94 protein-coding genes, 2 tRNA genes, 1 pseudogene and 1 riboswitch are annotated in these 101,715 nt (G+C 53.2%); of the genes and pseudogenes, 45 read left to right on the top strand and 52 right to left on the bottom strand.

The window, feature by feature from the left end:
• Window positions 1–398 precede the first annotated feature (398 nt).
• Together EKM97_RS01940 and EKM97_RS01935 are read right to left on the bottom strand one after the other, a co-directional pair.
• Window positions 399–1,790 carry an aspartate ammonia-lyase gene (locus EKM97_RS01940; protein ID WP_125570583.1) on the bottom strand — a complete coding sequence of 464 codons (1,392 nt, stop codon included), beginning with the start codon at window positions 1,788–1,790 and terminating at the stop codon, window positions 399–401.
• Window positions 1,791–1,920: 130 nt separating this feature from the next.
• The gene (locus EKM97_RS01935; RefSeq protein ID WP_164507399.1) at window positions 1,921–2,778 is read right to left on the bottom strand and encodes an AraC family transcriptional regulator; all 858 of its coding nucleotides are present in this window, start codon (window positions 2,776–2,778) and stop codon (window positions 1,921–1,923) included.
• A 106-nt stretch (window positions 2,779–2,884) separates the two neighbouring features.
• Here EKM97_RS01935 and EKM97_RS01930 point away from each other — a divergent pair, with 106 nt between their 5' ends.
• Complete coding sequence (locus EKM97_RS01930; RefSeq protein ID WP_125570581.1) at window positions 2,885–3,718, top strand: HAD-IIB family hydrolase; 834 nt, start codon at window positions 2,885–2,887, stop codon at window positions 3,716–3,718.
• A 707-nt stretch (window positions 3,719–4,425) separates the two neighbouring features.
• Here the strand turns inward: EKM97_RS01930 and rpsR are convergent.
• The 13 genes from rpsR to dnaA all read right to left on the bottom strand — a co-directional run bounded on the left by rpsR (window position 4,426) and on the right by dnaA (window position 19,759).
• Complete coding sequence (gene rpsR, locus EKM97_RS01925; protein ID WP_125570580.1) at window positions 4,426–4,662, bottom strand: 30S ribosomal protein S18; 237 nt, start codon at window positions 4,660–4,662, stop codon at window positions 4,426–4,428.
• A gap of 25 nt (window positions 4,663–4,687) precedes the next feature.
• Window positions 4,688–5,278, bottom strand: coding sequence for a single-stranded DNA-binding protein (gene ssb / locus EKM97_RS01920; RefSeq protein WP_125570579.1), 591 nt, complete (start codon window positions 5,276–5,278; stop codon window positions 4,688–4,690).
• 44 nt (window positions 5,279–5,322) lie between these two features.
• A complete protein-coding gene (gene rpsF, locus EKM97_RS01915; RefSeq protein ID WP_125570578.1) occupies window positions 5,323–5,619 on the bottom strand; it encodes a 30S ribosomal protein S6 in 297 nt (98 codons plus the stop codon).
• Between the two features lie 224 nt (window positions 5,620–5,843).
• On the bottom strand, window positions 5,844–6,755 hold the full coding sequence (locus EKM97_RS01910) for a Gfo/Idh/MocA family protein (RefSeq protein WP_125570577.1): 912 nt from the start codon (window positions 6,753–6,755) through the stop codon (window positions 5,844–5,846).
• A 29-nt stretch (window positions 6,756–6,784) separates the two neighbouring features.
• On the bottom strand, window positions 6,785–7,366 hold the full coding sequence (locus EKM97_RS01905; RefSeq protein ID WP_225419193.1) for a sugar O-acetyltransferase: 582 nt from the start codon (window positions 7,364–7,366) through the stop codon (window positions 6,785–6,787).
• Window positions 7,359–7,907, bottom strand: a complete 549-nt coding sequence (locus tag EKM97_RS01900) for a GNAT family N-acetyltransferase (protein WP_125570576.1) — start codon at window positions 7,905–7,907, stop codon at window positions 7,359–7,361. The genes EKM97_RS01905 and EKM97_RS01900 overlap by 8 nt, the downstream gene beginning before the upstream one ends.
• Window positions 7,908–8,041: 134 nt before the next feature.
• Complete coding sequence (locus EKM97_RS01895) at window positions 8,042–10,015, bottom strand: hypothetical protein (protein ID WP_125570575.1); 1,974 nt, start codon at window positions 10,013–10,015, stop codon at window positions 8,042–8,044.
• A gap of 99 nt (window positions 10,016–10,114) precedes the next feature.
• A complete protein-coding gene (gyrA, locus tag EKM97_RS01890; RefSeq protein WP_125570574.1) occupies window positions 10,115–12,730 on the bottom strand; it encodes a DNA gyrase subunit A in 2,616 nt (871 codons plus the stop codon).
• A gap of 288 nt (window positions 12,731–13,018) precedes the next feature.
• The gene (gene gyrB, locus EKM97_RS01885; protein ID WP_125570573.1) at window positions 13,019–14,977 is read right to left on the bottom strand and encodes a DNA topoisomerase (ATP-hydrolyzing) subunit B; all 1,959 of its coding nucleotides are present in this window, start codon (window positions 14,975–14,977) and stop codon (window positions 13,019–13,021) included.
• An 18-nt stretch (window positions 14,978–14,995) separates the two neighbouring features.
• Window positions 14,996–16,117, bottom strand: coding sequence for a DNA replication/repair protein RecF (recF, locus tag EKM97_RS01880; protein ID WP_125570572.1), 1,122 nt, complete (start codon window positions 16,115–16,117; stop codon window positions 14,996–14,998).
• The gene (gene yaaA, locus EKM97_RS01875; protein ID WP_125570571.1) at window positions 16,118–16,333 is read right to left on the bottom strand and encodes a S4 domain-containing protein YaaA; all 216 of its coding nucleotides are present in this window, start codon (window positions 16,331–16,333) and stop codon (window positions 16,118–16,120) included. It lies immediately after the preceding gene.
• 631 nt (window positions 16,334–16,964) lie between these two features.
• The gene (dnaN, locus tag EKM97_RS01870; protein WP_125570570.1) at window positions 16,965–18,101 is read right to left on the bottom strand and encodes a DNA polymerase III subunit beta; all 1,137 of its coding nucleotides are present in this window, start codon (window positions 18,099–18,101) and stop codon (window positions 16,965–16,967) included.
• A 314-nt stretch (window positions 18,102–18,415) separates the two neighbouring features.
• The gene (gene dnaA / locus EKM97_RS01865) at window positions 18,416–19,759 is read right to left on the bottom strand and encodes a chromosomal replication initiator protein DnaA (protein ID WP_125570569.1); all 1,344 of its coding nucleotides are present in this window, start codon (window positions 19,757–19,759) and stop codon (window positions 18,416–18,418) included.
• 818 nt (window positions 19,760–20,577) lie between these two features.
• On the opposite strand from dnaA, the gene rpmH reads away from it, so the two are divergent.
• From rpmH to mnmG, 9 genes are all read left to right on the top strand, one after another.
• A complete protein-coding gene (gene rpmH / locus EKM97_RS01860) occupies window positions 20,578–20,718 on the top strand; it encodes a 50S ribosomal protein L34 (RefSeq protein ID WP_054679051.1) in 141 nt (46 codons plus the stop codon).
• A gap of 193 nt (window positions 20,719–20,911) precedes the next feature.
• Window positions 20,912–21,295 (top strand): ribonuclease P protein component, encoded by a 384-nt coding sequence (gene rnpA / locus EKM97_RS01855; RefSeq protein ID WP_125570591.1) that lies wholly within the window; start codon window positions 20,912–20,914, stop codon window positions 21,293–21,295.
• Between the two features lie 77 nt (window positions 21,296–21,372).
• Entirely contained in the window at window positions 21,373–22,161 is a 789-nt protein-coding gene (yidC, locus tag EKM97_RS01850; protein WP_225419194.1) for a membrane protein insertase YidC, read from the top strand.
• A gap of 212 nt (window positions 22,162–22,373) precedes the next feature.
• Window positions 22,374–23,138, top strand: coding sequence for an RNA-binding cell elongation regulator Jag/EloR (gene jag, locus EKM97_RS01845; RefSeq protein WP_125570567.1), 765 nt, complete (start codon window positions 22,374–22,376; stop codon window positions 23,136–23,138).
• Between the two features lie 147 nt (window positions 23,139–23,285).
• The gene (locus EKM97_RS01840) at window positions 23,286–23,828 is read left to right on the top strand and encodes a sigma-70 family RNA polymerase sigma factor (RefSeq protein ID WP_164507398.1); all 543 of its coding nucleotides are present in this window, start codon (window positions 23,286–23,288) and stop codon (window positions 23,826–23,828) included.
• Window positions 23,818–25,200 carry a DUF4179 domain-containing protein gene (locus EKM97_RS01835; RefSeq protein ID WP_125570565.1) on the top strand — a complete coding sequence of 461 codons (1,383 nt, stop codon included), beginning with the start codon at window positions 23,818–23,820 and terminating at the stop codon, window positions 25,198–25,200. Before EKM97_RS01840 ends, EKM97_RS01835 begins: the two co-directional genes overlap by 11 nt.
• A 149-nt stretch (window positions 25,201–25,349) precedes the next feature.
• Window positions 25,350–26,732, top strand: coding sequence for a tRNA uridine-5-carboxymethylaminomethyl(34) synthesis GTPase MnmE (gene mnmE / locus EKM97_RS01830; RefSeq protein WP_125570564.1), 1,383 nt, complete (start codon window positions 25,350–25,352; stop codon window positions 26,730–26,732).
• Between the two features lie 427 nt (window positions 26,733–27,159).
• A complete protein-coding gene (locus EKM97_RS01825) occupies window positions 27,160–27,717 on the top strand; it encodes a hypothetical protein (protein WP_125570563.1) in 558 nt (185 codons plus the stop codon).
• A 56-nt stretch (window positions 27,718–27,773) separates the two neighbouring features.
• Entirely contained in the window at window positions 27,774–29,672 is a 1,899-nt protein-coding gene (mnmG, locus tag EKM97_RS01820) for a tRNA uridine-5-carboxymethylaminomethyl(34) synthesis enzyme MnmG (RefSeq protein WP_125570562.1), read from the top strand.
• A 58-nt stretch (window positions 29,673–29,730) separates the two neighbouring features.
• Here the strand turns inward: mnmG and EKM97_RS01815 are convergent, their stop codons facing one another.
• Complete coding sequence (locus EKM97_RS01815; RefSeq protein WP_125570561.1) at window positions 29,731–30,633, bottom strand: helix-turn-helix domain-containing protein; 903 nt, start codon at window positions 30,631–30,633, stop codon at window positions 29,731–29,733.
• A 179-nt stretch (window positions 30,634–30,812) separates the two neighbouring features.
• Here EKM97_RS01815 and EKM97_RS01810 point away from each other — a divergent pair, with 179 nt between their 5' ends.
• Together EKM97_RS01810 and EKM97_RS01805 are read left to right on the top strand one after the other, a co-directional pair.
• Entirely contained in the window at window positions 30,813–34,118 is a 3,306-nt protein-coding gene (locus EKM97_RS01810; RefSeq protein ID WP_125570560.1) for a tetratricopeptide repeat protein, read from the top strand.
• A gap of 88 nt (window positions 34,119–34,206) precedes the next feature.
• Complete coding sequence (locus EKM97_RS01805) at window positions 34,207–35,229, top strand: aldose epimerase family protein (RefSeq protein ID WP_125570559.1); 1,023 nt, start codon at window positions 34,207–34,209, stop codon at window positions 35,227–35,229.
• 124 nt (window positions 35,230–35,353) lie between these two features.
• Here EKM97_RS01805 and EKM97_RS11880 read toward each other — a convergent pair whose 3' ends face one another.
• The 9 genes and pseudogenes from EKM97_RS11880 to EKM97_RS01775 all read right to left on the bottom strand — a co-directional run bounded on the left by EKM97_RS11880 (window position 35,354) and on the right by EKM97_RS01775 (window position 42,222).
• Entirely contained in the window at window positions 35,354–35,530 is a 177-nt protein-coding gene (locus EKM97_RS11880; protein WP_164507397.1) for a hypothetical protein, read from the bottom strand.
• A gap of 46 nt (window positions 35,531–35,576) precedes the next feature.
• Complete coding sequence (locus EKM97_RS01800) at window positions 35,577–35,915, bottom strand: PTS lactose/cellobiose transporter subunit IIA (RefSeq protein WP_125570558.1); 339 nt, start codon at window positions 35,913–35,915, stop codon at window positions 35,577–35,579.
• A gap of 114 nt (window positions 35,916–36,029) precedes the next feature.
• Window positions 36,030–37,454, bottom strand: a complete 1,425-nt coding sequence (gene lacG, locus EKM97_RS01795; RefSeq protein WP_125570557.1) for a 6-phospho-beta-galactosidase — start codon at window positions 37,452–37,454, stop codon at window positions 36,030–36,032.
• A gap of 27 nt (window positions 37,455–37,481) precedes the next feature.
• On the bottom strand, window positions 37,482–37,898 hold the full coding sequence (locus EKM97_RS12255) for a lactose/cellobiose PTS transporter subunit IIB (RefSeq protein ID WP_449814791.1): 417 nt from the start codon (window positions 37,896–37,898) through the stop codon (window positions 37,482–37,484).
• 57 nt (window positions 37,899–37,955) lie between these two features.
• Window positions 37,956–39,215, bottom strand: a pseudogene (locus EKM97_RS01790) (lactose-specific PTS transporter subunit EIIC); the annotation flags it as partial.
• 32 nt (window positions 39,216–39,247) lie between these two features.
• A complete protein-coding gene (gene lacT, locus EKM97_RS01785; RefSeq protein WP_125570555.1) occupies window positions 39,248–40,108 on the bottom strand; it encodes a transcription antiterminator LacT in 861 nt (286 codons plus the stop codon).
• 686 nt (window positions 40,109–40,794) lie between these two features.
• Window positions 40,795–40,962: a hypothetical protein gene (locus tag EKM97_RS11875; protein ID WP_164507396.1), complete on the bottom strand. Its 168-nt coding sequence runs from the start codon at window positions 40,960–40,962 to the stop codon at window positions 40,795–40,797.
• An 11-nt stretch (window positions 40,963–40,973) separates the two neighbouring features.
• A complete protein-coding gene (locus EKM97_RS01780) occupies window positions 40,974–41,204 on the bottom strand; it encodes a hypothetical protein (protein WP_404820196.1) in 231 nt (76 codons plus the stop codon).
• Window positions 41,205–41,490: 286 nt separating this feature from the next.
• Window positions 41,491–42,222, bottom strand: a complete 732-nt coding sequence (locus tag EKM97_RS01775) for a CPBP family intramembrane glutamic endopeptidase (protein WP_164507395.1) — start codon at window positions 42,220–42,222, stop codon at window positions 41,491–41,493.
• Between the two features lie 199 nt (window positions 42,223–42,421).
• On the opposite strand from EKM97_RS01775, the gene EKM97_RS01770 reads away from it, so the two are divergent.
• Together EKM97_RS01770 and EKM97_RS01765 are read left to right on the top strand one after the other, a co-directional pair.
• Complete coding sequence (locus tag EKM97_RS01770; protein WP_125570552.1) at window positions 42,422–43,363, top strand: ribose-phosphate diphosphokinase; 942 nt, start codon at window positions 42,422–42,424, stop codon at window positions 43,361–43,363.
• A 181-nt stretch (window positions 43,364–43,544) separates the two neighbouring features.
• The gene (locus tag EKM97_RS01765; protein ID WP_225419191.1) at window positions 43,545–44,513 is read left to right on the top strand and encodes an alpha/beta hydrolase; all 969 of its coding nucleotides are present in this window, start codon (window positions 43,545–43,547) and stop codon (window positions 44,511–44,513) included.
• A gap of 108 nt (window positions 44,514–44,621) precedes the next feature.
• Here EKM97_RS01765 and EKM97_RS01760 read toward each other — a convergent pair whose 3' ends face one another.
• Window positions 44,622–45,809: an SLAP domain-containing protein gene (locus EKM97_RS01760; RefSeq protein WP_125570551.1), complete on the bottom strand. Its 1,188-nt coding sequence runs from the start codon at window positions 45,807–45,809 to the stop codon at window positions 44,622–44,624.
• Between the two features lie 248 nt (window positions 45,810–46,057).
• Between EKM97_RS01760 and EKM97_RS01755 the strand changes: the two genes are divergently transcribed.
• The gene (locus EKM97_RS01755; RefSeq protein ID WP_125570550.1) at window positions 46,058–47,095 is read left to right on the top strand and encodes a branched-chain amino acid aminotransferase; all 1,038 of its coding nucleotides are present in this window, start codon (window positions 46,058–46,060) and stop codon (window positions 47,093–47,095) included.
• Window positions 47,096–47,882: 787 nt separating this feature from the next.
• On the opposite strand, the gene EKM97_RS01750 is transcribed toward EKM97_RS01755, so the two are convergent.
• Complete coding sequence (locus EKM97_RS01750) at window positions 47,883–48,992, bottom strand: lactate oxidase (protein ID WP_125570549.1); 1,110 nt, start codon at window positions 48,990–48,992, stop codon at window positions 47,883–47,885.
• A 152-nt stretch (window positions 48,993–49,144) separates the two neighbouring features.
• Between EKM97_RS01750 and EKM97_RS01745 the strand changes: the two genes are divergently transcribed.
• The 3 genes from EKM97_RS01745 (at window position 49,145) to EKM97_RS01735 (ending at window position 49,820) form a co-directional block, all read left to right on the top strand.
• Window positions 49,145–49,217: transfer RNA gene (locus tag EKM97_RS01745), tRNA-Lys, on the top strand.
• A gap of 213 nt (window positions 49,218–49,430) precedes the next feature.
• Window positions 49,431–49,649 (top strand): hypothetical protein, encoded by a 219-nt coding sequence (locus tag EKM97_RS01740; protein WP_225419190.1) that lies wholly within the window; start codon window positions 49,431–49,433, stop codon window positions 49,647–49,649.
• A gap of 98 nt (window positions 49,650–49,747) precedes the next feature.
• Window positions 49,748–49,820: transfer RNA gene (locus EKM97_RS01735), tRNA-Lys, on the top strand.
• 112 nt (window positions 49,821–49,932) lie between these two features.
• Here EKM97_RS01735 and EKM97_RS01730 read toward each other — a convergent pair.
• From EKM97_RS01730 to EKM97_RS01695, 8 genes are all read right to left on the bottom strand, one after another.
• Entirely contained in the window at window positions 49,933–50,316 is a 384-nt protein-coding gene (locus EKM97_RS01730) for a VOC family protein (protein WP_125570548.1), read from the bottom strand.
• 122 nt (window positions 50,317–50,438) lie between these two features.
• Window positions 50,439–51,692: an RNA polymerase factor sigma-54 gene (gene rpoN / locus EKM97_RS01725; protein ID WP_125570547.1), complete on the bottom strand. Its 1,254-nt coding sequence runs from the start codon at window positions 51,690–51,692 to the stop codon at window positions 50,439–50,441.
• Between the two features lie 16 nt (window positions 51,693–51,708).
• On the bottom strand, window positions 51,709–52,410 hold the full coding sequence (locus EKM97_RS01720) for an MgtC/SapB family protein (RefSeq protein WP_164507394.1): 702 nt from the start codon (window positions 52,408–52,410) through the stop codon (window positions 51,709–51,711).
• Window positions 52,411–53,238 carry a PTS system mannose/fructose/sorbose family transporter subunit IID gene (locus EKM97_RS01715; RefSeq protein WP_125570546.1) on the bottom strand — a complete coding sequence of 276 codons (828 nt, stop codon included), beginning with the start codon at window positions 53,236–53,238 and terminating at the stop codon, window positions 52,411–52,413.
• Complete coding sequence (locus tag EKM97_RS01710; protein ID WP_125570545.1) at window positions 53,235–54,065, bottom strand: PTS mannose/fructose/sorbose/N-acetylgalactosamine transporter subunit IIC; 831 nt, start codon at window positions 54,063–54,065, stop codon at window positions 53,235–53,237. Before EKM97_RS01710 ends, EKM97_RS01715 begins: the two co-directional genes overlap by 4 nt.
• A 15-nt stretch (window positions 54,066–54,080) precedes the next feature.
• Window positions 54,081–54,575, bottom strand: a complete 495-nt coding sequence (locus EKM97_RS01705; protein ID WP_125570544.1) for a PTS system mannose/fructose/N-acetylgalactosamine-transporter subunit IIB — start codon at window positions 54,573–54,575, stop codon at window positions 54,081–54,083.
• Between the two features lie 16 nt (window positions 54,576–54,591).
• Window positions 54,592–54,999 (bottom strand): PTS sugar transporter subunit IIA, encoded by a 408-nt coding sequence (locus EKM97_RS01700; RefSeq protein ID WP_125570543.1) that lies wholly within the window; start codon window positions 54,997–54,999, stop codon window positions 54,592–54,594.
• Window positions 55,000–55,123: 124 nt separating this feature from the next.
• Complete coding sequence (locus tag EKM97_RS01695; protein WP_225419189.1) at window positions 55,124–57,691, bottom strand: sigma 54-interacting transcriptional regulator; 2,568 nt, start codon at window positions 57,689–57,691, stop codon at window positions 55,124–55,126.
• A gap of 278 nt (window positions 57,692–57,969) precedes the next feature.
• Between EKM97_RS01695 and EKM97_RS01690 the strand changes: the two genes are divergently transcribed.
• Complete coding sequence (locus tag EKM97_RS01690) at window positions 57,970–58,614, top strand: HAD family hydrolase (RefSeq protein ID WP_125570541.1); 645 nt, start codon at window positions 57,970–57,972, stop codon at window positions 58,612–58,614.
• Between the two features lie 62 nt (window positions 58,615–58,676).
• On the opposite strand, the gene EKM97_RS01685 is transcribed toward EKM97_RS01690, so the two are convergent.
• On the bottom strand, window positions 58,677–59,117 hold the full coding sequence (locus EKM97_RS01685) for a MerR family transcriptional regulator (RefSeq protein WP_225419188.1): 441 nt from the start codon (window positions 59,115–59,117) through the stop codon (window positions 58,677–58,679).
• Window positions 59,118–59,259: 142 nt separating this feature from the next.
• On the opposite strand from EKM97_RS01685, the gene EKM97_RS01680 reads away from it, so the two are divergent.
• Both EKM97_RS01680 and EKM97_RS01675 read left to right on the top strand, forming a co-directional pair.
• Window positions 59,260–60,735, top strand: coding sequence for an MDR family MFS transporter (locus EKM97_RS01680; protein ID WP_125570540.1), 1,476 nt, complete (start codon window positions 59,260–59,262; stop codon window positions 60,733–60,735).
• Window positions 60,735–61,466, top strand: a complete 732-nt coding sequence (locus EKM97_RS01675; protein WP_125570539.1) for a DUF4811 domain-containing protein — start codon at window positions 60,735–60,737, stop codon at window positions 61,464–61,466. The genes EKM97_RS01680 and EKM97_RS01675 overlap by 1 nt, the downstream gene beginning before the upstream one ends.
• Before the next feature lie 773 nt (window positions 61,467–62,239).
• Here EKM97_RS01675 and EKM97_RS01670 read toward each other — a convergent pair.
• Window positions 62,240–62,941 carry a TIGR00266 family protein gene (locus tag EKM97_RS01670; RefSeq protein ID WP_125570538.1) on the bottom strand — a complete coding sequence of 234 codons (702 nt, stop codon included), beginning with the start codon at window positions 62,939–62,941 and terminating at the stop codon, window positions 62,240–62,242.
• 134 nt (window positions 62,942–63,075) lie between these two features.
• Here EKM97_RS01670 and EKM97_RS01665 point away from each other — a divergent pair, with 134 nt between their 5' ends.
• The 4 genes from EKM97_RS01665 (at window position 63,076) to EKM97_RS01650 (ending at window position 66,278) form a co-directional block, all read left to right on the top strand.
• The gene (locus tag EKM97_RS01665) at window positions 63,076–63,714 is read left to right on the top strand and encodes a sugar O-acetyltransferase (protein WP_164507393.1); all 639 of its coding nucleotides are present in this window, start codon (window positions 63,076–63,078) and stop codon (window positions 63,712–63,714) included.
• A gap of 179 nt (window positions 63,715–63,893) precedes the next feature.
• Window positions 63,894–65,225, top strand: a complete 1,332-nt coding sequence (locus EKM97_RS01660) for an MFS transporter (RefSeq protein WP_125570537.1) — start codon at window positions 63,894–63,896, stop codon at window positions 65,223–65,225.
• Between the two features lie 33 nt (window positions 65,226–65,258).
• Window positions 65,259–65,858 carry an NAD(P)H-binding protein gene (locus EKM97_RS01655; RefSeq protein WP_125570536.1) on the top strand — a complete coding sequence of 200 codons (600 nt, stop codon included), beginning with the start codon at window positions 65,259–65,261 and terminating at the stop codon, window positions 65,856–65,858.
• A gap of 12 nt (window positions 65,859–65,870) precedes the next feature.
• On the top strand, window positions 65,871–66,278 hold the full coding sequence (locus EKM97_RS01650) for a MerR family transcriptional regulator (RefSeq protein WP_125570535.1): 408 nt from the start codon (window positions 65,871–65,873) through the stop codon (window positions 66,276–66,278).
• 53 nt (window positions 66,279–66,331) lie between these two features.
• Here the strand turns inward: EKM97_RS01650 and EKM97_RS01645 are convergent, their stop codons facing one another.
• The 3 genes from EKM97_RS01645 to EKM97_RS01635 form a co-directional block, all read right to left on the bottom strand.
• Window positions 66,332–67,048 (bottom strand): LiaF domain-containing protein, encoded by a 717-nt coding sequence (locus EKM97_RS01645; protein ID WP_164507392.1) that lies wholly within the window; start codon window positions 67,046–67,048, stop codon window positions 66,332–66,334.
• 2 nt (window positions 67,049–67,050) lie between these two features.
• Window positions 67,051–67,497, bottom strand: coding sequence for a LytTR family DNA-binding domain-containing protein (locus tag EKM97_RS01640; protein WP_125570533.1), 447 nt, complete (start codon window positions 67,495–67,497; stop codon window positions 67,051–67,053).
• 153 nt (window positions 67,498–67,650) lie between these two features.
• Window positions 67,651–69,018, bottom strand: coding sequence for an amino acid permease (locus EKM97_RS01635; protein ID WP_125570532.1), 1,368 nt, complete (start codon window positions 69,016–69,018; stop codon window positions 67,651–67,653).
• Window positions 69,019–69,267: 249 nt separating this feature from the next.
• Between EKM97_RS01635 and EKM97_RS01630 the strand changes: the two genes are divergently transcribed.
• Entirely contained in the window at window positions 69,268–69,621 is a 354-nt protein-coding gene (locus tag EKM97_RS01630) for a hypothetical protein (protein ID WP_125570531.1), read from the top strand.
• A gap of 208 nt (window positions 69,622–69,829) precedes the next feature.
• Here the strand turns inward: EKM97_RS01630 and sstT are convergent, their stop codons facing one another.
• The 4 genes from sstT to EKM97_RS01610 form a co-directional block, all read right to left on the bottom strand.
• Window positions 69,830–71,131, bottom strand: a complete 1,302-nt coding sequence (sstT, locus tag EKM97_RS01625) for a serine/threonine transporter SstT (RefSeq protein ID WP_125570530.1) — start codon at window positions 71,129–71,131, stop codon at window positions 69,830–69,832.
• A gap of 1,021 nt (window positions 71,132–72,152) precedes the next feature.
• Complete coding sequence (locus tag EKM97_RS01620; RefSeq protein WP_164507401.1) at window positions 72,153–73,592, bottom strand: PTS transporter subunit IIC; 1,440 nt, start codon at window positions 73,590–73,592, stop codon at window positions 72,153–72,155.
• 169 nt (window positions 73,593–73,761) lie between these two features.
• Window positions 73,762–74,067, bottom strand: a complete 306-nt coding sequence (locus EKM97_RS01615; RefSeq protein WP_125570528.1) for a PTS sugar transporter subunit IIB — start codon at window positions 74,065–74,067, stop codon at window positions 73,762–73,764.
• Window positions 74,068–74,090: 23 nt separating this feature from the next.
• A complete protein-coding gene (locus EKM97_RS01610) occupies window positions 74,091–74,588 on the bottom strand; it encodes a PTS sugar transporter subunit IIA (RefSeq protein WP_125570527.1) in 498 nt (165 codons plus the stop codon).
• Between the two features lie 331 nt (window positions 74,589–74,919).
• Between EKM97_RS01610 and EKM97_RS01605 the strand changes: the two genes are divergently transcribed.
• The 5 genes from EKM97_RS01605 (at window position 74,920) to EKM97_RS01585 (ending at window position 78,696) form a co-directional block, all read left to right on the top strand.
• On the top strand, window positions 74,920–75,690 hold the full coding sequence (locus tag EKM97_RS01605) for a DeoR/GlpR family DNA-binding transcription regulator (protein ID WP_125570526.1): 771 nt from the start codon (window positions 74,920–74,922) through the stop codon (window positions 75,688–75,690).
• 23 nt (window positions 75,691–75,713) lie between these two features.
• Entirely contained in the window at window positions 75,714–76,142 is a 429-nt protein-coding gene (gene lacA / locus EKM97_RS01600; protein ID WP_125570525.1) for a galactose-6-phosphate isomerase subunit LacA, read from the top strand.
• A 67-nt stretch (window positions 76,143–76,209) separates the two neighbouring features.
• Window positions 76,210–76,785 carry a galactose-6-phosphate isomerase subunit LacB gene (lacB, locus tag EKM97_RS01595; RefSeq protein WP_125570524.1) on the top strand — a complete coding sequence of 192 codons (576 nt, stop codon included), beginning with the start codon at window positions 76,210–76,212 and terminating at the stop codon, window positions 76,783–76,785.
• A gap of 414 nt (window positions 76,786–77,199) precedes the next feature.
• The gene (locus EKM97_RS01590) at window positions 77,200–78,144 is read left to right on the top strand and encodes a hexose kinase (protein ID WP_125570523.1); all 945 of its coding nucleotides are present in this window, start codon (window positions 77,200–77,202) and stop codon (window positions 78,142–78,144) included.
• Window positions 78,145–78,372: 228 nt separating this feature from the next.
• Window positions 78,373–78,696, top strand: a complete 324-nt coding sequence (locus EKM97_RS01585) for a hypothetical protein (RefSeq protein ID WP_125570522.1) — start codon at window positions 78,373–78,375, stop codon at window positions 78,694–78,696.
• A 156-nt stretch (window positions 78,697–78,852) separates the two neighbouring features.
• Here the strand turns inward: EKM97_RS01585 and EKM97_RS01580 are convergent, their stop codons facing one another.
• Together EKM97_RS01580 and EKM97_RS01575 are read right to left on the bottom strand one after the other, a co-directional pair.
• Window positions 78,853–79,794: a LacI family DNA-binding transcriptional regulator gene (locus EKM97_RS01580; RefSeq protein WP_125570521.1), complete on the bottom strand. Its 942-nt coding sequence runs from the start codon at window positions 79,792–79,794 to the stop codon at window positions 78,853–78,855.
• 129 nt (window positions 79,795–79,923) lie between these two features.
• Complete coding sequence (locus tag EKM97_RS01575) at window positions 79,924–80,376, bottom strand: PTS sugar transporter subunit IIA (protein WP_125570520.1); 453 nt, start codon at window positions 80,374–80,376, stop codon at window positions 79,924–79,926.
• 233 nt (window positions 80,377–80,609) lie between these two features.
• Here EKM97_RS01575 and EKM97_RS01570 point away from each other — a divergent pair, with 233 nt between their 5' ends.
• Window positions 80,610–81,164 carry a Crp/Fnr family transcriptional regulator gene (locus EKM97_RS01570; protein WP_125570519.1) on the top strand — a complete coding sequence of 185 codons (555 nt, stop codon included), beginning with the start codon at window positions 80,610–80,612 and terminating at the stop codon, window positions 81,162–81,164.
• 75 nt (window positions 81,165–81,239) lie between these two features.
• Window positions 81,240–81,830 (top strand): NAD(P)H-dependent oxidoreductase, encoded by a 591-nt coding sequence (locus tag EKM97_RS01565; protein ID WP_125570518.1) that lies wholly within the window; start codon window positions 81,240–81,242, stop codon window positions 81,828–81,830.
• 63 nt (window positions 81,831–81,893) lie between these two features.
• On the opposite strand, the gene EKM97_RS01560 is transcribed toward EKM97_RS01565, so the two are convergent.
• From EKM97_RS01560 to EKM97_RS01550, 3 genes are all read right to left on the bottom strand, one after another.
• Window positions 81,894–83,228, bottom strand: coding sequence for a DHA2 family efflux MFS transporter permease subunit (locus EKM97_RS01560; RefSeq protein ID WP_125570517.1), 1,335 nt, complete (start codon window positions 83,226–83,228; stop codon window positions 81,894–81,896).
• A gap of 52 nt (window positions 83,229–83,280) precedes the next feature.
• Window positions 83,281–83,703, bottom strand: coding sequence for a MarR family winged helix-turn-helix transcriptional regulator (locus EKM97_RS01555; protein WP_125570516.1), 423 nt, complete (start codon window positions 83,701–83,703; stop codon window positions 83,281–83,283).
• 111 nt (window positions 83,704–83,814) lie between these two features.
• Window positions 83,815–85,242, bottom strand: a complete 1,428-nt coding sequence (locus EKM97_RS01550) for a DHA2 family efflux MFS transporter permease subunit (RefSeq protein ID WP_125570515.1) — start codon at window positions 85,240–85,242, stop codon at window positions 83,815–83,817.
• Between the two features lie 379 nt (window positions 85,243–85,621).
• Here EKM97_RS01550 and EKM97_RS01545 point away from each other — a divergent pair, with 379 nt between their 5' ends.
• From EKM97_RS01545 to EKM97_RS01535, 3 genes are all read left to right on the top strand, one after another.
• The gene (locus EKM97_RS01545; RefSeq protein WP_125570514.1) at window positions 85,622–85,930 is read left to right on the top strand and encodes a PTS sugar transporter subunit IIB; all 309 of its coding nucleotides are present in this window, start codon (window positions 85,622–85,624) and stop codon (window positions 85,928–85,930) included.
• A gap of 12 nt (window positions 85,931–85,942) precedes the next feature.
• The gene (locus EKM97_RS01540; protein WP_125570513.1) at window positions 85,943–86,257 is read left to right on the top strand and encodes a PTS lactose/cellobiose transporter subunit IIA; all 315 of its coding nucleotides are present in this window, start codon (window positions 85,943–85,945) and stop codon (window positions 86,255–86,257) included.
• Window positions 86,258–86,424: 167 nt separating this feature from the next.
• Window positions 86,425–87,138: a class A sortase gene (locus EKM97_RS01535; RefSeq protein ID WP_125570512.1), complete on the top strand. Its 714-nt coding sequence runs from the start codon at window positions 86,425–86,427 to the stop codon at window positions 87,136–87,138.
• Between the two features lie 74 nt (window positions 87,139–87,212).
• On the opposite strand, the gene EKM97_RS01530 is transcribed toward EKM97_RS01535, so the two are convergent.
• From EKM97_RS01530 to EKM97_RS01520, 3 genes are all read right to left on the bottom strand, one after another.
• Entirely contained in the window at window positions 87,213–87,536 is a 324-nt protein-coding gene (locus EKM97_RS01530; protein WP_125570511.1) for a hypothetical protein, read from the bottom strand.
• Window positions 87,537–87,658: 122 nt separating this feature from the next.
• Window positions 87,659–88,402, bottom strand: a complete 744-nt coding sequence (locus tag EKM97_RS01525; RefSeq protein WP_404820195.1) for an amino acid ABC transporter ATP-binding protein — start codon at window positions 88,400–88,402, stop codon at window positions 87,659–87,661.
• 12 nt (window positions 88,403–88,414) lie between these two features.
• Window positions 88,415–89,995 carry an ABC transporter permease subunit gene (locus EKM97_RS01520; RefSeq protein WP_125570510.1) on the bottom strand — a complete coding sequence of 527 codons (1,581 nt, stop codon included), beginning with the start codon at window positions 89,993–89,995 and terminating at the stop codon, window positions 88,415–88,417.
• A gap of 100 nt (window positions 89,996–90,095) precedes the next feature.
• Window positions 90,096–90,271: riboswitch (Lysine riboswitch) on the bottom strand.
• Window positions 90,272–90,982: 711 nt separating this feature from the next.
• Here EKM97_RS01520 and EKM97_RS01515 point away from each other — a divergent pair.
• From EKM97_RS01515 to EKM97_RS01475, 9 genes are all read left to right on the top strand, one after another.
• Window positions 90,983–91,957 (top strand): mannose/fructose/sorbose PTS transporter subunit IIA, encoded by a 975-nt coding sequence (locus tag EKM97_RS01515; protein ID WP_125570509.1) that lies wholly within the window; start codon window positions 90,983–90,985, stop codon window positions 91,955–91,957.
• Between the two features lie 30 nt (window positions 91,958–91,987).
• On the top strand, window positions 91,988–92,797 hold the full coding sequence (locus EKM97_RS01510) for a PTS mannose/fructose/sorbose transporter subunit IIC (protein ID WP_125570508.1): 810 nt from the start codon (window positions 91,988–91,990) through the stop codon (window positions 92,795–92,797).
• Window positions 92,798–92,814: 17 nt separating this feature from the next.
• Complete coding sequence (locus EKM97_RS01505; RefSeq protein WP_125570507.1) at window positions 92,815–93,726, top strand: PTS system mannose/fructose/sorbose family transporter subunit IID; 912 nt, start codon at window positions 92,815–92,817, stop codon at window positions 93,724–93,726.
• 150 nt (window positions 93,727–93,876) lie between these two features.
• On the top strand, window positions 93,877–94,266 hold the full coding sequence (locus EKM97_RS01500; protein ID WP_125570506.1) for a DUF956 family protein: 390 nt from the start codon (window positions 93,877–93,879) through the stop codon (window positions 94,264–94,266).
• Window positions 94,267–95,204: 938 nt separating this feature from the next.
• Window positions 95,205–95,921, top strand: coding sequence for a response regulator YycF (gene yycF, locus EKM97_RS01495; RefSeq protein WP_125570505.1), 717 nt, complete (start codon window positions 95,205–95,207; stop codon window positions 95,919–95,921).
• A 34-nt stretch (window positions 95,922–95,955) separates the two neighbouring features.
• Window positions 95,956–97,851: a cell wall metabolism sensor histidine kinase WalK gene (gene walK, locus EKM97_RS01490; RefSeq protein WP_125570504.1), complete on the top strand. Its 1,896-nt coding sequence runs from the start codon at window positions 95,956–95,958 to the stop codon at window positions 97,849–97,851.
• Window positions 97,841–99,247 carry a YycH family regulatory protein gene (locus tag EKM97_RS01485; RefSeq protein WP_164507391.1) on the top strand — a complete coding sequence of 469 codons (1,407 nt, stop codon included), beginning with the start codon at window positions 97,841–97,843 and terminating at the stop codon, window positions 99,245–99,247. The genes walK and EKM97_RS01485 overlap by 11 nt, the downstream gene beginning before the upstream one ends.
• A gap of 11 nt (window positions 99,248–99,258) precedes the next feature.
• Window positions 99,259–100,062 (top strand): two-component system regulatory protein YycI, encoded by an 804-nt coding sequence (locus tag EKM97_RS01480; protein WP_125570502.1) that lies wholly within the window; start codon window positions 99,259–99,261, stop codon window positions 100,060–100,062.
• Window positions 100,063–100,785: 723 nt separating this feature from the next.
• Entirely contained in the window at window positions 100,786–101,577 is a 792-nt protein-coding gene (locus tag EKM97_RS01475; RefSeq protein WP_164507400.1) for an MBL fold metallo-hydrolase, read from the top strand.
• Window positions 101,578–101,715: the final 138 nt, after the last annotated feature.

The raw sequence follows: 101,715 nt of genomic DNA, 5'->3' as shown, positions 1-101,715 counted from the left end.
AGAGAGCTCAAAGAGCTCATTATTGTTTTTAAAAAAGCGAATTGACATCGCAAATGTTTTAATTCCTTCAGCACTAAGCTGAAGAACCTACACATATACGAAACTTTGTTCAGTTTTCAAGGAACTACTTTGTTGCCTCGCGACAACTTTTATATCATACAATGTTGTGACAAGCTTGTCAACAACATATTTGATTTAATTATCAAGGAGCTTGACCTGATAGGCTTTGCGCCGTCCCTTGCGGAACGACTTGCTCAATTGACAACTCAAATATAGTACCAAGTTTCAGAACCCACGTCAACACTTTCTGAAAAGTTTTTTGTCTCGGGACAAAATTCATTTTTATAGCAAGCAAAAAGGCGTCGCGAGTGAAACCACTCGCGACGCCTTTTCTTCTATTATCTGCCGGTTGCTCGCAGCTTATTTGTCTCAACATCTTGGCCGAGTAATGCCGCATTACTAAAGAGCTGACTGACTGTCGATTCCGGTAGCAGGTTCTTTTCTACTATTAAGTCTCTAACCGAGCGTTTAGTCGCCAACGCTTCCTTGATCAACTTGGTTGTCGTTCGGTACCCAATGTACGGTGCCAGTACCGTAGCAGCGACTGCGGAATGCTCCACCGCGTGCCGGCACGCTGCCACATTGACCTTAATCCCCTTGATGCAAAATGCTGTCAGCATCTGCATCGCCGCAGTGAGTTCCTCTTCGTCTTCATAAAGCTTAGCGAAAGTCAGTGGTTCAAAAGCATTCAGCTCTAACTGGCCATTTTGGGTCGCCATGGTGATGGCCACATCGTTGCCGATAACGGCGAAGGCCACTTGGTTCACTGCCTCCGGGATTACCGGATTGATTTTGTTTGGCATAATGGATGAGCCTGCCTGCCGTGCTGGGAGCACTAATTCGCCCAACCCAGCTTGCGGGCCACTTGCCAAAAGACGCAGGTCGTTGCTTAGCTTGTTCAGGTTGATGGCTAGAGACTTGAACGCCCCGGAGAACTCGGCGAGCTCATCCGTATTCTGGATGGCGTCACTCATGTCCGCCGCCTGGCGCAAATGCAAGCCGCTTTGCTTGCTGACTTCAGCCACGATGTGCTGCTGGTAGTAAGTGCTGGCGTTAATACCCGTACCAATCGCGGTCCCGCCCAATGACATCTCCCGCAGTGCGTCCGCGGCAAAACGCAGGCGCCGCAAATCACGGTCAAACATGTGCGCATAAGCGGAGAACACCTTGCCGTAAGTTGTCGGCACGGCGTCTTGCAACTGGGTGCGGCCCACCTTGATCACATCGCAGTACTCATCCGCCTTAGCGAGCAGGGCATTTTGCAAGTCCATAATTGCGTCGAGTACGTCTGGCAGTAAGCGTAGCGCGGCGACTTTGCCGGCACTAGGGTAAGTGTCATTGGTCGACTGGCCCTGGTTCACGTCGTCATTGGGGTGAATGGCCAGCCCCGTGTTACGCGTCGCCAGGTGGGCGACCACTTCATTGACGTTCATGTTGGTCGACGTTCCGGCACCGCCCTGAATCGCGGGCACGATGAACGCCTCCGCGTGCGCTCCCGTCAGTAGTTCATCACACGCCGCCACAATTGCCTGGCCCTTGTCCGGCGCTAAGGTGCCGCCGTGCATATTCGTGAGCGCCGCCGCCTTCTTGATCAGCAGCATTGCCGCAATCAGTTGTGGGTGCGTCTTTTGCTTAAAGGGAAAGTTCACCGCGGCGCGTGCGGAGTGAACCCCGTACAACACGTCATCAGGTAACGCCATGCGACCAACACAGTCTTCTTCGTAATGCATTCCGTAATCCTCCAGTCACAGCTGAAAATTAATTACACCACTACCCCCGCACAAGCGCGGGGGCAGCACTACAAATTATTCAAATTGTCAAAAGTATGCCACAAATCACCGGCACTGTCCAATCGCAGCGCTACACCGTCTGTCGCTGCCGATAGTGCAGCGGCGTCATGCCCATTTCCTGTTTGAAGACGCGAGCAAAATAGCTGGGGCTGGCAAAGCCGCAGCGCTGACTGATCTCTGCACTCGTCATGTCGCTACTCCGCAACATTTTGCAGGCTGCCTGCACGCGCCGCTGCGTTAAGTAGCTTGCCGGCGGCGGGTAACCGCCAGCGGCAAACACGGCAAAACAGCGACTGCGGCCCAACTGGGCACTGCGCGCGATGTCCGCCGTGGTAATCGCTTGGGCATAGTTGCGTTCCACGAAGTCCAACATCACCGCCAGCAGCTGACTAACCGCTGGTGTTTCCCCCGCAAAATGCGGCAATGTGCGCGCACACATGGTCAGCGCTTCGGCGTAAGCAGTTAAATCATCCGCGCCCCCAAAACGAAAGTAGTTCGCCAGGATACTAATGCGCTTGCGCACCCCGTCTTGCCAAGTACTGTGTCCGTCTAGGCGCAAGTAATCACGACTACTCGGGGCCAGACGCTGGGCCATGAGCGCCTGCTGCTTAGCCGACGCGTGCAACAGCAGCGCTGGATCCACCACCACGACGGCAATCCGACAATCACTGCCGACGGGTGCAAGCAGACGGTGCAAGCGACCACTGTTAATGGCAATCGCCTCGCCCTGCCGCAGGGTCACGGACTGTGCGGCTACCACCGCAGTCAACTCACCGCTAATCACGAGCACAAACTCCAGTTCCACGTGCCAATGGCTGGGAATCTGGTAGTTCAGTTTGTACATGTCCAGTACTTTGATGCACAGAGGTAATTCACCAAAATTATAATCAACCTGTGCAGACAGATCTGAATTCAACTTCAGGGCCACTTTCCACGCCTCCATACAATAATGCTATCTTTACGGACGATTATAGCATTTTACTTTATAAGTACCACTTATACTGGGGTCATGGCTTAAGGAAAGGACGAAGGACATGGCTGAGATTCGCTTGGTAGCGACAGATTTGGACGCAACATTGTTAACGAGCAAGGGTACCTTACCGGCGCAGTTCGCCGTTTACGCACAGGAACTCGCCACGATGGGCGTGCACACGGTCATCGCGAGCGGCCGCTCCCTGCACACTCTGCAGAAGATGTTTCCGCGCAACAAGGAAATGAGTTTCATTTGCGACAACGGCGCCGTGCTTTACGCGAACGGGCAGGTGCAATACGCTAGCCTGATTGCCCCAGCAACTTACCAACGCATGTGCCACTTCATGCGGCGCGCAGGGGCCGTGCCAGTGGTTTGCGGACCAACGAGTGCGTACATCGACCGCCGCGACATCAAGCACCGCAACGCCTTGGCCGCGTCCTTCGCTAAGATTGAGGTCGTCAGTGACATTGAGCAACTCACGGCGAGCGCCGACAAAATTAGCGCGTTCTTCCCCGACGGCCACAGTAGCGCCGCCCTCCCGGCTTTTGAACAAACCTACGCGGATAACTTCGCAGTGGTTGTAGCCGGTGAGCAGTGGGTCGACATTATGAACCTCGGTGTCAGCAAGGGTACCGCCCTCGCGCGGCTCGGCAGTGATATGGGTATCACCGCTAAGCAGATGATGGCGTTTGGGAATACCGACAATGATATCGAGATGTTGCGGCTGGTCAGCTACAGCTACATCGTTGAGAATGCGACCTACGGCATGGAAAAGGTGGCGCGTTTCCGCACCGCATCCTGCGATGACGGTGGCGTGCTGCTCGTCATGCAGCAGCTGGTCAGCAGCAAGCGGCGCACGTACACGCGGCCGCTTAGTTGGGCGACTGGGCGTTAGGTTCACCTCTTAATTTCACACAAACCAGCAAAGGGCCGGCCCGTCAGGGTGCGGCTCTTTTGCTATCCATTAATGATTTAAAAGAATAGACCAGGGGGTCGAAACTGGGCCGAATTAGCTGCGCGACCGGGAAGCGGGTGCGCGGGACCGCCCCAGTTCCGACGTGCACTCACATTACCAAGACGGTGATACATCAAAATCTGCGGTAAATTCTATCATCCACTTGATATAGACAATCGGGCTGAAATTAACTACTTCAATAACCACACGAATTACCGATAACCACCACACTCTATCCAATCAGATACAAACTCACTCAATTATGCTAAGTCATATTTGCCGAACACGTCTTACCCATCCCAGCCATGTCGCAAAACCACTTAGGGACTGGGATGGATGGACGTAGCAATCGAGGGCAGGTGACGCAAAAAGGGGACGATAGGTCAGCACAACTGGCAAAGCCGTTTTGTGCTGACCTATCGTCCCCGGGGTAAAGCTTTCTGCCGTGGGCTTCGGCAGAAAGTTTAGCGGTAGCCTGGCTTGTCAGGCGTGAGCGACCCCGCGTCACTCGCCCTTGATTGCGGAGTCCATTCACCCCAGTCCCGGCATTCAGTCTAACCAGCGCTTTTTCGTCCTCACAGATGCCGGAATACAAAAAAACACCGCCCAGCCTAAGCTGAACGGTGTCCTGGTTTACGTATTGAAGACTAGTCTTCGGCTACGAATGGCAGAAGGCCCATGATACGGCTGCGCTTAATAGCAACCGTGAGCTTCCGCTGGTTCTTAGCAGAGGTACCAGTAACACGACGAGGCAAGATCTTACCGCGTTCTGAAATGAAACGTTCCAGAAGATTGGTGTCCTTGTAGTCGATGTATTCAATGTGGTTTGCGGCGATGAAGTCTACCTTACGGCGACGACGGCCACCACGACGTTGTTGTGCCATCGAAATCACTCCTTCATTCTATTTTTTAGAATGGCAGATCGTCATCCGAAATATCAATCTGTTTGCCGTTGTTTGCGAACGGGTCAGGACTGGTACTGTTGAACGGGTCGTTGCTCTGTGGGGCATTGTTGCCACCTGCAGGGTGCGACTGGTTCTGGTTTCCGGAGCCAGCTGGGGCAGCTGGACGTGATCCACCTTGGGGCTGCTGGTTTTGGTTCTGGTAAGAACCACCATTGCCCTGGTTGTTGAAGGAATTGCCGGTGCCGTCGTTCCCACGTGGGCGTGCCTCAGTTGTTGCCCGAGATTCGAGCAAGCTGAAGTCGTCCGCGACAACTTCGGTAACCCACACGCGCTGGCCCTGCTGGTTTTCATAGTTCCGGGTTTGAAGCCGGCCATCAATCCCAACAAGTGAGCCTTTACGAGTAAAGTTGCTGAAGTTCTCGGCGCTCTTCCGCCACATCACGCAGTTAATGAAGTCGGATTCCCGCTCCCCCGCCTGGTTCGTAAACCGGCGGTCAACTGCTAGTGTGAAGTTTGCGACCGCGGCGCCACTCGGTGTGTACCGAAGATCGACGTCACGAGTCAAGCGACCTGTTAATACGACACGATTAATCATTCCTTCGTCCCCCTTAGTTTGAAGCTAATCGGGATTAGTCTCGACTAGTCTTCACGCTTGATAATCATCTGACGCAGAATGTCGGCGCTGATCTTTGCAAGACGATCAAATTCATTGATAGCCTTGTCATCAGATGCGGTTGCATTAACGATGTGGTAAGTACCTTCAGTGTACTTGCCGATCTGGTATGCAAACTTGCGCTTCTGCCAGTCCTTAGAATCAACGATGTTAGCACCGTTATCCTTCAGAATGTTGTCAAACCGTTCAACAAGAGCAGCCTTGCCTGCTTCATCCATATCAGGACGGATGATGTAGGTGATTTCATACTTTGTTTCAGCCATTTGACGTTTCACCTCCTTATGGTCTTCAGGTCCCCGCTCGTAGCGGAGACAAGGGGTAAGCACGGAGCCTCGATGGGCTAAATACTCACAGACTAGAAGGATAGCATAGTTTTGGCTCATCAGCAAGCTGCATTTTTGGAAAAGGCAGCCGCAACGTGCCGACCGACACTATATATTCCGCAAAAGTTGGGCGCTTTGCCTCGCCAGTAAAATCATTCTGGACACTATTTTGTCAGTTCGGCAACTAGCGCTGCGCACGCCCGGTGGCTAGCCAGCACTGATTCCGGACTCACGGGATTGGTGCCGCTATTTTGCACTGCCTGCAAGAAGGCGCGAATCAGTGGTGCAAAACCGCGCGTTTCCAGCACCGGTTCCCAGTCCGGGCGGTGCACCAGCGTGCTGCTGGCCGTATCGTCGCGGTGCAGCTGCAAGAGGTCCTCGCTACTCAAGCGCTCATCTACGCCCTGCACCGTCACCTGCTCGAGGTTGGCGTGAGCGTCCATGTTAACGGTGACCGCAACGTGAACGTGCTCGCCGTCCGCCACATAATACGCCTGCTGGAGCATCCCCGCCGTATCCGTGCGAACCTGCAGCGCAATTGGCGTTACCGACTCACTAGCCAGCCACAGGGCCGTATCTAAAGGGTGAATCATCAGGTCCCACAGTGCGAACTCAGCGTCCTGCTGGGTGTGCTGGCGCGACTTTTCAGCCGTTACCATCTGTTTGCCGGCTACTTGCTTGAGTAGCACGTTGTTCGGCGCAAAACGGCGGTTAAAACCGCAAGTGAGCAGCAAATGCTTTTCCTCCGCAAGGGCGTACAGCCGCGCCACCACATCCGGATCCGTGGCGACCGGCTTATCGACGTACACGTTAACCCCCGCCCGCAGTAGTTGCTCAATAATCGCGGCGTGTGTTGCCGTTGGCGTGTGCACGAATACTGCGTCCACACCGCTAGCAATAAGTTCGTCCAGTGTCTGGCAGACGTGTGTAAAGCCGTACTTGGCGGCCAGGTGCTGCCCTTTTGCGGCGTTGCGTGTGCACAGGTGCCATTCGTAGTCATCCTGCATCGCCGCCATAACGGGCAGGTACGCCTTTTGCGCGATGTTCCCGAGGCCCATTACCCCAATCTTCAACATGCCATTACCTCCTGTTGTCTCTGCAAAATTCAATCGCGAGTGAGCGTGACCCGGTCCGCCGCGGTCACCTTGCGTAGCACCCGACAAGGGCTGCCCACGGCCACCACGCCAGCCGGAATGTCGCGCGTCACCACACTACCAGCACCGATGACGCTCCCCGCGCCAATCGTGACGCCGGCAGTCACCGTAACGTTCGCGCCCAGCCACACGTCATCTTCAAGCGTGATGGGCGCACTGGTGCCGATGCCCGCGCGGCGCTGCTCCGCCAGCACGGCATGACCCGAGCAGGCCAGCACAACGCCCGGTGCAATGAACACCCCGTTGCCGAGGGTAATCGGCGATGTGTCCAGAAAGCTGCAGTTGTAGTTGATGAGCGCAAAGCCCTTGCTGTGAATGTTGAAGCCATAGTCGCAGTGGAAATTCGACTCGACAAAAGTCAGTGGGGTGCTCTCGCCGAAAAGCTGTTTAATAATCGCCTGGCGCTCATCTTCTGCGTCTGGCGGCAGCTGGTTGAGTTGCCAACATAATTTCTTGGCGGCCAGCTGCTCAGCATGCGGCATGTCGCGGTTATCTGACGCGTAAGGCGCTTGCTTTTGCATTCGCTCAATCACGGTTTGCTTCCTCCTTTTGCCCAGCGACGGGAACGTGGTACACGCACAGCGGCTCATCCCCACTAGTCAATCCGGGCTCCGCTTGCAAGACGCCACCGACGCGTTCAATCATGTGCCGGCTGGCGGCGTTGCCTGCATATGCACTCACGATGATGAAGGGCTCCCGGCCGCGGAAAAAGGCCAGACCGTAATCTAACAGGCGTTCGCCATAGCCTTGGCCGCGCTCAGCAGGTGGCACCGAGTAACCCAAGTGTCCGCCGGTACGCGCGAGTTGCGGGTTCATCGTCACCCGCAGTGCCAGGCGACCACCAATGTTGCCGGCGTCCGTGAACAAGTAGTAATCCATCTGCGGCACCTGCCATTCCCCGTCCGGCATCAGGTTCGCGCGGGCCCGGTCGAGCGCATCTGCCAAGGTGGTATCCGCGGCCAAACGTGCGCGAATATCCGCGCTGTAAGGATTATCGGCATCATTTTGCAAAAAATCCGTCCGGTAGCGCGCGTACGCGGCCTCATCGCCGCTGCGTAGTCCCCGTATCTCCATCGTTAGCATCTCCTTTAGTTGGTTTCAGTATAAAGCGCTTGCCGATTAACCGCTAGAACAAAATACGCGGGCCTGCACGTCATGCCCACACAAAAAAGGCCGCGTCAAAAGTCTTTTGGCACAACCCCTTTACCTTAATCATCTTCTGCCTGATTTTCGTCATCTGCATCAGCGAAACGCAAAACATGTTTCGTCTTTGCGGCTGGATATGGCTCCTCACCCGGCATGTAATAATCGACGCTCGTCACCGTCACAACTGACTGGCGGTTCTCACTCCCCACCGGTACAAGCACTCGGCTACCGACTTGGTATACGTCCTCATCCGCTTGGTAATTGTATTCTTGACCGTCCTTCGTAAACACCACGGTTAAGTAAATCAGTTCACCTGGTCGCTTACCAAGCAAGAAGCGGTTCGGGTTGAGCAGTGCTCCCTGCCCGGTCTCAGCAGTAAACCGCGCAATGCGATACATGACCTGGTCCCAGGCAATCGGCAAGCCATCACGACGGTAAGGAGCTGTCGTCGTGATTTCCAGGCCATTTGCATACAGCACGTCTAAACTGTACGTTCCAGCATTCGTCATAAACTCCCGCGGCGTCATGTCTGGTGACGCAATGCCATCAGCAACTACCAAATTATAGCGGGCGATCTGCTGGAGCAGCACCATTACTTCTGCGCCGTCACTCACCTTTGTTGCCACGGTGCGCGAGCCTTGTTTTTGCTGGTACTCATAGGTGCCCGCCTTAGCGTCCAGTTGCAGTCGCTCCTTAATGGTTTGAGTGGCATCTTGCAGGGTTAATTCAAAGGTCGTGATGGCTTCAGGCTGCTTCCCCGCCGCCTTTTGCAAATCCGGCCAGTTCCGTGCGCCACCAGTCAGATCCATGAATTCAGGAGTAGCCACTGCTCTGGCCAAAAGTTGACTAAATTGTAGGTATGCCTGTGGTAAAACATCCGATAAATGCCCAGTTTGACGCGTCGTCCCGTCTCCACTGGCAACTGTCAGCGTCCAATCACCCGAGTCTTGTACACTAACTGGCCGCTCTGCCAAATTCGGCAAGTGCTTGAACGCGGTGAACAGCTGCTGCGGTTTAGCGATGCATAACTGCTTTGCCAGCAGCAAGCGGTGCTGTTTTTGCGCCCGGTCATTAAAGTCACCATAGTAATAACGCGCAAAAGTTGCCAGCCCCGCCTCATCAACGGTCAACTGCTGGTCAGCATAGTTAGGTGGTGCCAAAAACAGCTGCGAATCACGGGCGTCATAACTTAAAGTCGCAAACTCGCGGTGTTCTCGCCCCGGTGAACCTGCCGGTGCCGCCAGCTCCCGCAAACGGGCCAGCGCGATCATAAACCAGCTGCGCACTTCAGGCGCCAATAATGCACTGTGGTCTCCCTGCAGCCACGCAGCGTGCCGGGCAACGATAGCGCCGCCCAATTCCGTCGCTTCAGTAATCGCACTAATTTGCTTTTTAAGTGCAATGGGATCACTCAACCAAGCGGTACCGTAAAGTGATTCAAACTCGTCTGTTGCCACAGTGTGCAGTCCGGCCAGTTTCGCTTTCTCGGCAAAATTCGCCTGTAAAAAGGGCACGTCACTGGCCGAATCCATAAATGCCGTCAAGTAGTACTGCGCAAACGTCGCGCCATCCGGCAAATTCGGTTCCGCAATTAACTGTGGAGTGTTACCCGCGTCATCTCCCAACGGCCACAGATTCGGTAAGTCCAGCAAATGTTGCAAACTAACACTCAGCGCTCGTGCCGCCAAGTTATTGGCGGCCGTGCAACCCTGCCAAAAGCTCGTCTGGTCATCTTCCCGAAGCATAAGATGCCAATCAGGCACTGTGCCAACCGCCAGCGCCGGAACGTCAACGGCCAATGCCCGCACACTCGCAAGCAAATTGGGCAGCTCAGCCAAAGGTACCTGCCGCACCGCGAGCCATTCCAAATATTCAGGCATATCAGCGGCTACTCGCCCATATTCACGGAGCGTCACCCAGCCCAGGTCATCAATAGCTAGATACTGGCGGCATGCACGTTCACCAAGAAAATCACTGTCATACGCATTTGTTAAATCAATGTTCAGGCTTAAAACCTCTGTATTCACGTATTTCATGTCGCCAGTCCCCTCCCTTTTTAGTCATTATAACCGCTTTACGGCCAAACAAAAGGCGGCAGACTCCGGAGAGTCTGCCGCCTACTTTGGTGCTATTACTTATTCATCATCAGAGTCGGTCGTGTCGTCTGCTGCTTCGTTCTGGTCGTCCTCAGCGCGGTGCAGGAGTTCTTGCACCTGAGCGTCAGTCTGACCATCTATGGGCGTTGCCGCGGCATCAGTGGACTGCTGCGCGCCGACTGCCGGCGTTGCATCCGCAACCTCAGCGACGTCAGCATCCTCTTCGTGATCAACCTTCGCCATGGTAGCAACCTTCGTCCCGTCATCGACACGAATCAGGCGGACCCCGATGGCGCTACGGCCAGTTTCGGAGACGTCACCAACGTGGAAGCGAATCATGACCCCGGCGTCCGTAACCACGAGGATGTCCTCGCTACCATCAACCGTCGTAATGCCGGCCAAGTTCCCGTTCTTTTCCGTGATGTTGGCGGTCTTAATCCCCTTACCACCACGACCCTTAACAGGGTATTCAGCAACGGGTGTCCGCTTACCGTAACCCTTCTCGGAAATGACGAACACGTCGCGGTCTGCACGCATGATGTCGCTACCAACCACGTAGTCTTCAGCACGCAGGTTCATCCCGCGCACACCGGCCGCGCTCCGACCCATGCTGCGGACGGCGGTTTCACTGAAGGTGACCGCGTAACCGCTGTGACTCCCAATCATGATGGTGTCATCGCCGTCGGTCAGCAGCACGTTGTTCAGCTCGTCGCCTTCACGCAGGCTCAGGGCAATCAGCCCGTTGCTACGGATGTTGGCGAATTCGCTCACTGGCGTCCGCTTGACGGTCCCCTTCTGGGTGACGAAGAACAGGAAGTGGTCATCCTGTCGGTCGCGCGGCACGTTGATGACCGCCTGAATTTTGTCGCCGGAACCAATGCCAAGCAAGTTGACAATTGGAATCCCCTTGGCAGAACGGCCGTATTCAGGAATCTCGTAACCCTTACTGCGGAAGACCTTCCCCTGGTTCGTGAAGAACAGGAGCGTGTCGTGGGTCGAGGTGGTAATCAGGTGTTCCATGAAGTCGTCGTCGTGGACGCCCATGCCCTGAATCCCGCGGCCCCCGCGGTTTTGCGTCTTGAATTCGTCCTGCGGCAGGCGCTTGACGTAACCGTTGTGCGTGAGCGCAACAACCACTTGCTCCTCTTCAATCAGGTCTTCGTCCTCAATGGAAAGCACTTCGCCAACGCGCAGCTCGGTCCGGCGCTTGTCACCGAACTTACTCTGAATGTCGAGCAGTTCCTGGTAGATAATCTGGTGGATTCGTTCTGGCTTGGCCAAAATGTCCTGGTAATCGGCAATGGCGAGACGGACGTCTTTCAGTTCGTTCTCAACCTTGTCGCGTTCCAAACCGGTCAGACGAACGAGGCGCATGTCCAGAATGGCCTGACTCTGCTTGTCGGACAGGTTGAACTTGTCCATCAGGATGGTCTTGGCCTGGTCCCCAGTCTGACTACCGCGGATGATATTGATGATTTCATCAATGTGATCCAGGGCAATGTGCAAACCTTCGAGGATGTGTTCCCGAGCCTGGGCCTTCTTCAAGTCGAAGGCGGTCCGCCGGCGGATAACACTTTCCTGATGCTTCAGGTAGTATTCCAGAATCTGCTTCAAGGAGAGCGTCTTCGGGGCACCATCCACGATGGCCACCATGTTGAAGCTGAACCCAGTCTGCAGTGGCGTGAGTTTGTACAGGTTGTTCAAAATGACGTTGGCCGACATATCGCGGCGCACATCAACCACGATGCGCATCCCCTCACGGTCAGATTCATCGTTGACATCCGTGATGCCTTCAATCTTCTTGTCGCGAGCGAGTTCAGCAATGCGTTCAACCAGCTTGGCCTTGTTGACCATGTACGGAATTTCGGTCACGATAATGCGTTCGCGGCCGGACTTTTCCTGCTCAATCTCAACCTTAGCGCGCACGGTAATCGTGCCCTGACCAGTTTCGTAAGCCTTGCGGATACCGGACTTACCCAGCACCACGCCCCCAGTTGGGAAGTCTGGCCCAGGCATTACGGACATGAGGTCCGTGACGCTCGCATCCGGATTGTCCATCAGAATGTGCAAGGCGGAGATGACTTCAGCCAGGTTGTGTGGCGGGATGTTGGTGGTCATCCCGACGGCAATCCCGGTTGCCCCGTTAACCAGCAAGTTCGGGAAGCGGGCTGGCAGCACGACGGGTTCACGTTCGGTGCCATCATAGTTGTCTTGCCAATCGATGGTGTTCTTGTTGATGTCGCGCAGCATTTCCAGCGTGATTTTGCTCATCCGCGCTTCGGTATAACGCATTGCGGCGGCGCCATCACCATCGACAGACCCGAAGTTACCGTGGCCGTCGACAAGCATGTAGCGGTAGGAGAAGTCCTGCGCCATGCGCACCATACCTTCGTAAATGGAGGAGTCACCATGGGGGTGATACTTACCCATAACGTCCCCGACGATACGTGCGGACTTCTTGTAAGGTTTCTCAGGCGTGACGCCGAGTTCGTTCATCCCATACAAAATACGGCGCTGAACGGGCTTAAGGCCATCCCGGACATCCGGCAAGGCGCGGGCCACGATAACAGACATCGCGTATTCCAGGAATGACTTCTTCATCGTGGGACCGAGTTCGACGGTCTCAATGCGATGATCTTGGTTTTCCAAATCCATTCGATGTACTCCTTTTTAGTGTGCGGAGCGGGGCGCTTAGACTTTGAGCATTTGCGGGATTAAGAGTTAAGGCCGTTTTTTGGCCTTGACGCTTAATCAGGCAAAGCGCAGAAGTCTGCCCCGCGGAGCCGTTCTATGTGGCGTTAGTGTGCTTAGCCGTTTCTAAGAACGGCTCCGCTCGACAGCTCTTTCCGCTTAGCAAAGCATCACAACTGGCGCAAAAACCGTGCCAATTGCGATGCTCCGCTAATGCTCAAGAGCTACCCGTCGAGCTGCACACACTACCTTTTACGCATCAATATTCTTCGCGTCCACAAACACGGCGTTGTCCTCGATGAACTTCCGGCGTGGTTCCACCTTGTCGCCCATCAGGGTTTCGAAAATTTCGTTGGCCGCATCCGCGTCCTCTGGTGATACCCGTAGCAGGCGCCGGTTCTCTGGGTTCATGGTTGTTTCCCACAGTTGGGAGGCATCCATTTCCCCAAGACCCTTGTACCGCTGGATTTCTGGCTTGGGACTTGGTGGCAATTGGCCGACCAATTCTTCAAGCTCAGCATCGGTATCGAGGTAACGCATCATTTTGCCCTGACGCACACGGTACAATGGTGGCTGCGCGATGTACACGTAACCGGCATCCAGAACTGGACGCAAGTAACGGTAAATCAGCGTCAGCAGCAGTGTCCGAATGTGTGCGCCGTCGACATCGGCATCGGTCATGATAATCAGCTTGTGGTAGCGGGCCTTGCTAATGTCAAAGTCCTCACCGAAGCCGGTGCCCATGGCCGTGAACAGCGTCCGGATTTCTTCGTTGGCCAAAATGCGTTCCATGCTGGCCTTTTCAACGTTCAGAATCTTCCCCCGAATTGGCAGGATGGCCTGCGTCAAACGACTCCGACCACTCTTGGCGGAACCGCCGGCGGAGTCCCCTTCGACGATGAACAATTCGGAGATTTCTGGGTCCTTGCTGGAGTTATCCGCCAGCTTCCCAGGCAGGCTAGAAATTTCCAGTCCGCTCTTGCGCCGCGTCACTTCACGCGCCCGCTTAGCAGCCAGACGCGCCTTGCTTGCGAGCATTGCCTTGTCGATGATGAGCTTGGCGTTAGCCGGGTGCTCCATCAGGTACTTGTTGAAGTGCTCGCTGAACATGCGGTCCGTGACCGTTCGCGCATCAGAGTTACCAAGCTTAGTCTTGGTTTGTCCTTCAAACTGCGGGTCCGGGTGCTTGACGGAGACAACCGCGGTCATCCCCTCACGCACGTCATCCCCAGACAGCGCGTCGTCGTTCGCCTTCAGCGCCCCACTCTTGCGGGCGTAAGCGTTGATGACACGGGTGAGCGCCGTCTTGAACCCGGCCTCATGTGTCCCACCTTCGTAGGTGTGGATGTTGTTGGCAAAAGTCAGCAGCTGACTTGCAAAGCCATCCGTGTACTGCAAGGAGACTTCAACGGTGATGCCGTCCTGCTGGCCTTCAACGTAAACGGGTTCTGGCAGCAGCGTTTCCTTCCCCTTGTCGAGGAATTCAACGTAGTGGCGCAGACCGCCTTCGTAGTGGAACTCCAGCTTTTCAGCTGTGTCCTTCCGCTTGTCGGTAAAGGTCAAACGCAGACCCTTGTTCAGGAATGCCAGTTCGCGAATCCGGGTCACCAGAATTTTGTCGTCATAAACCGTCGTCTCGGTGAAGATGTCGGGATCCGGCACAAAATGCACTTTGGTGCCGTGTTCGGATTCGGGCGCATCACCAATGACGTACATTGGCTTGTCGACCTTGCCACGCTTGAAGGTAATGCCATAGCGTTTGCCGCCACGTGCAACTTCAACTTCAACGTTCGTAGACAGGGCGTTCACAACGGACGCACCAACCCCGTGCAGACCACCGGACACCTTGTAACCGCCGCCGCCAAACTTACCACCGGCGTGCAGAACGGTGTACACAGTTTCCAGCGCTGGCCGGCCCGTCTTCTTTTGGATGTCAACTGGAATCCCGCGGCCATCATCGGTGACGGTGACGGAGTTGTCTTCCTCAACTTCAACGTTAATGGTCGTGGCAAAACCAGCTAAGGCTTCATCAATCCCGTTATCAATAATTTCCCAAACTAGGTGGTGCAGACCCTGGGGACCGGTTGACCCGATGTACATCCCAGGACGCTTCCGAACGGCTTCGAGGCCTTCCAGAACTTGAATCTGGCTAGCATCGTATTCCGCTGCCCGCTCTGCCTTTGTTTTCTGCTCGATATCCTTATCGCTCAAGGTTAATCCTCCTTGCGGTTAACTTTCTTCGCGCTGAATGGTTCCTGCCGTAACCGTGAACACGGCGGGTTCCTGAATTATTTCCCGGGCAATGCCATCCAAGCTGGTGGTGGTGAGAAAGGTTTGCACCTTATCTTCAATCGCCTTCAGCAGGTGTGTCTGCCGCTGGTCGTCCAGTTCGGACAACACATCGTCCAGTAGCAGCACTGGATATTCCCCGGTTTCTTGTTTCATCAAATCAATTTCGGCCAGTTTGACCGCCAGCGCGGTGGTGCGCTGCTGGCCCTGACTACCGTAAACCGCCACGTCGCGGTCATTCACGAGAAACTGCACGTCATCGCGGTGCGGACCGACCAAGGTTGTGCCCTGATCAAGTTCGCGCTGTCGGTGCTTAGCAAAAAGTTCGCCGAGCGCAGCGGTCGCGAGTTCAACCGTCTCTTGACTGTCCTCATGCACCTGACTCAAATAGCGCAGGCGTAACTGCTCCTTGCCGCGGCTGATACCGCCATGCACAACGGCCGCAAATTTGCCCATATCCTGAATAAGATGCGCCCGTGCCGCAATGACACGCCCGCCGTAACCAGCGAGTTGCTCGGTCAACACGTCCAGATAAACTAAATCGCGTGCCTGGTGCAGCCGCAATTGCTTAAGGTACGCGTTGCGCTGCTTCAGCACGCTCTTGTACTGGGCTAAATTGGCGAGGTAACTGGCGCTCATTTGGCCAAACTCCATGTCGATGAAGCGCCGGCGCAGTGCCGGGCTCCCCTTAACGAGGTTCAGATCTTCGGGCGCAAACAAAATGACGTTGAGTTTGCCCAGGTACTGCGACAGCCGCGCCGACTCGAGATTGTTCACCCGTGCCTTCTTGCCTTGACCGCTAATAACTAGCCGCAAATCGGCCGCCCCTTGTTTGCGCACGACTCGCCCGTCAATACGGGCAAAATCGCTGCCGAAACGAATCAGCTCTTTATCGCTGTTGGAGCGGTGACTGCGCGTTAGTGCCAAGACGTAGATGCTTTCGAGCAAGTTGGTCTTGCCCTGCGCATTGCTGCCAATGAGCACATTGACTTGGGGTGAGAAGCGCACGTCCGCCTGCTCATAGTTGCGATAATTGCGCAGCTGCAACTCCTGCAAGTACATCTAGCCCTCGGTGATTTTGAAACTATCGCCGTTAGGGAGCGCCACCACGTCTCCGGCAACTAGCTTCCGACCACGCCGGTTATCATCTTCGCCGTTAATAACAACGGTATTTTCCCGCAGGTACCACTTCGCGGCACCACCGGAATCAATGATTCCAGCCTCCTTGAGCATCTGCCCAAGCGTGATGTAAGGCGTTTGAATGGCTATTTCTTGCATTCATTTTCACTCCCTCAACTGCAATGTTTTCAGAACGTCCGCTCGGTCGCAACTGGCGACTGAGGCGGTTTTCTTACCTCTACTATTATAGCCATTTTCAGACCATTTAACAACGTTTCAGCCACCTAAACGGCGAAAGACGCCTCTTTACAGTGATTAAGTATGATGTACCGCCAAAGGTCAAAAACGGCTTAAATCGGCCGAGAGGCGGAAATAAGGGCAAAATGCGTAAATTTTGAGATTTACGGCGACTTAAGCACGAACTAACTGCACAGAGAAAAGAAAACAGCCACCCAGTACGCCGGTGATTGCCAATCGACTGTTTTCAGGTGGGGCAATTGGGATAACAACGGTCGTTATTTTAAGATGCTGGTGGCACCTGCACCATTAAGGTCAAGGCACTGGTCGCTTTGACCTTCAGCAAAATGAACAAGGGCGTCAGCACCGGGATTGACTGCACCGCCGAACAAAAAGGACCCAATCCCCAAAGTTCAGGGGGATTAGGTCCTTTTTACGTTAGTGTTCAGGCGCTAACCGCCCCACTGTGCACACTACTTAGAACGGCTCCGTGGGGCAACTCCCTAACATCCAAGCAGACAGCGGGAGCTAACCGCCCCACTACGCACACTACTTAGAATGTCCGCACTGGTGTAATTAGCTGAATGTAGTGTTCATGATCTTCACTAGGCACCATGGTGAACGGACGCAGCGGTGCGGTGAAGTCGACTTCGATTGTGCTCTGACCAAGGCCCTGGAGCGCCACCTTCATGTAGTCAGGGTTGAAGGAGATTTCCAGATCTTCGCCGGCAAGCTTACTGAAGCTCAGCTGTTCTTCGACGTTCCCGACTTCAGGTGAGTTCCCGAAGAGCGTTACCGTCTGGCTGGCCACTTCAATCTTCAGCCGGACCACGTTGTTCCGGCCTTCGTGACTCATCAGGCTGGCACGGTTGATCGCGGCAAGCAGTGCTGGCGCTGCGAATTCAATTTGCGTGCTGGAGCTGGTTGGAATCAGGCGACTGGTGTCTGGGTAGTTCCCATCCAGCAGGCGGGAGAAGAAGGACGTCTGCCCAAGGGTAAACAGGACTTGGTTTTCCGCAATCCGCAGTTCGATTTCCTTAACGTCATCCGTCAGCATCCGGCCCAGTTCGGTTAAACTACGGCCTGGAATGATGAAGTCAGCGTTTGTGTCGACCCCTTCCAGCTGAATGCTGCGCTGTGCCAAACGGTGCGAGTCCGTTGCAACGGCAACCAATGTGCCGTCTTGAATGGAGATGTGCACCCCAGTAAGCAAAGGCCGCGTTTCCTGAGTGGACACTGCAATTACGGTCTGGTTAATGATCTCGTGCAAAAGGTCAGCAGGCAACTTCAGTGATTTTTCAACACTGATTTCTGGTAACTGCGGGTAGTTCGCTGCATCCAAACCGTTAATGGTGAATTCACTCGCACCACTTGTAATAACAGCTTGCAGGTTGTCGCCAATCTCAACGGTCATGGAATCTTCAGGCAAGCGCTTGACGATTTCACTAAAGAAACGGGCTGGCAAAACAATGGACCCAGGTTCACTAATGGTCAGCGTGTTGTCTTCGTCGGCTTCCTGAATTGTGGACTCAATTGAGATGTCCGCATCGGAACCGGTCATGGTCAAACCGCTGGCGTGTGCCACCAATTTGAGACCTGTCAAAATCGGGATTGTGTTCTTAGTACTGATGGCTCGGCTGACATCGCCAAGTGTCCGGAGAAAGCTGGAGCGGTTGATGGAGAACTTCATGTTCGTGGACCTCCTATAGATAGATATATATTAATAGATCTTTAGTAGCAGTAGTAGGGCCTGTGCGTCCTGTGGAAAAGTTACGTTAAGCGGTGTGGCTCTAAGTTATCCACCTGTGGACGGATTGTGAATAAAATTTTGGCTTGTTCACAGTTGTCCACAATAAGGCAGTGGGCGGGTGCGGGTAGCGAGTTGCTGAGAACGGCTGCGCGGGGCAGACTCTTCCGCTTTGCCCGATTAAGAGCCAAGGCCAAAAAACGGCCTTAACTCTTAATCACGCAAATGCTCAAAGTCTAAACGCCCCGCTCCGCACACTAACCTCTGTTGCGTAACTTATTCTTCAAATCGACAATCTCGGCCTTGAGGTCGGCGTTGGCACTGACCTCTTTGGCGATTTTGTCGCAGGCGTGGATGACTGTGGTGTGGTCCTTGCCGCCGAACTCTTGCCCAATGCGCGGCAGCGAGTTTTCGGTGAGCTCGCGGGCTAGGTACATGGCGATTTGGCGCGGCATCACAATCTGCTTCACCCGCTTGCGCCCCTTGAGATCAGCTACCGTCACGTTGTAGTACTTGGCAACGACTTCCTGAATCTCGTCGATGGTCAGCTGCGCGTTTTTACCTGAAAGGTTCAGGCTCTTGAGCGCGTCGGCTACCAGGCTCGTCGTAATCGGCGCCTGCTTCATGTTGGCAAAAGCCTTCACCCGCAGCAGTGCCCCTTCGAGCTCCCGCACGTTACTGTCAATCTGGCCGGCAATGTAGTTCAGCGCATCGAGCGGTACCGAGAGGTTCTCGTCACTGGCCTTGTTCCGCAAAATGGCGATACGTGTTTCCAAGTCAGGTGGCGTGATGTCGACGGACAATCCCCACTTAAAGCGGGAAACCAAGCGATCTTGCAACTTGGGAATCTCGTTGGGCAGGCGGTCCGAGGTCATCACAATCTGTTTTTCTTCATCAAAGAGCGTGTTGAAGGTGTTGAAGAACTCGTTTTGTGTTTCGGTCTTGTTCGCTAAGAATTGAATATCGTCAATTAATAGGAGATCAACGTGCCGGTAGCTCTGGCGGAACTTCTCTTGATTGTTGGTCCGGATGGCGTTCACGAGGTCATTGGTGAAGTTTTCGGTCGTCACGTAGCGGACGTTGGCAGCGGGATTGGTTTCCAGAATCCGGTGGCCAATCGCCTGCATCAAGTGCGTCTTGCCCAGCCCCACGCCCCCATAGATGAAGAGCGGGTTGTACAGTGTGCCCGGTTCGTCGGAAACGGCCAGTGCGGCCGCGTGCGCCATCTGGTTCCCCGTCCCGATAACGAACTCCTCAAAAGTGTAGCGACTATTTAAGGAAGAATGCACTTGGTAAGTCGGCACCTGTTCGGGTTCCTTACTGTCGGGCTCCGGTTCGGTTTTCTTGGGTTCCGCGCTGGCGATGGTGATTTGCGGTGTCACCTCGCTATCGTTAAAGGCGTAAGCGCCAAGTGCAACTTGAGTCGCCAGGTTCTTTTGCCAATATTCCTGATGCAGTTTGTCGGGCACCTCAATTTCCAAAATGCCGTCGTGCAAACTGATGGGCTTGGCAGACTCAATCCAGGTGTTGTAGCCAACGGGCGATAGTTTTTCTTGGTACTGTGTCGTTAGGTAAGACCATAATTCATCAAGTTCTGCCACGCGTACCCCTCCTTACGGCTGCTACCTTGAAGTCGAATCCGTCGCCAAACTAAAAAAGCCACGCACCAAATGAACGCCGCGGATTAGCCGCAGTTGGCGCGAAAATCAGTCGTTTTAGATTGGTGAATACGGGCTCTGAAGCAGCCAAAATTCCAAGATTGAGTTTATCATTATGCGTGAAAGTTTTCCACAGGCAAGTAGCTATCCACAAGCACACAAAGTGAACTATGCAGAGTATGCACGGCCTGTGGAAAGTTTTGCACACCGGGGTCAACAAGGTGGTGGAAACTGACAAATCAGAAAAGTTATGCACAAATAATAGTGAGTAAGCGATGCTGATAGGTCAAGGATTAGCTTAATTATCCACATGCAAAAAGCAGCTTGTGGAAAACTTATTTACACACTGTGATTTGTGAACAAAATTCCGGAAAAAGCTGTTCACTGTGGCGTGAAAATTTTGCGGAACTTTTTTTATCCACAAGACTTGCTGACGGCAATTCGTGGACAAGTGCGGCAGATACGGCTTGTGGATAAGTCATGATGCATCCGACGCGATTACGGGGAAATTTTGACTACTTTGGGCGGTACTGGTACAGTTGTTTAGGCACTGTATCAGTGCCCCACTCTTAGCGAGTTAGCGGCTTTTGCCGTGATTTTCGGACCGGATCGACAGACGTCAGGACGTACGGGGATGAATTTATTCATTAAGCGCGCGCAAAAACTTGACGCCTCCCCCGATAACCCGTATAATCAACGTTTGTTTAAGTGTTGAATTATGTAACGAACATAAGAAGTTCAATTAAAAGGAGGTGCCCCACATGACCACGAAGCGTACTTTCCAGCCTAAGAAGCGTCACCGCGAACGCGTTCACGGCTTCATGAAGCGTATGAGCACTAAGAACGGCCGCCGCGTATTGGCTCGTCGTCGTGCTAAGGGTCGCAAGGTTCTGGCTGCCTAATTGGCGCTAGACTTTGGTCTTAGCAATTAAAAGAGCCAAGACGTAACCAATTGTTATGTCTTGGCTCTTTTTTTAATCATTACGGAACATTTTGCGGCGGATCACGCGGCGAAATTAACCGGCGTGTGCGTCCGTTTACCTATGTAATGGTGCGTGCCTGTTGTATACTGATAACTGATTGTGAGGGATGATGGTGCGCAAATCTTACCGCATTAAACGAGAAAATGAGTTCCAGGATGTGTTTGAGAACGGCCAGTCGGTCGCTAACCGCAATTACGTGGTTTACTACCTGGCTCGGCCGGAAGCCAAACACTTCCGCGTTGGGATTTCCGTCGGCAAGAAGATTGGCCACCGGGCGAACGTCCGTAACCGGATTAAGCGTTACATCCGCCAGAGCTTGCTCGAGCTCAAGCCGGAGATTGATCCGCAGATGGACTTTCTCATCATCGCACGCAAGGGGGCTAAGAACTTGGACATGGCCGCCAGCAAGAAGAACATGGTGCACGCACTGAGCTTGGCAGGTATTTTGCCTGCTGCCGAAGCACGCGCACAGCAAGATGGCGGCGCGGCTAAGTAGCGCGGCTAATTATTATGAGGTTTGTGAGGGATTTCTTCGTGAATAAGCAAGCAAAACGCATACTGGCAGTGGGGGCAATGCTCCTAGTGGCAGTCACCCTGGCCGGATGTTCAAACGCACCGGTTGACGCCAATAGTACTGGCTTCTGGGATCGCTATATTATTTATAACGCCGCGCAGTTTATTGTGTGGCTGTCCAATCTGCTCGGCGGGAACTATGGTGTGGGGATTATCGCCTTCACCGTCCTGGTCCGTGTGCTCATCTTCCCGCTGTCTGCAATCAGCATGAAGAACATGACCAAGCAGAGCGAAATCGCACCACAGCTTAAGGCCCTGCAGCAAAAGTACAGCGCTAAGGATCCGGAAACGCAGGAAAAGCTGCGTGAGGAAACCCAGAAGCTGAACGCTGAAGCCGGCGTGAACCCCGTCATGGGGTGTCTGCCCGTCCTGATTCAGATGCCGTTCCTGCTGGCCCTCTATCAGGCCATCTTCCGCACCAACGTGCTGAAGTCCGGGACCTTCCTGTGGATGCAACTTGGTAAGCCTGACCCACTGCTGATTACCGTGATTTTGGCGGCAATTCTGACTGGGTTGACCAGTTACATGTCCATGCTCGCCCAGCCGCAGGCCAACAGCATGACCTGGATTATGACGCTGGCAATGCCAGTCTTCATTTTCGTCATCGCTTTGAAGCTGCCTAGCGCTGTGACGATTTACTGGGTTGTGACCAACGCATTCTCCCTTGTGCAGCAGCTGCTCTTGCAAAACCCATTCAAGCTCCGTCGTGAGCGTGAAGAACGGGCGCAGGCCGCTAAGGACAAGGAACGTGCTAAACGCCGTGCCTACAAGAAGGCACTGCGGAAGTAAGACCTTAAATTAAACTTGTGAATGGGGTGTTGTCATCATGACAACACCCCATTTTTGCGTTCTTGGGGTATCATTATGTGTGACAATAAAACGAACATGCTATAGTTGATATAGCGATTTTGCGTAGAGGGTGGTCCTCGCCGGCGTGCGCGTAGTAAGCAGATGGCGAGGAAGCGGCACATGCAGCCGCGACACCACGAAAGGACTTAGACATGACGATTTTTGAAGGCAAAACAATTGAAAAGGCGATTGCCTCCGGGTTGCTCCAACTCGGTGTCGACCAGGATTCCGTGCGTGTGGACGTGATTAGTGAGGGCAAGCGTGGTTTTCTGGGCTTCGGTGCGCAACCAGCACGCGTTGAACTGACGTTAAAAGAAGCCGTGACCGCGGCGGCCAAGGCCAGCGGCGGCGATACTGAAGCCTTCATCGACAACGTGGTGGCAGTTGGCAGTGGCGACACGACTGCTGCGCCAAGTGAACCGGAACCAGCCGCCAAGAAAGCTGACCGCCCAGTGCGGGACAACGAGGCGGGCATTGCGGCCGTGCAGAATTACCTGGAAACCACAATTGCGGCGCTTGGGATTAACGTCACGGTTCAGTCACACAAGGAGCGCGGCAGCGTAGTCTTCAACATGGAAGCCGACAAGGACGCCTTGCTGATTGGCAAGCATGGCAAGACCATTAACGCGCTGCAGTTCTTGGCCCAGACGCTGTTCAACCACCGCGGCCGCTCCAAGTGGACCATCACGCTCAACGTGGGTGATTACCGGGAACGCCGGCAGCGGGCACTGCTCAACCTGGCGCAGCGCTCCGTGCGCGAAGTGGTGGCCAGCGGTAAGCCAGTGTACCTGGATCCGATGCCATCGTTCGAACGCAAAATTCTGCACAAGGAACTGGCCGACAATGAGTTCGTGACGACCCGTTCTGAAGGGACGGATCCACGGCGCTTTGTGGTGGTCGTGCCGAAGCGGCGGTAATTAAGATAATGAAGGCAGGCGACTGCCGCGTAAATTCTCATCGAGAGTTTGCGCGGTGGCCGCTTTTTTTGAGAAAAATTGGGAATGGGTGCAACCTTTTGCACCCAAATGGGTACTAATAGGCGTGAGGCAAGGGAGGTGTTAGCCGTGAATGCAGGTGATGATTTGGATAATGAGTTGGTGCTGCGCCGGGCGCTGCGGGGTAATCGACGCGCGTTTGCACAGCTCATGCAGGCGCAGGGCGATTATTTGAGCCGCACGGCACACTTGTACCTCGCGTCGGAGACTGACGTTCAGGATGCTATTAGTGCGACAGTGCTGGCCGCCATGCGCGGCATTAAGAACGTCCGCGAGCCGGCTCAGTTCCGCAGCTGGCTCACCCGTATTTTGATTCGGCAGTGTTACCAGCGTTACGCGCAAAAGGCCGCAGAGACCGACGACGCGGCGCTAGTGGCCATGCCGGTGGCATCGCGCGGAGCGACAAGTGAGGAAAAGCTCGATTTGCTGGCGGGCTTGCGGCAGCTCAACGACGCGAATCGGCAAGTGCTGCTGATGTATTACTACAATGACTTGTCGGTGCGCGCCATTGCGGAATTAACGGGTCAGGGTGAGTCGACGGTTAAGTCGCAGCTGCGGCGCGGCCGCAGGCAGCTCAAGGAGTGGTTAGGAGGCGACTACTTTGAAGACTAAATTTGTGCAGTGGGTTAATCAGTTGCAGCCGGAGCGGCCGGCAGATAGTGCGCAGACGCAGGCGACCATTGCTGCCGCGTTGCACCAAGGGGGTCAGCACCGGCGGCGGACAATCGGAATTATCGTTGCCGCGGCGGCCGCAGCGCTCATTGTGGGTAGCGGCATCGTGGTGCCGAGCGTGAACCAGGCGTTCACGCAGGTGCCAGTCGTGGGGCGGTTCTTCGCCCTCTTTAACGATGATATGGGCAGCATCGTTGAGAGCAGCGGCCGCGACCAGAAGCTGAACGTCAGTCGGAGCAGTAACGGCATGAAAATGACGCTGAACAGCGCGTTGATGCAGGGGATGAGCGTTGCCATCACTGGGACCATTAGCGGTGTTGACGGGCAAAAAGACGATTGGTTCAACTACTGGGTGGCCAAAGGTGGCGTGCATTTTGAGCAGGATTCAATGGATCTGCGCCGGATTGGACATGGCAAGTACCGCTTCTACCTGAACGGGACGGTGCCCTACGCCGCAAGTCAGCACGCGGTCAAATTGCCGCTGGTGTTTGATGATTTTATCGGGCATTCGGGGAGGTGGGCATTTAACTTGGTCCTTAAGCCGAATGCGGCCACAAAGCGCAAGCTGAGTGGTAGCACGCAACTAGCTGGTGGCCGCGGGCGGGTGCAACTGGTGGGCGTTGAGTCGTATGCTGGTGGTACGAGCCTGCTGAAGGTGCGACAGACTGTCCAGCAAGCTGGGGATGGGTTGGCCGTGACGACCATTAGTGCTAACGGCAACGACTACATGCTGGATGCGAATGCCATCGCCCTGGATAATGGCAAGGGCAAAACGCAGCTGGTGGGCTACAAAATTAAGACGCTACCCGCGGCGGTGCGGTCGCTCAAGTTGCGCGGATATTACACCGCGCCAGAGCTTTCTGCGCGTTTGCGCTTGGACAAACTGAATGGTGTCACGGTGCAGGCAAAACGGAGCGCCACGAGTTTCACCATTCATAAGGTGACTAAAACTGGCGCCGTTGTGAAGGTGCTGTTCAGCTGGCAAGGGTCACGCAACCATTACCAGTTCAGCGAAATGGCCAAGAACGAGCAGTTCCCGCTGGCACTGATGGCCACGACTTACCGGGATAATGGCAATGATAGTGTGTTTGGCGATGACTACATGGACATTCCCGACACATCAGAAGGCAGTCAGGACCACAGCATTCACTACCGATTGATGCCGGGCAAGAAGCTTATTGAGGCCCGTTTTGACACGAGTAAGAAGACAGGTTTGCGCGATTTGCCGCTCAGCAAGCTGCAACTACAGGTGAACTTCTTGTACAACGAAGGTATTTCCTTCAAGAACGTCACGGTGTCACTGACTAAATAAGGTCAAGATGTTTTGACAGTCCATGCTTTCTTTTGTATAGTAGACCACAGTTAAATACGATGAAGTAGTCAAAGTGCTTTGTCCTCTTGGTATAGCCCAGGGGGATGGTGCACTTTTTTGTTGCTTTAAATAAGATTGGAGAGTCGATTATGCCAGCATATGCAGAAGAAACCATCGCGGCCATCAGTACCCCACCTGGTGAGGGGGCCATTGCCATCGTGCGCCTGTCCGGGGATGAGGCTGTCAGCATCGCCAACAGCGTGTTCAAGGGCAAAGACCTGCGCAAGGTGCCAACGCACACGATTAATTACGGCCACATCGTGGATTTCGATGCTGACCGCACGATTGACGAAGTGATGGTGAGCGTGATGCGCGCACCCAAGACCTTCACGCGCGAGGATGTTGTCGAAATCAACACCCACGGCGGGATTGTGGCCACTCAGCGTGTGTTGCAGCTGGTGATTGGTGCCGGCGCCCGCATGGCCGAACCTGGTGAGTTCACTAAGCGTGCCTTTCTGAATGGCCGAATTGACCTGACCGAGGCTGAGTCCGTGATGGACGTTATCCGGGCCAAGACGGATCGCGCCGCCCAGGTGGCGGTTGATCAGCTCGGTGGGAACCTGCGGGAGCTCATCGGTGGCTTGCGCCAAGATATTTTGGATACGCTGGCCCAGGTGGAGGTCAACATTGACTACCCTGAGTACGACACGGAGCAGATGACGGCCAACGCCATGGCTGCGTGTGCGCACCGCGCGGCGGACAAGTTGGAAGAACTTCTCGCCACAGCGCAGGGGGGCAAAATTCTGCGTGAAGGCCTCGCCACCGCGATTGTTGGCCGCCCGAACGTCGGGAAGTCCAGCCTGCTGAACTACTTGCTGCACGAGGACAAGGCGATTGTCACCGATGTTGCCGGGACCACGCGCGACGTGCTGGAAGAGTACGTTAACGTGCGCGGGGTACCGCTGCGCTTGGTGGACACGGCTGGGATTCATGACACGGAAGACAAGGTCGAAAAAATTGGGGTTGAACGCTCCAAGAAGGCGCTTGTCGCCGCCGACCTGGTGCTGTTGGTACTGGATAACAGTCAGCCGCTGACCGCTGAGGATCGCGAATTACTGGACGCCACTAAGGGCAAGAAGCGCATCGTCGTGCTGAACAAGCAGGACTTGCCAGCGCGGATTGACCAGCGGGAATTGGCGCAGTGCGTTGAACCTAGCGAACTGATTAGTACCTCCATCACCAGCGCCACCGGCGTTGATGAACTGGAGGCGCGCATTGCCCAGCTCTTCTTTGGCGGCATTGAGAACAGCCAGAACACGGTTGTTGTCAGCAACGCCCGTCAGGCCGGCCTCATGCGCCAAGCTAAGAAGAGTTTGCAGTCGGTCAGCGATGCACTGGAAGCGGGGATGCCGCTGGATCTGGTGCAAATTGACCTGACTGAAGCCTGGAATAAACTGGGTGAAATTACTGGGGAAGCGGCGCCAGATGAACTGATTACGACGCTGTTCTCACAGTTCTGCTTAGGCAAGTAACAGAGCGGAAAACAGAGCGGAGCCCGGCGTTTAGGGATTGAGCATTTGCGGGTTTAAGCCAAAGAGACGGGCTTTGTCCCTTTGGCTTAAACTTGCAAAGCGGAAATCCCTGCCGGGCGTAGCTCGACTAGAAACAGAGCGGAGCCGAGCGTTTAGGAATTGAGGATTAACGGGCTTTAGGTATGAGGGCGCATTTTCCCTCGTACCTAAAGCGTGTTAACCGCAGATTCCTGCCGGGCGTAGCTCGACTAGAAACAGAGCGGAATCGGGCGGTTAAGGATTGAGGATTAACGGGCCTTAGGCAGGCGGGCGTATTTTGCCCGCGTACCTAAGGCATGTTAACCGCAAGCTTCTGGGTCGCGCAGCTCGACTATCCAGCTTATTTCCCGGAAAATAATCCACCAAAACGAAATGAGGACAATTGCCCGTGCACATCCTAATGTATGGTTGCTTAATTGCAGCTCTAATCTTAGTCATCGGCTTTAATCTGCAAACGCGCCGTGTGGTACGCCGCTACCCATCGCAGGTTGTTGATGCAAACCTTGCGCCGAGTGAAAAGTGGCGCGTTAATTTGCTGCTCCAAACACGATTAGCTAAATTCTCGCCGCAGGTTTACTTGCAAAATCGTAACCTAGGTTTCTGGATGTTTGCATTTTGCGGTACAACGTTCGCGTCACTGGCGTTGTTGGCGGGCACTGTTCAAGCGACGGTTATCGCGCCCGTGTGGCCACTACTGATGGGGATTTCGGCGATTGGCTTTGGTGTTACGCGCATTAAGTTGTATGGTGCGCAGCTAGTTGGCTGGCAGCAGTTGCTGCAGAATGCCCCTGAACAGGCGCAGCAGTGGCAACTAGATCAGGTTGAGCTTACGCAAGTGCAAGCACGTGTGCAGGCGTTAACACGCCTCCAGTACTTGCTGATTGCCGTGTTACTGCTACTAGCAGTTAGTTTTGAATTAGCAATTTTGACTTTATTAACATGGTGATTTCTGAACAAGTTAGCTGCTAACCATTACGAATTCAAAAGATAGAGGGAATAAAAGTGCCAGAAGTAAAGGAATACGATGCCCAAACTTATGACGTCATTGTTGTCGGGGCCGGTCACGCGGGCTGTGAAGCCGCACTCGCCAGCGCCCGCATGGGGCAGGAAACGCTGCTGCTCACACTGAACGTGGACATGCTGGCGTTCATGCCTTGCAACCCGAGTGTCGGCGGTCCCGCCAAGGGTATTGTCGTGCGCGAAATTGACGCGCTGGGCGGCCAGATGGGCCGCAACATTGACGCCACCTACATCCAGATGCGGATGTTGAACACCGGTAAGGGTCCCGCCGTGCGCGCCTTGCGTGCGCAGGCGGATAAGGCCGCTTACCACCGCACCATGAAGAAGACTATTGAGGACACCCCGCACTTGACCTTGCGCCAAGGGCTGGTTAACGAAGTCATCACCGAAGATGGTGTGGCGCGCGGCGTTGTCACCTCAACAGGTGCGCGCTACCACGCCGGTGCGGTTGTCCTGACTGCCGGCACTAGCAGTCGCGGCAAAATTATCATCGGTGAGCTCATGTACAGTAGCGGCCCGAACAACTCGCTGCCGAGCATCAAGTTGTCCGAAAACCTGGAGCACCTTGGCTTCAAGCTGCGCCGCTTCAAGACCGGGACACCACCACGTGTTGATGGCAACACGATTGATTTTGCGAAGACTGAAGAGCAGCCTGGCGACAAGACGCCGAACCACTTCAGCTTCACGACGCCGGACAGCGCCTACCTCAAGGATCAGCTGTCTTGCTGGATGACCTACACTAACGAGAACACACACAGCATCATTCGCGAGAACCTCAGTCGCGCGCCGATGTTCTCCGGTGTCATCGAAGGGGTTGGTCCCCGCTATTGCCCATCCATCGAGGATAAGGTGGTGCGTTTTGCCGACAAGCCGCGCCACCAGATTTTCCTGGAACCAGAAGGTCGCGATACCGCCGAATACTACGTTGGCGACTTCTCCACCTCCATGCCTGAAGAAATCCAGCTCAAGATGCTGCACAGTGTCGCCGGCTTGGAAAAGGCGGCCCTCATGCGCCCTGGTTACGCCATTGAATATGACGTCATCGAGCCATGGCAGCTGCGCCACAGCCTGGAAACCAAGGTTGTGCAGCACCTGTACACCGCCGGCCAGATGAACGGGACCAGCGGCTACGAAGAAGCAGCTGGGCAGGGTATCATCGCTGGCATCAATGCCGCCCTCAGTACCCAGGGCAAAGCGCCCCTGGTACTGGGCCGCGATGAGGCCTACATTGGTGTCATGATTGACGACCTGGTGACCAAGGGCACGAACGAGCCTTACCGCCTGCTGACGAGTCGCGCTGAATACCGCCTGCTTTTGCGGCATGACAACGCGGACCTGCGCCTGACCGACAAGGGCCACGAACTGGGCATCATTGACGACGCCCGTTACGCAGCATTTTGCGCGAAGCGGGACGCCATCACGGCCGAGCAGAAGCGTCTGGAGAGCATTCGCCTTAAGCCTAGCCAAGTCAACGACTGGTTGGCTGCAAAGGGTTGTGCACCGCTTAAGGACGGCGTGACGGCATCTGAGTTCTTGCGCCGACCGGAAGTGAGCTACACGGACCTCCTGCAGTTTATCGATGACCAGCAGTTGGACCACCGCATCACCGAGCAGGTCGAGATTCAGGTGAAGTACGCGGGTTACATTGCCAAGGAAGAGCAGCAAGTTGCCCGTCTGCGCCGCCAAGAAGCCAAAAAGATTCCGGACCGCATTGATTACGCGGCCATCACGGGTCTGGCCACCGAAGCACGCCAGAAGTTGACCAAAATTCAGCCGGAGACGCTGGCCCAGGCTGGCCGGATTAGTGGCGTGAACCCGGCGGACCTGGCGATTCTGTCTGTTTACATTGAACAGGGCCGGATTGCGAAGGTTGCGGGGTAAATCAGAAGAAGTAAACGAAAACAGGTCGCATTTTGCGACCTGTTTTTTTGCGTTGAATTTAGTTTTGCTGCTGGCGGCGACCATGCTGATTACGGTAGGCACGCGGCGAAATGGAGAGGTTCCGTTTAAACACTCGTGAAAAATAATAGGGATCGGTGAAGCCTAGACGTTGCGCAATCTGTTGGACCGATAAAGTAGAATCAATCAGGTAGTGCTCAGCCTGTTGCAACTTAATTTTGGTCACGAATTGGGTCACACTTGAGCCGACGTTGGCTTGAAACACTCGATTTAAATAACTGGGTGAAACATTAATCTGAGTTGCGAGCACGTGCAACGATAATTTGCTGTCGAGATGATCGTACACATATTGGATAGCTTGGGTCACATGTTCGTTCCCAATCGGTGTCGTTTGGGCCTGTGGGCTGTGAAAAGTCAGATAGGCGAGCGTGGCACTTAATATTTGAGCGGCGTAGAAGACGGCAGTGTACGAAAAACCACCGGAAAGTGTACGAATCATCTCCCAGAATTGCGACATGAGCATGGCCATATCCTCACGATTGGTTCGGGTCTGTACCACGATACTGTCGCTATTCGCCTCTTGAGGCAGATATTCGCCGACCCTGTTACCGGAAAAATGCACCCAGAAAATGTCCCACGGTTGGTCGTCGTCGGCATAGTAGGTGTGTGCCTTACCAGGTGGTAATAACACCATCGTACCCCGGGTAACTGGCCAAATTCTGTCGTCAAAAATAACCTTTCCACGACCTTGCGTGCAGAAAATCAGAATCCATTCCGCCGCGCCAGTTTTTCGGTGTACGTAATGACCTGCCGCTGCGGGATAAAAGCCGATATCTGTGAGGTAGAGCTGCTGCAGAATTGGAGACGCACTGAAATTGTTGAGGACGTTCGCGGGTAAAACGTAAAGATACTCGTTCGGAAATCCCTGCTGTTTTTTGACCACGTGATGCGCTCCTCTCAAGATAGTTTGCCGGCTTTTTTACTTGGCGAGGCTAACTATAGCACGCTCGGGGATTGATACCGAAATTAAGTTCACAATTATCCATCTTTTAGGCGGTTTCGTTCATTCAAATTAAAACGTTTTCACGTTAAATTGAATGCAGAACGAAAGAGGAGGCTGTCATGATGACGGATGCCGTAACGATTAAGCAGCAGGTAATTACAATTCCAACTTACGATGTTGGTGAGCCAGAGAAGAACCCCATGTTTCTTGAAAATCGGGTTTATCAAGGAAGCAGTGGGAAAGTTTATCCGTTTCCCGTCACCGAGCGGGTTTTTGATCAAAAACATGACCAGGATTACCAAGCAATTGTGCTCGAAAACGAGTATTTGCAGGTGACCTTCCTGCCTGAATTAGGTGGGCGGATTCAGCGCATGCTGGACAAGACTAACAACTATGATTTTGTCTACTACAATCACGTCATCAAGCCTGCCCTCGTTGGCGTTACGGGACCATGGATCTCCGGCGGGATTGAGTTTAACTGGCCACAGCATCACCGCCCAGATACCTTTCTGCCAGTCAATCACGATATTGAGTATCACCCAGACGGCGCCGTTACCCTGTGGATGAGCGACGTTGACCGCATGTATGGAACCAAGGTGCGCGTTGGGTTTACGCTGTTTCCTGGCAAGTCTTACCTGCAACTGAACGAAACCTTCTCGAACCCAACGGATTTGCCGCAAACCTTCTTGTGGTGGGCGAACCCAGCGGTACCTGTGAACGAGCACACCCAGTCGATTTTCCCACCAGACGTGCATGCCGTGTTTGATCATGGGAAGCGGGCAGTTTCGACTTTTCCAATCGCAACGGGTGAGTACTACAAAGTCGATTATTCCGCCGGCGTTGATATTTCCCGCTACAAGAACGTACCGGTGCCAACCAGTTATATGGCGGCGCACTCCAATTACGATTTCTTAGGGAACTATGACGATGAAAAGCAGGCTGGCCTGCTGCACGTGGCTGACCACCACACCTCTCCTGGCAAGAAACAGTGGACTTGGGGAAATGGTGATTTTGGCCAGTCCTGGGATCACCAGCTAACAGATAATGACGGTCCATACATTGAACTCATGGTGGGGACGTTTACGGATAACCAGCCTGACTTCACGTGGCTGAATCCGCACGAGGAGAAGCATTCTACCGAATACTTTATGCCCTATAAGGCAGTGGGCCAGGTGAAGAACGCCACTATTGATGCCGCCATCAATCTTGAAATGACAGCGGGTAAGGTGACGGTTACGGCATACACAACCGCGGAGTTTAAGAATGCGCAAGTTACCCTTAGCCAAAATGACATCCCAATCTTTACCGCCACGGCAACTTTGAGTCCAACCCAGACATTCAGCAAGACTGTGGCCGGAGTGGTTGGTAATCCGCAATCATTGACTGCAACGGTGTGTGACGCAACTGGCCGCATTTTGGTTAGCTACACCCCAGAAACGGACAAAATTGCGCCTATCCCTGATGCAGCAACAGCCATCCCTGAACCCAGTGTTGTGCGCACCAATGATGAATTATTCTTTGCCGGTCAGCACTTGGAGCAATATCGGCACGCTAGCTTCCGGCCTGAAGATTACTACCTTGAAGGCTTAAAGCGCGATGCGGGTGATGAGCGCCTGAACGATGCCTACGGATTATTGCTTTATCGGCGGGGCTTATTTGCCGAAAGTGAGCAGTATTTCTGGAAGGCCTTGCAACGCCAAAACGCGCACAATACCAATCCAGTCTCGGGTGCGGCTAGCTACCATTTGGCCTTAAGCCTGCTCCGTCAAGGGAATGATGATGCCGCATATGATGCCTTTTATAAGGCAACTTGGTCGGCAGATACGGCTGCTGTCAGCTTTGTGAACTTGGCGAAGTTGGCACTTAAGAAGACAAAAACAGCGCAGGCACTGCAGTTTATTAATGAGGCGCTGAAACGGAATAGTGAAGACATTGAAGCGTTAGCGATTAAGACGCATATTTTGCGCTTGCAGAACAACGATGCGGCAGCGCTGAAATTACTAACTGTTAGTTTGAAGCTCGACGCTAGTGCACCACTATTGCTGTTTGAACGCTCCCGGTTACCTGAAGGCGCTCATTTTGCGGATCAACTAACGGATGTGATTGCGCCACGATTGAATGATGTGCTGGGCCTAGCGCAGCTGTACCTCGAGATTGGTGCGTACCAAGAAGCACTGACAATTCTTGCTATGTATCATGGCGTTAGTCCGCTGCGGGACTATTATGGAGCATATACCAATGAGCTATTAGGAAACCGCACGGCAGCAGTCGCTGCTGCTAAACGTGGTGCAGCGGCATCGCCAGATTACTGTTTTCCGAACCGTTTGCTAGATGTGACGGTACTGGAACATGTTCAGCAGTTAAATCCAGAGGACGGGCATGTGCCTTATTTCCTGGGTAATTTTTACTACGACCGGCGCGTGTATGACCGCGCGGCACGCTTGTGGGAAAAAGCAATCAAGTTGGCGCCAGCTTACGCAATGTCTTACCGGAACTTGGCCATTGCCTACTACAATAAAGAGCAGCGGCCGCAAGCGGCACTAGATTTGCTGGAAAAGGCGTTTAAGCTTGATCCACAAAACGCCCGCATGGTCTTCGAACTGGATTCCCTGTATGAAAAATTGAACCGGCCATTGCCAGAGCGACTAGCCTTCTTGCAGGCACACCAGCAGCTAGTTGAGGCGCGCGATGATAGCTATATCCAAATGGTAAAGCTGCTCAATGAAACGGGGCAGTTTGCCGCGGCCTACTCGGCAATCATGGCGCGGACCTTCCATCCTTGGGAAGGCGGCGAAGGTAAAGTGAGTGCGCAGTACGAGTACGCACTTGTCGAATTGGCTAAGCAGGATTTGGCGGCAAAGAACCCCGCCGCGGCCGTAGACAAACTGCAAAAGGCACTGGTGTACCCCCGCTCTCTAGGCGAAGGGAAGTTGCCGATTGCGGACAACAACATTATTGATTACTACCTGGGATTGGCACATCAACAGCTGGGCGACCACGCTGCGGCAAAAGCATGTTGGCAGCGCGCTAGCAAAGGCTTGGCAGAACCGACGACCGCACTTTATTACAATGATCAGCCCGCGGACACAATTTTCTATCAAGGCCTAGCATACGCGGCACTTGGCGACGAGGCCAAAGTCAAGGGGCGGTACTTTAAACTTGTCACGTATGGGGAAAAGCATCTCTTTGACGTCATGCATAAGGACTATTTTGCAGTCTCACTTCCAGACGCACTGCTCTTTGATGAGGATTATCAGAAGCAGAACACCATCCACTGTCAGTATTTGGCAGCTCTGGGGTACCTGGGACTGGGTGAGCAAGTGCAGGCACAAACGCTAATTAAGAAGGTGTTGGCGCTGACGAATCACCATCAAGGTGTCATTCGGCACGCCAAGTTCATACTGCAGGACAAGCACAAACACTAAAACACACAATAACGTTAGCGGCATCGGCGGGAATCTCAACGGATTTCCACCGGTGTCGCTTGTGTCTACGAAAAAGGAGTGTATGGTCATGGGAACAGTTACGGTGACGCGATACCAACGTATAGGCAATCGGGACTACGACAGCATCACCTTGCGCAACAAGAACGGAATGCAGGCAACCATTTTAAATTACGGCGCGACACTCGCTCAGCTTACGGTGCCGAATCAGGATGGCCGCGAGCTGAACTTGATTCTGAGCTTACGGCAGTTTAGCGATTATGATAAAGAGCGCAATTATCTCGGTGGCACTGTTGGCCGGATCATCGGCCGCATGGCCGGCGGGCAGTGGCAGGATGGTGACGTTACCCATCAGTTTGAACTAAATGACGGGCCCAACCACGCCCATGGTGGCCGTGAGGGCTTTGATACCCAGTTGTTCACTTACCAAACACGAGAAGCGGGTCAATCGGCTACGGTGATGCTCGACTTGTTGGATGTGGCGGGGCATAACGGTTACCCTGGAAACCTGCACCTAACCGTGACGTACACACTGGATGATCAAAACACCCTGCATTACGGTGTGCACGCAACCACGGATGTGCGCACACTCTGTAACCCGGCCAACCATGTTTACTTTAATTTGAACGGGGCGGACACAATCTGCCAGCAAAATTTGCAGGTGAACGCAGATGACTATTTGCCGCTGGATGAGCAGGACATCCCCAGTCTTGGGATAAGGACAGTGACAGGCTCGCCCTTCGATTTACGGAAAGGCCGGCTGTTGGGGGATGTGTTAGCTGCAAGCGATACGCAAATTACCCAGCAGGGCGGTTTAAATCACCCGTTTTTACTCAGCAAACAGAATCCGGCAGCCATATTAACGAGCACTGACGGTCAGCGCCGCATGACGATGGCGACTACAGCGCCCGCCGTGGTCGTGTACACGGCTAACCATTTCAAGCATAAGGGTTACGCGGCCAATATTGGCCGCTATGATGGTGTTGCACTAGAGGCGCAGTTCCCGCCGAGTGCTGATCGTCACTTGCGTCCGATTACCCTGATGCCAGGTAATGAGTTCAATGCGCACACGAGTTGGCACATGGACTTTTGAAGCTAGCAAGTTTTAGGTTAGGTAGAGTGCCATTATTCTCAATCAGCATCAAAAAACACGCATCAGCAGAGGTCTGCTGGTGCGTGTTTTTCACTATTTGTTGGGTATTGTTTTGCTACAGAACTTAGCGGAACTTGACGAACAAGATTACCGAGGCAATCACAGCAGCCATGCCTAGGCTGATTAAATCAGCTCGGGAGTACTTGCTTTGCCGGTTCTTGTGGAACCCGTGCGGGCGGATAGTAACCAGAAACAGTAGGATGAGCGCCAAGGCGCCGCCAATAATAAGGATTGTTTGCATTATCTTGACCTCTCAATCTGTCATGGCCGTTGTCCGGCCGCGTAAGTTAATCGACTTTGTCTTCCAGTACCTTGACGCGCTTGAGCAGACGAATCAGGTAACGGGTCTCGTCAATCAGGAGCATGGTCGTCATGAGTGTGTCCTGGCCGTGGACCATGATGAAGGTCACGTCCATGTTTGCCCCGCCAGCCTCTTCGCTGAGAATCTTGGTTTGCTGGTTGTGGGCGTCGTTGATATCATTTTGCGCTTCGTCAACGAGTTTTTCTGCTTTTTCAAAATCACCGGCCTCTGCTGCATCAAGGGCGTGCAGGGCGGCAGTGCGAGCGTCACCCGCATATGCGACCAGTGCAAAGCCTACCATTGAGATTTCTTCTTTAGTTGCCATAAAAGTTTACCTCCGATTTTTTGGTTCGATGCCGCATGCGGTTCGAACAATGTGCACTCACAAGTTCGATACCGTTGCCGATGCGAAACGTGCTGTGTGCTAGTGTTGCATGAATTATTCAGGAATGATGTGGGTGTCGCTTAACTGCTTAAACCAGCTGGCACTCTTTTTAACGTAACGTTTCTGCGTTGGGAAATCGATGAAGAACAGACCGTAGCGTTTACTGTAACCGTTGGTCCAGGAGAATTGATCCTGCAGAGACCAGATGAAGTAGCCCTTGACGTTGGCCCCGTCGTTGATGGCGTCCGCGATGGCACCCAGGTACTTGCCCAAGTAGTCAGTGCGCTTCGGGTCGTCGATGACAGTTGAAGCGGTCGCGCCTTCTGGCAAGGATTCCTTCAAACCAATCCCGTTTTCGGTTACGTAGATTTCGGGAACCAGTGGGTAGTTGTCGTGAATCCGCATCAGAATATCGTGCATCCCGCGTGGGTAGATTGGCCAATCCCAGTCGGTTGTCTCAATGCCTTCGGGCAGCTTCTCTTCGCCGATACCGTGCAGACGGGAAACGGATGTCCCCTTTGCCCCAGTGCCGTTGTGGTGAGTCTCAGAAGCCCCGCTGTAGGCCCGCAGCCACTTACTGAAGTAGTTGTTAACACCGACGAAGTCTAGCTGGTGGGCCGCTTTATCAAGTTCTGCCATTTCTTCTGGTGTGGACTTGAACATTGGCTGGTTGTTGGCATCGAGAATTTCCTTAACGAGGGCTAAAGTTTCAGGATCGTAAGCTCCGGCAAGTGTGCCGTCCAAGTAGAGGCGATTCTCGAAGGCGTCTTGCAACGCTGCTGCGTGCTTGTCGGCTGGTGAATCGCTGTAAGGGTAAACCGTTTGGAGGGCGTGAACCACCCCGATTTTACCCCCTAAGTGCATGTCCTTGTAAGCATTCACGATGCGGGCATGGATTACGTTCTGGTTGTGCTCCGCCTGGAAGGTCTTATCGAAATGGCCGGTTTCAGCTGGTGGGAATGTCCCACTGGTGTATTGCTGAACAGCCATTGAAGTTGGTTCGTTAATGGTAATCCAGTATTTCACTTCGGGGAATTCCTTAAAGCAGAACTTCGCGTAAACGAGGAATGCGTCGAGCATCCGCTGGCTAAGCCAATCGCCGTCTTCGTGCAGAGATTCCGGCGTGTCGAAGTGGTGCAAGGTGACGAATGGTTCGATGTGATGTTCCTGGCAGGCCTTGAAGACGCGATGGTAGTATGCAACGCCGCGTGGTTCAACCTCACCATCACCATTAGGGAAGATGCGTGACCAGGCGATGGAGAGACGCACGGCCTGGACGCCGTACTTTTCCGAAAGGCTCAAGTCCTCTTCGTAATGATGGTAAAAGTCGGCGGCAGGATCAGGACTAAAACGACCTTGCTTTTCGAGGTAGTCGTCCCAAAGAACACGTCCTTTCCCGTCTTCCTTAGTTGCGCCTTCTACCTGATACGCGGCGCTGGCGCCACCGAAAATGAAGTCTTGTGGAAAAGTCTTTGTCATGTGATTTCCTCCTACTGAATAATCGTGTTACAGGTTTGATTCAACAAAATCCAGCGCCATGTCGCCGTCGTTGGTGAGGGCGATGTACTGACGACCAGTCGTGGTGACCAGTTTGACACCATACTTATCAGTCAACTTTTGCATGTTGCCCTTCATACTTTCCATTTGCGGTGCCAGGATGACCATGTCCATGTCTTGGATGAGATCCATGTCTTGACCGTAGGCGCGGGCGGCAGCGGAAAGCTTCAAGCCACGTTCCTTAGAAAGCTTGTTCAGAGCGTTGGCCAAAATCCCGCTGGTCCCACCACCGGCACAGACGACAAGGACGTTAACTTCATTTTCCTTGAAGTAGTCTTCGCCATGCGCTGCAGGTGCAGCTGCAGCTTCAGTCGTAGTGGCTGGTTCAGAAACAGCTGCAGCAGGTGCTGCGGTAGCTGTTGCCATTGCCATAGCAGGTTCGGCTGCGGCGGTGTTGCTTGCTGCAGCAGCTTCTTCGGCAGCCTTAGCGCGTTCTTCAGACAGCAACTGCTTGTCGTACTGGTGGAAGAATGGCAGGAAAATCAGGACGTCGAGAACGAGAATTGCGGCAACGAAGACGAAGGAAAGTGGTGCAAAACCCGTTGCGGCAACAATCCCGATAGGAGCTGGTACTGTCCATGGCAGGTAGTACATCATACTGTTCATGCCCAGCGTAGTAACGAAGAACTTGAAGAGTGCGATGTTAACCATTGGGGTGATCAGGAATGGGACAAAGAAGATTGGGTTCATGATGATTGGCAGACCGAACAGGACAGGTTCGTTAACAGAGAACGAAGCGGGGATGATGGCCGCTTTACCAATGGCCTTCAGTTGTGCAGACTTAGCTGCGAATACCAGGACAAAGGCAATGACGAAGGTGGAACCAGTCCCACCAAAGTTCATAACGTAGTCCATCGCGTTTTGAGCGAAGACGTGAGAAACGTGTGCGCCGGCCTGGTACTGTGCCAGGTTAGCAGCCGTGTTGGCAATCATGATTGGCATAACGGCTGGGGATACGATGGAAGGTCCCTGAACACCACAGAACCAGAAGAACGCCATGGCACCGGCAATGATGCACAGACCAATGTAAGAATCACTGGCACTGAAGACTGGGGATAGAACCTGGATGATCCAGCGGGGAACGATGGTCCCGGTTGCGGCTTTGAATGCAACGCCGAACAGCCAGAAGATGGTGATGGAAGCACCCAGTGGAATCAAGTCCTTGAAGGACTGAGCGATGTTACCAGGTACCTGTGGTGGCAGTTTAACGGTGATATTGTTCTTGATGCAGAAGAAGTAAATCTTAGGAACAAGCAGGCCGACAATGTAAGCACAGATCAGACCCTGCGTGCCCAGGTATGTCAGGTCAACACCCGTCTTGAGGGGAACGATGGACAGGATGATGAAAGCAATTTCGGACGCCACGATGACGGCAACCGGGTTAATTTGGTTGGTCTTTGGCAAGTCCAAATTCAGGTTATCGGTTAAGTTCTTAGCGGTCGTCCCGGCAACGAACAGTGCCAGCAGACCCATTGAGTAGTTGTAAGCAATCAGCAGTGTGTTGGTGACACTGTCTGGCCAGTAGAAGCCCCATGCATTTGGCACGTAGGCAATCATCATGAAGATACTGGAGAAGATAATGATTGGCATACAAGCGATGAACCCATCACGCACCGCGGAGACATATTTGTTGGCGGCGATGGCCTCAAACGCAGGCTTGAGTTTCTCAAACATTTTGTTCATGAGTTAGTCCTCCTTGTTTAGCGAGGCACGTCTCAATTGGATTCAGCAGGTGGTTCGGTGATGAGCCGCTGAATATGAATGACGAAGTAGAGGCGTTCATCCTCGCTCATTTCTGGGTAAATTTCAGTTTTGATTTCATCGAAAATTTCGGTGGCAATCACATATGATTTCGGGTAGCTGCTTTCTAGTTCTGAAACGACCTTCGGCAGGATTACCGTCGCGGCGGGATCAGCGTGCTGCAGACGGTCTACCAGGTACTGTAGGTGAATCATGAAGCGGTCGTAATAATTGCTGTTACTGGTTGAACGTAGAATGCCATGCCGCTTCAAGACCTTTTGTACTAGGTCGCTGACCGTGGCTTCTTTGTCCTCGCCGAAACGTTGTTCACTATCACTCTGACCAATCGCATTGATGAAATGGAGTGCAATGTTTTTGGCCTCGGATTGCGGCAATTTCACGTTGAGATTGCGGTTAATAATTTCGAGTGCTTCACGAGCAGCCGCGTATTCATTCGGGTATTGCTCGTGTAAATCTGGAATCATACTGTTGATGTAACTACCATCTCTAAAGCGTTTAAAGGCACCGAAGATGTGATCACTCAGAGTGATGTAAATGTAATCCAAAACGGGAATATGATACTTGCGTTGCGCAACATCGATAATTTCGTATGTGGTCGTCACCACGTCGATGGGAATATCTTTGAGTAAAAAGTAGAGATTGTGACGAGATGTCTCGGTTTCCAGGTAGAATAGTTTCTCTACCTTTTGTGGTTCAATGAAATCACCACGTCGCTTCTGGAATGCGAGCCCCTTGCCCTTAGCAACAGCCTGTCGCTGATTGTCCAGATCAACCAGGACGACGTTGTTATTGAGAACTTGAGCTATCTTTAACATGGAATCTCACCTCTTTGAGTTTAGGAGTATAAAAAAGGCCACAAACCATGTACCAATAGCGGTACCATGATTTGCGGTCTTGCCTAATTTAATAGTCACAATCCACAATCGATTTCCTATCGACAAGACTAGTGTAACACGTTACACGTTGTTGTAAACGCTTTTTTACACGTTTGCGGAGGGGTCCCATAGTTTTCATCCGTTGATTCAAAGAATTGGTGCTATCTCAAAATAACAGATGTGATTATAAGCTTGTCGATTTACAGCTGAATGCGGTTGCATTTCCTGGTGGCAAAGGTAACGTGACAAAATGTGACGATACAAAATAGTATTTTCTCAAAAAAGTTTTTGATGAATTTGTTTTTCAGGAGTTACTGCAAATTGTGATTGGGGGATGTGATTTTTAAATTATGGCTGGCAATTAAGTTGACCCTACAAATCTGTGTGGTCCGGCAAAAAAACTAGTGCTTGAAATAAGTATACAACTTGAGGGTGATTGTGTTCTTATGAAAGCATGATATGAAGCACTAATTCAAGGGCGAGGGTTAATAGCATCGACTATTTGCTATGTGTGGTGTTTTTTACCCACAAAGGTGTGGAATGGCTGGACGGAGTGGCCAGATTCACTAAAGATGGCACACAAAAACCGCCGCCGAAACGTGTATTCGGCGGCGGTTTGACGGTACTTAGATGATACTGATGAAGAGCCCAGCGATGATGACGGCCACGACGGCCTTAGCGCCGGTGTTCAGTGGCTTGATCTGCTTGCCGCGCACTTCCAATGCAATCAGTGCGAGCGTTGCAACAAACGCCACGACGAGCATGATGACTAATTTAATAACGGTTGCATCCATTTTGCCACCCCCTAGACTTCGAAGTCGAAGAAGGGATTAATCCGCTTTTGCAGGTTGTGGATCTGCACGAAATCGATGCCTGGGAACATCCGGTAGATGAATCCAGGGAAGGAGTCCCGATTGAACTTGTAGTCCATCCGGCCCATCCGGTGGGGACGATGGCCGTCGACGTATTCCCAGACCTCGACATTGTAGGTCGCACTGGGGATAACGTTAATAAAGGTGGTGTCGTCGACGGTAATGTGGGCGCTTGTGTTTGCAGCTTGTTCAATCAAAATGGCTTCCTCCAGTCCTACTTGCGCGTGAATTATTAATGCGCATAACTCAGTATAGCAGACAAAAGCCCAAATTCATGTTACAAAAAAACAAAATACGTATTGTGAAGAATTCAATATCAATGTACATAAAACGCCGCCATGACAGCGTTTATGCAAAATCAAAATTTCACAATCGTGAGAAAACAAGCTTTCATACATTGCCAATTATGAATAATTCACAAACAAGCGTTCGCAATGATTTTAATCCATTTTAGTGGACGAGCACCTGGATCAAAATGGCCAGTGCCGAGGGTAAGTTGATGAGCATGTGCAGCGCCAGTGAGTAACGTAGGTCGCGGTGGTAGCGGTAGGTGAAAGCGAGCACCATCCCCAAGGACGTGTAGAGGACCAGGAAAACACTCAGGTGCGGTTCATGCATCAAACCGAAGATGAGGCTGCTGCAGACGATGGCGAGCATACCGTTAGCAGGCGTGTCCTTTTTCCAGAAAAGGTTCATGAAGATGCCGCGGAAAATGAGTTCCTCGATGACCGGCCCCAGAAATCCGGTCAGTAAAAATAACGTCCAGGGCATAATTTTCATGCTGGCAATCACTTCAGTTTGATTCTGCGGGGTGCCGAAACGCTGCGTCAGCACGTTCATCGCTAGCACGATGGCGTACATCGTGAAGATGAAGAAGACGGACTCTAAACGCAGCGGCCGCTTGCGGATACCCAGCGGGTTGGCCTTGCGCAGTTGCCGGCGATATAGCCATAGCAGCGCGGCAATCTGTATGGCGGCCAGAGCCACCGTAATCCCCGCAATCAGCGGGTCATAGTTGTGCAGTAAGGTATGCAGGGCGGTTTTACTGATGCCGGGGTGCTGATGCTTGAGCACGAGCGGCACAACAATCATGCCGAGTTGGTAGAAGTAGAGCGTCCCGCAGGCAATGGCGAAGACGAGCAGCGACCAGAGGTGGCTGAGAAACCAGTTATGTTTGCGCACGAAGAAACCTCCCGTAATTAGTGACATCATTATAGGCAGGATGGCGGGGGAAAGGCAAAATTTTGCCCGCGTTGCTAGGTGTCGTGACCTGCACGTAGCGTGTAGCGGTTACATCCCCACTGCCGCGCAAAAGTAGCGCAACGACGCGCTTTTCTGTATAATTGGGCTGTATATGGCGTTTGCTAATTAGGAGGAAAAGATGGCTAAGGCTAACTTGAAGCTTTTTGCACTGAATGGTAACAAACCACTCGCAAAGAAGATTGCGGAGGCACTCGGCGTTGAACTGTGGCCCGCATCCGTGAAGCACTTTGCGGACGGTGAAATTCAGATTGATATTGATAAATCAATTCGTGGTGATGATGTTTACGTTATTCAGTCGGTTTCCGACCCCGTCAACGAAAACTTCATGGAACTGATGATCATGGTTGATGCACTCCGCCGGGCTTCTGCCCACCGGATCAACGTTGTCATTCCTTACTATGGTTACGCCCGTGCTGACCGGAAGGCGCGTGCCCGCGAACCAATTACTGCCAAAATGGTGGCGAACATGCTCGAGATGAACGGGGTTGACCGCGTCGTGACCGTTGACCTGCACGCCGACCAGCTGCAGGGCTTCTTCGACATTCCGGTTGACCACCTGCGCGCTTTGCCAATTCTGGCGAAGTACTTCATCGACGAAGGCATCACGGACAACGTGGTCGCCATCGCCCCTGACCACTCCGGCACTAAGCTTGCGCGGAAGTTTGCTGAACAGCTCGGCGCACCTCTGGCCATCATCGATGCTCGCCCTGGTGACGAGAACATCGGGGTCATCGGGGACGTGCAGGGCAAGACGGCCGTCATCGTGGACGACATGATTGACACCGGCATTCGCATCGAAGAATCCGTACGCGCCCTTCAAGAAGCTGGCGCCAAGGACATTTACGCCGTTGCGACCCACGCCGTGCTCTCTGCTGGTGCGGCAACGCGCCTGCGCGACCAGCCATTGCGTAAAATTGTGGTGACTGACACCATCGATATTCCTGAAGAAAAGTGCCTGCCAAACATGGTACAAATCAGCGTTGGCAAGCTCATCGGGAACGCTATTGAGCTCATTAGCAACAACCAGTCTATTCACGAACTGTTTGAGGACTTGGATTAAATTGAAATTGAGAAAGGCATCCGGCGGTTGCGTCGGGTGCCTTTTTTAGTACGCGCAGGCATACGTTGACTAATAATAATGCCCGCTAGTTATACTGTGGTATAAATAATTGGCATTTTACATAGCTAAGCACACCATCCATACTGAGGACATAATCAAATCCGGACAAATAGGAGTGATAATGATGACCAATAATCCGATGCAGGCAACTCGCGTGCAGGCCGCAGATGAGTATTATATTTTTACCTTAAACGAGCATGTTCAACGCACACACGTTTACTACCCGACGCGTTTTGGCGTTGAAATTGCCGCCGATCTGTACATTGCGAAAGACCTCGACTTAACAGTGAAGCACCCCGCCTTGGTTGTTGGTCCGCCATTTGGTGGTGTTAAGGAACAAAGCCCAGGCGTTTACGCGAACCAGCTAGCGCAGCGTGGTTTCGTGGTGCTTGCCTTTGATCCGGCATATCACGGCTATTCCGGCGGCATGCCTCGCTACAGTGGCTCGCCGGATACTTATGTGGAGGATTTCTCTGCTGGTGTCGATTTTCTGGGGACGCGCGCTTACGTTAGCCGTGAGCAAATTGGTGCGCTGGGAATCTGTGCATCTGGTGGTTTTGCGCTTGCGGCTGCGGCACAAGATGCCCGAATTAAGGCAGTAGCGACCAGCGTCATGTATGATATTCCGCATTTAGCAGGGCTGGCGACGGGGACAGCGCGTGCAGCACAGCTCAAGGATTTAAGTTTGCAGCGCTGGGCTGATCAGACCGTGGCGCCGCTTAACTATCCTGAACAGCCAGTCGCGACCTTTCCAGAGGGCTTAGACCCCGTGGCACACGAGTTCTTTAGCTTTTATGGCTTCAAACGCGGGTGGCATCCACACGCGTTGCGTAATATTACGGCCGTTTCGAATTTGAGTTTTATGAATTTCGAGGCAACGCGCCGTATTAATGAAATTGCGCCGCGGGCGGTGCTGATGGTCACGAGCGAAGAAGCCCATTCTAAGGCGTTCACTGATGAAACCTTTGCGCGCTTAGCAGAACCGAAGCAGCGCGTTGTGATGCCACGCGGTCAGCATGTGGACTTCTATGATGATGTGACTGTGATTCCGTTTGACCAGTTTGAGCAGTTTTTCAAGGCTAATCTTTAAGTAGCGTGGCACGTAAAAAGGTCGAACATGCAGATTGATACTGCGTGTTCGACCTTTTCTGTATTCGGAGTTAAGTACTCCGCTTATATGATTTGTTTCAGAAGTGCGTTACTTGACGTCGGCGCCGTTAACCCATTCGCCGCCACCGATGGAGTACCAGAGTTGGCCCTTCACGGTTGTGGTGCCATAGTACTTCAGCTTGACGTTCTTACCCACGGTGCGGGTGACCTTCTTGGTGCTGGCGCTCGCGTAAATGTTGGTGCGGGCCTTGCTGTTGGTGGTAATGGTGCCACTCTTAGCAACGGTCTTGTTAGCGCTGGTGCTGGAAGTTAGCTTAGCGTAGGTGCCACTGATCCACTGGTTGCCGCCCAGGTTGTACCAAGCCACACCGTTAACGGTTGTGGTCTGGAAAACGCGCCAGCTACTGCCGTCGGCGAGCTTCTTGCCGGTGACGCTGCCATCTTGTGGTGCGTCCCAAACAGCGATGCCGTAGCCCGGTACGTAGTGAATTTTGACCGTGCCGGAAATGCTGGTGACGCCGCTCTTGGTGGTGCTGGTCTTAGTGCTCGTCTTGCTTGCAGTCTTCGTTGTGGTCTTGGTGGCTGTCTTACTGGTCTTGGCGGTCGTGTAGGTCAGGTTCAGCGCGTTGGCGTCGGCATCGTTAATCCACTGGTTGCCGCCGACGTTAACCCAGAGGTAGCCGCGGTAAGTCACCTGACTGAACATCTTCCAGGTCGTCCCGCCGGCCAGCTTCTTGCTGGTTGGGGTGTCGGCGCTAGGAGAGGTGTAGATGCTGACGCTGTGGCCTGGGGTGATGGTGACCTTACCAGGCGTAACAACACTAGCAGGAGCCGTTGTGTCCGTCTTAGTCGTGGTCTTTGCGGCGGTGCTGGTCTTGCTTGTTGCCGCCTTGGCCGTTGTTGTAGTCTTGGTGGCCGTTGTTGTTGGCGCGCTAATCAGTGAAAATGCGGACGGGTCCGCGGAGTTGACCCACTGGTTGCCGCCCAGGTTGATCCAGAGGTAGCCGTTGGCGTTCTCCTGGCCGAAGTAGCGCCAGCTGGAGCCAGCCTTCAGTGTCTTCCCAGCGATTGGAGTGGTGTCGTTAGGGGATGCGTAGACGGGCACGGTCTTGCCCACCGCAACCTTGAGTGTCCCCTTAAGGATGACCATGCTGCTCTGCGTTTGGGTCTGAGCAGTTGTGCTTGTCGTGTTAGTCGCGGCGTTTACGGCTGCTGGCGTGATGCTAGCAGTGGCACCGAGCAGTGCGGCACCCATCAATAGTGTTGATTTCTTCATAATCGTATGACCTCCGTTAACGGCCGGCTGAACGCCAACCTTTCGTGATTCATGATAGTCTTCTACGTTTGTTACAGAACTATTTCAACGTAACGTTAACGAAATCTTTACCTCTTTTCATAATGCGTACCATCGTCACGACTTTTGCCGCATTATGTCAAAATTTATCCCTAAGCACCGGTCAGATAGCCTATAATCGAAAGTAACCGTGATTGTTTACTGCTATGCCCTAATAGGAGGAAAACCAGATGTCAGACAAAATTAAGCCCGAGGATTTAGACTGGGCCAACTTAGGTTTCGGTTACCACGACTTACCTTACCGCTTCCGCGCGTACTACAAGGATGGTAAGTGGTCAGAAGGCGGCCTGGAGACGGATTCTTACATGCGCGTGAGTGAAGCGGCGCAGAGTTTCCACTACGGCCAGGAAATTTTTGAAGGTGCTAAGGCTTACCGGCGCAAGGATGGCGGCGTGAACCTGTTCCGGCCGAACATGAACGCCCAGCGGATGAACCGGTCAGCGGATCGCCTGCTGATGCCGCACGTGCCGGAAGAGATGTTCGTTGAGGCCATGAAGCAGGTTGTGAAGGCAAACCAGGAGTTCGTGCCACCATACGGGACTGGCGCCACGCTCTACCTGCGGCCCTTCTACTTCGGGACCACGCCAATGGTTGGGGTGCACGCTGCCAGTGACTTCACCTTCGAAATTTTCGCCACACCAGTCGGTGCTTACTACAAGGGTGGCCTGACCCCGACCGCTTACGTGACTGGCAAACTCGACCGTGCTGCTCACGCCGGGACCGGCCGGGCCAAAGTCGCTGGGAACTACGCCTCCAGCCTGCTGCCGGGGGATGAAGCGCACAAGGCGGGCTACTCTGACGTCGTTTACCTTGATCCACGGTTGCACGAGAACATCGAGGAGCTGGGGAGCGCCAACTTCTTCGGCATTACCAAGGACGGCAAGTTCCAGACGCCAAAGTCACCATCCATTCTGCCATCCATCACCAAGTACTCCTTGCTGGCATTGGCACCTGAATTTGGCCTGATTCCAGAAGAAACCACGATCTCGATTAATGACATCGACCGTTTCGCCGAAGTTGGGGCAATGGGAACCGCCGCGGTCATTTCACCCGTAGGCTCCATCACGCATGAGGGCAAGAAACACGTCTTCTACTCCGAAACTGAAGTCGGCCCGTACACGCAAAAGTTGTACAAACGCCTGACTGGCATTCAGTTCGGGGATGAAGAAGGCCCTGAAGGCTGGATTGTTGATGTACCGCTAGATTAACGATTTTAGAATGCTAACTTATTTTGATTAGCTAACTATAAAAAGCACCCCATACGCTGCGTCTGCGTGCGGGGTGCTTTTGTGTGTGATTTGGAGCGGCTAACCTACAAGCCGCGTCCGTGGCAAAAGGGTGGTAAGGCTGCGCCAAAGGGCGGTTAGATTCCGATATACAAGGTAGTAACGGCGAAAATCCCGTACTTAGGATTTTTGGTGCTACTGCCTTGTATATTAGGAATCTGCCCTTTGACGCGCGACTGTATTATGAGGTGCATCAGATGGTGATGACTCTGCGACTGCGGAGTCGAGCTGCGCCGAGCAGAGATTTCCGCTTTACATGTTTAAGCCAAAGGGACAAAGTACGTCCCTTCGCCTTAAACTCGCAAATGCTCAATCTCTAAACGCTCGGCTCCGCTCTGTATCTAGTCGAGCTGCGTGGCCCAGAAGCTTGCGGTTAACAAGCTTAGCAATAAGGGTAAAGACCACCCTTATTGCTAAGCCCGTTAATCCTCAGCTTCTGAACGGGCCACTCCGCTCTGTATTTAGTCGAGCTGCGTGACCCAGAAGTCTGTGCTTTGCATGTTTAAGCCAAAGGGACAAAGAGCGTCCCTTCGACTTAAACCCGCAAATGCTCGACTTCTAAACGGGCCACTCCGCTCTGTATTTAGTCGAGCTACGCCGAGCAGAGATTTCCGCTTTGCATGTTTAAACCAAAGAGACAAAGTGCGTCTCTTTGGTTTAAACCCGCAAATGCTCAATCTCTAAACGCTCGGCTCCGCTCTGTACTCTGTTAGTAATTAAAGTGTGTCAGCGGTGCGCGCTTAACGTCTTCAATGGTCTTGGTGCCGGCGAGCTGCATGGTGATTTCCAGTTCGTGGTCGATTTCCTCGAACACGCTCTGCACACCCTGAGCACCACCGAGGGCCAGACCGTAAATGACTGGGCGGCCAAAGGCAACGAGGTCAGCGCCGGCTGCCAGCGCCTTGAAGACGTGACTGCCGCGGCGTACGCCGGAGTCAAAGATGATAGGGACCTGCTTGTTGACGGCCTTAGCGATAGTTGGCAGGACGTCAAAGGATGCAGGGCCACCGTTCAGCTGGCGACCACCGTGGTTAGAAACGTAAATCCCGGCTGCACCGGCACCGATTGCGCGTAGAGCGTCTTCTGGAGACTGAATTCCCTTCACGATAACGGGCAGGTCAGTGTACTCGGCAATGCGGCGCACGTCGTCTTCGTTAATCTTCTGGGCGGCGGAGGCGTAAATTTCACCGATACCCTTGCCCTGACCATCGCCTTCAGAGAACTTGGTCAGGTTAGCCATTGGAATTGGGAACTGGAAGTTGTTCACGATGTCAGCTTCACGGTAACCATCAACGGTGGCGTCGACGGTCAGCAAGATGGCCTTCACACCAGCCTTCTTGGCCTCATCCAGCAGGGAACGGTTGAAGTCCCAGTCCTTGCTCATGTAGAGCTGGAAGAACTGCGGTGCGCCCTTACCAGCGGCTGCGGTGTCCGCGATGGAGGTGGAAGAGTAGGTGCTCTGTGCCATCAGGGCGCCGGCTGCGGCGACCCCTTCAGCAGTCGCCATTTCGCCACGGCTGTGGGCCAAACCCTGCGCGGCGGTTGGGGCCATCATGACTGGCGTCTTCAGGTCGATGCCGAAGATGGAAGTGCTCAGGTCAGGCTGTTCGATGTTGGACAATGCCTTGGGTACAATCTGGGCGTGGTTGAACGCCTTGGTGTTGGCGCTGAGCGTCCAGTCGTCTTCGCTACCACCGGCGATGTAACCAAAGCCGCCGGTTGGGATAATCTTCTTGGCCTCAGCCTCCAGGCTTGGCAAGTTGACGATGTTCAATTTCTGTTCACGATCACTCTGTTCGTAACCATTAATAACTGTCATGATAATTACCTCCATATGATTGCTTGATGTGTCTATCCTAACACTAACTTTTAGTAAGTAAACCCCTAAGCCAAAATTTTTGTGAAAAAAGTTCCGCCAACGGCTTGCAAAGTGGGGTGATTCCCGGTATTATAGTTAAGTCGTTAAGGCATGGGTGGTTAGCTCAGCTGGCAGAGCAACGGACTCTTAATCCGTGGGTCCAGGGTTCGATCCCCTGACCACCCAGAATAGTAAGCGAATCTCTTCGGAGGTTCGCTTTTTGTTTTGCCAAAAATGCGACATAATGCCCCAAGTTGCGTCCCATCTATCCCCGCGTTACACTCGATAGGTACTAACAAAGGAGATCTAACGCGTATCGAAACACTCAATTCAGAAGGCAGCACTACCGCCCCCAGACGACTCCGGGAGCACAAAGTTATCAGCGAAATCGCAACTGTCATGTGTATCTCGATGTATGTTGCCTACATTCCGCAAATCATCGCCAACTTCACGGGCAATCCGGTATCGCCGCTGCAACCGCTAGTTACCGGCCTCGACGCGGTGCTCTGGGTGATGTACGGCTGGACAGCGCCGCATAAAGACTGGCCGATTATCATTTCAAACTTCCCAGGTATTATCTTCGGCATCGCCACCGTCGTGACGGTATACGTGCACTAGTGGCACAATCAGTCCTATTTTGTTGCAATTTATTCTTGCCAAAATTTTGCCTGCATGATACTATATAAAAGTTGTCGAAGGGCAACAAACAATTGAATGGGTGGTTAGCTCAGCTGGCAGAGCAACGGACTCTTAATCCGTGGGTCCAGGGTTCGATCCCCTGACCACCCATCACAGTAAGCGAATCTCTTAGGAGGTTCGCTTTTTTGTTGCACAGAAATCAGTTCGGTGCCGCGCGACTGCAAACACAAAAATAGCGTCCGCCACGCGTCCGCTATTAGTGCTATACAGTCAATTCAATCTGATTACCCTCGGGATCGCACACGACGCTCTCGTAGTAGCCGTCGCCGGTTGTCCGCGGGCCGCTGAGGTGCGCGTAACCGGCAGCGGTGATTGCGGCGGAGACCGCATCCACCTGTTCCTTAGAGCCCAGCGAAACGGCTAGGTGCATGTAACCGAGCGGGTAGCCATCCAGTTGGCTAAGGTTGAGGTCTTCGCGGGTGCAGACTTCCAGCCGCGCGCCGGACGCAAAAGTCAGGAAGCGGGAACTGAAGGTGGTCTTGGGGTTGTGGTACAACGCCGAGGCGCTGGCGTCAAAGAAACGCTGGTAAAAAGCGACGGTTTGGTCGAGATCCTTCACGAAAAGGCCGACGTGTTCAATATGCATAGTTGTGCGCCATTTCTGCTATTTATTGAAAGAACTAGCACCACTGTAGCACAAGGGTGAAAAGGCTTTCAAATACAAAGTGGCTCGTCATCCCTTAACAGAATGACGAGCCACTTTGCGTTTTACCGTTGGTACGCGTTCCCGAACCCCGCCGCGCGGCGGTACTTCATCACCGTGCGCCGCGAGATTTGCACACCATCCGCGCCCAGCCGAACGCAGATGGCGGCGTCGCTCAGCCGCTCAGCCGGATCTTCGTCGGCAATCAGCGCTGCAATTTTGCTTTGAATGGTGGTGGCACTGATCTCCGCCGTGACCGGCCGAGCGAACAGGGTGCGCAGTAAGATGTAGTGACCGCGCACTAGGAGCGTTTTGCTGGCGACGGCCCGACTAACGGTGCTAACTGCCAGCCCGAGTGCGGCCGCACAGCTTTGCATGCATAGTGGTCGCAAGTGCGCAGCATCTAGTGTTTGCAGATATTCCCGTTGGTGATTAGCTAGGAAACTACCAATCAGGCTGAGCGTTTCTTGCCGCTGCTGCAGGCTGTTATCGAGCTGACGGTATTGCTCGCGCTGCTGCCGTAAATACCGCTTGGTCGCTTGGTCGGCGGCGGCCAGTAGTGAGTCGTAGTAGGCCTGGTCAAAAGTCAGTTGCGGCAATTGTTCCGTCGCCACGACGAGCTGCTCATCGTCAGTCCACAGCAAGTCCGGCGTCACGTAGAGCGTGCCCGCATTGCCAGCAAACTGGTGACCGGGGGCTGGATCCAGCCGGCGAATGGCCGTGAGTGCCCTTTCCAGTTCGGCTTTGGTGTAGGACAGCTGCCCCCATTGCTCTGGTGTGGCCAGAATCCCTAGCTGACCTTCCGCGAGAATGGCGGTGGCGACAGCGTCAAAGTCATTCCAGCGCACGGCTTGCAGCCACAAACACTCACAGAGGTCGCGGGCACCAACGCCGGCCGGGTCGAACTGCTGCAGCTGATCCAGCGCGGCATCCAGGCATGTTGCAGGAACGCCACATTCTGCCTGCAATTCCGCCAACGGCTGCCGGAGGTAACCCGCATCGTCCAGCGCTGTAACCAGCGTCAGCAGGCCGCTGCGTGTGCGCGCGTCTAGCGACGTCAGGCGCGCTTGCTCGAGCAGTTTGTCGGCCAGCGTCTGACCGTCGTTAGCTGGGATCCAGTTCAAGTCGGCGTTGCTAGTTAGTGGTAAACGCCCTTCGTGGTAACTGAGCAGGGGATTTGCACAGACCACGTCCTTGAGGTGCTGGCTGAGGGCAGCAGCTGACAGTGTCAGCACGGTCAAGCTCTGGTGCATGAGCGGTGTCAGGTACTGGCGCGTGGTCAAATTTTGCTGAGGGCCTTGGCTGAGGCTCGGGGCCATGGGGTGACCTCCTTTCTTAGAGACTGATGGTTTGAATCTGCATAATGTTTTTGTTCAGCGAGATGTCTTCAATCACGTCGGCGTAACTCAGCGTGCGCGGAATCTCGATTTCATAAATATTGACGTAGAGCTGCGCCGTTTCCGTCTGGGTGACCCGGAAGTTGACGTCGGCCACCTTGATGCCTTGACGCTCAAAATACGCCTGAATGAACTCTTTGGTTTCGAGTTTATGCCGGTACTGGATTTCGAGCTTCTTCATCGGGTTGGCATGAATCACTTTGTGCAAAAAGACTAACACGAGCATCACCGCAATCGCGCTTGTGATGGCAATTTGGTAGTTCCCCATCCCGACGGCTAGGCCAATGCCAGCCACCGTCCAGAGGCTCGCCGCCGTTGTGAGCCCGCGGATGGCGCGGTGCTGCACGATAATCGTGCCGGCGCCGAGGAAACCAATTCCGGAGACTACCTGGGCGATGAGCCGCGCATCGTCGGCGCGCACAACGCCGGCCAGTTTCGGGTTGGCAGTGGCGATGTTCAGCGCGTCAAAGCCGATTTCCTTTTGGATCAGGGCGATGACGCAGGCACCGACGCACACGAGCATGTGCGTCTTGATGCCGGCCGGCCGGTTTTTGTGCTCGCGGTCGTAGCCGATAACCCCCGCGATGAGAATTGACAAGCCCAAGCGCAGACAGATTTCACCCAAACTCAGGGCGAACAATTAAACGACTCCCAGCAGACCAAGGACAATCGCCAAGACCAGCACGCCGAGCAGAATCCAGTTAACGTTGACCTTTTTGGACAGCAGCCAGTAGCAACCGAGCGTAACGGCCAGCGGCACAAGGCCCTGCCAGAGTTGGTCAAGGTAAGTCTGGATTTCAATCGGCTTGCCACCTTCAATCGGGATGGCGAGCTTGGACTTGAAGGCGACCATGGTGGCGGTCATGCAGCCAATCATCATCAGCCCGAGCGTGGACGCAGCCTTGTTGAGCAGCTGCATGCTGCCGGACTTGTACATGTCCTGAATGAAAGTGTCACCGAGCGTGAAGCCCATGTAAGTGAGGTAGTAACGGGTGATAATAGCGGGAATGTTGTAAATCAGCAGGAACAGTAGTGGGCCAAAGATGGAGCCCTGGCTGGCGAGGCTAATCCCAATCCCAGCGGCGATGACACGGAGCACGCCCCAGAAGATGGAGTCACCAATCCCGGACAGTGGCCCCATCAGGGAGGTCTTCAGCGCGACGATGGAGTCGGCGTCAAAATTCGGGTCTTCGGCGTTCTTCTTTTCCATGGAAGCGACGAGCCCCATGACGAAGGTGCCGACATTTTGCGTGATGTTGTACCAGGTTGTGTGGCGCTGCATGGCGGCGGTGTGGCCAGCCTTGTCGCCCTTGTAGTACCGGTCGAGGGCGGGCATTACCGAGTACATGAAACCAGGAGCGTGCGTCTTAGTGGCTCCGGCGCGACTGGCGAATACAGTGAACGAGCGCAGGAAAATGCGGTTGAGCATTTTCTTGTCTTCGGGTGATACGTTCTGCGTGATTTTCATGCGAAAAAGTCCTCCTCTTCTTGATCTTCGGTGCTTGCGGCGTTAGTTTGCTGCACGCCACCTGCGGCAAGTTCCTTCTGGCGGTTTTCGATGTCCATGAGCTGCTTATCGCGCATCCACTGAATCAGCACGATAATAATCCCGATGGCAGCCACGGCAACGGATGGCAACTTCATGTAGGCCGCCAGGATGAAGCCGAGGAAGTAGTAAGGGGACAGTTGCTTGCTCCAGAGCATCCGCATCAGGATGGCAAAACCAACAGCGGGCAGCAGGCCACCAGTTGCGGCGAGACCGGCCATGAGGTTGGCGGGAATCTGGCTCACCAGGTGCTGCACGGGCTTGGCGCCGGCGAGCACGGAGAAGAAGGTGACCAGTGAGAACAGGAAGTAGTTCAGGAACCACATGCCAAAGTGCAGGCGGGTGAGGCCCTTGGCGTTATCGGCAGCGGCGAGGCGGTCAACGGCTGGGGCGAAGATGTTCATGACCACGTTCTTCATGAACATGGAGATGAAGGCGGCGAACACGCCAATTGGCACGGCCAAAGCGAGGGCGGCCTTCAGATTCACATCCAGCGTGGTGGCAAAAGTCACGGCGAGGACGGTAGCAGTCACGGGTTCGGCGGACAGCGCGCCCCCGATATCAACGGCGCCCATGAAGATGGCTTCCAGACTGGCGCCCATCATGATTCCGGTGCGGATGTCACCAAAGATGATGCCGGCAACCATCCCCACAATGAGTGGTCGTTCGATCATGGTCTGACCCCACAGCCAGTTGCCACCGAAACAGACAAACACGCATAATGCGGCTAAGCTTGCAGTGTGTAACATAATGCTCCTCCTTTGCTAATCGTGATTTTTCAGCAGTGAACTGATGGCCGTTTTGGCGTTGCTTGGCACCACCTGGCTGAAGACGGGCACATCGAGTGTGGCCAGTTCCTTCAGGGCGGCCAGTTCGCTATCCGTCAGCATGAGCGTTGGCGACAACTGGGTGGCTTCCTTGGCGTTTTCAGCGAAGCGGCCAACGTTCGCAACATTGATGCCGCCGATGTCAGGAACAGCCTTGGCGATGGCCAGGGCGTCTTGGACGCTGTTGGTCAGGGCGAAAATACGCATCCCGCTAGCCTTCGGGTTGTTGAAGACGGTGATGGCGTCCTGGACGGAGCGAATGAGCAGCTTCTTGCCGGTTGGCGTCGCCATTTTGAGGGTCATCTGGACCATGTCATTGGCGGCGGCGTTGTCGTTGGCCACGATAATGCCGGGGGTGTCGAGTTCTTTGGTCCAAACCAGGGCGACCTGACCGTGAATGAGACGGTCGTCTACGCGTAATTGTGCAATCATAATGGAACCTCCTTAGTTAACTGAGAAAATCTGCGTCCGATTCATCGGCGCTGGCGGTGAGTTCAATGCGTTCCACTTGGCTCTGGGCAATCAATTCGTCCAAATGCGCGGCGGACAGTGGCGCGGGATCCAGTAAAACGGCCAGAATAATGGCGAGATTTATTTGCGAAATGATGTAAAGGTCCGTTTTACCGGCTGCGGCCAGCATGACCTTTTGGTTAACGCTGCCCCCCTTTAGGTCCGTGAAAATGACGGCGGGGGTCTCTGCCTGCGCAATGAACGCCGTAATCTGGGTGGTGTAGTCGCTATCGTCGACGTAAGCGTCGATGGTGCTGATTTGCTCACCCATGCCCGTCAGAATCTCAATTGAGCTCTTCAGGCCGCTAGCAAAATGGCCGTGACTGGCGATCAAGATGCGTTGCATGGAATTGCCTCCTTTCTTATTCACTTACTACTAGCAAAAACCGTGCCAAGTGCTGGAAACGCTTTACTAGCAAGCCACAAAAATTAGTGTTCAACCATTGAACACTATGGTTGAACACTAAGAATTAATCGGCGTTAAACTGTTTGAACAATTCGTACATCAGGGACAGCTCGTAATCGGACAGTTGAATGTTGTACTTGAGCTCGATGGGCGAGAAAATGCTGTGCGACACCTGCATGAATTCGGCCTCGGCGGCAGTGGTCGGGGTCAGTGGCGGGGTGCTTGTCTTGCGTACTATCAGGCGCTCAATCATCAGGGCGATGTGCATGTAGAGGTTGAGCTTAATTTTGCCGTCCAGCTCGAGGTGGTAGTAGTTTTCGTACTTGGTGATGACAGTCTCGACTTCGTTAATGACGATATCGGGATTAAGGAAGCTGAGGCGCTCCGAAATGCCTTCGATGGAGAAGAAACGCAGTAGTTCGGTGTTGAGATGTTTGAGCTGCGCCGCATCGAGGTAGGGACTGAGCCATTCCGACAGCTGCGTTGCCCCAGTAGCGTCGAGCAGGTCGTAGATGTTGAGGTGGGCAAACGGCACGTCATGCGTGAGGTCGAGTGTGGTCAGCACGAACAGGGTCGCGTCAAAATACGGCCACTCCTGGGCAACGATTTTCTCCTTCAGCGTGTTGTAGTCCACCGGAATCACCTTGATGTCGCTGGGCATCAGCGGTTGCATCAATTCGCGGATCTTCTCGGCAATTCCGAGACCGGAAATGCAGGACACCAGAATGTTGGTTGTGGACGCGAAGCCTTCGTAGTACTGCACCTTGATGTCGTAACTATGCTCGGCTTTTTCGGCGATAGCCTTGAAGGGGAGTTGTTGCTGCATCATGAGGCCCAGGTCCAGGGCGGTGACGGTGGTGAGGTTGTTGACCACAAGCAGGTCGCCGTCCAGGTGCGGCTTGATCGCCGAGTAGAGCTGGCTAAGCGAGCCCATGTCGACCATCAAGATGAAGCCGTTCGTCGTGTCGGAGCGGTCAATCAAGCGGTTAGCCTCAGCGATGATGGAATCCACGCCGGTGGCAATGGGCATGTCGATGGCGTCGAACACGTAGGTGCCGCACAGGGAGTTGACCACTGCCTGAATGCTGGTGGCGGTACTTTCGCCGTGCGCCGTGAGTAGGCCGCGCAACTGAATATTTTCGTCAATGTGGTCATGGAGCAAGAGCGCCAGCACTACGGTGAGGGTCTGCTGACTAAGCGGGTCGAGAACTGGGAGCGTGCGGTAGAATTCACGCGCCACGTGCAGCGCCCGGGGAATTTTGAGGTGCAGGTGCCGCACGAGGTGGCGGGCAGCTTTTGCTTCCAGCTGGAAGTGCTGCTGGTAAAGCACGAAGAGGAGGGGCTCGAGGTAGCTGGTTTTTGCGAGGCCGAAGCGCTGTTCAATCATGGTTTGGAAGTGCAACTCGTGCTGCAAATGCAGGGCGCGGCCAGTGTCAGCGTCACTGAGCTGCCCGAGTAGTGTCTGAAACTGGTTGGCGATGGCGCACAAGGCGTCACGTTTGGGGGCATCCGCAACCGCGGTGAGCTGCGTGCGGATGGCGGCCAGCGCGTTCTCCAGGCCATTATCAGGTAGCGGCGTTGTGTCTTGCTGCGGGTCGATGGTCAAACTGCCATATGCCTTGAAAGCGGGCAAGTGGTCAAAATGGCAATGATCGAGCGTTAAGGCGATACTCGGAGCATTTTGCTCGGCCTCATAGGCGGTGGCACAGGCCACTTGGACGACGTTTTTGAGGTAACCGATGTTCCCAGGGTGATCAATTTGGGTGAGCGCGGAGACAACCTGGTCATCGACGACCAGCGGTTTACCCATCTGCTTGGCTTCGGCGGTGAACAGTGCACGCAGCAGGGCGAGGCGTTCGTCCAGCGGGCGCGCGGCATAGTCTGGCAATGGCAAGACGACGGGGATGCGGCGCCGGAATGTGGCGAGGAGCACCTGCTCGGGGGCTTCGGTCGTGGCCATAATCAGACGGACAGCCGCGCGCATGGGCGTTGCGTTGTCGCCCATGCGGTAGTAGTAGCCATTGTCGATGAAGGAGAAGAGTTTCTCCTGGTTTTCGCTGGACAAGCGGTGCACTTCATCGAGGAACAGGTAGCCGCCATCGGCCTGCTGAAGCAGACCAGTCTTGTCGGTGTCGGCCCCGGTGAAGGCGCCGCGCACGTAGCCGAACAGCAGACTGGAAAGCAGCTCGGGGTTGTTGGCATAATCGGCACAGTTCAGAACCACGTAGGGCGCGTCTGCGGGGATGGTGCCACCAAAGCGAGCCTGCTTGGCAATGGCGCTCGCCAGGTAACTTTTGCCGACGCCGGAGTGGCCGGTGATGAGAATGTTCAGACCATTGGGCGGGTAGGCGATGGCAGCCTGCGCTTTGCCGATGGCCCCGCGCATGCTGCCGCGCCCGCCGATGAAGTGGGCAAAAGGCGCCTGCGTATTGCGCGGCGCTGTCTTGATGAGCCAGCGCACCGGGCGGCCCGGCAAGCGGTCGAGCCGGCCCTGCGCTTCGAGCTTATTCAAATACTGACTGACCACGGAGCGCGACAAGTGCATGGCGTTCGCAATGGCGCTGGTTGTGAGGCCGTCCGGGCGGTTGTTTTGCTGCAGGTGGCGGTAGAGATGTTCCAGGGCGTCGGGCAAAATGATCATCCTTTCAAGAACTATTGTTATTCATTATACAGAATGTTCTTGAATTGTGAATGCGGTTTCTAATAATATAACCAAAATGATGTGTCACAATGCCTGGTTGTGCATAAATGCAGTTAATTAGGCATGCTGGCGGCTTAATTTTTTATATACCAATATTAATGTCGCTTATTATAGATGGCGTCGCCAAATCACCGCCGACTTGCCAAGGTTCGTGGCTATGTTAAGATGGAGTTTATTGGTTAGCGCTTACAATAGGAGGAACAGTTAAAATGATTGATACCGTTGTGTTTGATATGGATGGGGTGCTTGTGGATACTGAACCCGTCTATTTTGCGCGCCAAATGCGGCTCGTGGACGACGCGGGGGTGCGACCCGCGTCGCGCACGCTCCAAGATTACATTGGGCACTCATCAGACGATACCTGGTCATACGCTGTTCCTGATGACTTGCAGTTGCGGGCGCGTCTGCGCCAGCAGTTTGAAAGCGATGCGCTCACAAAGCCACTCAACTACAAGGAAGTCTTGATTCCGGGCGTGCGGGAGTTGCTGACATACTTGCATGACGCGGGTTACCGCGTCGCCTTGGCTTCGGCAGGAAACCTTGAAGGCATCGAAGAGATGCTGCGGCAAAACGAGCTACGCATGTTTTTTGATAGCGTGATTAGTGGGGAAACGATTGAACGGAATAAACCGGACCCGCAGATTTATACGCAGTCGCTGGCAGCACTGGGTAGCCACCCGCAAAATAGTCTGGCGGTTGAGGACAGTCCAACGGGCATTATGGCCGCCCATAGCGCCGGTATGCAGGCGTGGGCTCTGGCGCCGACGCAGTACCACGTGGATCAAAGCAGCGCGGATTACGTGGCGGCGAACATGAATGTGATTCAGGAGCGACTGCGAGCGCAACGTTACTAGAGATATGGATAGAAGAAGGGCGAGACTGCTGGTAGCGGTCTCGCCCTTTTGAATGGTCTTATTTATTTAGTAGTTTCACGTGAAACTTTTGCCAGACACGCGCTGTCATCCGTAACCCGCGCCTCGACATCGAAGTCGGGGTCATTGCTCAGCGCGCCGAAGTTGAAGACGGTACTGCCGTCCTCGTCTTCGCGCATGTCCTGCAAACAGTACTTGATGAGTGTCTTCAGGCGGTCGGTCTGGTGACGGTGCTCGGTGATCATCTCGCCGGCCTTTGCCAGGGTGTAACCGTCGGCGAGCAGGTCTTTAATGTAGATAATCATCATCAGGTTGGGGAGGTTGAAGCGCTTGTTGCGCCCCTCCGTGTGCTGGAAGGAATGGACGAGGTCCTTTTTCTCCCAGTAACGAATTTGGGTCAGCGTTGCCCCCGTAATGCGGCTGGCTTCACCGATACCGACCGAAATATCTAAACGCTTGAATTTGTGCACCAGACTAGGTTCCACGGGCTCTCACTCTCTCCTCAACAGTTGACGATTGTTAAATTTGTTCTTGACTATTATTCAATATAGATATAATATTCTATCTTGTCAATATCACAAAATGTAATAAGGTTTTCAGAAGCTAGATAGAAGAAGGCGAGATAGCGTGCAAGAAGTACGTGATACAAAGGGACGCAAGATTAATGTGGCGCTGCTCGTGGTGACCCTGATTACAGGGGTTTTCATCACGGTGCTGAACCAAACCATCCTTGCAACAGCATTCCCAACCTTAATGAAAGAATTTAACATCGACACTGGGACCGTTCAGTGGCTGACGACCGGGTTCATGCTGGTCAACGGGATTATGATTCCTGTTTCGGCCTACCTGGCCGCGAAAGTGCCAACACGCTGGCTCTACATTGGCGCGATGAGTATCTTCGGCGTGGGGACTGTGGTTGCCTTCATCGCTGATAATTTTGGGACGCTGCTTGCGGGTCGTCTGATTCAGGCCGTTGGGGTCGGGGTCACGATGCCGCTGCTGCAGAACATCATGCTCAGCATCTTCCCACCAGAAAAGCGCGGGAGCGCCATGGGTCTGGCTGGCCTCGCCATTGGGGTGGCACCTGCCATTGGGCCAACGCTCTCTGGGTGGGTCATCGATAATTTTGGCTGGCGGACTCTGTTCGGAATGTTGCTGCCAGTTATTGTGCTCGTGCTGATCATGTCCATCTTCTTCATGCGCGACGTGCTGCCCAACAGCAATCCGAAGCTCGACTTCCTGTCCCTGGTTGAATCCTCCATTGGGTTTGGCCTGCTGCTCTACGGTTTCTCCGAAGTCTCCAGCAATGGTTGGCTCGACCCAATCGTGCTCGGTAGCATCGCCGGTGGTGTGGTTGTCATTGCGCTCTTCGTTTACCGTCAGCTCCACATGAAGAACCCGTTCCTGGAGCTGCGTGTGTTCACCAGCAAAATTTTCACCCTCTCCACCATCTTGGGTTCTATCGCCAACATGGCCATGGTCGGGGTCGAAATGATTCTGCCACTGTACCTGCAGATTATTCATGGTAAATCCGCGCTCGAATCCGGACTCACCTTGCTGCCAGGGGCGCTGATGATGGGGGTTATGAGCCCAATCACTGGGATTGTGTTCGACCGCATTGGGGCTAAGCGCCTCGCCCAACTCGGTCTGTTTATCCTGACCGTTGGGACTTTGCCGTACGCGTTCGTGACCGAAACGACACCATCCATCTTCATTACGATTATCTACGCAGTGCGGATGTTTGGGGTGTCCATGGTCATGATGCCACTGACAACTAACGGGATGAACGCCCTGTCTGGTGAATTGATTCGCCACGGGACGGCCGTGAACAACACGATTCGTCAGGTGGCCACGTCCATGACGACCGCCATCCTGGTTTCCATTCTGACCAACGTCACCAACAACACGGCGCCAGCCAAGCACATGCTGACGACGAACCCACTGGGCTACAAGCACCAGTTCTTCAGCGCCACGCTGAATGGGTACCACGCTTCGTTCTGGTGCGCGATTGCGTTTAGCTGCATCGGCTGGATTCTGACCTTCTTCCTCAACCAGAAGGTGGTTAAGAGTCAGGATGTTACAAGCAAGGAGGTGGCTAAGTAATGATTGTCGCAATGATTATTGTGAGCACCATTTGCCTCTACCTCGCCTTCATCATGATGAAGAAGTCCGTTCTGCGCAGCATTTTGGTTGCGATTTTCGGCTTCGCACTCCTCGGATCTCTTTACCTGGTTAACGCCAACGACCACAACCATTTTGGGATGGAAAAGGTCACGACAACTGAAACCAGCACGATTTACTCCGCTTCGCCAAGCAAACAGATGCCACTTCTGCTGCGGCAGGATGTCGGCACGGCTGGCAAGCGCAACGTGTACATCTACAAGCTCGATCTGAAGAAGAAGGCGACCCACACAAAGGCGGATTACGATGTCTTCAACAAGGTGCAAAAGGTGAGCGGCAACACCGCCAGCCTGACCGCTAAGAAGACCGTGTGGCGTTACAAGAACAACTTCTACAAGACCTTGTTCATGAACCAAAACAACAACAAGCTCATTAAGCAGGTGAACACCATCAAGGTGCCAACAACCTGGACGGAACTGACGCCAACCCAGGCAAAGGTTCTCGCCAAGAAGGCTAAGGCCCTGCAGAACCCTTCTGCTAAGCAGAAGGCGCAGATGGCCGCGGTTATTCAGAAGGCAGTCGTTGCTGCCAAGATGAAGAACCCGCAGATGACTGCCGCTCAGCAGAAGCAGGTCATCGCCCAAGCGACCGCTAAGTTGCAGGCAACTGCGCTCAAGCAGCTGATTGCAGACGTGAAGTCGTCTACCAAGTAATACAAAAACCACGTCGCATTTGCGGCGTGGTTTTTTGCTGTCCGTCAGTGTAAGCCATGAAACTTTCATCCGCAAGGATGCAGGAATTGAAAATAGCGGGGTAGACTGAAGGTCGGGTCTGGTGCGGATTGGCTTCGCGGGCAGGAACTCCGTTAGCGGGGACCGTTCCAGCCGGCTACGCCGTCTTCCACTGGGGATATTGCCGCAAGTCCGGCGTCAATATCCCGCTCCCGATAAAATTGGCAGTGTATTTCCGACACGATTTTCGTCGGAAATACACTGCCAATTTTATTTTCGCTAACTCCGTTCCTGCCCGCTACGCCAATCCACCCCAGACCCTAAGTGCATTCACGATACTGTGGTGGTGTTATTTCCGGACGACGTTAACCTGATGATTTCATATCATGTGCGGTGTGACACATCAACGAACCGGCAGACACAGTGACAACGACCCAACACCTTCTGTCACCGTGATTTCAATCTCTAATTAAGGTCAATGTGACTTGTAACCGTCGCGCAATCGTTAGTCGTACTGTCTCCACTCCGTAACGTGTCGGTCACGGAGGTGGTGGTGCACTTGGGCGAAGCGCAGGGAACGGAGTCGGGCGAAAAGATGATTGTCTGGAGACAGGACGGCCGCACTTGCCGTCGTGGCTGCACACAATCATCTCGGGAGCGCGGAGTTGACGCCCTCACCGCCTTGCGGCGTTGTGAAAACTGCTTAAACTACAATGCGCACCCTTGCGGGCGCAGACTTACGCTGGCGGACAGCGTTAGCTCTTGCTTGGTAAGTAAGGCTTCAGCGAGTTGGCGAGGCTCTCCATGTTGCGGGTCTGGATGTACACAGTGCCCTGGCCGTGGAACCGGTTGACGATGCCTTCGCCGGTCTTGAAGCCGAAGGTACCGCTCGCAAACTCGGTGTTGTAATCCAGCGAACCGCTCCAAGCAACCACGTGGCTGTTGTCGACGATGTACTCCTTGCTGCCGTCCATTTCGATTGGAATGATGTCCCCGTAGCCGCTGACCAGCACGTTACCAGTGCCGCTGGTTTCCATCACGAAGAGACCACCGGTGCCGCCGAACAGCGCGCCATCCAACTTTTGGCGGACCATGTTGTAGTGGACGTCGCTATCAGCGGCCAGGAAAGCGCCCGTGTTGAGGCGCAGCTCGTTGCCGGGTGCCGTGGGCAGAGACTGGATGACGCCTGGATTGCCTGGCGCAATTGCTAGTTCGCTGTCTGTTGCCTGGCCGGTGGCGGTGGTGATGAAGAAGGATTCGCCGGAGGTCATGGAGCGGCCAACCGCACTCATCAGGCCACCCAAACCCTTTTTGCCGTTGCTGTTCATACGTCCCTCAAGCTTCACCATGCCGTTGTGGTAGAGCATTGAGCCGGATTCAATCTGAATCGTTTCGCCCTGACCCAAGTGAATCTGGACAATTGGAAAAGTGGTCGATTGCGTGATGGTGTACTCCATGTTGAAACCTCCAAAGTTTTGATGGCTTCATTATAGCAAGCAACGCGGCACAATAGCTCAGTCCTAGGTCGCAGAATATAAATAATGCGTTTATTCATGATGAATTTTGCTAAACTAATCCCGAGGTGATAAATATGGATGAAACGCGCTTGCATGATGGTAGCTTGTACCGCACCATTGATCCGGAATTGGGCAAGGTGCAGATGGCGTGCTTGGACAAATTGTATGAATTTAACCAGTTACGGCCATCGCAATTGGCGCAGCGAACGGCCATGCTCCAGGACATGTTCGCTGAAATTGGTGAGCATTGCTACATTGAATCACCACTGCATGCTGACTGGGGCGGCAAGTTTGTGCACTTCGGCAAGCATGTCTACGCGAATTTTGGGCTGACGCTGGTTGACGACACGCACATCTATGTTGGCGACAACGTGCAGTTCGGGCCGAACGTCGTGCTCGCGACCGCGGGTCATCCGCTGGCACCGGAGTTGCGGCCACTGGCTTATCAGTACAACGCGCCGATCCACATCGGCGCTAACGCCTGGCTTGGTGCCGGCGTGATTGTGCTACCAGGAATTAGCATTGGGGCCAACAGTATCATCGGGGCGGGAGCCATTGTCACCAAGGACGTGCCCGCGAACAGCGTCGCGGTCGGTAACCCGTGTCACGTGCTGCGTGCGGTGAATGCCCATGATCAGGAGTATTACTTCAAGAACCGCCGCATTGACTGGGCACAGGTGGAAAGTGAATCTGGGCTGACAAAAACAGAGTGAGGTGGGCCGCGTAGCTCAACTATATGTACAAGCAGGTAAAACACGTTTTGTAAAAAGAACGTGTTTTTTTGCAATTTCCCCCTTGCCTTAAAGTTCACTTCAAGGCATAAGCTGGGTTCATCGCTTAAGAAAACAACGATGAAAGCGGCGTTCGGCCGCAGCTTAAAGGGAGATATTCAATGAACAAGTCAAAATTCGGCATGGTCTTGCCGATTATTCTCATTAGTTACTTTATGATTCTGCTCGATAATTCCATTGTGTTCACCAGCACCGTTAAAATTGCGGCTGACCTGCACATGGATGCGCAGAGCCTGGCCTGGGTGACCAACGCCTATGCACTCAGTTTCGGTGGCCTACTCATGATTGGTGGGCGTGCCGGCGATATTTACGGACGCCGGCGCGTCTTCATCGCCGGTCTGCTCATCTTCACCTTGGGATCGCTGCTGGTCGGGATGTCCCAAAGCGGCGCAATGATTATCGCAATGCGAGCACTGCAGGGCGTCGGCTCTGCGATTCTGGCACCGACCACCTTGGCGCTACTCATGGATAGTTACCAAGGGGCAACGCGCACCCGGGCGATTGCCTACTACGGCGCAACGGCGGGGATTGGGGCCAGTTTTGGTCTCGTGATTGGCGGTCTCATTGCCAGTTACTTCTCTTGGCGTGATGGTTTTCTGCTCAACGTGCCGGTGGGGCTCATCATGTTGGCTTTAACACTGAAGTTTGTTCCGGCAAAAGCCGGTCAGGGTGGGCGTCTAGATTGGCTTGGGGCGATTAGCTCAGCGATTGGTTTTGCCGGTCTCATTTACAGCATTAACGGCACGGCCTACCAGTTGCTAGCTGCCGTTGTAGCGCTGGTTGCCTTAGTAACTTTTATCTGGGCGGAACACCGCGCGGCAGCGCCAATCATGCCGCTGCGTCTATTCGCCGATCGGCAGCGCAGCAGTGCTTACCTGGCGCGTTTCTTCTACCTCGGGGCCATGATTTCCTACTTCTTCTTGGTGCCGCAAGCGATGCAAAATGTCTATGGCTACACGCCACTGCTGGCGGCGCTGGGCTTTTTACCCGAAACGATTCCCCAGTTCTTGTCCGCTACGGTGCTGGCCCGGCTCAATGACCGTTTCAGCAACAACCAGTTGATGCTCAGCGGGGTCATCATTACCTTGGTCGGTCTGGTCATGGGTGCCGTTGTTGGTATTCACGGTGGTTTCTTCTGGGCACTCGCCGTTCCGATGGTCATCATTGGAATTGGGCAGGGCCTGAGCCTCAGCCCACTCACCGTTGCAGGGGTTGCCAACACGGATCCCGAGATTGCGGGTTCTGCGTCTGGTGTCGTCAATACCGTGCACCAAATTGGCAGTTCGTTCGGGCTGTCCGTTATCGTTGCTCTGACCAGCCGTTGGGTGAACCCAGCGGTGTCCTACAACCACGCCGCATACCTGATGGCGGGTTTCATGGTGCTGGCACTGCTGGCCACGCTTAATGGTGTGCGTCGCGGCCGAACTGCTTAAGGCTTGCAGAGTGTTAACAAAAAGGAGATTATAATGATGAAAATGATGATTATTGGCGCCACGGGGTCGATTGGCCGTAGTGTGCGCGCAAAATTATTGAACACAACAGATGCTCAGCTCAAATTGGTTTCACGGCACGCGACTAGCTTACCTGTTGATACTGCGCGGGAAGAAGCCGTGAACCTGAATGTGCTGGACACAGCCGCCTTGACGCAGGCCCTGAATGGTGTCGATGCCGTATTTGCGGCGGTGTCCGGTGACATGGCCGGCATGGCGCGCTCAATTGTTGCCGCAATGACGGCAGCTGGTGTGCAACGGGTGGTCTTCATTAGCTCAATGGGGATTTATGATGAAGTGCCTGCGAGTGTTGGCGGTAGTAATCTGAGCGACAGTCCGGTATTGTTGCCATACCGCCGTGCTGCGGATGCCTTCACGGAGTCAAGCCTCAACTACACCGTGATTCGGCCGGGCTGGTTTGACAACGGCAGTGATGATTACGAAGTGACCCGCGAGGGCGAAGCTTTTGGCGGGCACGATGTTTCGCGGCACGCCATTGCCATGCTCGCTGTCGCGGCGCTGCAGGATGAACACTTGTACAGTAAGGAGAGCGTCGGCATTAACCGGCCGCAGTAAGGAGCGCAGAAGATGAACATTAAAGAAGCCAGCGCACGCACCGGCGTGCCGTCAGCCACCATTCGTTACTACGAAAAAGAAGGCCTGATTCCAGCCATTGACCGCTCCGATGTGGGCGTGCGTGAAATCGATGACCGGATTATCCGTCGCATTAATTTTGCCAAGCAGATGCGCGGGGCGGGAATGAGCATCGAGGCACTGCGGCGCTACATTCAGTTGTTCGATGCCCAAGAGAATAACTTGGACGAGCAAAAGACGCTGCTGCAGGAGCAGCTGGCCATCATGGAGGAAAAGCGGGACGACCTGCAGGCGGCCATTGACCATCTGCACTGGAAGCTTGACCACTTCGATGACCACATGGTGACCACAGAGGAAGAATTGCGTAATCTCGAGAAGGGGCACGCGGATTCGCAAGATTAAAAAATAAAGGGATACGCCGGCGATTCGCGGCGTGTCCCTTTATTTTGGTTTAGTTAGATATAGTGGACATCGACGTCCCCGATGTGCAGGTTGCCACTCAGAATGACGGTGGGGCCATTAGGGGTGGGTTGGTCTTTACTCTTGATGTTGATGTCACCGATGAAGGTGTTGAGCTGATTCTCAATTCGCCAGTCGCGGGGAATGTAGAGGTCAACCTCGCCGATATTACCGTCAATGTTAATGTAGGCGGGGCTATTCGTAATTGCGGTTTGATCGAAGAAGACCTTGGCCGTGCCGAGATTAACTTGAATGTCGGCGCGCTTGAAATCGGTAGATTGCACGTAACGGGTGGTGCTGCTCATGTGGGTGTTAATCGCAATGTTTGCATCGGTGTCCACTGTGGTGCTGTTATCGCCGAGCGTCTTGCTGAATGCAAAGCTAAGCTGCGGCTTGGATTTGTGGGTTAGCGGCCGCAGCAACATTGCTAAGCCGATGCTGACGAGAATTGTGATGCCCAGCAGTGTCCAAATCGATAGATTACCAATGCCAAGTTGTTTGCGCCAAATGATGACGAGAATGCCGAGACTAAAGCAGGTTTCGGCGACGTCGCGTTTACCGAGTGCGTTGAAGACTTCGACGCCGAAGCAGAAAGTGAAGAATAAGGACCACAGGTGCAGCCCGCCCAGTTGGCCCGTTGCATCGGCGTAAATCAGACCGGCGAATGCGAGCAGCAGCAGCCCACCGAAGATATTTTTAATGTTCTGATTCATAATCATAACCTCATTTCTTTGAGCGCCGTTAGGAGTTGTTTGTAGTAACGGCGGGATGCGTAAACTTGTTTGTAAGAACCGTGGAATTCAACTAGGCAGTTGGTGATCGCGCGGGTTACGGCGCCGACCTGATTGAGATTCACGATGGTTGATTTAGATATTTGCAGGAAAAACGGGGGCAAAATCGCGCCGGTTTCGTGCAGTGAGTCCTTCCGGCTGTATGTATCGTCCGCGGTATGTACTTGGAGCACGCGGGCGTCAGTTTCCACAAAGAGAATGTCCGCCAGCGGGATGAAGTATTCCTTGTTATCTTGATAACAGGGGAGAGTTTGCATAAAAGTCGCGGTGAGCAGTTGCTGAATTCTGGCAAGCCGCGGGTCGGTGCTGGCGGCGCAAATGTGGATTTCGGGCTCGCTAAGCTGGTCGTCAATCTCAGTTTCAATACGCATGGGCTGACCTCCTTTCTGTTGTTTAATTGCTATGTTTATATTAGACAACTTCAGCTGAAATAAAGAAACGTTTTTTGCGCGAACGGTCAAAAATAAGGTGTAAAAGGCATAAAAAAAGTGACTACCATGCTGTGGTAGTCGCTTAATCAGTAACTATTTCCCGGGAAATGCTTCCCGGTTGTGGTGCCGCCGGAAATAAATAGCGGTCATGATTCCTAGGTAGATGACCCCAACGAGCAAGGAGACGCGGGTTTCGGGGTTCAGCGCCATGAAGACCAGCGTGAGTGCCAGGAAGGCAAGCGTCAGGTAATTACTGTAAGGGGCAAAAGGCATCTTGAAGGGGTGCGCCGCCATTTTGTCGGCGTGCACCTTGCGAAAGCGCGTCTCGCTGACCAAAATGACGAACCACGGCACCATGCCGGGGAGCACGCTGGAACTGTAAACGAGCACGAATACGTTGCCAGCGCTCGGGGCGATAATCGGCAGAAGGGCGTTCAGGATGACACCCAGTAGGATGCCGGCGCCCACCGTGACCACGGGGTAGAACGGTACCCCATGCCGGTTCAATTTGGTGAAAAAGCGCGGCAGTTGCTTGCTGTCGGCGAGTGTGTAGATCATGCGGCTGGCAGAGTAGATACCAGAGTTCGCGCCAGACAGGGCCGCCGTGATGACTACGAAGTTGACTAATCCCGCCGCGAAGGTAATGCCGACTTTTGCAAAAGTCTGGACGAATGGTGAACCGAGGTTGCTCAGCTGATCCCACGGGTAGACGGCCACAATCACGAAGATGGCGCCAACGTAGAAGATGAGAATGCGGCCAACGGTGTCCTTAACGGCCTTAACGATGGTTGGCTGCGGGTCTTCCGCCTCGCCAGCCGTAATGCCGAGCAGTTCCACCCCTTGGTAGGAACCGAGAACAATGGAGAGGGCGAAGAGGAAACCACTAGCGCCATGCGCGAAGAAGCCACCGTGCGTCCAGAGGTTGCTGATGCCGATGGGGTGACCGCCGTTACCGATGCCAAAGATAATCAGCCCCAGACCCGCGATAATCATCAGGACGATGGTGACCACCTTAACGAGCGCGAACCAGAATTCAAGTTCGCCGAACATTTTGACCGAAATCAGGTTGGCGAGTACCAAGGTGATGATAGCGATGAGTCCGGGCAGCCACGCCGGCAGGTTCGGCCACCAGAATTCGAAGTACTGACCGATGGCAATCATTTCGGACATGCCGACGACGAGGAATTGGAAAATATTGCTCCAGGCCGTCAGGTAACCGAAGATGGGGTGCATGTATTCCGTGGCGAATTTGGCAAAAGACCCAGTGGTGGGATCAACGTAGAGCATCTCGCCCAGTGCACGCATGATGAGGTAGAGGAACATACCGGCGAGGATGTACGCCAGCAGGACTGAGGGTCCGGTCCACTTGATTGTCGAGTTGGCCCCCATGAAGAGCCCTACTCCAATCGTGCCCCCGAGGGCAATCATCTGCATGTGTCGTGCACTGAGTTTTCGTTGCATGCTGGTTTCCTTCCTGAGTTTTTACGTCACAAAACGCTACAATAGGTACTACTGTACCAGTTTGCCCTGATTGTGTAAACGTTTGTTCTTAATGCGTAGACAAAGCCTCTAATTTGTTCAAACCCCGGCTGTGCTGGCCTGCGTTTTGTTGTTCGAAAATGTTTATTTAGGTCTGTTGTCAGCGCTTACTTTGCGGTATAATGTTGTTGTGAAAGGCCGGAACGAACCGGTTGTTAAGGAGGAAATACCATGGCAGATAAACATAGCAAAAAAGCCGCACAGCAGGCGCCAGACCGTAAAACGATGATCACGTACATTTTCTGGGGTGCCGCCGTGATCGCCATGGGCTACGCGCAGCGGGCGTTCAACAACACCTACGTGACGCTGGCGACGCTTGGCGTGGTCGCACTCGCACTCTATCGGGTGCTGCGTCTTGATAAGCGCTTTATGCGGGTTCACAAGGCATTCCGGACCGCCAGTTCGATTCGTACTGCTGGGATGACACCCGAGCAGGTGAAACAGCATGAGGCCCAAGCCGCTGCGCAAAAGGCTTCTGAGTTTCATAATGACAATCTGAATAAAAAGCTCAAGCAGCAACTCTGAGCCGATAATCGTCGCGCACCGTGCGGCGATTTTTTTGTGACTAATTTATTCGTGACTAAGTGTAACGGACACCGAAGGGCTTCCTTAAAAACAAACAGGCACCGGCCAGAATCCTAAAGAATTCCGGCCGGTGCCTGTTTGTATGTTGTGGCGCTAACTGCCTTTTGGCATAGCCCCTTTTTTACTGTCTTATTCGGGGAGGGATTAATTACTGGGCAACGTCGCCATCAGTGACAGCAACAGCCTTCTCGTCTGCGTCGCCGCGCTTGGCGTTGGCTTTGCGGACGGCCTCACGAATATTAACGGGGTGGCCTTCCTTCATCAGGTCGTGGTACTCAGCGGTGGCGGTGAACAGGAGGTCAGAGGCTGAGTTAACGGCGGTTTCAACAGAGTCCTGGATCACCCCGATGATGAATCCAATAGCCACAACCTGCATGGCGATGTCATTGTTGATACCAAAGAGACTAGCGGCCATTGGAATCAGGAGCAGGGAGCCACCGGCAATGCCTGATGAACCGGTGGCGGAAACGGCGCTCAGGATGCACAGAAGCAGTGCCAGTGGGAAGGAGACGTGAATGCCCAATGTGTTCGCTGCGGCCAAAGTCATAATGGAAACGGTGATGGCAGCACCACCGGAGTTAGCAGTCCCACCAAGGGCGATGGACACAGCATAAGACTTTTCGTTCAAGCCAAGATCGGCACAGGCTTGCATGTTAACTGGGATGTTAACGGCGGATGAACGGGTGAAGAAGGCGGGGATACCAGAAACTTTCAGCGTCCAAAATACCAGTGGGAATGGGTTCTGATGCGTCATCAGCCAAACCATGAAGGAGTAAACCACTAGGTAGGTGAAGACCATGGTCCCAACCAGCAGGGCAACCAGTTGCCCATAACGGGCGATACCGGCAAAACCAGTCGTGGCGATGGAGTTGTGCAGCAGCCCCACAATCCCAAATGGTGCGAATTCAATGATGAACTGGGCGGTTTTTTCAATCGTGGTGGAGAAGTCGGCAATGACCTGCTTGGTGCCAGTCTTAGCGTGGCGCAGACCAAAACCAATGATGAGACCCCAGAAGAGGATGGTCAGGTAGTTGGCGTTCACGAGGGCGCCAACAGGGTTGCTGACGGCAGTTGTGAGCAAGTTGGAGATGACCTTGCCCAAGTCCTGGGGTGCCTTGGAAGCAGCCATGGTGGCCTGTGGCAAAATCAGGTGGATTTTGAAAATGTAGGAAGCGCCAACAGCTGCCAGTGCGGCAACGAGAGTGGCGCTGATGTACATGGTGACCACTGATCCGAAGTGGTTTTTGGACTTGGAGTCGTACTTGGAAACGGCTGCCAGGATGAGCATGAACACCAGCAGCGGGGCAATCGCCTTAAGGGCACCAACGAAGAGGTCACCGAGGAGGTTGATTGCCGTTACTGAAGGGAGTGTCAGACCGAGGATAACCCCGATAATAATCCCGATGAAAATGCGTACGATGAGTGATACGCTGCGATAACGTTGAAACATAGACAATCCCTCCATAAAGTTCGTTCGATATATAAGCACACGTGTTCTTGGATATTTGAATTTGTAATGATTTCGTATACATGTGTTTATGGTATATGAGCATTATGGCAGAACTATCAGAAAATGCAACACTTTTTTGTGAAAAACTTTAATTATCGCTGTCCGTCAGCGTCAGCGTTTCAGTGACGAAGTCACGCCGGCCTCTGCGGTGTTTTCAGATCACCGTTAGGTGGGGTCGGCAACTCCGGCGGTGGTGCGCTTGGGCTGCGCTCCGGGAACTACGTCGGGCGGGGACCGTTCGAGCCTAAAGTCTCTCACTGGCTGAGTTGCCGCAAGAACGGCGTCAACTCAGCGCTCCCGAGATGATTGTGTGCAGCCACGCCGGCAAGTACGGCCGTCGTGTCTCCAAACAATCATCTTTTCGCCCGACTCCGTTCCCTGCGTTTCGCCCAAGCCACACCACCACCTCCGTGGCCGACACGTTACTTAGTGGAGACGGAACGATTAACAATTGCGTAGCAGTTTCAAGTCATACTGACGTCAGTGGGAGATTGAAATTACGGTGACAGAAGATGTCCATGCATTGTTACTGTATCCGCCGGTTCGTTGATGTGTCACATTGCGCAGAATAAGAAATCTTCGACTTAACGTTGGGTGGAAATTTCACCACCACAGTATCATGAATGAACTTAGGGTCTGGGGTGGATTGGCGTAGCGGGCAGGGACGGAGTTAGCGAAAATAAAATAGGTGGTGTATTCCTGACGTGATTTTCGTCGGGTGTACACCACCTATTTTATCGGGAGCGGGAGATTGACGCTGGGCTTGTGGCAATATCCCCAGTGGAAGACGGCGCGGCCGGCTGAAACGGTCCCCGCTAACGGAGTTCCTGCCCGCGAAGCAAATCTGCCCCAGGCCCGACCTTCGGCCTATTTTCACGGAAGCCATCCTCGCGGACGGTAACACAAAAACACCCACTCCGGAGAGTGGGTGTTTAAAGGTTTAGTGCAGGAGTGGAAAGACTTACTTAGCAGCAGCCTTGTCCTTCAGCATAACGTCTGGGTTAACCTTGAAGCCCTGCTTAGCGTATTCAGTGTTACGCTTGAGCATTTCGTGACGGTACCACAGGAAGACGAGGGTGTATGCAACGATTGCAAGAGCAAAGAACATCAACATCTTCATATCGCCAGCCTGACCCTTACCAAGTAAGATAGCCAGGAACTGTTCGATAGGACCTTCCTTAGTGGAGGAAGAAATCAGTGCGTGTGCAGGAACCATCTTAGGCGCAATCTTCAGCGCAGTCTTCGTAACGAATGGTGCGGAAAGTGTGCCGGCCCACAGGAAGAGTGGAAGTTCGATAGCACCGATGATAATCATCCGGAGCAGACGGCCACGGGTTACGATCAGGAGGGCAGGTGCAACACCCATCCCGATGATCCCACCAAGTGGCAGAATTGTGTTGCCTGGCAGTACCAGGGCTTCAAGCAGCATGATAGGTGCCATCACGTTGCAGGCTGCCCAAACTTCAGCACGGCCGGCGATGAATGGCCAGTCAAGTCCGATGTTGAAGACACGACCGTTAAGGTGCTTAGTAGCAAAGTCTGTGATCCCCTGAGAAAGAGGTTCAACAGAAGCGATAAACCAAGAACCGATGATGCTAAACAGCTCCAAGCAGGTTGCAGCTGTGAATGCGAGGGTAAAGATGTTGCCAATAGGCTGACGGCCCAGCAGACCAATGAAGATCCCCAGGTAAACACCAATGGCAAAACGTGAACCCCAGAACCCAATCTTTTCGTTCAGCTTGGCAGCGTCAAAGTCGTACTTGTCGAGCCATGGGAAGACAACATCGAAAATCTTGTTAAAGACCATGATGATAGGGTTCATCATGTAGTTCAAGTGAGTAGAAGTCATTGGGTTGTCCCAGTTGTCCAACAGGTCGTTGAACGTTGGCTTCATAAGGTCGGAGTTGATAATCTTGAGAACCCCGATGAAGATGATGAGGATGCTGGCCGTCAGCAGGTTGGCACCAAAGTAGATGGCGAGCAGGGCGGTGAAGGAAAGGTGCCAGATATCGAAAATATCAACATCCAGTGTGTCCGTAACCTTCAGTGTCAGCATGATGATGTTGACGATCACGATAATCAGTAAGAAAAATAGCGTGTATGGTGATCCCCAGGTGATGGTCGCCAGTGGTGCCCACCCCAGGTCAGTGGTGCCCAGGTGCAGCCCTGTAGCCTTAACAAAGGCCACAACGGCTGGCTGGAACGCGTTGGTCAGCAAGTTGATGATACTAGAAATACCAGTGAGGGCAATGGCGAGCTTGATACCACCCTCCAAAGCGTGGAAGAAGTTAACCCCCACGGCCCAAGCAATCAAGGTCAAGACAATCAACATAATCGGGGCAGCACCCAGATCAATGATTGGTTTGAAGATGACGTTAGACCAGTGAATTAGGAAATCCAACATAAGTCTGTCACTCCTTAGCAAATGTGAACAATAGCAACAACAAATAGTGAAAAATGAAATTTTGGTACTGGTGGAACTTTAATAAAAAATGGAACCCATTGCTCATGACGGCAGGCGACCTAGCTCAGTGACTAGGTCGCCTGCCCCGTTAACTGGAAAAAGTTGTTTACTTCAAACCCTTTTCCTTAATAACCTTCTCGACATTGTCGTAAACAGGCTTTGCCATAGCTGGCATCCGGTAGAGGATAGCACCTGCGTCAACAACTGGAATCTTTGGTGTGAAGGACATGTCAGTCTTGGCAATCTGTGCGTAGATGTCGTAGTTGGAGAGCAATTCTTCGTTGACATCCTTTACCATGACAGCGTCGCAGTGTACATCATAGCCGCGGCTCTTCATTTCCTTTTCCAAAGCGTCCTTAATCTGGTGGCTGGAGTTAACACCGGCACCGCAAGCTGCAAGAATCTTGATCATAATAGTTACCTCCTAAGGTATGTTTAATCCTGATTGAAATAGGTGTTGAGGAACGAGTAGATGGCTGCCTTGTTGGTCTCGCCGAGGAAGTTTTGCAGGTCTTCGGCAGGGGTCGTGGTCAGGAAGCCCATAATCTCGGAAAGAACGTTTGCCTGGCCATCTGGGTCATTGTTCAAAATCATGAACAAAAACGAAACCTGGAAATGCTGACTAGGATCAATCATGTTCCCGAACTCAACAGGGTGAGCCAACTTAATAGGAACAATCATACGCACGTTGACGAAATTACCTTCCGTGTGGGGAATTGCGATGTTGGGGTAGTCAGGGTTGACGACCGACATATCAATCCCAGTAGGGTAGTTCTTTTCCCGTTCTGCCAGGTTCTTGAGGAACTCAGGCTTAACGTACTTCATCTCGAGGAGCTTGTCGGAAACTTCCTTGAAGACTCCCTCTTGAGTTGTTTGTTCGCTGACGAACACCGCAGTGGGATCGAACAGCGTGTTGCTTGTCGTATTTGGCATGCGGCTTCACCTCCGTTAATTTTTGTTCGTTTGTGTTCACCGGATTACACTTTTAATTATATACAAGCGCTTCCATGCGTCAACCCCTGTATCAAAACTTTTTTGAAACGTTTTCGGTGAACGCTTAAATACGCTTGACAGGGCTTTCACGCGGTGGTAATTTAGTGACGTACCAATAAGTAAACAAAACAGAACAAAAGCGAACTAAGCCCGCTACAGCTGGTTTTAGTTCACGGATGATGTCCATATATAGAGAGAAAGGGGCGGCCGCAAGCGCTACAAAATTTTGCGGCAAACGTTTTCTCCTATATATACGGAGGTGATGCAAGAGGTGCTTAAAAGACAGCGACTACTTACGATTCGCAACCTGGTGGATCGTAAAGGAATCATAACCGTCAACGAAATTGGTGAGGAACTGAATGTTTCGACCATGACCGTGCGGCGCGATTTGGCGGAACTGGCTGAGAACAACGCAATCATTCGGGTTCACGGCGGTGCGCAAAGTCCGCGCCTGGCGCAGAACCAGGATCAAGAACTCTCACGACTGGAGAAGCGGGACCTGCACGTTGATGAAAAGCGGCAGATTGCTTCCTTAGTAGCGGGACTGATTGAATCCGGGGATACCGTCTATCTCGGTCCCGGCACAACGAACGAATTCATTGCCGATTACCTGACCGTGTCCGACCTGCGCATCGTGACGAACAGTCTGCCTGTTTTTGAGAGTCTCAAGAGCAAGGCAGATCGTTACGAATTGTGTTTGGTCGGCGGGGCGTACCGTGAACGTAGCGGTGCCTTTATAGGAAACTTGGCAACTGAGACGCTCGAGAAGTTGCGGATGGCCAAGGCTTTTGTTTCCGCGAACGGGGTTTGCGACAACATTGTCAGCAACGCCAACGCGGATGAGGGACAGATTCAGCGTCTCGCACTGAATAATGCGCGAACCCGGTACATTGTTTCCGACCACACCAAGCTCGATACGGAAGACTTTTACGGCTTCTACAATCTGGCGGATGTGGATGGATTGATTACCGATACGGGCATTGACGACGACCAGCGCAGCGACTACGAGAAGCTGACGCAGGTCATAACTACTGTTAACTAATATATAAAAGGAGAATTGCTACCATGGATGTTGTTATTGGCTCTGACAAGAACGGTTTCGAACTCAAGGAAAAGGTTAAGAAGTACCTGAATGATCACAACTACAACGTGATTGATGTTACTGAGGAACCTGCCGAGGATTTTGTTGAATCTTCACTCGCTGTTACCAAGCAGGTTTTGGAAAACGGTGTTAAGAAGGCCGTTATGTTCGACGAATACGGCGTCGGCTCTGCCATGGCCAGCAACAAGGTCAAGGGCATGGTTACCGCGAACGTTAACGAAGAACGGACCGCGCACATGACCGCTATGCACAATGGTGCCAAGGCCATCGCCCTGGGTTCCGGTATTGTCGGTGAAAAGCTTGCCTACGGGATTGTCCAGCACTACCTCGACACCGAATATGCCGGTGGTCGTCACCAGGTACGTCTCGACATGCTCGAAAAGATGATCTAATTCATCTATTTGAACTCATATCGCAAATCAAAAATCATCACGATTGTAAAATTGGAGGAACATTTCAATGCTTGAAAATGACATGCCATCACCAGAATTTGTAGACCCAGCTATTGATAAGCACACGGTCATTGCCCTTGGGAACGACCACATCGTTACCGCAACGAAGATGCTTGTATCTGACCACCTGAAGAGCCTTGGCTACCAGGTTATCGACGAAGGTACCCACGACAACACTCGCACGCACTACCCAATCTACGGTAAGCGCGTTGCTGAAGATGTTGCTGACGGCCGTGCAGACCTTGGGGTTGTCCTTTGTGGGACTGGTATCGGTGTTTCCACCGCTGCCGACAAGAACGAAGGCATCCGCGCTGCCATGGTTGGTGACGCAACTCAGGCTAAGTACGCCCGTGAAGAACTGAACGCTAACGTGCTCGGCTTTGGTGGTATCGTGCTTGGCCGCGACTTCATCTTTGACATCGTTGACTCCTTTCTTGAAGCTTCTTACAAGCCAAGCGACGAGAACAAGAAGCTCATCGACAAGATCGACAACATCGCAACACCAAACCCAGACCAGAAGGACAACGTGCACTTCTTCGACGAAGAAAACAAGAAGTGGTCCGAAGGCGTTTACCACGACTAATTCAGTCGTGCCTTGCAAAAGATTTTTTTAACCAATACTGTCCCGTCCGGACTATTCCCCTAGCCCGCGAAGGTTAAGAGGCTGAGATTTCGGCGAATCGGCCAGTTAACCGCGCCATATCCCAGGTGCAGACGGTACGCAGTGCAAAAGAGCCAGGACATGCGTCCTGGCTCTTTTGCGGAGTACGACAAAAAACGGCTTCTCGCAAGATGAGTATCAGTCATCTAAAAAAGACGGGCTTACTTCGATGTCCGTCTTACTAAACGCTAGCCATTTTTACTTGTGCGGCTTTGCCGCCCTTAGCAAAATGGACAGCGAAGCAAGCGTTAAGTGCGACTGGCTCTTTTGCGGAATGAAACAATAAATATTGCCTGCACAATCGCGTGCAGGCTACATAATACGGAGGCTTTACCCATGACAATTCTTGCAGTAACCATGAACCCATCCATCGATGTGCAGTATCCGCTGGATCATTTGACCATTGATGACGTGAACCGCGTAACTGAAGTACGTAAAACGGCCGGCGGCAAAGGACTGAACGTGGCGCGTGTGCTCCACTGTCTGAACCATCCAGTTGTTGCCACGGGTGTGCTGGGCGGCTACTTTGGTAAGTACTTGCAGGGGCGCTTGGACAAGGATGGCATCAAGGGTGATTTTGCCCAGATTGATGGTGAAACCCGTTCTTGCATCGCGATTCTGCACGATAATGGTGACCAGACCGAAATTCTGGAAAAGGGACCAACGCTGAGTGCCCAAGATGCGGAGAATTTCTTGAACCATTACCGCGAATTGCTCAAGACGGTCGAACTGGTCACGATTTCCGGCAGTCTGCCTGGTGGCTTACCAACTGATTTTTATGCGCAGATGGTGCACATCGGTCATGAAGCAGGCGTACCGGTCTTCCTGGACGCTTCCGGTGCTGCGCTTGAGGCGGCCCTGAAGGCCGATGACAAGCCAGATTTGATTAAGCCTAATGACTCCGAACTGGGGGCGCTGATTGGCGAAGAAGTCGACCGGACGAACCTACCACAGCTGACCAAACAGCTGCAGCACCCGCTGTTTGACGGTGTGGAATGGGTTGTTGTTTCGCTCGGTAGCAAGGGCGCCTTTGCCAAGCACAATAGAGATTTCTACCAGGCGGCCATCCAGAAGATTAACGTGGTCAACCCAGTTGGCTCTGGTGACTCGACGCTCGCTGGCCTTGCATACGCCACCGACAAGCACGAAGCACCCGAAGAAGTGCTCAAGAGTGCGATGACTTGCGGCATGTTGAACACGATGGAAGCCAAGACGGGCTTCGTTGATAAGAGCAAGTTTGATGAATACTACGCCAAGGTTACGGTCAACGAACAAGCATAATTTCCTGGGAAATAGAAAATTGAGAAGTTTTATTTCGAACAAAGAAGGTATCGTCGCTATTGACGGTACCTTCTTTGTGTTTATGCTCCGGTTAACCGAACTCAGCACTGCACATGACCAGAATGGGCAAAATTTTGCATGCACTTGGCCAAAAAAACTATACAAAGTCAAAAAATGCTGTATTATACATTTAAGGGGTTGAGCTTGCTCACATCGAGGAGGAGTTGGATGATGCTTAGCGACAAACAAGTGCTGGGGGCAGCACTGACAAACCTTAAGGCCGCACTGATGGTGCAAGATTGCGACATCGTGCAGCGGCTTGCGCTTGATCTCATCAAGGCCGAGATCAGCATTGTCGCTGATGCGCATTTGAACGGTTGGCCACTAGCGCTTGAAGTCGATCACTTCGTTAAGAATATTGACCAGCTGGTGGCAAAAGATGGACTGAAGTTTGGCGCTCGGGCGCAAGCTGCGTTCGACGTTTTAAGCCAGCGCAGTCGGCAACAGATGCAGCAGTACCGCCGCTACACCTTAGCCATGCAGTTCATTTAAGCAGTCAGAAGTAGGGGTGCAAAATGCTTTTCTTATTAATTAGTGTGGTCGTCATTGTTTTGGCGGCTTAAGGGTAGAACGCCAGATAGTTTCATCATGATGCTATTATTATGGTATACAAAAAGACTCGCTGTCCAAAATGGACAACGAGTCTTTTTAGCGTTTCGCAATAAAATCAGAGTGCACCCCATGCTTACCGCTGCTGGCGCCAATCGCTAGCCGCAGGGCCGCGGCTCCAACATCGTGGTAATGGTGGTCAATGGTGGGAATGCCCAGCAGTTGTCCGGACAGCTGTTTGTCTTGGCCCATGAGGTCAGGCGGCCGCAATCCGCGATCCTTGTAGCACTGCGCAAGACCAGTGGCGATGTCGTCACCATTGGCGAAAACAAAATCAGGATTGAGACCGTTACTGATGTAGTATTCGCCCGCCGCGTAGCCATCGGCGTAGGTCATCGTCCCGTAGCGTGTCAGGGCTCGGTCTGGCTTGGCACCGAAGACTTGTGCATAAGCAGTAAGCGTTTCCGCGCTGGTAGCTGACAAAGCTGGATCGCGCGGCAAAAGCAGACCGATGCGCTGGTAATGCCGGCTTTTGATCCAGTTAAAGGCCTGCTCATACGAAGGCCCACGTTCACTGTAAGCAGCGTCAATCGGGGCATCACCGGGATCGTGACAGACGACGATGTGACCGTACTTCTGGTACGGCAGCATCTCGCTGACCGGAATGTTGTGGGTTGTGAAGATGAGGCCATCAAAAGCCTTACGGCGCAGTTGTTCCAGGTAGCTGCGCTCCTGTTCGTTCTTATAACTCGACGGCAGTTGCATGACTGTGTAGCCCGCTTCAAAAGCCGCGGACATAATGCCGACGTTAATGTCCACATAATAGGGGTGCAACAGGTCGAGCATGACAACCCCAATGGTCATCGTTTTACCGCGGCTGAGGTCACGCGCCACGTCATTGGGTACGTAGTCGAGTTTGTCGATGACCTTTTGCACGCTCTGCCGCACTTCATCAGAGACGTAATTCTTGTGATTTAACACACGTGATACGGTGGAAATTGAGTAACCACTAATGCGCGCAACGTCGCGAATTGTTGCCATAGGGGCACCTCCTAACTGAGTGATTCCGAATTGCTTCTGTCTTTAACTTACCACAAAACGCGCGCAGTGGTCCGCAGGTACCCGGAGGCGACCGGAGTACCCTGCGCACCACTGCGCGCGTTCATTTGCTTAATTGAACTGACTAATGAGCTGGTTGAGTTTGCCGGCGTTGTCGTGCCAGTCGCTGAGCTGGTCAACGTTGGCGCTCATGACGGTGGCAACCTTCTGCGCCACGTCGCTGTATTGGGTATCAGAGTCGTCGGCGGGCATGACCGTGACCACCACGTAGTCGACGGGCTGGTTAACGTCGCCGTTCCAGTAGATGGCGTCGCTCAGGGTGAGGATAACGAACTTCACATCCTTGATGGCTTCAGTGCTGGCATGGGTGAGCAGTACGCGGTTCGCCACAATCTGGTTCGTGCCGGCAGCGGCACTGGCGAACAGGCCGCTCTTGATCTCCTGACCATCGAGTTCGAGCTTGCTGGCGGCCTTCTGGGCCACAACCTTGAGCAGGCTGATTTCATCGCTACTGTCCAGGTTAACGTTGGTGACAACATTCTTCTTCTTAAGCAGTGCAAACATGATAATTTCCTCCTATTATGTTTCAGACATTTGCAAGGGTTAACAGTGAAGAAGGCGCCGCCCGCGCGGATGTATGCGGTTCCTTTTCCTTTACGAACATAGTGTATTTTATCGAACGCGTTTCAGGTCAAGCATTAATTGCAAGTTTTTTCAAAAAAATTTGCGGCTTGGCAGCAGGCGGCAAAATCCTTAAACTAAAGGTGATTTAGCAATGTTAAGCGGAGGTGCAAGCGATGATGACGGATGAGCTTGATTACGAGGCGTTGTTCAAACGTGAGGGGGTCGTGCAAAATTTTGCCGCTGGCGCGACCTTGCTCGAACAAGGAGACACGGCGCAGCGGATCTACCTGGTGCAACACGGCGGCTTGCGTCTCAGTCATAATGATGCGCAGGGACGCGATATCAACTTGCAGTTCTTCTTTGAAGGCCAATCCGTGGCATCGTTTGAGAGTTTCTATCTGCAAAGCCCGAGCACGTTTGCCCTCACCGCGATGGAGGAGACGCAGGTCATTGCGGTCGACGGCAAGGTCGCACTGACTGCTTTGAACCATGATGCGCGTCTCATGGCGGCTTTTACGACGCACATTTGCTACCGCTTCATCGATTACACGCATTATTTCTTGAACCGCATCGAAAAATCGCCTGAGGATCGTTATCGTGATTTGGCGCGAACCAATCCAGAGCTGATTGCGCGCGTACCGCACTACGAACTGGCGTCTTATCTGGGCATCACCCCGGTGTCCTTATCACGAATTCGCAAACGGGTGCGCGATAATATCGATGATTAACAATTGTTAATGCCCACATCTGTGGTAGCTCATATACTAACTTCATCAACTAACGAACTAATGGAGGATAAGTATATGACTAAAACAGTAATTGTAACGATCCACCCTTATGACGGGAGTTTCTGCCACGCTTTGATGAGTGCGGTGCGTGATGGCGCCCAAAATGCGGGTCAGGAAGTCGACCTGATTGATTTGGAAGCTGATGGCTTTGATCCGGTGATGCACAGCAAGGATCTAATTGGCTTTCTGAAGCACAAGGCGCAAGATGAGCAGGCGCTGGACTACATTCGGCGCATTAAGGAAGCCGACCACCTTGTGCTGGTCTTTCCTATCTGGTGGGAATTGATGCCGGCCATGATGAAGGGCTTCATCGACAAGGTCGTATTCCCTGGCGAGACTTTTGATTACGACAAGAGCGCCACGGGGATGCGTTCCCTGCTGGATAACTTGCAGTCGACGACCATCATTACCACGATGAACACACCACGCTCTGTTTACCGGTGGGTGTTTGGCGACGCCGTGCAGCGGGCACTGGTGCGGGGGACCTTTAAGAAGATGGGCCTCAAGCACGTGCGCTGGATGAGTTGTAACATGGTCAAAAAGAGTAGCGATGACCAGCGTGCTAAGTGGCTGGCGACCGCGCAGCAGGTTGGTGCACGAGCATAGTCGTTTCACGTGAAACACAAAAAACGGACGTTCAATTGAACGTCCGTTTTTTGCACTAAATGATTAATGTGTTGCGGCTTGCTTATGCGTGTTAATCAATGCGATGAACAGTTCCACCACAACCAGCACGAGCAAAACGAGCAGGGCATTCGTTGTCCCGTTGGCGGTGCCGACAGCTTGGTTGCTGGCGGCCTTTTGCCCAGCTGCGACCATTGCGGCCGCCATGCTGGTCCCGAGTGCAGCGGCAAACTGTTGCACCGTGTTGAAGATGGCGTTCCCGTCGCTTTGCTGCGCCACGTCCAGGAAACTGAGGCCGCTAGTCATGATGTTCCCGTAGCTTAGGCCCATACCGGCCATGAAGAAGGTGTAGGTGGCGATAATCAGACCGTTGCCCAGGCTGCGGCCGAATACAAACATGACCGCTGTCCCGACAATGGTGAGTACGGCGCCAGTCCGTAGCGGGATGGCCGCGCCAACGTGGTCGTAAAGTCGGCCGCTGAGAGGTCCAAGAATGGCACCGAGCACGGCGCCGGGGAGGACGATCAGCCCCGCCTGTAGTGCGGAATTACCATTCACGAGCTGAATGTAGTTCGGCAGTAGGAAGGACAGGCCGAGCGCCGCAATCTGCAGTGCGGTGAAGCACAGCACGCTGAGGGTGAAGGCGCGCGTGGTGAACAGTCGCAAGTTGATGATGGGCTGCTTGATGGTCAGTGACCGCCGAGTGAAGAGCGCCAGCGCGACGATACCGAGCAGCAGGGCGCCGCCGACGGAGAGACTCATGAAGGCTTGGCTGCCCAAGTTACTGATTCCGAAGATCAGACTGCAGAAGGTGACGACAATGAGAGCGACACTAAGCGCATCCACGTGCACGGCGCTGACCGGCGTCTTTTGCCGGATGCACAGTAGTCCGAGCACCAGGGCGAAGACGAGTACTGGTAGCAAGAAGACGAATACGTAGCGCCAGCCGAATGCGGAGACGACCAGACCGCCGAAGGTAGGCCCGATAGCGGGCGCCACCCCGGTGATCATGGTGCCGATGCCCATCATCATCCCGACTTTGGACTGCGGCACTTGCTCCAAAATGATGTTAAACATCAGCGGCAGTGCAATGCCGGTCCCGAGACCTTGGATACCGCGGCCCAAAAGTAGAACCCAGAATGCAGGCGCAATGCCATCGAGGACGACTCCGATGATAAAGAAGCTGATGGCGACCAGGAAGAGGCTGCGCATTTTGAAGCGGCGCTTAAAGGTGGCTGACAATGGCACCAGCGCAGCGACGACGAGCAGGTAGAGCGTGGTCATCCACTGCACCGTGTTGGTGGCGACGCCGAATTCTTTCATCAGCGTGGGGAAGGTGATGTTCATGGCGGTTTCGACGATGACCCCGCAGAAAGACATCAGGCCGGTGGCAAAGATGGCGCCAACGACTCGTGGTTCGATTTTTTGTGACTTATTGATGGTGATTGCCTCCGTTTAATTCAATGAAATACTGCAGCATAGCCGTGAAGGTGGCCTGCTCTTCTTCTGAGAAGTGCGTGACTAGGCTCATTTGCTGATGGGCGATGTACGCAGCCACGGCGCTGCTCAGTGCCTGCGCCTTATTCGTCAGGTGCACTTCTTTCTGCCGCGCATCGGTAGCTGCAGGCACGCGGTTGACAAGCCCCGCTTTCTCCATGCGCTGCAAGGTCACCGTTGCGGTGGAACGCTGAATGTTGAATTCCACTTCGATGTCCCGCTGCAAGGCGTGCGGATTGCCCGACAAAAAGTCAAGAATCGACATCTGGGTGCCAGTGAGGCCGTACTGCTTTGCGTACGCGTCCATGCGCCGGTTCATTTGGTTGGCTGCAAGCTTGATGAGTTTACCGTAGTCCATGTGCTGGCCTCTTTTCGTTAGACGACTAACGATATTATAGGCTCATTTTGAAAAAGTGCAAGGCAAAATAAAAAAGTCAGTTCGCGAATGCGAACTGACTTTTGCAAAAGGTTACTTAGCACTTGCCGTCTTGCGACCCTTAAGGCCTAAACTGAGCAGCAGTGCGCAGACAATCAAGATGATTACGAAGTAAATTCCGTAATGCACACCGCTGGTGAAGGCAACAGCCTTGCTGGCGTGTGCGTTAGCTGCAGCGCCAAGACCGAGCAGGCTGGTGGCAATCGCGGTCGAAATGGCCCCGATGATTTGCTGCAGGGTGTTCATGATGGTACTGCCATCAGCGGACTGGGCGCCGTTCAGGGAACTGAGTGCGTAAGTCTGTGCTGGCGACATGGCTAGTGGGCACCCAATCATCAGAATCACGTGCGCCGCAATGACGTAGGCGATGCTGGAGGTATGGGTGGTGAAGGCGAGCATCAGCGCCCCAATCAGGGCGATGATGAAGCCGGCCATCGCGGGGGTGCGGGCACCGAGGCGGTCAAACATGCGTCCGGCAAAAGCGGACGTTGCCGCGTTGATGACGCCACCAGGCAGCATGATGATCCCAGTCAGGGCGACGGGCAGTAGCAGGCCGTTTTGGATGTACATTGGCAGCAGGTACATGGTGGCCAGGATAATCCCGAAGTCGACCATGACTAGCAGCGCGCCGGTCCGGAAGGCGGGGATGGCAAAAATTTTGAGGTTCAAAATTGGGCTAGCACTGTGCAACTGACGGTGGGCGTAGAAGGCCAGCACGACGATGCCGAGTGCGAGTAGTCCCAGAACTGCGGGGCTGGTCCAGCCGCGCGAGCTGGCGAGACTGACACCGGCAACCAAGCTGGCGAACCCAACTGCGGATTCGAGGATGGAGACGGCATCAATCTTGGGCTTGGTAATTTCGCCAACGTTCTCCAAACTAGTGAGTGCGAAAATGAGCGCAATCGCCAAGAAGGGAATGAACAGCCAGAAAATCCAGTGCCAGGAGAGCTTAGCGAGGACAATCCCCGTCAGTGTTGGGCCAACAGCTGGGGCGAACATGATGACGAGGGCACACATGCCCATTGCGGCGCCGAGCTTGCTCGGCCGGAAAACCTGCATGGCGACCGTAAACATGAGGGGCAAAATCAGCCCGGTCCCGATACCTTGGATCATGCGCCCGAATAATAGCAGGCCGAAGTTCTGGGCCAGAGCGGCAATTGCTGCCCCAACGATGAAGTCGCACAATCCGAAGATGACAATCTGGCGAGTAGTGAACCACTTACTCAGAAAGCCGGAAAACGGCAGGATAATCCCAATGACCAGCATGTAGCCGGTGACGAGCCATGAAGCCGTCGCCGTGCTAATGCCAAGACTGCGGGTGAGACTCGGGAGGGCGATGTTGAGTGAAGTTTCACTGAACATGCCGACGAAAGCCCCAATGAGCATACTGACCATGGCGAGGCCAGGATTTTTCACAGCGACACGGGGCCGGTCCGTTGCTGCGGTGATACTTTGTTCCATTAGAATAATACTTCCTTTCACTTGCGACCACGCACCGACCGGGTGTTGTCGCGGACAGTTCAGAATTGCGCGCAAGGTCTGCTTGCCCATTCTCGAACTTGGTCGTTGGTTACTCTAGCAGACTTTGGCCAGTTTCGTAAGTGAAAATTTCACATTCACGGCAGTTGAAATATTATGATTTCCAGATTCAAGCCGTGAATAGTAGCCTGCGGGCGTGTAAATCTTACGGGCGGTCGGAGCAAACTATCAGCGACTTGTTATCGCTTTCATAAATCTGTATATTTGAAGTAGGGAAAAATTAATTTACTGATGATTGGCCACTAACCACGGCCAAATATCAGCTGACGGAATTGCCCAGGGGGCAGAAAGGGTGTTAACTATGGCAGCAAAAACAATTATGCTCGTGTGCTCGGCGGGGATGTCCACCAGCCTGCTGGTGTCTAAGATGCAAAAGGCCGCGGAGGCCGATGGTCAGGACGCCAAAATTTTCGCGACCGCCGCGGCGGATGCGGACAACAAGATTGCCAGTGAGCATCCAGATATCCTGATGTTAGGACCGCAAGTGCGCTTCATGCTCGATGACTTCAAGAAGCGCGTCGACATTCCGGTTGAGGTCATTAACATGCAGGACTACGGCATGATGCGCGGTGAGAAGGTATTGCAGCACGCGCTAGACGTGATCGGCTAGGAGGTGCTGACAATGGCGACGGAGACGACAGAGCTGGTCATCATGCAACTGATTATGGCCGGCGGCAACGCCAAGAGTGCCGCCATGGAAGCTATTCGGGCCGCTAAAGCGGGTACTTTTGACGTGGCAGACGCCAAGCTCAAGGAGGCCGACAGTTTCATGGTGGACGCGCACAACGCGCAAACTGGGATGCTGACGAAAGAAGCTCAAGGTGAGCATACGGAAGTCAGCTTGCTGATGGTCCACGCACAGGATCACATCATGAACGCCATCACCTTCCGCGACCTGGCCGGCGAGATTGTGGAATTGTATCGGCGGCTGGAATAAACGGGTGGCCATCACTGCAGATGCAGTGATGGCCGTTTTGATGTATCAGTGAATTTGGTTGACGGTTTCTGCAATGAGTACAAATTTACTTTTGCAAATCTGCTTCGGTATTTATGCTGCGGCATTATATAATGTAGGTATAGCAAACATGGAGGGAGGCATCTGGATTGGCCAAGAAGAGTAAAAAGCGGCGCCGCTGGGTCGACGTTGTTTGGGGAATCGTGATTGTCTTGGGCTTTGCGCTCAGTCTGGCACTGATTTTTAACGAGCAGATTAAGCTGTTCATGGTTGACCAGATGTCGCAAAGCAGTGTGCGCAGCGCCAAGACACTCAAAACCAGTGACATTGACCGCAATAAGAAGGCAAAAGCGAGCTATAATTTCGCCAAAGTTGAAGCGCTGGATCTCAGCAACGTGTCCAAGGCTGCGTTAGCCCGCAATCTCAAGCCCATTGGGTTGATTAGTGTACCGAGTGTGCGCATCTACCTGCCGATTCTGAAGGGGCTGTCCGGTAATAACCTGGCCGTAGGGGCGGGCACAATGAAGCCGAATCAGGAAATGGGTAAGCGCAACTACGCACTGGCTGGGCACCATATTCACAAGCAGACGACGCTGTTCTCGCCGCTAGAGAACGTGAAAACCGGCGCCAACATCTACATTACCGATAAGAAGAAGGTTTACACCTACAAAATCAGTTTCCAGAAGGTCGTGGATAAAAGCCAGGTGCAGTACATTGATGACGATCAGGGCGACAAGATCATCACGCTCGTGACCTGTTCATCCAACCAGATTCTGCAGCCGGAGCGGCACATTGTGCGCGGCAGTTTAACGAGTGTGCAAAAGGCGACGACCAAAACGCTCCGCGTCTTTGACGGTAAGTAACATGGTAATTTAAAAACGCACGCTAGACAGTGTCCTGAACGAGGATACCGGCTGGCGTGCGTTTTGCATTGGCGTTAAATCAGTGGCTTATACACAAGTTCGACCGTGCCGCGGCGGACGCTGAAGTTGATACCCGCAATTTCCTGCTCCAGAATTTTGCGGTATTCATCCAGCACGTCGCTAGGCAGTGGGGTGCAGTTGTGGAGGCGTTCCACCAGACCGGGCGCGCTGTTTTCGGCGTTCCAATCCGTGAAGAGGTTCACGTTGGTGAGGACATCGGTCAGCAGACCCGTGAGCACGTTGTCCGGTTTGCCCGTGTCATCGGTGATGATGACGTTGTGCGGGTCCAGACCGTGGTGGTCGATTTGAATGAGTTTCAGAGCAGTAAACACGTTCATGAGTGCTCGCCTCCAGCAAGTTTTGCCTTTAGTCTACCAGAGTGGTGAGTCGGAGGGAATAAAAAATAGCGCCAGCAACAACCTTATCAGATTGCCACTGGCGCTATTTTGTTTGCTCTCGATTAGTCGCGCTTCAAGTAGCGCTTCAGGAAGTCGCGGGTGACTTCTTCCTGCGGGTTGCCGAAAATCTGTTCTGGCGTGCCTTCTTCGGCCACAATCCCTTCGTTCATGAAGAGGACGGTGTCGGAGATGTCACGGGCGAACTGCATTTCGTGGGTCACCACAATCATGGTCAGCCCGGTCTTAGCCAGTGCCGTCATGGCAGACAGCACGTCGTCAACCATTTCGGGGTCCAGTGCGGAAGTTGGCTCGTCAAACAGCAGCACTTCAGGATCCATCGCCACGGAGCGTGCAATGGCGACACGTTGCTTCTGCCCGCCGGACAGCTGCGCCGGCTTAGCATTGATGAACGGGTCCATGTTCATTTGCTTGAGAATGGCAATCGCGTGTTCCTTGGCGTCAGCCTGGCTGCGCTTGAGGACGCTCATTTGCGGCACCATGATGTTGTCGAGCACGGTCAGGTTGTTGAACAGGTTAAAGTTTTGGAACACCATGCCGACCTTGGCACGGTACTGCGCGAGGTCGAAACTGTCATCCTGAATGTCCTTGCCGTGGAACAGAATTTTGCCGCTAGTTGGCGCTTCAAGCAGGTTCAAACCGCGTAGCAGGGTGGACTTCCCGGAACCAGACCGACCGATGATGGTCAGCACTTCGCCCTTAGTCACGGTTAAGTTAATATCACGCAAAACCTCGTGCTGCCCGAAGGTCTTCTGGAGGTTTTGTACTTCAAGAATAGTCTCAGTCATTATCAATTCCTCCTAGTTCTTCGGCTTTGGGGTCTCAACCTGCATCTGGTTGGTCATCACGTTGTAGTCCTTGGGACCATCGAGGTGCTTTTCGATAATCCGGAACAGACGGGAAATCGTGAAGGTGAGCACCAGGTAGATCAGGCAGACAACCAGGTAGGTGTGGAAGAACTGGAAGTTCTGTCCGGCAATGGTTTCGGAAGTGAAGAACAATTCAGAGACACTAATAATAGAAAGAACGGAAGTATCCTTGATGTTGACGATGAATTCGTTGGTGACAGCAGGCAGGCTGTTACGAACGGCCTGCGGCAAAATGACCTTGGTCATCGTCTGCCAGTGGGTCATCCCGAGGGCGGAGGCAGCTTCAAACTGACCTGGGTCCACGGAGATAATGCCCCCACGAATGATTTCGGAGATGTAAGCACCAGTGTTAATAGAAACAATCACCAGAGCGGCAACCGTCCGGTCCATGTTGATGCCCAGTGCTTGAGCGGCACCGTAGTAGAGCACGGCAGCTTGAACAATCATTGGTGTGCCACGGAAGACTTCAATGTAGACAGACAGGAGCCACTTGCCAAAGCCAAGCAGCCCGCGCTTGCCGGTACTCTTTGGTGCGGGAATCGTGCGGATAATCCCGACAAGCAGCCCGATGATGAAGCCGACAATCGTCCCGACAAGGGAGATGAGGAGCGTCATTCCGGTACCGGTGGCCAGCATGCCACCATACTGCTTGAGAATGTTGATGAACCAGTTACCCTTGGCAGCCGTGCTTGGCTGGTTGGCCACAGCATCATCCATACGCTTGCTGCGGTCGGCCTTGGTCATCGTGCCGAGAATGTTATTGATCTTGTTGGTCTCGCTGTAACCCTTGCGCACCCCAATGGACAGGTTGGTGTCGGAAGCGCTGGTCTGGAAACCTTGACCCTTGGCAAAGTGCACCATGGTCAAATCTGGGTTAGCGTTCTGGGCGGTAATCCCTTCTGGAATTTCGGAAACGTAACCGTCGATGGTGCCGGATTCAAGGGCAACACGCATTGCGGGGAAGTCGTCCATCGCTGGCTGGCGAAGGACACCCTTCATCTGCTTAATGGCGTCGTAGTGGTAAGTAGACAGCTGGGCAGTAATCTTAGCGCCCTTGAAGTCGTTGATGGACTTAGCCTTGGCAAACTTACTGTTCTTCTTGGTGACCACGGTCAGCTGGGACACGTAGTACGGGTCGGTGAAGTCGATGCTCTTGCGGCGGTCAGGTGTTGGTGACATCCCGGCGATAATTGCATCAATTTTGCCGGACGTCAGGGAAGGCAGTAGCCCGTCCCACTTCGTCTTAACCACCACCAGCTTCTTGCCAAGCTTCTTGGCAATGATCTTGGCGGTCTGGACGTCGTAACCGTTGGCCCACTGCTTGGTGCCCTGAATCTGCACCGCGCCGTGCGCATTGGTACTTTGGGTCCAGTTGAATGGGGCGTAACCACATTCCATCCCGACCTTAAACGTGCCGTCATCGGCAGCGCTAACGGGGTTTGAGTTGCTAAAGCTCAAACCGATGCTTAGCGCGGCGATTAAACCGGCAAAAGCTAACCAAATCTTCTTCATGACATTTTCTCCCTTCATTGTTCACGGAGGGAAATAGAGTAATTAAAAGACCCCTGTCGAAGTATCTCAACAGGGGCCCGCAAGTTCTACCTTAAGTAAAACCAACAATAGCGCTCCACAGCATGCCGCTGTGACAGTCCAGGAGCTTTCGCTCACTGTCCCAACAGGAAATCGCCCGGTGCTCATTCCCATTTCGGCGGGGGATGCTTACTTAACTGCCTCAACGTGTCCGGCACTCAGCAGTTGTTTGTCACCCTCGCGACCTCTATTTCGTCGTGTTTTCTAATGTCGCCTCTTAGCATAGCGCATTGGGCAGGGGTGTCAAGTCCAAAATGCGGGTGATTACTTATCGCGATTAGCGAAACATCCGGAAATTTTACTCCTAAAGAATAGGCCCGACATATCTTAAGGTATTTAATAATTTTCGAATGGAAATTGAGGTGATAAGTCGTAATTGCCAACGAAAAATTTGTACAGAATATGAAGTACCACGATATTGTATTTAATGAAAACGCGCCCACTAAAATATGGAAGAACTCGATGGCCTAGACCAATAAAAGATAACAGTCGGTATATACCATTGTTCAAATAGTTGTTGTTTATGTGTGCGGTACGAAAACGCTTTTCAACATTATTATAATGGCTATACATTATCAAATCGTTATTTACCGGTGCTTTAAGCCTGCTTTTTAGGGCTGCCTAAATCACTTTAATGGGCATGCCTAACTTTTTATCTCGTTCAATTCGTAAAAACTGCAAATATGAACAGCTGCTTAAAAAAGTTGAAACTTTTTTAAGTGGTCTAATTACCGCGGTGGCAATGTTTTCATGAAAAATGAAAAAAGCACTCCAAGAAAGGGCTTGCAAAGAGACGGTTATCTAGGCATACTAGTCACTGTTAAGAAAACCCCTTACATTCCTCCGGGCCGATTTGAACCGGTTCAAAGGAGTCCTGGGGAATCTTAAAAAATTTTAGGAGGCGACACAATGGTCGGAATCATTCTTGCCAGTCACGGTCAATTCGCCGCTGGCATTAAGCAGTCCGGTCAGATGATCTTCGGTGAGCAGGATAAGGTTGAAGCAGTAACCTTCATGCCAAACGAAGGTCCAGATGACTTGAAGGCAAACCTTGAAGCAGCCATTGCTAAGTTCGATCCTGACGATGAAGTGCTTTTCCTTGTTGACCTTTGGGGAGGTTCCCCATTCAACCAGGCTAACGGCCTGCTTGAAGACCACAAGGACAAATGGGCACTCGTTACCGGTTTGAACTTGCCAATGCTCATCGAGGCATATGGCGCACGGCTTTCAATGGACTCAGCACAGGAACTTGCAGCACACATCGTGAGTGCAGGTCGTGATGGGGTCAAGATTAAGCCAGAATCACTCGAACCAGCTCCAGCAAAGCCAGCAGCAGCTGCAGCAGCAGCTCCAGCAGGTGGTCGTCCAGGTAAGTTGGAATACGGTCTCGCCCGTATCGACTCACGTCTGCTCCACGGCCAGGTTGCAACGGCTTGGAGTAAGTCAGTTAACCCTACCCGGATTATCGTTGTTTCTGACAACGTTGCGAAGGACAACATGCGTAGCACCTTGATTAAGGAAGCTGCGCCTGCAGGTATTAAGGCCCACGTTATCCCTATCGATCAGATGATTAAGATTGCTAAGGATGACAAGCACTTCGGTGGCGAACGCGCTCTGCTATTATTCGAAACACCACAGGATGCCAAGCGTGCCATCGACGGCGGTGTACCTATTAAGGAACTGAACGTTGGTTCTATGGCCCACTCCGCTGGTAAGGTTCAGCCGAACAAGGTTCTTGCTTTTGACCAGAACGACATCGACACCTACAAGGCTCTTGAAGCTGAAGGTATCACGATGGACGTTCGTAAGGTGCCAACTGACTCCAAGGATAACTTGGACAACATCATGGCTAAGGCACAAGCCGAACTCGACAAACAGAAATAATTTTCAATCATTCGGAATGGAGGATACGTAATGTCTTTAAACGCTATTCAAATCATTCTGGTCATCTTTGTTGCATTCCTCGCTGGGATGGAAGGGATTCTTGATGAATTCGAATTCCACCAGCCACTTGTAGCATGTACATTGATCGGTTTGGTTACCGGCCAACTCGGCCCCTGCATCGTTCTCGGTGGTAGCTTGCAGATGATTGCTCTTGGTTGGGCAAACATCGGTGCTGCCGTTGCTCCTGATGCCGCTCTTGCCGCTGTCGCTTCTGCAATCATTCTTGTACTTGGTGGCCAGGGTTCTAAGGGTATCAACTCAGCTATCGCTCTGGCTGTTCCTCTGGCCGTTGCTGGTCTGCTGCTTACCACCATTGTTCGTACTCTTGCTACCGCTATCGTCCACATCATGGACCGTGAAGCAGCTAAGGGTAACTTCAGGGCAATTGATATGTGGCAAGTCATCGCTATCTGCATGCAGGGTGTTCGTATCGCTATCCCTGCAGGCCTGATCCTTGCAATCGGTGCTGACCCAGTTAAGGCAATGCTTAATGCAATGCCTGCATGGCTCACCGATGGTCTTGGTATCGGTGGTGGGATGGTCGTTGCCGTTGGGTACGCCATGGTTATCAACATGATGGCGACCCGCGAAATGTGGCCATTCTTCGCACTTGGCTTCGTTATCGCAACTATCCCAGACCTGACACTGATTGCCCTTGGGACAATCGGTATCTCCCTGGCTCTGATCTACCTTGCACTTTCCAAGATGGGTGGCTCCGCTTCTAACGGTGCCGTTGCTAACACTGGTGACCCCGTTGGGGACATCATTGATAAATACTAAGAAGGAGGTTGAAAACTATGGCAGAAAACATTCGTCTCACTAAAAAAGATCGTATCTCTGTATGGTGGCGCTCAACGTTCCTTCAAGGTTCTTGGAACTACGAACGTATGCAAAATGGTGGCTGGACCTACTCAATGATCCCAGCTATCAAGAAGCTGTACACAAAGAAGGAAGACCAGATTGCTGCTTTGAAGCGGCACATGGAATTCTTCAACACTCACCCATACCTGGCTTCACCTGTTCTGGGTGTAACGCTTGCTCTTGAAGAAGAGCGTGCCAATGGTGCACCTATCGATGACGTTGCCATCCAGGGTGTTAAGGTTGGTATGATGGGCCCTCTGGCCGGTGTTGGTGACCCAGTCTTCTGGTTCACTGTTCGTCCTATCCTTGGTGCCCTTGGTGCTTCCCTGGCTTTGACCGGTAGCATCCTCGGCCCAATCATCTTCTTCGTTGCTTGGAACATCATCCGTATGGCCTTCATGTGGTACACACAGGAATTCGGCTACAAGGCTGGTTCCAAGATTACCGAAGACATGTCCGGTGGTCTTCTGCAGGATGTTACGAAGGGTGCTTCCATCCTTGGTATGTTCATCCTGGGTTCCCTGGTTAACCGTTGGGTTTCCGTCAAGTTCACGCCAGTTGTTTCCAGCATCAAGCAGTCTAAGGGTGCTTACATCGACTGGGCACACCTGCCAAAGGGTGCTGAAGGTATCAAGACCGCTCTTAGCCAGCAGGCTTCCGGCATGTCTCTTGACCGCGTGAAGCAGACCACACTGCAGCAGAACTTGGACTCCCTTGTTCCTGGTCTTGCAGCTCTCCTGCTGACCTTGTTCTGCATGTGGCTCCTTAAGAAGAAGGTTTCACCAATTGTTATCATTCTTGGTCTCTTCGTTGTCGGTGTTGTATTCCACGTTATCCACCTCATGTAGTCTGGGTAAAACGCAGAAAACAATCCGCAGTTGAGATTGGCAAAAGCCCAGGCACGCTGTGTCTGGGCTTTTGTTTTGCAGGCGCGTATACTTTGCGTTGTGAAGCGGTTGAACGCTTGTCGTCACCAATATCCACAGGAGGAATTACGAATGGTTGAATCACTCAATACGAAGGTTGATGTCGTCGAAAAGGCGACCTCGTTCTTAGGCACTGGTAAGTACGGCAAGATCATGGTTGGCGATAATGCCTTCGAGTTCTACGATGATCGTAAAGTCGACAACTACATTCAGATTCCTTGGGACAAGATTGATTACGTCATGGTGTCTGTATTGTTTAAGGGCAAGAAGATTCCGCGTTTTGCCCTGCACACAACCGATGGTGTGTCATACTCCTTTGCAGCACGCGACCCGAAGAAGGTTTTGCGTGCCATCCGTGAGTACATTCCTGCGGACCACATCGTGAAGTCGCTGACTGTCACCCAGGTGATGGCGCGCGGGTTCAAGGCGCTAGTCGCAAAAATCAAGAATCGTAAACAGTAGTTTTGAGCCCCGGTGCCGTTGTGCGCTGGGGCTTTTTTTGTTGTCGTTGTCCGTCAGCGTAAGTCCGTGCCCGCAAGGGTGCGACCTGCACTTTAAGCTGTTTTCATACCGCCGCAAGGCGGTGGGTCGGCAACTCCGGTGGTGGTGCGCTTGGGCTACGCTCCGGGAACTACGTCGGGCGGGGACCGCTTCAGCCCGCTGTCGCGGTCTTTCGCTGGCAGAGTTGCCGCAAGAACAGCGTCAACTCCGCGCTCCCGAGATGATTGTGTGCAGCCACGACGGCAAATGCGGCCGTCCTGTCTCCAAACAATCATCTTTTCGCCCGACTCCGTTCCCTGCGCTTCGCCCAAGCACACCACCATCTCCGTGGCCGACACGTTACGGAGTGGCAATTACAGGATCATTCCCAATTACGAGGCAATACCTCACAGGACTAATACTGATAAACTGATAAACCTTTGCCGATAATGCTGACTAATCTTGTGATAGTTGAAGTATGCTGGATTGTGACGTTTGCGGCTTCATCGTTACATTGAAATCACCACCGCAATCGTCCCGTGAATGCACTTAGGGTCTGGGGTGAATTGGCGTAGCAAGCAGGGACGGAGTCAGCGAAAATACAATTAGCGGTGTATGCCCGACGTGGTTTTCGTCGGGTGTACACCGCTAATTGTATCGGGAGCGGGACTTTGACGCTGGTTTTGCGGCAAAGTCCCCAGTGGAAGACGGCGAAGCCGGCTGAAACGGTCCCCGCTGACGGAGTTCCTGCTTGCGAAGCCAATTCGCCCCAGGCCCGACCTGCGGTCGATTTTCACAGCTGCCATCCTTGCGGATGATATTTTCAACACTTACGCTGACGGACTGCGAGCGCTTTTTTGCGAGTCGTGGGGTTAACAAGTATAATGGAGGTTGAAACCCCACTAATGGAGGGAATATTAATGGCTAAAAAAATTCTAGTTGTAGATGACGAAAAACCAATCTCAGATATTGTGAAGTTTAACCTGACCAAGGAAGGCTACACTGTTGTAACGGCATTCGACGGTGAAGAAGCCCTCAGCCAGTTCAAGGAAGAATCTCCTGACCTCGTGCTGCTGGACCTCATGTTGCCGAAGATTGACGGCCTTGAAGTTGCCCGTCAGATTCGTAAAGATAACGATACGCCCATCATCATGCTGACCGCTAAGGATAGCGAAATCGACAAAGTGCTCGGTCTTGAACTGGGTGCTGATGACTACGTAACCAAGCCCTTCTCAAACCGGGAACTGGTTGCCCGTGTGAAGGCCAATCTGCGTCGGCGTGGTGACGCCAACACCAGCAATGAAGTGGATGACGCGAAGTCTGATCTGGCCGTTGGTGACCTGGTCATTCATCCGGACGCCTACACCGTCAGCAAACGGGGCGACTCTATCGAGCTGACGCACCGTGAGTTTGAATTGCTGCACTATCTCGCCCGTCACTTGGGTCAGGTGATGACCCGTGAGCACTTGCTGCAGACAGTTTGGGGCTATGACTACTTTGGTGACGTTCGGACTGTGGACGTGACCGTGCGGCGTTTGCGTGAAAAGATTGAAGACAACCCATCGCACCCATCATGGTTGATTACCCGTCGTGGGGTGGGTTATTACCTGCGCAACCCGGACGCTGAACAGAACTAAGCTGACATTAAAGAAAGAACGGTAATATCCGGGCATGAACAAGAAAATCCGGTTTTTCCAGTCAATTCATTTCAAAATTGCGATTGTGTTCATCCTGATTCTTTTGATTACGGTCGAAATTATCGGGGCGTACTTCGTTAAGCAGCTCGAACAGCAGAATATTGATAGCTTCAAGAGCCGCATTAACATCGAAAACTACATTCAAGATCAGCTCGCCATTGACCTTGAAAGTAACGATACCGATACGGCCAACTCCAACATTAATGACCTCATCAGCGAGTCCAACATTGCGAACTCCGCTGACATTCAGGTGGTAGATGCAAAAGGGACCGTGCGCGGCGACAGTAACGTCAACGCCCAGGGTAACGTAGGTCAAAAGAGTGGGAGTAGCCAGATTAAGAACACCCTGTACACTGGGCAAACTTATGAAGGTTTCACCTACGAAGGCGATAACGGCGGTTCGAATTACACCAAAATTATCCCGATTAAAAACGTCAATGCCGGGAGCGACGACAATAGCGTCTTGGGGGCCATCTACATTAAGGCCAGCATGACGTCTGTTTACGACGACATTAACAGCATTATCCGGATTTTCCTGATCGCGTCGGTCATTGCCGCCTTCTTGAGTATGGCAATTTCCATCGTTATTTCCCGGGCAATAACCCGGCCAATTGACGCGATGAAGCAACAAGCCATCCGGATGGCGCGTGGGGACTACTCTGGGCAAGTGCGGATTTACGGGCAGGACGAATTGGGCCAGCTGGCCGTAGCGGTTAACAACTTGTCCGTGCGCGTCGAGGAGGCCCAAGAGGCCAGTGAGGCCGAACGCCGGCGACTCGACTCGGTTTTGGCGCACATGACTGATGGGGTGGTTGCCACCGACCGGCGCGGGAACGTGATTATCATTAACCAGACCGCGCTTGATTTCTTGAACCTCAAGACTGAAGAGGTTATTGGTGGCTCCATCTTGAAGCTCCTCAAAATTGATAAAGACTACAACTTGCGGGATCTACTGGAGAATCAGAAGGAATTACTTCTGACTTTTCAAAATGAGGATCACCACGAGCTGATTTTGCGTGCCGATTTCTCGCTGATTCAGCGGGAAACGGGCTTCATCAGTGGGCTGGTTGTGGTGCTGCATGACGTTACCGAGCAGCAGAAGAATGAACGCGAACGGCGTGAATTCGTGTCGAACGTGTCACACGAATTGCGGACACCGCTGACTTCTGTGCGCTCTTACATTGAAGCGCTGAACGATGGCGCTTGGCAGGACCCTGAGGTGGCACCACAATTTCTCAAGGTGACGCAGGAAGAAACCGACCGGATGATCCGGATGATTAACGACCTGCTGGCTCTGTCCCGTCTGGATTCGGGGACGAGCAAAATGGAAATGGAGACCGTTAATATTAACGAGTTCTTCAACTACATTTTGAATCGTTTCGACATGATGCTGAAGACGGACAACGAGCACACCGGTGAAGCGGCCCACTTGCACCCGACCAAGAAGAAGCAGTACACCATCAAGCGTGAGATCACCAAGCGCGACCTGTGGGTTGAAATTGACCAGGATAAGTTCATGCAGGTGGTTGATAACATCATGAACAACGCGATTAAGTACTCGCCAGACGGTGGGGTCATCACGGCCCGCCTGCTGGAGACACATAATCACGTCATTCTTTCGATTACTGACCAGGGCCTGGGGATTCCGCAAAAGGATATTGGCCACGTCTTCGACCGGTTCTACCGAGTTGATAAGGCTCGCAGCCGGAAACAGGGCGGGACCGGCCTCGGCCTGGCCATCAGTAAGGAAGTTGTTGAAGCGCTGGGCGGCCGCATTTGGGTCGACTCGCTTGAAGGCAAGGGGAGCACCTTCTACATCTCCCTGCCATACGACCCGATAGATGCGGAGGATGAATGGGATGAAGTTTAGGGACATTGTTTTACGTCTATTTCTCATCGCCGCCGTGGTGATTAGCCTCGTTTGCACCTGGTACATCTGGTTTAATCCGGCGCACCTAGATCGCAAGACGACCACCGGCAGCACGGCGGTTAAAACCAGCAAAACGACGACGGCCGAGCACGAAAAGAACGTCTTCGAGCCGCTGAATGTTTATTACCAGCAAAATGGCAGCAAGTCGCTCGTGGCTCGTAGTGATGGCCGCGTGGCAACGCGCATTCGGCGCGGGATTGCCAGTTGGCGGATTAATTCCGTCGGCGCCAGCCGCAAACTCAGTCTTGAGAATTACGACAAAATTCTGACGCTGGATGACAGTGTGCAGATGACCTACTGGGGCGAAATGAACTGGCGGACTTTTGACCAAATGTACTTCAAGAAGGCGGCAATTAAGCAGCCGAAGGACTTTAAGTTCAACCGAATTGTCTTCAATTTGCGCACGCAGAAGATGCTGCTGGTCAACGACGCGACGCGGACCATGCGGCGGGTGAAGCTGCACAAGAAGTATGCCTTCACGCCGATTACCGGTGCGATTAGCAAGGCCAAGAGCAGTTACCCACTCGTAGAAAAGCGAATTGGCACGCGCGAAGTGGCGTTTTACGACGGCAGTTTTGCGGTGAAGCAATACACTTACATCCTCGATAAGCAGGGTGCGAACCACTACATCAACGCCTTGATGAGTGGTGGCAATAACGCGCCTTCATCCGTGGATGCTAAGCAGCTGGGTAACCAGACGGTGTACACCATGAACGATAATAACCAGCGTCTGGCCGTTGACCGCAATGACAGCATGATGGAGTACGAGAATTTTGCCACCGATGGACCAGCCAAAACAACGACCAAGGTGCTCAGCGCCGCTTATAGTGACATGACGCGCCTGAACATCAAGGAAATGCGTGGCATGTCGTACTACAACTACGATCAAACTGACGGCAGCGTGATGTTCCGCATGGTCGTCAACGGCCTGCCGATTATCAGCGACCTGCTGAGTGGCAGCGTTGAAGTTACGCACACGAATGCCAGCAAGCGCATTGCGTTCTCCGGTGATAACCTCTCTGTCGCGATTCCAACCAGCACCACGACGGTCAAAATGCCGTCCAGCCAGACCGTGTTGAACGAGTTGCTCGCCAAAGGCATCAAGATGAGCAGCATCACGGACCTGCAGCTGGCCTACGCGTGGACCAAGGATAGTGACTCGAACCAGGTGGTTGACCTGGTGCCGACCTACTTCGTGCAGGTGAATGACGAGTACTACAATTATCAAGACATCATCGACGGCAGTGTCAGCACTGCGGGGATGAATACGAAGAGTGACGCGAGCGTCAACACGGAGACTACGGGCACTAATGCTGAGTTCTCCGTGAACAACTAGGGGGTGAGCACATGGATTTTCGCCGGATTGAATGGATTTTTCTGGTTGCGTTCATCGCGCTCGACATCTTCCTGGGTTGGAGCATGACGCAGAGCCAGCGCGTTTACCTGACGGCCACCGCAACGAGTGAAAGCTCACAAACGGCCGCGGATATTAAACACGACAGCATTAGCCTGCCGGCGCTCAGTGATAAAACGAGCGATGCGAGCTATGTCGCCGGGCAAAACAACAATGCGCTGAGCCAAAATTACGCTAAGCTCAGCAAGACCAACCTGCGCATCAGCCTCGCTACTGACGACAACCAAACGCTGACGGCACGTTTAACCACGCCACTACAGTTGGGCAAGAAAAACGTCGTGAAGCAGCTGGAAACCTACGTGCACGATTCGGGCAATGTCCTCTTTGGTAGCCATTATAGTTACATGAAGGATTTGGGCAGCGATACGCGTTATGTCTTCGTCGAGAAGGTGAACGGCCGCACGATGATTGACGAGCGAGCAATGTTGACGCTGACCGTGAAGGACGATGCGCTTACCATGTACCAGCAGACTTACATTGATCAGGTGCAGGCCATGGACAACGAGCAATCTATCATGAGCGCGCGCGATGCGGTGTACACACTGTACCGGGCTAACGAAATCGTCGACAACTCGCGCGTTCTTTGGGTGCGTAAGGGCTACACGTGGCTCCTGACCGCTAAAGGCAGCCAGGTGTACACGCCGGCCTGGTTCATTGGTGTGGAGAGCAAAAGTTCCAAGAGCGTCTCTATCAAGCGCGTGAACGCCATCACCCAGACCGTGATGAAGGCGCACTAATACTGTTCGTCAGCGTAAGTCGTGAAACTTTCATCCTCAAGGATGAAAATAGGGCTTCGACCGCAAGGTCGGGCCTGGGGCAGCTTGGTTACGTGCCCGCAGGCAGGTGGCGCGGGGTCGCTCACGCCTGACAAGCCAGGCTACCGCTAAACTTTTTGCCGAAGCCCTTGGCAAAAAGCTTTACCCCGAGCAGGAATAGCCCATACAATACGGCTTACGCCGGTTGTATGGGCTATTCCTGCTCTTTGCGCGCCACCTACCTGCGTTCACTCCACCAAGCCGCCCCAGACCCTAAGTGCTACAACAATACTCTGGTGGGAAAAGTTTCGAGGCTACGTTAGCGGATGAACCAGGCATAGAGATAGACGTGATTGGGTATTAACACAATGATCAGTCCATCGTCTTCTCCAGTTTGGTGAATACTGTTACCGCGTACTTCCTAAGTACAGGGGTTAGTCAGTAATTGGTCATCAGGCTCAGTATTCCAGAGCGTCGCCACGTGGCCTCTGCGGTGTTTTCCACTCAGTAACGTGTTACCCTCACCGGAGTTGCCGACCTCACCACCTAACGGCGGTCTGAAAACACCAAAGAGGCCCGGCGCGACTCCGTCGCTAAAATGCTATCGCTGACGAACAGCGTCCAGGCGACAAGCAAGGCGGATTAGCGGTACAATGGGTGGCGATACAAGAAAGGACGATATTGTTGACTGCAGATGATTTTGGAATGCGCGTGAGCGTGCTGGCCAGCTCCAGTTCAGGGAACGCGACCTACATTGAAACACCGCAGCACAAGGTGATTGTTGACGCGGGGTTCTCCGGCAAGAAGATGGCCGAACTGATGGCTAGTATTGGCCGAGACCTCAAGGACGTGGACAGTCTCTTCATCACGCACGAACACAGTGACCACGTTGCCGGCGTGGGTGTGCTCGCACGTCGCTACCCGAATTTGAACATCTATGCCAACAAGGGAACCTTCACGCACCTGCCGAAATCGGTGGGAAAGCTGCCGTATGACCGCTTGCACATTTTTGAGAGCGGCAAGACGATGGACATGGGGGATTTGGATGTCGAGAGTTTTGCCGTGTCCCATGACGCCGCAGAACCGCAATTTTACCAGTTTCACCACGATGACCATGCGTTCACCATCCTGACGGATACCGGGTATGTTTCTGACCGGTTGGCAGGCATTATTAGAGACTCGGATGCCTACATTATGGAAGCTAACCATGATCTGGAAATGCTGCGGGAGGGGCCTTACCCGTGGAGCCTCAAGCAGCGCATTCTGGGGGATTACGGGCACTTGTCCAATGCGGATGGCGCCAACGCTTTGCTGGACGTCATTGGTCCACGGACCAAGCGGGTTTACCTTGGCCACCGCTCCGCGCACAATAACACCAAACCCTTGGCGCACCTGACCGTGGCGGATATGTTGAAGCGCGAAGGTCTGGGCGTTGATCATGATTTTCAGTTGCTCGATACCGAACGCCAGAGTGCGGAACCTTTATTCCTCGTTTAATTGGCGCAATCATTGTTTTTGTGTCGTCGAACGATGAATTTAATATTTGCTTTGGTATAATAGTGGCTGGTGAATAATTTGTCCAAGCTATCTGTAACAGTTCCTTAACCCGTTATCGTTGTATAATAGATGCATAGG

The sequence above is a fragment of the Lacticaseibacillus songhuajiangensis genome (assembly GCF_003946025.1).
GTDB lineage: Bacteria > Bacillota > Bacilli > Lactobacillales > Lactobacillaceae > Lacticaseibacillus > Lacticaseibacillus songhuajiangensis.
The sequence above is the reverse complement of the archived record's forward strand: the minus strand, read 5'-3'. Positions and strand labels throughout refer to the sequence as shown.

Bases quoted from the DNA above. Each gene is read 5' to 3' on its own strand.
- EKM97_RS01940 (WP_125570583.1), bottom strand. From the start codon at position 1,790: ATGCATTACGAAGAAGACTGTGTTGGTCGCATGGCGTTACCTGATGAC.
- EKM97_RS01930 (WP_125570581.1), top strand. From the start codon at position 2,885: ATGGCTGAGATTCGCTTGGTAGCGACAGATTTGGACGCAACATTGTTA.
- rpsR (WP_125570580.1), bottom strand. From the start codon at position 4,662: ATGGCACAACAACGTCGTGGTGGCCGTCGTCGCCGTAAGGTAGACTTC.
- ssb (WP_125570579.1), bottom strand. From the start codon at position 5,278: ATGATTAATCGTGTCGTATTAACAGGTCGCTTGACTCGTGACGTCGAT.
- rpsF (WP_125570578.1), bottom strand. From the start codon at position 5,619: ATGGCTGAAACAAAGTATGAAATCACCTACATCATCCGTCCTGATATG.
- EKM97_RS01910 (WP_125570577.1), bottom strand. From the start codon at position 6,755: ATGTTGAAGATTGGGGTAATGGGCCTCGGGAACATCGCGCAAAAGGCG.
- EKM97_RS01900 (WP_125570576.1), bottom strand. From the start codon at position 7,907: ATGGAGATACGGGGACTACGCAGCGGCGATGAGGCCGCGTACGCGCGC.
- EKM97_RS01895 (WP_125570575.1), bottom strand. From the start codon at position 10,015: ATGAAATACGTGAATACAGAGGTTTTAAGCCTGAACATTGATTTAACA.
- gyrA (WP_125570574.1), bottom strand. From the start codon at position 12,730: ATGGATTTGGAAAACCAAGATCATCGCATTGAGACCGTCGAACTCGGT.
- recF (WP_125570572.1), bottom strand. From the start codon at position 16,117: ATGTACTTGCAGGAGTTGCAGCTGCGCAATTATCGCAACTATGAGCAG.
- yaaA (WP_125570571.1), bottom strand. From the start codon at position 16,333: ATGCAAGAAATAGCCATTCAAACGCCTTACATCACGCTTGGGCAGATG.
- dnaN (WP_125570570.1), bottom strand. From the start codon at position 18,101: ATGAAGTTCTCCATCAACCGCTCCAGCTTTCTCCGGACACTTGGCGAT.
- rpmH (WP_054679051.1), top strand. From the start codon at position 20,578: ATGACCACGAAGCGTACTTTCCAGCCTAAGAAGCGTCACCGCGAACGC.
- yidC (WP_225419194.1), top strand. From the start codon at position 21,373: ATGCTCCTAGTGGCAGTCACCCTGGCCGGATGTTCAAACGCACCGGTT.
- jag (WP_125570567.1), top strand. From the start codon at position 22,374: ATGACGATTTTTGAAGGCAAAACAATTGAAAAGGCGATTGCCTCCGGG.
- mnmE (WP_125570564.1), top strand. From the start codon at position 25,350: ATGCCAGCATATGCAGAAGAAACCATCGCGGCCATCAGTACCCCACCT.
- EKM97_RS01810 (WP_125570560.1), top strand. From the start codon at position 30,813: ATGATGACGGATGCCGTAACGATTAAGCAGCAGGTAATTACAATTCCA.
- EKM97_RS01805 (WP_125570559.1), top strand. From the start codon at position 34,207: ATGGGAACAGTTACGGTGACGCGATACCAACGTATAGGCAATCGGGAC.
- EKM97_RS11880 (WP_164507397.1), bottom strand. From the start codon at position 35,530: ATGCAAACAATCCTTATTATTGGCGGCGCCTTGGCGCTCATCCTACTG.
- EKM97_RS01800 (WP_125570558.1), bottom strand. From the start codon at position 35,915: ATGGCAACTAAAGAAGAAATCTCAATGGTAGGCTTTGCACTGGTCGCA.
- lacG (WP_125570557.1), bottom strand. From the start codon at position 37,454: ATGACAAAGACTTTTCCACAAGACTTCATTTTCGGTGGCGCCAGCGCC.
- EKM97_RS12255 (WP_449814791.1), bottom strand. From the start codon at position 37,898: ATGGCAACAGCTACCGCAGCACCTGCTGCAGCTGTTTCTGAACCAGCC.
- lacT (WP_125570555.1), bottom strand. From the start codon at position 40,108: ATGTTAAAGATAGCTCAAGTTCTCAATAACAACGTCGTCCTGGTTGAT.
- EKM97_RS11875 (WP_164507396.1), bottom strand. From the start codon at position 40,962: ATGGATGCAACCGTTATTAAATTAGTCATCATGCTCGTCGTGGCGTTT.
- EKM97_RS01770 (WP_125570552.1), top strand. From the start codon at position 42,422: ATGGCTAAGGCTAACTTGAAGCTTTTTGCACTGAATGGTAACAAACCA.
- EKM97_RS01765 (WP_225419191.1), top strand. From the start codon at position 43,545: ATGATGACCAATAATCCGATGCAGGCAACTCGCGTGCAGGCCGCAGAT.
- EKM97_RS01760 (WP_125570551.1), bottom strand. From the start codon at position 45,809: ATGAAGAAATCAACACTATTGATGGGTGCCGCACTGCTCGGTGCCACT.
- EKM97_RS01755 (WP_125570550.1), top strand. From the start codon at position 46,058: ATGTCAGACAAAATTAAGCCCGAGGATTTAGACTGGGCCAACTTAGGT.
- EKM97_RS01750 (WP_125570549.1), bottom strand. From the start codon at position 48,992: ATGACAGTTATTAATGGTTACGAACAGAGTGATCGTGAACAGAAATTG.
- EKM97_RS01740 (WP_225419190.1), top strand. From the start codon at position 49,431: ATGTGTATCTCGATGTATGTTGCCTACATTCCGCAAATCATCGCCAAC.
- EKM97_RS01730 (WP_125570548.1), bottom strand. From the start codon at position 50,316: ATGCATATTGAACACGTCGGCCTTTTCGTGAAGGATCTCGACCAAACC.
- rpoN (WP_125570547.1), bottom strand. From the start codon at position 51,692: ATGGCCCCGAGCCTCAGCCAAGGCCCTCAGCAAAATTTGACCACGCGC.
- EKM97_RS01715 (WP_125570546.1), bottom strand. From the start codon at position 53,238: ATGAAAATCACGCAGAACGTATCACCCGAAGACAAGAAAATGCTCAAC.
- EKM97_RS01710 (WP_125570545.1), bottom strand. From the start codon at position 54,065: ATGTTACACACTGCAAGCTTAGCCGCATTATGCGTGTTTGTCTGTTTC.
- EKM97_RS01705 (WP_125570544.1), bottom strand. From the start codon at position 54,575: ATGATTGCACAATTACGCGTAGACGACCGTCTCATTCACGGTCAGGTC.
- EKM97_RS01700 (WP_125570543.1), bottom strand. From the start codon at position 54,999: ATGCAACGCATCTTGATCGCCAGTCACGGCCATTTTGCTAGCGGCCTG.
- EKM97_RS01690 (WP_125570541.1), top strand. From the start codon at position 57,970: ATGATTGATACCGTTGTGTTTGATATGGATGGGGTGCTTGTGGATACT.
- EKM97_RS01675 (WP_125570539.1), top strand. From the start codon at position 60,735: ATGATTGTCGCAATGATTATTGTGAGCACCATTTGCCTCTACCTCGCC.
- EKM97_RS01670 (WP_125570538.1), bottom strand. From the start codon at position 62,941: ATGGAGTACACCATCACGCAATCGACCACTTTTCCAATTGTCCAGATT.
- EKM97_RS01665 (WP_164507393.1), top strand. From the start codon at position 63,076: ATGGATGAAACGCGCTTGCATGATGGTAGCTTGTACCGCACCATTGAT.
- EKM97_RS01660 (WP_125570537.1), top strand. From the start codon at position 63,894: ATGAACAAGTCAAAATTCGGCATGGTCTTGCCGATTATTCTCATTAGT.
- EKM97_RS01655 (WP_125570536.1), top strand. From the start codon at position 65,259: ATGATGAAAATGATGATTATTGGCGCCACGGGGTCGATTGGCCGTAGT.
- EKM97_RS01650 (WP_125570535.1), top strand. From the start codon at position 65,871: ATGAACATTAAAGAAGCCAGCGCACGCACCGGCGTGCCGTCAGCCACC.
- EKM97_RS01645 (WP_164507392.1), bottom strand. From the start codon at position 67,048: ATGAATCAGAACATTAAAAATATCTTCGGTGGGCTGCTGCTGCTCGCA.
- EKM97_RS01640 (WP_125570533.1), bottom strand. From the start codon at position 67,497: ATGCGTATTGAAACTGAGATTGACGACCAGCTTAGCGAGCCCGAAATC.
- EKM97_RS01635 (WP_125570532.1), bottom strand. From the start codon at position 69,018: ATGCAACGAAAACTCAGTGCACGACACATGCAGATGATTGCCCTCGGG.
- EKM97_RS01630 (WP_125570531.1), top strand. From the start codon at position 69,268: ATGGCAGATAAACATAGCAAAAAAGCCGCACAGCAGGCGCCAGACCGT.
- sstT (WP_125570530.1), bottom strand. From the start codon at position 71,131: ATGTTTCAACGTTATCGCAGCGTATCACTCATCGTACGCATTTTCATC.
- EKM97_RS01615 (WP_125570528.1), bottom strand. From the start codon at position 74,067: ATGATCAAGATTCTTGCAGCTTGCGGTGCCGGTGTTAACTCCAGCCAC.
- EKM97_RS01610 (WP_125570527.1), bottom strand. From the start codon at position 74,588: ATGCCAAATACGACAAGCAACACGCTGTTCGATCCCACTGCGGTGTTC.
- lacA (WP_125570525.1), top strand. From the start codon at position 75,714: ATGGATGTTGTTATTGGCTCTGACAAGAACGGTTTCGAACTCAAGGAA.
- lacB (WP_125570524.1), top strand. From the start codon at position 76,210: ATGCTTGAAAATGACATGCCATCACCAGAATTTGTAGACCCAGCTATT.
- EKM97_RS01590 (WP_125570523.1), top strand. From the start codon at position 77,200: ATGACAATTCTTGCAGTAACCATGAACCCATCCATCGATGTGCAGTAT.
- EKM97_RS01585 (WP_125570522.1), top strand. From the start codon at position 78,373: ATGATGCTTAGCGACAAACAAGTGCTGGGGGCAGCACTGACAAACCTT.
- EKM97_RS01580 (WP_125570521.1), bottom strand. From the start codon at position 79,794: ATGGCAACAATTCGCGACGTTGCGCGCATTAGTGGTTACTCAATTTCC.
- EKM97_RS01575 (WP_125570520.1), bottom strand. From the start codon at position 80,376: ATGTTTGCACTGCTTAAGAAGAAGAATGTTGTCACCAACGTTAACCTG.
- EKM97_RS01570 (WP_125570519.1), top strand. From the start codon at position 80,610: ATGATGACGGATGAGCTTGATTACGAGGCGTTGTTCAAACGTGAGGGG.
- EKM97_RS01565 (WP_125570518.1), top strand. From the start codon at position 81,240: ATGACTAAAACAGTAATTGTAACGATCCACCCTTATGACGGGAGTTTC.
- EKM97_RS01560 (WP_125570517.1), bottom strand. From the start codon at position 83,228: ATGTCTTTCTGCGGGGTCATCGTCGAAACCGCCATGAACATCACCTTC.
- EKM97_RS01555 (WP_125570516.1), bottom strand. From the start codon at position 83,703: ATGGACTACGGTAAACTCATCAAGCTTGCAGCCAACCAAATGAACCGG.
- EKM97_RS01550 (WP_125570515.1), bottom strand. From the start codon at position 85,242: ATGGAACAAAGTATCACCGCAGCAACGGACCGGCCCCGTGTCGCTGTG.
- EKM97_RS01545 (WP_125570514.1), top strand. From the start codon at position 85,622: ATGGCAGCAAAAACAATTATGCTCGTGTGCTCGGCGGGGATGTCCACC.
- EKM97_RS01540 (WP_125570513.1), top strand. From the start codon at position 85,943: ATGGCGACGGAGACGACAGAGCTGGTCATCATGCAACTGATTATGGCC.
- EKM97_RS01530 (WP_125570511.1), bottom strand. From the start codon at position 87,536: ATGAACGTGTTTACTGCTCTGAAACTCATTCAAATCGACCACCACGGT.
- EKM97_RS01525 (WP_404820195.1), bottom strand. From the start codon at position 88,402: ATGACTGAGACTATTCTTGAAGTACAAAACCTCCAGAAGACCTTCGGG.
- EKM97_RS01520 (WP_125570510.1), bottom strand. From the start codon at position 89,995: ATGAAGAAGATTTGGTTAGCTTTTGCCGGTTTAATCGCCGCGCTAAGC.
- EKM97_RS01515 (WP_125570509.1), top strand. From the start codon at position 90,983: ATGGTCGGAATCATTCTTGCCAGTCACGGTCAATTCGCCGCTGGCATT.
- EKM97_RS01510 (WP_125570508.1), top strand. From the start codon at position 91,988: ATGTCTTTAAACGCTATTCAAATCATTCTGGTCATCTTTGTTGCATTC.
- EKM97_RS01505 (WP_125570507.1), top strand. From the start codon at position 92,815: ATGGCAGAAAACATTCGTCTCACTAAAAAAGATCGTATCTCTGTATGG.
- EKM97_RS01500 (WP_125570506.1), top strand. From the start codon at position 93,877: ATGGTTGAATCACTCAATACGAAGGTTGATGTCGTCGAAAAGGCGACC.
- yycF (WP_125570505.1), top strand. From the start codon at position 95,205: ATGGCTAAAAAAATTCTAGTTGTAGATGACGAAAAACCAATCTCAGAT.
- walK (WP_125570504.1), top strand. From the start codon at position 95,956: ATGAACAAGAAAATCCGGTTTTTCCAGTCAATTCATTTCAAAATTGCG.
- EKM97_RS01485 (WP_164507391.1), top strand. From the start codon at position 97,841: ATGAAGTTTAGGGACATTGTTTTACGTCTATTTCTCATCGCCGCCGTG.
- EKM97_RS01480 (WP_125570502.1), top strand. From the start codon at position 99,259: ATGGATTTTCGCCGGATTGAATGGATTTTTCTGGTTGCGTTCATCGCG.
- EKM97_RS01475 (WP_164507400.1), top strand. From the start codon at position 100,786: ATGCGCGTGAGCGTGCTGGCCAGCTCCAGTTCAGGGAACGCGACCTAC.